105 protein-coding genes, 2 tRNA genes and 1 pseudogene (1 of these 108 only partly in view) are annotated in these 115,343 nt (G+C 66.4%); 49 read left to right on the top strand and 59 right to left on the bottom strand.

Translation table 11 applies throughout. From position 1 onward, the window contains the following. From AB0H43_RS12895 to AB0H43_RS12885, 3 genes are all read left to right on the top strand, one after another. On the top strand, positions 1-1,058 hold the 3' portion of the coding sequence (locus AB0H43_RS12895; RefSeq protein ID WP_359999475.1) for a sensor histidine kinase. It extends 187 nt beyond the left edge of the window; only the last 1,058 of its 1,245 coding nucleotides appear in the window; its start codon lies beyond the left edge, outside the window; the stop codon is at positions 1,056-1,058. Continuing rightward, positions 1,055-1,750, top strand: coding sequence for a response regulator transcription factor (locus tag AB0H43_RS12890; protein WP_359999474.1), 696 nt, complete (start codon positions 1,055-1,057; stop codon positions 1,748-1,750). Before AB0H43_RS12895 ends, AB0H43_RS12890 begins: the two co-directional genes overlap by 4 nt. A 135-nt stretch (positions 1,751-1,885) precedes the next feature. After that, positions 1,886-2,464 carry a dihydrofolate reductase family protein gene (locus AB0H43_RS12885; RefSeq protein ID WP_359999473.1) on the top strand — a complete coding sequence of 193 codons (579 nt, stop codon included), beginning with the start codon at positions 1,886-1,888 and terminating at the stop codon, positions 2,462-2,464. Here AB0H43_RS12885 and AB0H43_RS12880 read toward each other — a convergent pair. From AB0H43_RS12880 to AB0H43_RS12865, 4 genes are all read right to left on the bottom strand, one after another. Beyond that, positions 2,446-3,156, bottom strand: coding sequence for a helix-turn-helix domain-containing protein (locus AB0H43_RS12880; RefSeq protein ID WP_359999472.1), 711 nt, complete (start codon positions 3,154-3,156; stop codon positions 2,446-2,448). The genes AB0H43_RS12885 and AB0H43_RS12880 overlap by 19 nt on opposite strands. A gap of 62 nt (positions 3,157-3,218) precedes the next feature. Then, a complete protein-coding gene (locus tag AB0H43_RS12875) occupies positions 3,219-4,373 on the bottom strand; it encodes a cellulose binding domain-containing protein (protein WP_359999471.1) in 1,155 nt (384 codons plus the stop codon). A 272-nt stretch (positions 4,374-4,645) separates the two neighbouring features. Next, the gene (locus AB0H43_RS12870; protein WP_359999470.1) at positions 4,646-6,670 is read right to left on the bottom strand and encodes an NACHT domain-containing protein; all 2,025 of its coding nucleotides are present in this window, start codon (positions 6,668-6,670) and stop codon (positions 4,646-4,648) included. Next, a complete protein-coding gene (locus AB0H43_RS12865) occupies positions 6,667-7,752 on the bottom strand; it encodes a hypothetical protein (protein WP_359999469.1) in 1,086 nt (361 codons plus the stop codon). Before AB0H43_RS12865 ends, AB0H43_RS12870 begins: the two co-directional genes overlap by 4 nt. 223 nt (positions 7,753-7,975) lie before the next feature. Between AB0H43_RS12865 and AB0H43_RS12860 the strand changes: the two genes are divergently transcribed. From AB0H43_RS12860 to AB0H43_RS12850, 3 genes are all read left to right on the top strand, one after another. Further along, complete coding sequence (locus AB0H43_RS12860; protein WP_359999468.1) at positions 7,976-8,542, top strand: hypothetical protein; 567 nt, start codon at positions 7,976-7,978, stop codon at positions 8,540-8,542. A gap of 111 nt (positions 8,543-8,653) precedes the next feature. Further along, positions 8,654-10,573: an ABC transporter ATP-binding protein gene (locus tag AB0H43_RS12855; protein ID WP_359999466.1), complete on the top strand. Its 1,920-nt coding sequence runs from the start codon at positions 8,654-8,656 to the stop codon at positions 10,571-10,573. Next, positions 10,570-12,300, top strand: coding sequence for an ABC transporter ATP-binding protein (locus AB0H43_RS12850; protein WP_359999465.1), 1,731 nt, complete (start codon positions 10,570-10,572; stop codon positions 12,298-12,300). The genes AB0H43_RS12855 and AB0H43_RS12850 overlap by 4 nt, the downstream gene beginning before the upstream one ends. A 101-nt stretch (positions 12,301-12,401) precedes the next feature. Here AB0H43_RS12850 and AB0H43_RS12845 read toward each other — a convergent pair whose 3' ends face one another. From AB0H43_RS12845 to AB0H43_RS12825, 5 genes are all read right to left on the bottom strand, one after another. Further along, positions 12,402-12,716, bottom strand: coding sequence for a YciI family protein (locus tag AB0H43_RS12845; RefSeq protein ID WP_359999464.1), 315 nt, complete (start codon positions 12,714-12,716; stop codon positions 12,402-12,404). A gap of 69 nt (positions 12,717-12,785) precedes the next feature. Further along, on the bottom strand, positions 12,786-15,188 hold the full coding sequence (gene secA2 / locus AB0H43_RS12840; protein WP_359999463.1) for an accessory Sec system translocase SecA2: 2,403 nt from the start codon (positions 15,186-15,188) through the stop codon (positions 12,786-12,788). Between the two features lie 40 nt (positions 15,189-15,228). Continuing rightward, positions 15,229-16,257, bottom strand: a complete 1,029-nt coding sequence (locus AB0H43_RS12835; RefSeq protein ID WP_359999462.1) for a S66 peptidase family protein — start codon at positions 16,255-16,257, stop codon at positions 15,229-15,231. After that, positions 16,254-16,913 (bottom strand): GNAT family N-acetyltransferase, encoded by a 660-nt coding sequence (locus AB0H43_RS12830; RefSeq protein ID WP_359999461.1) that lies wholly within the window; start codon positions 16,911-16,913, stop codon positions 16,254-16,256. The genes AB0H43_RS12835 and AB0H43_RS12830 overlap by 4 nt, the downstream gene beginning before the upstream one ends. A 129-nt stretch (positions 16,914-17,042) precedes the next feature. Continuing rightward, a complete protein-coding gene (locus AB0H43_RS12825) occupies positions 17,043-17,474 on the bottom strand; it encodes a hypothetical protein (RefSeq protein ID WP_359999460.1) in 432 nt (143 codons plus the stop codon). Positions 17,475-17,644: 170 nt separating this feature from the next. On the opposite strand from AB0H43_RS12825, the gene AB0H43_RS12820 reads away from it, so the two are divergent. The 7 genes from AB0H43_RS12820 (at position 17,645) to AB0H43_RS12790 (ending at position 25,980) form a co-directional block, all read left to right on the top strand. Further along, entirely contained in the window at positions 17,645-19,150 is a 1,506-nt protein-coding gene (locus tag AB0H43_RS12820) for a family 10 glycosylhydrolase (RefSeq protein ID WP_359999459.1), read from the top strand. 84 nt (positions 19,151-19,234) lie between these two features. Next, positions 19,235-21,613, top strand: a complete 2,379-nt coding sequence (locus AB0H43_RS12815) for an ATP-binding protein (protein WP_359999458.1) — start codon at positions 19,235-19,237, stop codon at positions 21,611-21,613. Further along, a complete protein-coding gene (locus AB0H43_RS12810; RefSeq protein WP_359999457.1) occupies positions 21,610-22,014 on the top strand; it encodes a roadblock/LC7 domain-containing protein in 405 nt (134 codons plus the stop codon). The genes AB0H43_RS12815 and AB0H43_RS12810 overlap by 4 nt, the downstream gene beginning before the upstream one ends. Continuing rightward, on the top strand, positions 22,004-22,393 hold the full coding sequence (locus AB0H43_RS12805; RefSeq protein WP_359999456.1) for a DUF742 domain-containing protein: 390 nt from the start codon (positions 22,004-22,006) through the stop codon (positions 22,391-22,393). The genes AB0H43_RS12810 and AB0H43_RS12805 overlap by 11 nt, the downstream gene beginning before the upstream one ends. Further along, the gene (locus AB0H43_RS12800) at positions 22,374-22,967 is read left to right on the top strand and encodes an ATP/GTP-binding protein (protein ID WP_359999455.1); all 594 of its coding nucleotides are present in this window, start codon (positions 22,374-22,376) and stop codon (positions 22,965-22,967) included. The genes AB0H43_RS12805 and AB0H43_RS12800 overlap by 20 nt, the downstream gene beginning before the upstream one ends. 251 nt (positions 22,968-23,218) lie before the next feature. Next, the gene (locus tag AB0H43_RS12795; RefSeq protein ID WP_359999454.1) at positions 23,219-24,523 is read left to right on the top strand and encodes an Ig-like domain-containing protein; all 1,305 of its coding nucleotides are present in this window, start codon (positions 23,219-23,221) and stop codon (positions 24,521-24,523) included. Between the two features lie 131 nt (positions 24,524-24,654). After that, the gene (locus AB0H43_RS12790) at positions 24,655-25,980 is read left to right on the top strand and encodes an Ig-like domain-containing protein (protein ID WP_359999453.1); all 1,326 of its coding nucleotides are present in this window, start codon (positions 24,655-24,657) and stop codon (positions 25,978-25,980) included. A gap of 116 nt (positions 25,981-26,096) precedes the next feature. On the opposite strand, the gene AB0H43_RS12785 is transcribed toward AB0H43_RS12790, so the two are convergent. The 8 genes from AB0H43_RS12785 to AB0H43_RS12750 form a co-directional block, all read right to left on the bottom strand. Next, positions 26,097-26,172: transfer RNA gene (locus AB0H43_RS12785), tRNA-His, on the bottom strand. Positions 26,173-26,260: 88 nt separating this feature from the next. Then, positions 26,261-26,860, bottom strand: coding sequence for an oligoribonuclease (gene orn, locus AB0H43_RS12780; protein WP_359999452.1), 600 nt, complete (start codon positions 26,858-26,860; stop codon positions 26,261-26,263). Between the two features lie 372 nt (positions 26,861-27,232). Further along, positions 27,233-27,865: a hypothetical protein gene (locus AB0H43_RS12775; RefSeq protein ID WP_359999451.1), complete on the bottom strand. Its 633-nt coding sequence runs from the start codon at positions 27,863-27,865 to the stop codon at positions 27,233-27,235. A gap of 312 nt (positions 27,866-28,177) precedes the next feature. Next, positions 28,178-28,453, bottom strand: a complete 276-nt coding sequence (locus AB0H43_RS12770) for a hypothetical protein (RefSeq protein WP_359999450.1) — start codon at positions 28,451-28,453, stop codon at positions 28,178-28,180. A gap of 125 nt (positions 28,454-28,578) precedes the next feature. Beyond that, the gene (locus AB0H43_RS12765; protein WP_359999449.1) at positions 28,579-28,767 is read right to left on the bottom strand and encodes a hypothetical protein; all 189 of its coding nucleotides are present in this window, start codon (positions 28,765-28,767) and stop codon (positions 28,579-28,581) included. A 6-nt stretch (positions 28,768-28,773) separates the two neighbouring features. Continuing rightward, positions 28,774-29,400: a hypothetical protein gene (locus AB0H43_RS12760; protein ID WP_359999448.1), complete on the bottom strand. Its 627-nt coding sequence runs from the start codon at positions 29,398-29,400 to the stop codon at positions 28,774-28,776. A gap of 21 nt (positions 29,401-29,421) precedes the next feature. After that, the gene (locus tag AB0H43_RS12755) at positions 29,422-29,706 is read right to left on the bottom strand and encodes a hypothetical protein (protein WP_359999447.1); all 285 of its coding nucleotides are present in this window, start codon (positions 29,704-29,706) and stop codon (positions 29,422-29,424) included. A gap of 224 nt (positions 29,707-29,930) precedes the next feature. Further along, positions 29,931-31,118 (bottom strand): site-specific integrase, encoded by a 1,188-nt coding sequence (locus tag AB0H43_RS12750; protein ID WP_359999446.1) that lies wholly within the window; start codon positions 31,116-31,118, stop codon positions 29,931-29,933. Positions 31,119-31,343: 225 nt separating this feature from the next. Between AB0H43_RS12750 and AB0H43_RS12745 the strand changes: the two genes are divergently transcribed. After that, the gene (locus AB0H43_RS12745) at positions 31,344-32,576 is read left to right on the top strand and encodes a glycosyltransferase 87 family protein (protein ID WP_359999445.1); all 1,233 of its coding nucleotides are present in this window, start codon (positions 31,344-31,346) and stop codon (positions 32,574-32,576) included. Positions 32,577-33,237: 661 nt separating this feature from the next. Here AB0H43_RS12745 and AB0H43_RS12740 read toward each other — a convergent pair. From AB0H43_RS12740 to AB0H43_RS12730, 3 genes are all read right to left on the bottom strand, one after another. Continuing rightward, positions 33,238-34,491: a hypothetical protein gene (locus AB0H43_RS12740; RefSeq protein ID WP_359999444.1), complete on the bottom strand. Its 1,254-nt coding sequence runs from the start codon at positions 34,489-34,491 to the stop codon at positions 33,238-33,240. 64 nt (positions 34,492-34,555) lie between these two features. Next, positions 34,556-36,199 (bottom strand): copper resistance protein CopC, encoded by a 1,644-nt coding sequence (locus tag AB0H43_RS12735; protein ID WP_359999443.1) that lies wholly within the window; start codon positions 36,197-36,199, stop codon positions 34,556-34,558. A gap of 43 nt (positions 36,200-36,242) precedes the next feature. Continuing rightward, the gene (locus AB0H43_RS12730) at positions 36,243-36,884 is read right to left on the bottom strand and encodes a zf-HC2 domain-containing protein (RefSeq protein WP_359999442.1); all 642 of its coding nucleotides are present in this window, start codon (positions 36,882-36,884) and stop codon (positions 36,243-36,245) included. A 67-nt stretch (positions 36,885-36,951) separates the two neighbouring features. Between AB0H43_RS12730 and AB0H43_RS12725 the strand changes: the two genes are divergently transcribed. Genes AB0H43_RS12725 through bcp form a run of 5 tightly spaced genes read left to right on the top strand, consistent with a single transcriptional unit; the run spans position 36,952 to position 40,435 of the window. After that, positions 36,952-37,512 carry a sigma-70 family RNA polymerase sigma factor gene (locus AB0H43_RS12725; protein WP_359999441.1) on the top strand — a complete coding sequence of 187 codons (561 nt, stop codon included), beginning with the start codon at positions 36,952-36,954 and terminating at the stop codon, positions 37,510-37,512. A 41-nt stretch (positions 37,513-37,553) separates the two neighbouring features. After that, complete coding sequence (locus AB0H43_RS12720; RefSeq protein ID WP_359999440.1) at positions 37,554-38,111, top strand: MauE/DoxX family redox-associated membrane protein; 558 nt, start codon at positions 37,554-37,556, stop codon at positions 38,109-38,111. Next, positions 38,062-38,811, top strand: coding sequence for a thioredoxin domain-containing protein (locus tag AB0H43_RS12715; RefSeq protein ID WP_359999439.1), 750 nt, complete (start codon positions 38,062-38,064; stop codon positions 38,809-38,811). Before AB0H43_RS12720 ends, AB0H43_RS12715 begins: the two co-directional genes overlap by 50 nt. A 36-nt stretch (positions 38,812-38,847) precedes the next feature. Further along, positions 38,848-39,954 carry a hypothetical protein gene (locus AB0H43_RS12710; RefSeq protein WP_359999438.1) on the top strand — a complete coding sequence of 369 codons (1,107 nt, stop codon included), beginning with the start codon at positions 38,848-38,850 and terminating at the stop codon, positions 39,952-39,954. A 10-nt stretch (positions 39,955-39,964) separates the two neighbouring features. Beyond that, positions 39,965-40,435: a thioredoxin-dependent thiol peroxidase gene (gene bcp, locus AB0H43_RS12705; protein WP_359999437.1), complete on the top strand. Its 471-nt coding sequence runs from the start codon at positions 39,965-39,967 to the stop codon at positions 40,433-40,435. 83 nt (positions 40,436-40,518) lie between these two features. Here the strand turns inward: bcp and AB0H43_RS12700 are convergent, their stop codons facing one another. Together AB0H43_RS12700 and AB0H43_RS12695 are read right to left on the bottom strand one after the other, a co-directional pair. After that, entirely contained in the window at positions 40,519-41,478 is a 960-nt protein-coding gene (locus AB0H43_RS12700) for an EamA family transporter (RefSeq protein ID WP_359999436.1), read from the bottom strand. Beyond that, the gene (locus AB0H43_RS12695; RefSeq protein ID WP_359999435.1) at positions 41,475-42,722 is read right to left on the bottom strand and encodes an MFS transporter; all 1,248 of its coding nucleotides are present in this window, start codon (positions 42,720-42,722) and stop codon (positions 41,475-41,477) included. The genes AB0H43_RS12700 and AB0H43_RS12695 overlap by 4 nt, the downstream gene beginning before the upstream one ends. 73 nt (positions 42,723-42,795) lie before the next feature. Here AB0H43_RS12695 and AB0H43_RS12690 point away from each other — a divergent pair, with 73 nt between their 5' ends. The 3 genes from AB0H43_RS12690 (at position 42,796) to AB0H43_RS12680 (ending at position 43,907) form a co-directional block, all read left to right on the top strand. Next, a complete protein-coding gene (locus tag AB0H43_RS12690) occupies positions 42,796-43,290 on the top strand; it encodes a MarR family transcriptional regulator (protein WP_359999434.1) in 495 nt (164 codons plus the stop codon). 183 nt (positions 43,291-43,473) lie between these two features. Continuing rightward, a tRNA-Leu gene (locus AB0H43_RS12685) sits at positions 43,474-43,555 on the top strand. 91 nt (positions 43,556-43,646) lie between these two features. Then, complete coding sequence (locus AB0H43_RS12680; RefSeq protein ID WP_359999433.1) at positions 43,647-43,907, top strand: hypothetical protein; 261 nt, start codon at positions 43,647-43,649, stop codon at positions 43,905-43,907. Here the strand turns inward: AB0H43_RS12680 and AB0H43_RS12675 are convergent. Both AB0H43_RS12675 and AB0H43_RS12670 read right to left on the bottom strand, forming a co-directional pair. Continuing rightward, positions 43,904-44,329, bottom strand: a complete 426-nt coding sequence (locus AB0H43_RS12675) for a zinc ribbon domain-containing protein (RefSeq protein ID WP_359999432.1) — start codon at positions 44,327-44,329, stop codon at positions 43,904-43,906. The genes AB0H43_RS12680 and AB0H43_RS12675 overlap by 4 nt on opposite strands. A gap of 740 nt (positions 44,330-45,069) precedes the next feature. Beyond that, positions 45,070-45,411 carry an ankyrin repeat domain-containing protein gene (locus AB0H43_RS12670; protein WP_359999431.1) on the bottom strand — a complete coding sequence of 114 codons (342 nt, stop codon included), beginning with the start codon at positions 45,409-45,411 and terminating at the stop codon, positions 45,070-45,072. 155 nt (positions 45,412-45,566) lie between these two features. Between AB0H43_RS12670 and AB0H43_RS12665 the strand changes: the two genes are divergently transcribed. Then, a complete protein-coding gene (locus AB0H43_RS12665; RefSeq protein WP_359999430.1) occupies positions 45,567-46,364 on the top strand; it encodes a transposase family protein in 798 nt (265 codons plus the stop codon). Continuing rightward, positions 46,361-46,849 (top strand): hypothetical protein, encoded by a 489-nt coding sequence (locus AB0H43_RS12660; RefSeq protein WP_359999429.1) that lies wholly within the window; start codon positions 46,361-46,363, stop codon positions 46,847-46,849. Before AB0H43_RS12665 ends, AB0H43_RS12660 begins: the two co-directional genes overlap by 4 nt. Before the next feature lie 139 nt (positions 46,850-46,988). Here the strand turns inward: AB0H43_RS12660 and AB0H43_RS12655 are convergent, their stop codons facing one another. Beyond that, complete coding sequence (locus AB0H43_RS12655; protein WP_359999428.1) at positions 46,989-48,086, bottom strand: HigA family addiction module antitoxin; 1,098 nt, start codon at positions 48,084-48,086, stop codon at positions 46,989-46,991. Next, positions 48,076-48,423: a type II toxin-antitoxin system RelE/ParE family toxin gene (locus AB0H43_RS12650; protein ID WP_359999427.1), complete on the bottom strand. Its 348-nt coding sequence runs from the start codon at positions 48,421-48,423 to the stop codon at positions 48,076-48,078. The genes AB0H43_RS12655 and AB0H43_RS12650 overlap by 11 nt, the downstream gene beginning before the upstream one ends. Positions 48,424-48,495: 72 nt before the next feature. Between AB0H43_RS12650 and AB0H43_RS12645 the strand changes: the two genes are divergently transcribed. Then, on the top strand, positions 48,496-49,656 hold the full coding sequence (locus AB0H43_RS12645; protein WP_359999426.1) for a beta family protein: 1,161 nt from the start codon (positions 48,496-48,498) through the stop codon (positions 49,654-49,656). On the opposite strand, the gene AB0H43_RS12640 is transcribed toward AB0H43_RS12645, so the two are convergent. Beyond that, positions 49,613-50,260, bottom strand: a complete 648-nt coding sequence (locus AB0H43_RS12640) for a sce7726 family protein (protein WP_359999425.1) — start codon at positions 50,258-50,260, stop codon at positions 49,613-49,615. The two genes, AB0H43_RS12645 and AB0H43_RS12640, sit on opposite strands and share 44 nt — an antisense overlap. Positions 50,261-50,934: 674 nt before the next feature. On the opposite strand from AB0H43_RS12640, the gene AB0H43_RS12635 reads away from it, so the two are divergent. Together AB0H43_RS12635 and AB0H43_RS12630 are read left to right on the top strand one after the other, a co-directional pair. After that, complete coding sequence (locus AB0H43_RS12635) at positions 50,935-51,168, top strand: hypothetical protein (protein ID WP_359999424.1); 234 nt, start codon at positions 50,935-50,937, stop codon at positions 51,166-51,168. Continuing rightward, positions 51,168-51,470 carry a type II toxin-antitoxin system PemK/MazF family toxin gene (locus AB0H43_RS12630; protein ID WP_359999423.1) on the top strand — a complete coding sequence of 101 codons (303 nt, stop codon included), beginning with the start codon at positions 51,168-51,170 and terminating at the stop codon, positions 51,468-51,470. Before AB0H43_RS12635 ends, AB0H43_RS12630 begins: the two co-directional genes overlap by 1 nt. Positions 51,471-51,651: 181 nt before the next feature. Here the strand turns inward: AB0H43_RS12630 and AB0H43_RS12625 are convergent, their stop codons facing one another. Beyond that, positions 51,652-52,824: a branched-chain amino acid ABC transporter substrate-binding protein gene (locus tag AB0H43_RS12625; RefSeq protein ID WP_359999422.1), complete on the bottom strand. Its 1,173-nt coding sequence runs from the start codon at positions 52,822-52,824 to the stop codon at positions 51,652-51,654. Between the two features lie 163 nt (positions 52,825-52,987). Here AB0H43_RS12625 and AB0H43_RS12620 point away from each other — a divergent pair, with 163 nt between their 5' ends. After that, positions 52,988-55,000 (top strand): EAL domain-containing protein, encoded by a 2,013-nt coding sequence (locus tag AB0H43_RS12620; protein WP_359999421.1) that lies wholly within the window; start codon positions 52,988-52,990, stop codon positions 54,998-55,000. 27 nt (positions 55,001-55,027) lie between these two features. Here the strand turns inward: AB0H43_RS12620 and AB0H43_RS12615 are convergent, their stop codons facing one another. Next, positions 55,028-55,759 carry an SDR family oxidoreductase gene (locus AB0H43_RS12615; RefSeq protein ID WP_359999420.1) on the bottom strand — a complete coding sequence of 244 codons (732 nt, stop codon included), beginning with the start codon at positions 55,757-55,759 and terminating at the stop codon, positions 55,028-55,030. Between the two features lie 89 nt (positions 55,760-55,848). Here AB0H43_RS12615 and AB0H43_RS12610 point away from each other — a divergent pair, with 89 nt between their 5' ends. After that, on the top strand, positions 55,849-56,274 hold the full coding sequence (locus AB0H43_RS12610; protein WP_359999419.1) for a MarR family transcriptional regulator: 426 nt from the start codon (positions 55,849-55,851) through the stop codon (positions 56,272-56,274). Between the two features lie 27 nt (positions 56,275-56,301). On the opposite strand, the gene AB0H43_RS12605 is transcribed toward AB0H43_RS12610, so the two are convergent. Further along, entirely contained in the window at positions 56,302-56,703 is a 402-nt protein-coding gene (locus AB0H43_RS12605) for a cupin domain-containing protein (protein ID WP_359999418.1), read from the bottom strand. 61 nt (positions 56,704-56,764) lie between these two features. Between AB0H43_RS12605 and AB0H43_RS12600 the strand changes: the two genes are divergently transcribed. Then, complete coding sequence (locus AB0H43_RS12600; protein WP_359999416.1) at positions 56,765-57,316, top strand: histidine phosphatase family protein; 552 nt, start codon at positions 56,765-56,767, stop codon at positions 57,314-57,316. Here the strand turns inward: AB0H43_RS12600 and AB0H43_RS12595 are convergent. The 3 genes from AB0H43_RS12595 to AB0H43_RS12585 are packed head-to-tail and all read right to left on the bottom strand — an operon-like array spanning position 57,261 to position 60,636. Then, positions 57,261-58,460, bottom strand: a complete 1,200-nt coding sequence (locus AB0H43_RS12595) for a hypothetical protein (RefSeq protein WP_359999415.1) — start codon at positions 58,458-58,460, stop codon at positions 57,261-57,263. The two genes, AB0H43_RS12600 and AB0H43_RS12595, sit on opposite strands and share 56 nt — an antisense overlap. Next, positions 58,457-59,653, bottom strand: coding sequence for an ATP-grasp domain-containing protein (locus tag AB0H43_RS12590; RefSeq protein ID WP_359999414.1), 1,197 nt, complete (start codon positions 59,651-59,653; stop codon positions 58,457-58,459). The genes AB0H43_RS12595 and AB0H43_RS12590 overlap by 4 nt, the downstream gene beginning before the upstream one ends. Further along, positions 59,650-60,636: a glycosyltransferase family 2 protein gene (locus tag AB0H43_RS12585; protein WP_359999413.1), complete on the bottom strand. Its 987-nt coding sequence runs from the start codon at positions 60,634-60,636 to the stop codon at positions 59,650-59,652. Before AB0H43_RS12585 ends, AB0H43_RS12590 begins: the two co-directional genes overlap by 4 nt. Positions 60,637-60,875: 239 nt before the next feature. On the opposite strand from AB0H43_RS12585, the gene AB0H43_RS12580 reads away from it, so the two are divergent. Together AB0H43_RS12580 and AB0H43_RS12575 are read left to right on the top strand one after the other, a co-directional pair. After that, entirely contained in the window at positions 60,876-62,657 is a 1,782-nt protein-coding gene (locus AB0H43_RS12580) for a carbamoyltransferase C-terminal domain-containing protein (protein WP_359999412.1), read from the top strand. Then, positions 62,657-63,334 carry a hypothetical protein gene (locus tag AB0H43_RS12575; protein ID WP_359999411.1) on the top strand — a complete coding sequence of 226 codons (678 nt, stop codon included), beginning with the start codon at positions 62,657-62,659 and terminating at the stop codon, positions 63,332-63,334. Before AB0H43_RS12580 ends, AB0H43_RS12575 begins: the two co-directional genes overlap by 1 nt. Here AB0H43_RS12575 and AB0H43_RS12570 read toward each other — a convergent pair. Beyond that, complete coding sequence (locus tag AB0H43_RS12570; protein ID WP_359999410.1) at positions 63,297-64,391, bottom strand: UDP-galactopyranose mutase; 1,095 nt, start codon at positions 64,389-64,391, stop codon at positions 63,297-63,299. The two genes, AB0H43_RS12575 and AB0H43_RS12570, sit on opposite strands and share 38 nt — an antisense overlap. 1 nt (position 64,392) lies before the next feature. Further along, complete coding sequence (locus AB0H43_RS12565; RefSeq protein WP_359999409.1) at positions 64,393-65,682, bottom strand: hypothetical protein; 1,290 nt, start codon at positions 65,680-65,682, stop codon at positions 64,393-64,395. Between the two features lie 58 nt (positions 65,683-65,740). On the opposite strand from AB0H43_RS12565, the gene AB0H43_RS12560 reads away from it, so the two are divergent. Beyond that, positions 65,741-66,799: a hypothetical protein gene (locus AB0H43_RS12560; RefSeq protein WP_359999408.1), complete on the top strand. Its 1,059-nt coding sequence runs from the start codon at positions 65,741-65,743 to the stop codon at positions 66,797-66,799. Here AB0H43_RS12560 and AB0H43_RS12555 read toward each other — a convergent pair. Further along, the gene (locus tag AB0H43_RS12555) at positions 66,723-68,060 is read right to left on the bottom strand and encodes a hypothetical protein (protein ID WP_359999407.1); all 1,338 of its coding nucleotides are present in this window, start codon (positions 68,058-68,060) and stop codon (positions 66,723-66,725) included. The two genes, AB0H43_RS12560 and AB0H43_RS12555, sit on opposite strands and share 77 nt — an antisense overlap. A gap of 317 nt (positions 68,061-68,377) precedes the next feature. Between AB0H43_RS12555 and AB0H43_RS12550 the strand changes: the two genes are divergently transcribed. Further along, positions 68,378-70,900, top strand: coding sequence for a right-handed parallel beta-helix repeat-containing protein (locus tag AB0H43_RS12550; protein WP_359999406.1), 2,523 nt, complete (start codon positions 68,378-68,380; stop codon positions 70,898-70,900). Positions 70,901-70,957: 57 nt separating this feature from the next. Here the strand turns inward: AB0H43_RS12550 and AB0H43_RS12545 are convergent, their stop codons facing one another. Then, on the bottom strand, positions 70,958-71,320 hold the full coding sequence (locus tag AB0H43_RS12545) for a hypothetical protein (RefSeq protein ID WP_359999405.1): 363 nt from the start codon (positions 71,318-71,320) through the stop codon (positions 70,958-70,960). A 531-nt stretch (positions 71,321-71,851) separates the two neighbouring features. Beyond that, positions 71,852-72,907, bottom strand: a complete 1,056-nt coding sequence (locus AB0H43_RS12540) for a DUF5937 family protein (RefSeq protein WP_359999404.1) — start codon at positions 72,905-72,907, stop codon at positions 71,852-71,854. A 99-nt stretch (positions 72,908-73,006) separates the two neighbouring features. Here AB0H43_RS12540 and AB0H43_RS12535 point away from each other — a divergent pair, with 99 nt between their 5' ends. Then, positions 73,007-74,212: an MFS transporter gene (locus AB0H43_RS12535; protein WP_359999403.1), complete on the top strand. Its 1,206-nt coding sequence runs from the start codon at positions 73,007-73,009 to the stop codon at positions 74,210-74,212. A gap of 43 nt (positions 74,213-74,255) precedes the next feature. On the opposite strand, the gene AB0H43_RS12530 is transcribed toward AB0H43_RS12535, so the two are convergent. Beyond that, positions 74,256-74,903: a response regulator transcription factor gene (locus AB0H43_RS12530; RefSeq protein WP_359999402.1), complete on the bottom strand. Its 648-nt coding sequence runs from the start codon at positions 74,901-74,903 to the stop codon at positions 74,256-74,258. Then, positions 74,900-76,045 (bottom strand): histidine kinase, encoded by a 1,146-nt coding sequence (locus tag AB0H43_RS12525; protein ID WP_359999401.1) that lies wholly within the window; start codon positions 76,043-76,045, stop codon positions 74,900-74,902. Before AB0H43_RS12525 ends, AB0H43_RS12530 begins: the two co-directional genes overlap by 4 nt. Positions 76,046-76,207: 162 nt before the next feature. Between AB0H43_RS12525 and AB0H43_RS12520 the strand changes: the two genes are divergently transcribed. After that, positions 76,208-76,729, top strand: coding sequence for a DUF6326 family protein (locus AB0H43_RS12520; RefSeq protein ID WP_359999400.1), 522 nt, complete (start codon positions 76,208-76,210; stop codon positions 76,727-76,729). Between the two features lie 19 nt (positions 76,730-76,748). On the opposite strand, the pseudogene AB0H43_RS12515 reads toward AB0H43_RS12520, so the two are convergent. After that, positions 76,749-76,925, bottom strand: a pseudogene (locus AB0H43_RS12515) (VOC family protein); the annotation flags it as partial. Between the two features lie 46 nt (positions 76,926-76,971). On the opposite strand from AB0H43_RS12515, the gene AB0H43_RS12510 reads away from it, so the two are divergent. Then, complete coding sequence (locus AB0H43_RS12510; protein ID WP_359999399.1) at positions 76,972-78,561, top strand: recombinase family protein; 1,590 nt, start codon at positions 76,972-76,974, stop codon at positions 78,559-78,561. A gap of 15 nt (positions 78,562-78,576) precedes the next feature. Here the strand turns inward: AB0H43_RS12510 and AB0H43_RS12505 are convergent, their stop codons facing one another. The 4 genes from AB0H43_RS12505 to AB0H43_RS12490 form a co-directional block, all read right to left on the bottom strand. Beyond that, complete coding sequence (locus AB0H43_RS12505) at positions 78,577-80,550, bottom strand: hypothetical protein (RefSeq protein ID WP_359999398.1); 1,974 nt, start codon at positions 80,548-80,550, stop codon at positions 78,577-78,579. 626 nt (positions 80,551-81,176) lie between these two features. Continuing rightward, positions 81,177-81,440 (bottom strand): hypothetical protein, encoded by a 264-nt coding sequence (locus AB0H43_RS12500; RefSeq protein WP_359999397.1) that lies wholly within the window; start codon positions 81,438-81,440, stop codon positions 81,177-81,179. Positions 81,441-81,444: 4 nt separating this feature from the next. Beyond that, positions 81,445-82,356, bottom strand: a complete 912-nt coding sequence (locus tag AB0H43_RS12495) for a replication-relaxation family protein (RefSeq protein ID WP_359999396.1) — start codon at positions 82,354-82,356, stop codon at positions 81,445-81,447. Positions 82,357-82,854: 498 nt separating this feature from the next. Then, entirely contained in the window at positions 82,855-83,520 is a 666-nt protein-coding gene (locus tag AB0H43_RS12490) for a DUF2637 domain-containing protein (RefSeq protein WP_359999395.1), read from the bottom strand. 524 nt (positions 83,521-84,044) lie between these two features. On the opposite strand from AB0H43_RS12490, the gene AB0H43_RS12485 reads away from it, so the two are divergent. Continuing rightward, complete coding sequence (locus tag AB0H43_RS12485; protein ID WP_359999394.1) at positions 84,045-84,884, top strand: hypothetical protein; 840 nt, start codon at positions 84,045-84,047, stop codon at positions 84,882-84,884. Here AB0H43_RS12485 and AB0H43_RS12480 read toward each other — a convergent pair. The 7 genes from AB0H43_RS12480 to AB0H43_RS12450 form a co-directional block, all read right to left on the bottom strand. Next, positions 84,838-85,350, bottom strand: a complete 513-nt coding sequence (locus AB0H43_RS12480) for a hypothetical protein (RefSeq protein ID WP_359999393.1) — start codon at positions 85,348-85,350, stop codon at positions 84,838-84,840. The two genes, AB0H43_RS12485 and AB0H43_RS12480, sit on opposite strands and share 47 nt — an antisense overlap. Positions 85,351-85,797: 447 nt before the next feature. Beyond that, positions 85,798-86,124 (bottom strand): hypothetical protein, encoded by a 327-nt coding sequence (locus AB0H43_RS12475; protein ID WP_359999392.1) that lies wholly within the window; start codon positions 86,122-86,124, stop codon positions 85,798-85,800. A 1-nt stretch (position 86,125) separates the two neighbouring features. Then, positions 86,126-86,848: a hypothetical protein gene (locus AB0H43_RS12470; RefSeq protein WP_359999391.1), complete on the bottom strand. Its 723-nt coding sequence runs from the start codon at positions 86,846-86,848 to the stop codon at positions 86,126-86,128. Next, positions 86,848-87,192 (bottom strand): type VII secretion target, encoded by a 345-nt coding sequence (locus AB0H43_RS12465; protein WP_359999390.1) that lies wholly within the window; start codon positions 87,190-87,192, stop codon positions 86,848-86,850. Before AB0H43_RS12465 ends, AB0H43_RS12470 begins: the two co-directional genes overlap by 1 nt. A 38-nt stretch (positions 87,193-87,230) precedes the next feature. Further along, on the bottom strand, positions 87,231-88,334 hold the full coding sequence (locus AB0H43_RS12460; RefSeq protein ID WP_359999389.1) for a S8 family serine peptidase: 1,104 nt from the start codon (positions 88,332-88,334) through the stop codon (positions 87,231-87,233). Continuing rightward, on the bottom strand, positions 88,331-89,608 hold the full coding sequence (locus AB0H43_RS12455; protein WP_359999388.1) for a hypothetical protein: 1,278 nt from the start codon (positions 89,606-89,608) through the stop codon (positions 88,331-88,333). The genes AB0H43_RS12460 and AB0H43_RS12455 overlap by 4 nt, the downstream gene beginning before the upstream one ends. Then, the gene (locus AB0H43_RS12450) at positions 89,605-90,003 is read right to left on the bottom strand and encodes a hypothetical protein (RefSeq protein ID WP_359999387.1); all 399 of its coding nucleotides are present in this window, start codon (positions 90,001-90,003) and stop codon (positions 89,605-89,607) included. The genes AB0H43_RS12455 and AB0H43_RS12450 overlap by 4 nt, the downstream gene beginning before the upstream one ends. A gap of 161 nt (positions 90,004-90,164) precedes the next feature. Here AB0H43_RS12450 and AB0H43_RS12445 point away from each other — a divergent pair, with 161 nt between their 5' ends. Together AB0H43_RS12445 and AB0H43_RS12440 are read left to right on the top strand one after the other, a co-directional pair. Next, entirely contained in the window at positions 90,165-90,536 is a 372-nt protein-coding gene (locus AB0H43_RS12445) for a hypothetical protein (RefSeq protein ID WP_359999386.1), read from the top strand. Between the two features lie 647 nt (positions 90,537-91,183). Continuing rightward, positions 91,184-94,834, top strand: coding sequence for a hypothetical protein (locus AB0H43_RS12440; RefSeq protein WP_359999385.1), 3,651 nt, complete (start codon positions 91,184-91,186; stop codon positions 94,832-94,834). 783 nt (positions 94,835-95,617) lie between these two features. On the opposite strand, the gene AB0H43_RS12435 is transcribed toward AB0H43_RS12440, so the two are convergent. Then, positions 95,618-95,848, bottom strand: coding sequence for a winged helix-turn-helix domain-containing protein (locus AB0H43_RS12435; RefSeq protein ID WP_359999384.1), 231 nt, complete (start codon positions 95,846-95,848; stop codon positions 95,618-95,620). Positions 95,849-96,095: 247 nt separating this feature from the next. On the opposite strand from AB0H43_RS12435, the gene AB0H43_RS12430 reads away from it, so the two are divergent. Then, entirely contained in the window at positions 96,096-96,734 is a 639-nt protein-coding gene (locus AB0H43_RS12430; RefSeq protein ID WP_359999383.1) for a hypothetical protein, read from the top strand. 34 nt (positions 96,735-96,768) lie between these two features. Here the strand turns inward: AB0H43_RS12430 and AB0H43_RS12425 are convergent, their stop codons facing one another. Then, positions 96,769-98,580: a S9 family peptidase gene (locus AB0H43_RS12425; RefSeq protein ID WP_359999382.1), complete on the bottom strand. Its 1,812-nt coding sequence runs from the start codon at positions 98,578-98,580 to the stop codon at positions 96,769-96,771. A gap of 473 nt (positions 98,581-99,053) precedes the next feature. Between AB0H43_RS12425 and AB0H43_RS12420 the strand changes: the two genes are divergently transcribed. From AB0H43_RS12420 to AB0H43_RS12395, 6 genes are all read left to right on the top strand, one after another. Continuing rightward, positions 99,054-101,918 carry a BTAD domain-containing putative transcriptional regulator gene (locus AB0H43_RS12420; protein ID WP_359999381.1) on the top strand — a complete coding sequence of 955 codons (2,865 nt, stop codon included), beginning with the start codon at positions 99,054-99,056 and terminating at the stop codon, positions 101,916-101,918. 148 nt (positions 101,919-102,066) lie between these two features. Beyond that, positions 102,067-102,855, top strand: coding sequence for a hypothetical protein (locus AB0H43_RS12415; RefSeq protein ID WP_359999380.1), 789 nt, complete (start codon positions 102,067-102,069; stop codon positions 102,853-102,855). Between the two features lie 9 nt (positions 102,856-102,864). Further along, positions 102,865-104,073 carry a radical SAM protein gene (locus AB0H43_RS12410; protein ID WP_359999379.1) on the top strand — a complete coding sequence of 403 codons (1,209 nt, stop codon included), beginning with the start codon at positions 102,865-102,867 and terminating at the stop codon, positions 104,071-104,073. A 300-nt stretch (positions 104,074-104,373) separates the two neighbouring features. Further along, positions 104,374-105,594, top strand: a complete 1,221-nt coding sequence (locus AB0H43_RS12405; RefSeq protein ID WP_359999378.1) for an MFS transporter — start codon at positions 104,374-104,376, stop codon at positions 105,592-105,594. A gap of 181 nt (positions 105,595-105,775) precedes the next feature. After that, entirely contained in the window at positions 105,776-107,437 is a 1,662-nt protein-coding gene (locus AB0H43_RS12400) for an Eco57I restriction-modification methylase domain-containing protein (protein WP_359999377.1), read from the top strand. Next, complete coding sequence (locus tag AB0H43_RS12395; protein WP_359999376.1) at positions 107,430-108,143, top strand: PaeR7I family type II restriction endonuclease; 714 nt, start codon at positions 107,430-107,432, stop codon at positions 108,141-108,143. Before AB0H43_RS12400 ends, AB0H43_RS12395 begins: the two co-directional genes overlap by 8 nt. Before the next feature lie 49 nt (positions 108,144-108,192). Here AB0H43_RS12395 and AB0H43_RS12390 read toward each other — a convergent pair whose 3' ends face one another. The 5 genes from AB0H43_RS12390 to AB0H43_RS12370 all read right to left on the bottom strand — a co-directional run bounded on the left by AB0H43_RS12390 (position 108,193) and on the right by AB0H43_RS12370 (position 113,332). After that, a complete protein-coding gene (locus tag AB0H43_RS12390; RefSeq protein WP_359999375.1) occupies positions 108,193-110,160 on the bottom strand; it encodes an AAA family ATPase in 1,968 nt (655 codons plus the stop codon). Then, on the bottom strand, positions 110,157-110,732 hold the full coding sequence (locus AB0H43_RS12385; RefSeq protein ID WP_359999374.1) for a hypothetical protein: 576 nt from the start codon (positions 110,730-110,732) through the stop codon (positions 110,157-110,159). The genes AB0H43_RS12390 and AB0H43_RS12385 overlap by 4 nt, the downstream gene beginning before the upstream one ends. After that, positions 110,729-112,114, bottom strand: coding sequence for a hypothetical protein (locus AB0H43_RS12380; protein ID WP_359999373.1), 1,386 nt, complete (start codon positions 112,112-112,114; stop codon positions 110,729-110,731). Before AB0H43_RS12380 ends, AB0H43_RS12385 begins: the two co-directional genes overlap by 4 nt. 212 nt (positions 112,115-112,326) lie before the next feature. Next, complete coding sequence (locus AB0H43_RS12375) at positions 112,327-112,794, bottom strand: VOC family protein (RefSeq protein ID WP_359999372.1); 468 nt, start codon at positions 112,792-112,794, stop codon at positions 112,327-112,329. A gap of 4 nt (positions 112,795-112,798) precedes the next feature. Further along, on the bottom strand, positions 112,799-113,332 hold the full coding sequence (locus AB0H43_RS12370) for a DinB family protein (protein ID WP_359999371.1): 534 nt from the start codon (positions 113,330-113,332) through the stop codon (positions 112,799-112,801). A gap of 62 nt (positions 113,333-113,394) precedes the next feature. Between AB0H43_RS12370 and AB0H43_RS12365 the strand changes: the two genes are divergently transcribed. After that, a complete protein-coding gene (locus AB0H43_RS12365; RefSeq protein ID WP_359999370.1) occupies positions 113,395-114,351 on the top strand; it encodes a YafY family protein in 957 nt (318 codons plus the stop codon). 128 nt (positions 114,352-114,479) lie between these two features. Then, positions 114,480-115,217 carry a class I SAM-dependent methyltransferase gene (locus AB0H43_RS12360; protein ID WP_359999369.1) on the top strand — a complete coding sequence of 246 codons (738 nt, stop codon included), beginning with the start codon at positions 114,480-114,482 and terminating at the stop codon, positions 115,215-115,217. Positions 115,218-115,343: the final 126 nt, after the last annotated feature.

The following is a 115,343-nucleotide window of genomic DNA, read 5'->3' as shown; positions in this document are numbered from 1 at the left end:
TGGCGCGCCGGCGATGGCCCGTTCCAGTGTTCGCCGTCACCGCAGTCGCCAGCGTCGTGTACTTCAGCCTCGACTTCCCGGACGGGCCGGGCTGGCTCGGACTCTTCGTCGCGCTGTACTCCCTCGCCGCCTACGGTGACGGGCGCCGGTCTCTGGTGACCGCCGGCGTGGGCATCACGGTGCTCGCCACGGTGTGGCTGGTCGCGGCGGCCGGCATCGAGCCTCGTGCTGCCATCGGATGGGTGTTCTTCCGGATCGGTGCGTCGGTCATGAGTGCGGCTCTCGGCGAGTCGGTCCGGTCTCGACGGGTCATCGCAGCCGACGCTCAGGCCCGTGCCGAGCTGGCAGAACGGACTCGCGAGGAGGAGAGTCGCGCGCGAGTCGACGCCGAGCGGCTCCGGATCGCGCGCGAGGTCCACGACACGGTCGCGCACGCCATCGCGATCATCAACGTCCAATCCGGCGTCAGCGCACACGTGCTCGACAAGCGGCCGGACGTGGCGCGCGATGCGCTGCAAGCCATCGAGCAGACCAGTTCCCAGGCGCTTCGAGAGATGCGGGCCATTCTCGGGGTCCTCCGCGATGACGGCGACGGGCGCGTGCCCCACCCCGGGCTCGGGCAGATCGACGAACTGACCACCAAGGCACGCGACGCCGGACTCGACATCACCGTCGAGGAGATCTCGCCGCCGACCCTAGTGCCCAGCGCGGTGGGCAGTGCCGTCTACCGGATCGTCCAAGAATCGATCACCAACGTGATCCGCCACGTCGGCCCGACCCGGGTGACTGTGACGCTGAGCCCGGGGGTCGACCTCATGGAAGTTCGAGTGACAGACGAAGGCCGCCGCGCCAACGCGAGCGACAGAACACAAGACCGGCACCTGCCGGCCCAGCGACCAGACCGTGCCGGCAACGCGACCAGCACCGGACGTGGGATTCTCGGCATGCGCGAACGCTGCCGGCTGCTGGGCGGAGAACTCGACGCCGGGCCGACGCCGAGTGGCGGGTTCGAGATCACTGCCCGTCTGCCCCTCGCGCCGACCGGATCGCGCCGATGAACGCGACCACGCCGTCGCCATCGACGAATGTCCCGATCAGAGTGCTGCTTGCCGACGATGAAGGTCTGGTCCGGTCCGGGTTCAAGGTCCTGCTCGACATCGAGGACGACATAACAGTGGTCGGCGAAGCCACCAACGGCGCCGAAGCCGTCGAGCGAGCCCGCGCAACCCGCCCCGACGTCGTGCTCATGGACATCCGCATGCCGAAGCTGGACGGGATCCAGGCCACGTCCCAGATCGCCGAGACGCCCGGATTGGAGCACGTCAGGGTCCTCATCCTCACCACTTACGACACCGACGAGCATGTCTTCGACGCGCTCCAAGCCGGAGCCAGTGGTTTCCTGCTCAAAGACGCCGGGCCGGCCGAACTCCTGCATGCCATTCGGGTCATCGCCGGAGGTGACGCCCTGCTCGCGCCGCGGATCACCCGTCGTCTCATCGGCCAGTTCACCGCGCAGCGGACCGCTGCCCAGACCGCAGCGGATCGGCTCGCGGTGCTTACCCAGCGGGAGCGCGAAGTGCTGGCGCTGGTGGGACAGGGCTTGAGCAACAACGAGATCGGCACCGAGTTGTTCCTCAGCCCGGCTACCGCACGCACTCACGTCAGCCACGCGATGGCGAAACTGGGTGCGCGTGACCGCGCACAGCTGGTCGTCATCGCCTACCAAACAGGGCTGGTCAGCCCTCACTAGGCGGCAAGGCGACGAGAGTCGACCGGCGTGTCGTTTCCGTACAAGACGGCTCCGGCGGCCGGCTTCTAGCATCGTCGAGTAACGCCCCGACAGCGCGTCGACCCGACGCCGCGTGAGTTGTGAGGAGAACGGCAGATGCGCAAGCTGGTCTACACCGGGTTCATGTCCCTCGACGGTGTGGTGGACTCCCCCGGCGGCGGGCCGGGCGAGGAGCACCGCAGCGGCGGCTGGGTGTTCAAGGACATCGAGTTCGTGCCGGAGGCGTTCGCGCTCAAGGGCGAGGAGCTCGCCGACACCACGGCGTTGATGTTCGGCCGGCGCAGCTACGAGGCGTTCGCGCCGACCTGGCGCGAGTCGGAGGACCACGCGGCGTACAAGGAGCTGCCCAAGTATGTCGTGTCGAGCTCGCTGAACGACGACGCGATCGTCGACGGCTGGGGTCCGACGACCATTCTGCGGTCGACCGAGGACGTCGCCCAGCTCAAGCAGGGCGAGGGTGGTGCGATCTTCATCCACGGCAGCGCGGAACTCGCTCGCCGTCTGTCGGACGCCGGTCTGATCGACCAGTACAACCTGCTCGTCTTCCCCATCCTGCTCGGCGAGGGAAAGAGCGTGTTCAGCCGGTCCGACAAGGAGAAGCAGATGCTCACTCTGCGCGAGTCGGCGGCGTATCCGAACGGGATCATGAAGGTGATCTACGACGTGACTCGCTGACCGAGGTCCAGCGCGATCGCGCCGCCCGCGCCCTCTCGCAATTGCAATGCGGTACGCCCGATGTAGCGGCGTAATGCGACGGCCAAGTGCGGGGCGTCGAAGTAGTCGAGCTCGAAGACGACGTCGGGGATCGGCGTTCCCGCCGCGAGGAGCGCCGCCGCCGTCCGGGCTCGTTCGATTTGGCGTACGGCGCCTTGGGTGAGCCCGGTCGCCGCCCGGAAACGGCGTTCGACCGTACGCGCCGACATGTCCGTGGGGTGGCCTCGTCGTACCTCGGTGACCAGTGGATCGCGGAGGATCGTCCCGGCCCGGATGAGGCGCTCCACCAGCGCCTCGGCGTCGTCGGCGGCCGGCCGCTCCCAGCGCATGCCGTCCAGCGGGAAGCTCCGGTGCGTGACGTCGGGCAGGTCGACCCCGCCGCCGACGAGCGCCGGGACCGGCAGGGTGCGCAGGGACGTGCCGACGGCGAACTCGATGCCGACGAAGGTCGCACCCTCGGGCACCGGTGCGCTGCCGGCACCGGTCTCCGGGCCGGTGATCGCCGCGTACGCCCTGCCTTCCCGTTCCCAGAACACCAGGCCCCAGCACACTCCGGCGACGGAGGTCATCTCGGTGACCTGATCACTGGTGCAGGTCCACACGGTGTCGATCCACGGCGAGTCCGACTCACGCGTCTCGAACCGCAATGTCACCCCGCCAGGATAAGGAACGCTCCGCCCCTGGCGGGGAGCTCACGTACGCGTACCAGCTGGGCTCAGCTGTAGGTGATCGCGAAGCTGTTGCAGGTGAAGGCCTGCTGGCCGCTGGTGCCGGACAGCTCGAAGCCGAACTGGACGTCGCCGATGGTCACGTCGGCCCACCAGCCCTGCGTCCGCAGCCACTTCAGCACGGCCAGCACGTCGATGCTGCCCGAGTTGGCGTTGCTGGTCCGCAGGAACGAGAAGACCGCGTTGCTGCCGTTGTTGCCCTTGTAGACGTTCCAGGTCTGGCCGCCGACGCTCACGTTGGTGAACGACGGCACCGCGCCGTTGGAGTCGTAGGAGTCGGCGATGGGGCCGACCGCGCCGTTCTTGTTGGTCCACAACATCACCTCGTAGGCGTAGTTGTTGGCCCAGATGTCGTACGCGGTCTCCCAGTCGCCACCACTCGGCACGCTCACGTTGAACGTGCTGGTGAGGCTGGCCAGCGAGCTGATCGTCCGGTTGATCGTCTTGCCGGTGTGCGGGTACGCCTTCACCCCGGAGGTCATCGGATGGTTGGCGACGACGCCCCAGTTGGTGCCGGTACGCGCCCAGATCGTCTGTGGTCCGGCGCCCGAGCCCCAGACGTCGTTGTTCAGCGTGTAGCCGTTGTTGGTCCAGTTGTCCCACTGGCCGCTGGCCACCCAGACAGCGTCCGACGGTACGCCCGACGACCCGGTCGAGCTGGGCGAAGGGCTGGCCGACGTCCGGCTCGGGCTCGGCGACGCGGCCGTCGGCGACGGCGACCCGGTGACGACACCGGTACAGCTCGTGCCGTTCAAGGTGAAGCCGGTCGGCACCGGGTTGGCGGAGTTGTTCCACGACCCGTTGAACCCGAACGAGGTGGACGCGTTGGTGGCGAGTGAGCCGTTGTAGCCGACGTTCTTGGCGGTCACCGTGGAGCCGCTCTGGGTGATGGTGGCGTTCCAGTACTGGGTGACCGTTTGCGAAGCGCCGAACGACCACACCAGGGTCCACGAGGAGACGGCGCTTCCCAGGTTGGTGATGGTGACGTTGGCGCCGAAGCCGCCCGGCCACTGGGACGAGACCGCGTACTGAACGGTGCAGCCGGCCGCGGCCGACGCCGGCAGCGCGGTGATCACGGCGGTCCCGGTTGCGGCGACCAGCGCCGCCACGCCCGCCACGAGGGCAGGAGCACGTCTACGCATGACTTGACCTTCCACGAGGTGGTCGGCGCGGGGCGTCGTTGGGCGACGGTGGTGGAGGCACCGAAACGGCGACGGCGACGAACGGCCAGCAACATCCCTGGGTAGACCACGATTGAGTTTGTCGAGACGTTAAACTTATAAGTTCGTCGATGCCAGGTCAATCGGTCGCGTCACGCCGTCACCAACAGCTCATTCAGGCCGACCTCATCATGCTGGGCTGCAGGTTCCAGAGCCATTGGAGGTAACAATCACCTAGGCGCGTCCAGCGGATGCTACTCGGTGTCAAACTGATCTTGAACCGATGCATGACTGACTCGTTCGGGAACACCAAAGCGCGACTGCGACCGCGCAATGACGATCTTCAAACCGGTCGTGCTGTCCCGGTCGAACCGCTCGATAGACAGTCGACCGGGGTACTCCAGACTCTCGCCGAGGCGGCGCACGCACTCCAGCCGGGACCTGCCCAGATGGTCTTGTATCACGTGCCGGGCGCTGCCATCCCTAGTCTGATGAAGCACGCGGATAATCTCTTCGAGATGTGGACTCCCGTCCAACACTCGCGACGGCCCGACAAGCGACATTGCCCAAACCGCACGCAGATTCTCACTGCGGTAACCAGCGGGAAGGTCCTCCAAAGAGGTGCCCTCCACCTCTTGCAGCACCGACTCAAGGTAATCCACGATGAGCGCGCCGCACCTGTCGATGGCCGGTCGCGATGCGATCACTTGCTGGGAGAGGGCACCGAGCACGAGGAGGACCGATTGCCAGGCCTCCAGGTCTGCGTGTTCGGTGACGTTCTCCAATAACGGGGTGGCATCGCTCGACAACCCGCATGCGTACATCCATACGCGGGCCAGTGTCGACTGCACTCCGCGCTCACCGATGATGTCGTGTGAGCGGTCCGACCAGTCGAGGACAGTCCGCGCGGCAAGGTACTCCTGGATCGTGTGATGTGTGAAGGCGAATCGGTTCTCGCTAACCGGCCGCACAAGTCCGATGGAGCTACAGGCTGCGATGAACACGATCGGCGACCTGCTCAGGCCGACCGAGCGTTTCCAGAGCCGATTGATGTCGTCGAGTGAGAAGTCTGACCGGTCTTGCTCCACGCACTGTGCCGACAGTTCCGCGAGCATGGTCGTGATTTGTCGTGAACTGAGGTCCGACCGCCGCCATGGCCGAGTAACCCCTCGGACGTCGTCCCACTCGTCGATCATGACGTCCAGGCACCGACTCACCACACTGCTGGTGTCACTCAATGCCAGGCTGTGCCGGGACCGTGCCGACGTCGTGTAGCTGAGCAGCAGAGGGTTGGTCAGAAGATCCCTGGCGGGGCTGTTGTAGAGCTCGTCGTTGAAGGCGCACCAAGCGGAAACCGACGAGCCGTGCGCGACGAAATGGTAGGTCCACTGCGCGATCTGCGAATCGTCGAACGGCAGGACCCGGAAATGCGCGAAATCTGGCAGGTCCCAACGGTACTCAGCGTCTCGGGAGGTGATGGCGACCCGGACTTCCGGCAGCCGGGAGCACAGCTGCTGAATTCCCCTGATCGCGCTTGCCCGGTCAGCTTCCGAAGGAAGCTCGTCCAGCCCGTCGAGCAGCAACAGGATTCGGCGGGTGATCGACGGTTGCTCCATCGCCAGCGCAATATCCGCCATATCATCGGTCGCAAGAAAGCGTGCCACGCCATCTGCGGTCAGATCACCCAGCGGAAAATTGCGCAGCTGCAGGTAGACGGGAATCGTCGAGCCAGCCGCGTCCCGGGCCGCCTCGAACACCATTCTCCGCAGCAAGGATGTCTTGCCCGCGCCGGCCGCACCAAGAATCACGACGCGGGCGTGCTCGCTGATCTGCGTCCACGCCAGATCGCCGCTCAGCTCATACGGTCCCTGTTCCTCGATCGCCTCCAGCCTGGGCGGAACGAACCAGGCATCCAGCGCCGGACGCGTGTCGTTCGTCATGCCTTCACCATGACGCCAGCGATCGGCGGTCCGACGTGCGTACTGGGCAATGCGAACGGCCACTCGACTAAGGACGCCGTTGTCCGCCCCGACCGGGACGCCGGCGTCGTCGACTTCGACGTACGCGACATCGAGGTTGTCAACCGGCCGATGCACCTGTGTACGGAAGATCCGTGCCCCAATCTCAACTTCGGCCGAAACCTGGTCGCAGCTACGTCGAATCAGACGGAGAAGCCATTCGTCGGGCACGTTCTCGCCGAACGTGGTCCCCGATATCGCCCGGAATCGCCCCCGATACAAACGGAGGGGAAGGAGGCGAATCTGCTGCTGATTGCTCATGCCGAGAGCAGCTCCTCCCGATAGGGCCCGTATCGGGCGTCCCACAGTCTTTCCTCGCCGAGCGCCACGAACATCTGTCTCATGAGATCGTAGGCAATGGTCCGCTCCGCCTCGGACAAGCCGCGAAAGACCTGCGACTTAACAAACGACACCAGTTCGATGCTGGGCAGCGTTCCGGTATGACGGGCCAGTTCCTGCAGCTCCTCCTCATGACCGTCGGCGGCAGAATAGCCCTGTACACAGAACTTGATCATCCGCACGCCAATCTCGGCGATCTGCAGATGCGTGCGAAGCTTCGCGTTGTACACGGCACGCAACCGAGAATCCGCCGCATCCGACAGCCCGTAGCCGGTGGGATCGATCAATGCATTATTGATCGGGTCGAAGTAGAGCGAGTTGCAGGCGAAGTCTCGGTAGGCGGTGTCCTGCTCGAAACTGGAGCCGAAGATCGCCCGCGGGGTACCAGGCCACAGATGCCGGAAGACTCGGATGTCGACGAACGGATCCGTTGTGCCGGGCGCCCCGCCGAGAGTGAGTTGACCGTTCGATCGATTCTCGTTGTCGAAACGAATTGTGCCCTCATACATTCCGTCAACGATGCGGAACAGTTTCTCCAATGGCATCGTGGTGGCGATGTCAACGTCGCGGCACTCGCGGTCGGCGATGATGTCCCGAACAGCACCGGCTGTCAGGAAGACCTCATGCCCACGGCTCCAGATCTCGCCGATGAGGTCGATGTAACGTGTGCCGTTGGGAATTCTCCGCCCCAACAGTTCAGCAAACCGATCCTGTTCAGCCCTCGTGGGACGCACCACGTTTGCGCTCGGCGGTAAGTGCGTCCAGTTCGGACCAACAGGCTTGTCAGGCTCAACGAGTCGAATACTGTCATAGCTGTGCAGTACGACGGTGGCGTCCCACTCGGTCTTGACGCAGGGCGCACAGTTTTGCGTATGACCCAACAGATGGCCGGAGATCGGCAGCGCCCGCTCATACCACAGGACACTGTCGCCAGGGCGAGGCAACGCGCAAGGCGGTATTTTCAGTGACCCCAAGTCGATTGTCGTCCGTGCCAGCTGCGACATATGGCGCGTCTCCGAGGATGGAAGGACTGTCCTGATGGCACAACCGAGAGCAGCGACACCGGTCCCGTCTCAGCACGCACCAATGTGGATCACCTCGCCGGACGCTCGTGGCACCGTCACGAGTTCTGCCTCGAGCATAGTCACACCCGACGTTGCACTTCCAACTGTCAATCCTTCGGGGCAGGAGATCAGGGTACCGGTTACCGACAATCAGTCAGATCCTGTGCATTCGATCGTCTCGGACTGGTCGACATTCGCGGCAACAGTGGTAGCGCTACTGGTATTGGCGTGGAGCCGGCGCGACGTCGCCAAGCAACGGACGGAAGCGGCACAAGCCCGAAAGGATGCGGCCGAAGCGAAGCTCGAAACCGAACGAACTCGGCTGCACACGTTCGAATCGGGCATTCTACGAGAACTGCTCGATTCCCTTCCCGAGCGGCCGCCGACCACAACACCTCGACTATTGCTCAGTCCACACCAATACGGACTTGTAGCCATGCTTTCACCGAACGCCCTGCCTTTCTGGCGCGACATCGTGGCTCTCGTGGCCGAGTCCGAGTCGAAGCGGGCGGAGTTCGCTCGATATGTCGGACGCAGTGCCGATGGCGCAGCCCTCGTCAATCCGGCACTGACGGAGCTATGGAACAAGCATGGTGTCGCCGCCCGTGGTTCAGCCGACGAGACGATTCTCTGGCTCCTCCGTCGGGACGTGCTTCGCGCCCTCGCCCAGCGAAATGGCCGCACCTCGGCCGACATCGATCTTTGGCTGGCCGAGCTCTACCCGCTGTGACATAGCAGGCCACCGGACCGTATATGCCGCCTACACAGGGCGGAGTCAATCCGTCCCGCCACCCGCTAAATGGGTGTGAACGGCACATGACGTGCTCGGTAGCCTGAGGTCATGCCCCCACGCCTCCCCCACCCCGATCCCGGCGTCCCCGACACTCGCAGCCCGATCCGCTACCTGTGGTGGCTGGTCACTTCGCAGAAGGCCCGCATTCTGAGAGGCAGCGTCGTCGGCACGCTCTGGATGGTGGGGTTGTCCGTACGCCCGCTGCTGATCGCGCGCGCGATCGACGACGGGTTGCGTACGGGGGACACGGAGGCGTTGCTGTTCTGGGTCGGTTCCATCGTGCTGGCCGGCATGGTGCTGGCCTGGCTGGGGATCACGCGACATCGGACGATGACGTTCATCCGGGAGGATGCGACCGCCCGGTCGGCGCAGGTGCTCCTGAAGCACATCACCCGGGTCGGGTCCGTTCTGCCCAAGAAGATCACCTCGGGCGAGGTGGCGACCGTCGGCGGCACCGACATCACGCAGATCTCGTGGGCGCTGACGATGACTGGGCCGGGGGTCGGCGCGGTGTTGGCGTACGCCGTGGCAGCGGTGGTGCTCTGGTCGGTGAACCCGATGCTGGCCCTGTTCGTGCTGTTGGGCGTGCCGGTGGTGGCGGCCTGCGTCTGGCCGTTGCTGTCGCGGTTGCAGGGCGTGGACAGCAGCTATCGGCATGAGCTGGGCATCCTCACCGCCCGGGCCGGGGACATCGTGTCCGGGCTGCGGGTGCTGGCCGGGGTCGGCGGCCGGGACCTGTTCCTGCGCCGGTACGCCGACCGCTCGCAAACCCTGCTCGACAAGGGCTATCGGGTCGGGGCGATCATGAGCTGGGTGCAGGCGTTGACCGTCGGCATCCCCGGGCTGTTCCTCGCGCTCGTCGTCTGGCTCGCCGCGCGGATGGCCGCCAGCGGCGACATCAGCGTCGGCGAGCTGGTCGCGGTCTACGGCTACGTCGCGATCCTCATCGTTCCGGTGTGGTTCCTGCTCGAAGGCGGCTACATGGCCGTACGCGGCATGGTCGGCGCGCGCCGCATGATCAATGTGCTGCGGATCGAGCCGGACGAGGTGGGCGCGACCGGTCAGGAGCCGGGTCCGGAGGCGAACTCGGAGCTGCACGATCCCGAGTCGGGGCTGACCGTCGCGCCCGGCCGGATGATCGGGGTGGCCTGCGACGATCCCGGCGAGGCGACCGCCATCGCCGACCGGCTGGGCCGGTTCTCGGCCGAGCCCACCGAGAAGACCGCGACCTGGGGCGGCCTCCCGATCACCAGCGTCGACCTGACCGAGGTACGCGCGCGCATCCTGGTCGCCGACCACGAGTCCTACCTGTTCGCCGGTACGCTCCGCGAAATCCTGACCGGCAGCACCGAACCCGACGGCACCCAGCCTGACGGCACCGCCTCGGGCGCCCAACCCAAGAGCTGGATCAGGGTTCCAGGTCGAATCTTGGGCCAAGATTCGACCGAGAACCCTGATCCAGCGCCAAAAGCGGCAGCGCCCGCGCAAAGGGACGCGCAAAGGGAAGCGCAAAGGGAAGCGCAAAGGGACGCACAGGAGGAAAGGTTGCGAAGGGCGGTGCACACCGCGTCCGCGGACGACGTCGTCGAGTCTCTCCAGGACGGTCTTGCGGAGCCGATCGACAGCCGCGGCCGCAACCTTTCCGGCGGCCAGCGTCAACGCGTACGCCTGGCGAGGGCGCTGCTGGCGGAGCCGGAGGTGCTGATCCTGATCGATCCGACGTCGGCGGTCGATTCGCATACCGAGGCTCGGATCGCCGCCCGGCTTAGGGATCACCGCGCGGGGCGGACGACGATCGTGTTCGCCACGTCTCCTTTGCTGCTCGCCGGGACGGACGAGGTCACTTACATCGCGCAGAAGAAGGTGATCGCCTCCGGGCGGCACGAGGATCTGCTTCAGGAGGAGCCCGGCTACCGGGCGCTCGTGGCGCGGGACACCGAGGACGAGACGACGGGGGCGGCACGATGAGGAAGGGACTGCCGGTCGCCGACCGCAAGACAGTCTGGCGCGAGACCGCCGAACTCACCAAGCGCGAGAAGAAGGTCGTCACGGGGGCCGTCGCCCTGCACGTCGTCGCGGCCATCGCCGGCCTGGGCGGCCCGTACCTCGTCGGCCGGATCGTCAACGTCGTCAGCGACGGCGGCGGAGCATCTGATGTGGACAAGATGGCCCTCGCCGTCGGGGTGTGCGTCCTGATCCAGGTCCTGGTCTCACGGCAGGCGCAGTACATCGGGCACCGGTTCGGCGAACGCGCCAACGCCAAGCTCCGCGAGGACTTCGTCGCGCGTACCTTGGCGCTGCCGGTCTCCGCGGTCGAACGGGCGGGCACCGGTGATCTGGCCACCCGCAGCTCCGTCGACGTCGCCACCGTCGGCAACACCGTGCGTACGGTGGTGCCGACGCTGCTGATCTCCGCCATCCAACTGCTGCTGATCTTCGGCGCTGTGATCGTCATGTATCCACCGCTCGGGCTGGTCGCGCTGGCCGGCGTACCGACGACTGCCGCCGTGGCGCGGTGGTACCTGCGGCGGGCGAGTCCGGCGTACCTCAAGGAAGGCGAGACGGCCTCCGAGCTGACCGAGGCCTTGACCACGACGGCTGAAGGCGGCCGGACCGTCGAGGCCTTGCGCCTGGCCGACGAGCGCGTGACGCACGGCACTCAGAAGATCGGGCAGCAGTGGCAGGCGCGGCGGCGGACGCTGGCGTTGCGCTCGGTGTTCTTCCCGATCGTCGAGGCCGGCTACGCGCTGCCCGCCGCCGCGATGCTGCTCGCGGGCGGCTTCTTCATGCGGCACGGGGTCAGCCTCGGCGTCGTCGTCAGCGCCACGCTCTACGTCCAGCAGGCCATCGACCCGCTCGACCGGGTCATGATCTGGCTCGAACAGGCCCAGCGCGGGCTCGCGTCGTTCGCCCGCGTGCTGGGCGTCGGCATGGTGCCGCCCGAGCCCCGCGGCGAGGTTCCGGCCGCGAACCAGCGCGAGCTGGTCGTGCGCGGTGCCAGGTTCGCCTACGGTGACGGGCACGACGTGCTCCACGGCATCGATCTAGAGGTACGCCCAGGGGAGCGGTTGGCGATCGTCGGTCCGTCCGGGGCGGGCAAGTCGACGCTGGCTCGACTGCTCGCGGGCATCGACGCGCCGCGCGAGGGCGTCGTGACGCTCGGCGGGCTGGCGGTGACCGCGATCGACCCGGCAGAACGGCGTCGCCGCATCGCGTTGGTGACCCAGGAACACCACGTGTTCATGGGCAGTCTGCGGGACAACTTGGCGTTCGCCGCCCCCGGCGCGACCGACGACGACATGCTCGACGCGCTCGTGGCCGTCGGCGCCGACTGGTACGCCGATCTCCCGGACGGCTTGGACACCGAACTCGGCGACGGCATCCGTACGCTGGGCCCGGCGGACGCGCAGCAACTGGCGTTGGCCCGGCTGGTCCTGGCCGATCCGCATACGCTGATCCTCGACGAGGCGACCGCCGCCCTCGACCCGACGACGGCTCGCCGCACCGAACGTGCGCTGGCGGCAGTCCTCGAAGGACGGACGGTGATCGCGATCGCGCACCGGCTGAACACCGCCCACGACGCCGACCGGGTCGCCGTGCTCGAAGGCGGCCGGGTCAGTGAACTGGGCAGCCACGACGACCTCGTACGCGCCGGCGGCGCCTACGCGTCGCTTTGGCGCTCCTGGCACGGCTGACTCTTGCGCGCCGCGCCCTTACGGCGCTGGATCAGGGTTCTCGGTCGAATCTTGGTGCAAGATTCGACCCGGAACCCTGATCCAGCGCCGATCAAGAAGGGCTACATGCCGGGCATCGGCATGATCTCGTAGACGGCGATGGTGCCACCCTGCGCCGCGTGCGGATGCCCTTCCAGAACCTGGTCGAGCTGGTCCGCGTCGGTCGCCTCCAGGATCGAGTAGCCGCCGACGGGCTGGCCGCCGCCGGCATCCTTGACCGGGTTGGTCGGATTGCCGAAGTCCACGAGCGCGGACCCGGCCTTGCCCGCCCAGGCGTTCCAGGCGTCCATCGACGCCTTCATGTCCTCCGGCGTCGAGGAGCCCATCTGCTCGCCCATCGTCTGGTCGGAGCGGTACAGAATAAGGTACTTAGGCATAGTTCCAGTGCATCACCAACACGAAGGCGCCGGACCCGTTTACGGGATCCGGCGCCTTGCGTACGTGGGTCAGGAACGCTTGCCGAGCAGCGCCCGGGCCATCGCGGAGACGAACCTCTCGATCTCCGACCCGAACGGGTTCTCGTGCACCATGTAGGTCCACGTGGCGGTCGGGCGGGGCAGACCCGCCGCGGAGGTGTCCCAGTCCGGGTCGGTCAGGTCGGCCTCAGCGAAGGTCTCGACCGTGCTGGTCTGGATGCCTTCGGTCAACTCCTTGAACGCCGGGATCGCGACCCGGTGGTACTCGTCGAGCGGATCCTGACGGCCGAGCGCGCGCAGGTGGACGCCTTCGCGTACGTCGGACAGCATCGCCAGGTGATCGGCCCAGGCCCGGTCGAGGTGCGCCAACGCGATCGAGCGTGCCGCCTCTTCAGTCTGCTCGTCGCCGATCGCGTCGGCGATCTCGTCGTAGCGCTCCTTGTCGGCTTCGAGGACCCACTGCGCGGCGAGGTCGGTGTTGAGCAGTTCCCGGCGCTTGGCGGCCAGCAGCTGCCGCTGCCGCTCGACCAGTACGCCGTACTTCCAGGTGTTGCGGTGGATCTCGAAGTGCACGCCTTCGGAGACCTTCTGGGCGTGGCTGACGGAGTAGTCGACCTCGGGCCCGGTCATCCGCCCGTCGGCGGCGACGTTGGCCGTGAAGGTCTCGCCGTTGCGCACGATCAGGCTGTCCTCGGGGCTGACGAAGAACACCGAGCCGCCGGGGTCGCCCTGGCGGCCGGCGCGGCCGCGGAGCTGGTCGTCGACGCGGCGGCTGTCGTGCCGGCCGGCCCCGATGACGTAGAGCCCACCGAGTTCGACGACCTCGTCCCGGTCGCGCTCGTCCCGGCCGCCGAGCCGGATGTCGGTACCGCGACCGGCCATCTGGGTCGACACGGTGACCCGGCCCAGGGCACCGGCCTCGGCGATGATCGCCGCCTCCTCGGCGTCGTTCTTGGCGTTGAGCACGACGCACTCGATATCGGCCGCACGCAGCGACCGGGCCAGGCGCTCGGACTCGGCGACGTCGAGGGTGCCGATCAGGACCGGGCGGCCCTTCTCGTGCGCCTCGGCGACCTCGGCGATGATCGCCTCTTCCTTCTCCTCCGCGGTGGCGTAGACCCGGTCGGCCTCGTCGACGCGGATCGACGGGGTGTTCGGCGGGATCACGGCGACCTCGAGGCGATAGAACTCCCGCAGCTCGTCGCCGACGTTGACGGCGGTGCCGGTCATGCCGCAGACCGTCGGGTAGAGCCCGACGAAGCCCTGCACGGTGATGGTCGCGAGGATCTCGCCCTCGGCCGTCGAGTGCACGCCCTCCTTCGCCTCGACCGCCGCCTGCAACCCGTCCGGCCAGCGGCGACGCTGGGCCACCCGGCCGCGTACGCTGTCGACGAGCTGCACCTGCCCATCCCGGACGATGTAGTCGACGTCCCGGTGCACGAGCACGCGAGCGTGCAGCGCCAGGTTGATCGCGGTCAGCTTGTCGAGGTTCTCCTGGTCGTAGAGCTCGATGCCGTCCCATTCGCGCTCGACCAGGCGCGAGCCGGCCTCGGTGAGCTGGACGTTGCGACCGCCCTCGACCCGGATGAAGTCACGGGCCTTCTCCATCTTCGCCACGATCTCGGCGGCCTTCTGCGCCGGCGAGACGGCCTCCTCCACGCTGCCGGCCAGCACCAGCGGCACCCGAGCCTCGTCGATGAGGATGAAGTCGGCCTCGTCGAGGATCAGCGTCGCCAGACCCGGCATCACCTCGTCGCCCTTGGAGGTGACGAGCTGGTCGCGGAGGAAGTCGAAACCGGCCTCGCTGACCGACGCGTAGGTCACGTCGCACGCGTACGCCGCCACGCGCTCCTCGTGCGTCGACTGTTCGCCGACCGAGCCGACGGTCATGCCGAGCAGGTCGTAGACCGGACGCATCCACTCGGCGTCCCGATGGGCCAGGTAGTCGTTGACGGTCATGATCTGCACCCGGGCGCCTCGCGTGGCGTAACCGAACGCGGCGATGGCGGCGGCCAGGGTCTTGCCTTCACCGGTCGCCATCTCGACGATCGTGCCCGCCAGCATCGACATCGCGCCGAGCAGCTGCGTGTCGAACGCGCGCTCGTCGAGAGCCCGGCGACCGGCCTCCCGGCCGAGAGCACAGATCTCGACCAGGTCGTCGTCGTGGATCATCACCGGCTGCGCCCGCTGGAGCGAGTCGACGTACTCCGGGGACTCCTCGGGCTCTGCCTCCTCGTCGTCGGACGCACCGGTCAGCCGGTCGCCCAACTCGAGCGCGCGCGCCTTGAGCTCGTCGTCGGTCAGCGCCTTCAGCTCCTCCTCCAGCTCCTCGATCCGAGGCAGCAGGGCCTCGAACGGGGCGAGGCTGACGGTGGATCCGGGGCGCTGCATGAACGTACGCAGCTTCTGGCGGAACTTCGTGGCGAGACCCATGCCCGCAAAGGTACAAGGCGATGGCCGTCCAGTGGAGCCCTCAACTCAAGGTCTGAAGAATCCGCTGGTCGGAGCCGTCCACGACGATCTCGGCGAGAGCACCGTTCACCAATGCCAGCTCCGGTGCGACGTGCCCGCAGTCCACATCGAGGATGACCGGAATGTCCAGATCACCGAACGCGAGGCGTACGGCGTCGTCCTGGGTGAACGAGCCGGCCGCCGGGGCGTCCGTACGCCCGACGAGGATCGCGTTCGCGTGATCGAACCAGCCCGCCAGCCGCAAGCTGTACATCTCTCGCGCAGCGTCCAGGGCGGCGTGCTCGCACATCTCCACGTAGACGATCAAGCCTTCCGGCGCGTGCTCCTCCGCGAACCGCCGCACATCGCCGTACGGCGTACCCGCGAGGCTCACGATGGTCTCGACGCATCCGCCGATCAGCCGTCCGGTCGCCCGGACCGGTCCCGCGCCCGGATCGAGCAACCGCCACGAGCCCGGCTGATCCAGGTCCGGGTCGACGAGGTCAGGCTGACCGATGATGTTGTAGAAGCCCGGCCCCTTGTGGTGCGTCGACCCGCGTTGTTCCAGCACCTCACCCGGTTCCGCCTGCAACGCGTCCAGGTAGTGCAGGATGCCGTCCGGCCGTCGCGTCGGCGTATGCATCAGGTTCTGCCCGTGCAGCGTCGCCACCCCGGTCCGCGTCGTCACCGCCAGCAGCAGCGTCGAGATGTCGGAGTACCCGACCAGCCAGGCCGGACCGGATTCGGCGATCTTGGCGTAGTCCAGCCGTTCGACCAGGTCGACGGCCAGCTCGCCGCCCCACGGCGGCACAACCGCGCCGATACCGGGATCCGTGAGCATCGCCGTCAGCTCCGCCGCCCGCTGCTCCGCCGGCGCGGACACGATCCCGGAACCGTCCATGCACTCGCCGACGGTCACCTCGTACCCACGCTGAGCCAGATCCGCGAGCACGAACTCGAGCCGCGGCCGGAACCGCTCGTCCACGCCGCTGGAGGGCGAGGTCACCCCGATCCGGTCGCCAGGTCGCAGCGGTGCGGGATACCTGATCATCGTGACTCCTTCAAACGCAGGCTGAACTGCGTACCAATATCCTCGAAGCCCAGCGCCGCGGCGACCTTGCGGCTGGCCACCGGCCGCGCGCGCCACTGGGCGAACAAACCCTCGGACAGCGCGGCCTCGACGGCGGCCGAGGCGACGCGGCGCGCGAGACCGCGGCCGCGATGCGCGGGGTGGGTGAGCACGCACAGATGCGCGACGTCGTCCGGCCAGCGCCTGTAGCCGGCGGCCGCGACGATCTCACCCTTCCTTTCCAGCATGTACGCAAGACTGTCGATCTCTTCGAGGCCGCACTCGTCGGCCTCCTCCTCATCCACCACACTGAGCAACTGGCGCAGTTCGTCCTTCACGACCGCGTCCGCCGCCCCAGCCGGGCGGAACCGCGCCGGATCGAGGTACGCCAAATGCGCCGGGCCCAACGTCGCCGCCGCCAGCTCCTCCCACGGCACCGCACCACGCATCTGCTCGGCAGACCACTCATCCGGGCAGGTCACAAGGGTCGCGCCGCCGATGGTGACCGTGCCGCACCAGCCGGGCGGGCAAAGCTTGGACGCCGGCGCAACGACGACCGCCGCTCCCGAGCCCGGGAAGCTCCCCGGCCGATCCGCCAAGACCTCCCAGAGCTGTCGCGCCCGCGCCACCACGTCCATGTGCGGATCTTGCCAGCCCCGCCCTCCCCCAGCGACCGGTTTACCGCTGCCGGGAGGCGACTTCCGGTAGGCGGCGTACCTCTCCGCGGCGGGGAAAGGTACGCCACCTTCCGGAGATCACGACAGGGTCTAGGCGAGGTCGGGCAGATCGCGTTCGGCGTAGCAGCGGCTCTTCAGCGAGCAGCCGAACGAGACGTGGATTCCGGGATGAGCGAGAGCGGCGGCCTCAAGCCGAGGGCGAGCGGCGTCAGCGGCTTCGCCGACGGCGAGCAATGCCCGCCAATGCGCGACGAGCGCCCAGAACAGCAGGTCAGGCTCGTGACAGCGACGGGCGACGGTGACCGCCTCGGAGGCGAGGGCGAGGTGGGTCTGCGGGTCGGTGGTCGAGCGGAGGAGGCGGAGGAGGGCTTCGGCGAGCCGGTTGTGGTGCGTTCCGTACGCGGCGACGAGCTTGCGGTAGGTCCGCACTTCGGCGGCGAGCGGCAGGACGGCGGACGAGAGCAGGGTGATACGCGCGAGGTTCGCGGCGTCGGTCAAGGGACCTCCGATGCTCGGGGACATGACGCGGCCCGTTTCACGGCGACGCGGGAAACGGGCACGAGCGGGAAGTCTAGGAAGGTGTCTGCGCAGGTCGCGACGGCCGAACGACCGAGTGATCACGGGCGCGCGCCGGTTTAGGCTGTGAGCGGTCAACCGTGCGCCTGGGGGCGTACAGGGGATAGAGTCCGCCAATGCGCGCGCGGTGGGTGTTCGCGGCGACGGCCCTGGCCCTGGTGGCGAGCCTGGGGCTGTGGGCGGCGGCCGACGTCAGCCGGCCGGGCCGGGCGATCGGCGAGCAGGCGGCCGGCGCGGCGGCCAATCGCAACGCGTGCGGCCAGAGCGCCCCGCGGGAACTGCGCGGCATGTGGCTGACGACGGTACGCAACATCGACTGGCCCAGCCGGCCGGGTCTGCCCGAGGCGACCGTCAAGGCGGAGTATCAGCAGTGGCTCGATCTCGCCGTGAAGATGAACCACAATGCGATCTTCGTCCATGTACGCCCCAGCGGTGACGCCTTCTGGCCGAGCGAGTACGCCCCGTTCTCGTATTGGCTGACCGGAGACAAGACCGGGAGGAATCCCGGGTGGGATCCGCTGGACTACGCGGTGACCGAGGCGCACAAGCGGGGCCTGGAGTTCCACGCGTGGTTCAACCCGTACAAGGCGAGTCAGGATCCCGTGGTTCCGGCGGGCTATCCGCATCCGGAGTGGACGGTCACCTATCCGCTGAAGGCCGAGGAGCGGCACGCGTACTTCGATCCGGGGATCCCGGCGGCGCGCCAGTGGGTCGAGGACTCGATCCTCGAGTCGGTACGCAAGTACGACCTGGACGGCGTGCATTTCGACGACTTCTTCTACCCGTACCCGAAGACCGGGCAGGAGTTCCCGGATCAGGCGAGCTACGCCCAGTTCGGCGGCGGGAAGAACAAGAACGACTGGCGGCGGGACAACGTCAACCTGCTCGTGCGGGAGACGTATGAGCGGATCAAGCAGATCAAGCCGTGGGTGCGGTTCGGGATCAGCCCGTTCGGGATCTGGCGCAACGACGACAGCGACCGCCGCGGCTCGGCCACTCAGGGGCTGGAGAGTTACGCGGCGATCTACGCCGACACGCGTACCTGGGTGAAGGAGGGCTGGCTCGACTACATCGTGCCGCAGCTCTACTGGCACATCGGCTTCAAGATCGCCGACTACGCGGTGCTCCTCCGGTGGTGGACCGAGCTGGTCAAGGGCACCGACGTGCAGCTCTACATCGGACAGGCGGACTACCGCATCAACAATGCGGGTGTGTGGAAGGATCCAGCGGAACTGGATCGGCAGATCGCGCTCAACCAGAAGTCGGGCGTGCTCGGCAGCATCCACTTCAGCGCCAAAAGCGTCCGCACGAACAAGCTGGGAGCGGTGACGCGCTACCGCGACGCGCACAACGCGACGCCCGCGCTCATCCCGGTCTCCGCGCGGCTGAAGGCCGATCCGCCGCTCGCTCCTACCCTGGTGGTACGCCGAACGACGGAGAAGACCGCGGTCACGTGGCGTCCCACCGAAGCCGGCCCGCCGGCCTACCGGTACGCGGTGTACCGCGACGGAGTTCTCGTGGCGACCGTCCCGGGTGGTACGCACTCGTGGCAGGACGCGAAGACCGGCGGAAGCTACTGCGTGACGGCGCTCGACCGGTCCTGGAACGAAAGCCGAGCCTGACGTACTGCGTCAACCGGTGATCATCGCCTACGATCACCGGGATCCTCTCCCCCAGCGAATGCCGAGCCGCCCAAGAGGTCACATGTGAACAGACCCCTCCTCCTCCGGCGTACCTGGACGATCCGGTCGCGAGTCCTGCTGCTGCTGTTGGCGCCGTTGTTGCCGCTGGTCGGCATGTGGGCGTTCAGCACGACGCTGTCCGTGTCGGCCGCGGGGAATCTGCTCGACGCGCAGACCAGCGCCGAGAACGGAGCCCTGCCCGCCGGCGCGGTCGCCTACTACCTGGAACGCGAGCGGAAGCTGTCGACCCAGCTCCTCGGCGGCGACACCAGTGCGGCGGGCGCTCTGCGGGATCAGCGGTCCAGCACCGACAAGCAGGTCGCCAAGCTGCGCCAGTTGGCCGAAGGCGAGGATCTGCGGGATGCCGCCTCGCCGGTCGCGCTGCAGAAGATCGGCGAGATGCTGACCGCGTTGGACTCGCTGCCCACAGCCCGCGCCTCGGTCGACACCGCGCGCTATACGCGGGTTCAGGCGGTCAACGCGTACACGGCGATCATCGAGAAGGCGTTCGCGGTGTTCGCCACCGCCATCGAGGTGGACGATCACACGCTGGCTCGGGCGTCCACCACCACCGCCACGATCAACGAGGCCCGGGACCTGTTCTCCCTGGAGGACGCCCTGATCAGCGGGGTACTCGCCGCGGGCGGCACGTATGCGCCCAGCGAGCGGGGCATGATCGTGCAGGCGATCGGCGCCCAGCGGCAGCTCTACGAGGTCGGTACGCGAGCCCTGCTGCCCGAGGACGCCGAGACGTACCAGGAGATCATCACAAGCGAGGCGTACGCCCGCATTCGCGCGGCCGAGGACAAGATCACCGAGTCGGCCGGCAACCGGCTGCCGGGCATCGACCGCAAGCAGTGGGAAACCGACGTCACCGCGGTCAACCTGGCACTGTCGCATCTGGAGGACCAGATCGCCGGGCGGGCGATCGAGGCCGCCACCCCGGCCGCGACGCGGATCATCCTGCGACTGCTGATCGCCGGCCTGCTCGGTCTGCTGCTCATCATCGGCCTGGTGCTGCTGTCGATCCGGATCGCCCGGTCGATCATCCGGCGTATCCGGGAACTGCGCGCCGAGGCCCTCGACGTGGCCGAACGCAAGCTGCCCGACGTCGTCAACCGACTCCGGCGCGGCGAGGAAGTCGATGTGGACGCCGAGGCGCCCCCGCTCACCCACGCCGACGACGAACTCGGTCAGCTCGACGGCGCGTTCGCCGACATGCAGCGTACGGCGATCGCGGCCGCGGTCCAGGAGGCCCATCTGCGGGCCGGCCTCAACCAGGTCTTCCTCAACCTCGGCCGGCGCAGCCAGGTGCTCGTGCACCGGCAGCTGTCGCTGCTCGACGCCATGGAACGCCGGGTCACCGACCCGCAGGACCTCGAAGAGCTGTACCGGATCGACCACCTCGGCACCCGGCTGCGCCGCCATTCCGAGGACTTGGTCATCCTGGCCGGCGCGGTGCCCGGCCGGGGCTGGCGCAACCCGGTGCCGCTGCACGACGTGCTGCGCTCGGCCGTGTCCGAAGTCGAGGAGTACACCCGCATCACGGTGGTGTCGCTGCCGGAGATGGCCCTGGTTGGCCGCGCGGTCAGCGACGTCGTGCACCTGCTCGCCGAACTGCTGGAGAACGCGACGGCGTTCTCGCCCCGCGACACCCACGTCCAGCTCTCCGGGCAGATGGTGCCGAACGGGTTCGCGGTCGAGATCGAGGACCGCGGCGTCGGCCTGCCGCAGGAGGCGATCGACGAGGCCAACGCCCGCCTCGCCGATCCGCCGGACTTCGACCCCGCGCACAGCTCGCGGCTCGGGCTGTTCGTGGTCGCGCGGCTGGCCGCCCGGCACGGCATCAAGGTCACCCTCCGCGCGTCGCCCTACGGCGGCATCACCGCCGTCGCGCTGCTGCCGCGCGAGCTGGTGGTCGAGGAACGGCCCGCGCAGGGCGAACTCACCGTGGCCCGCCCCCAGTTCGCGATGGCCGCGCTCCCCTCCGGAGGGGATACGCCGAAAGCAGCGGCCGCCGTCGCGGCGGAGGACACTCCGGCTCTTCGCCCAAGCGGATCTTCGGTGCCACCGCCGCCGGCCCTGCTGGACGAGGCGACCGCCGAACAGCCCATGATCGCCGCGCCTGCCGGGGAGCCTGTCGGGCGAGCCGCCATCAGTGCGGTCCAGCCGGTCGCCGGGCCGCATCAGCTCAGCCCCGAAGGACTGCCCATGCGGCAACGCCAGGCCAGTCTTGCGCCGCAGTTGCGCGTACAAAATGCTGGAGATGGACAACCCGCGCGGACCTCGCGGCCGGCTGAGGCGAGTCGCACGATGTTGTCCTCGCTGCAGGCCGGCACGAACCGCGGCCGGGCGGAGGCCGCGCAGCAGGCCACTTTGGAAGGTTCGGAGGAGCAGGAATGAGCAACCCCGCCCACGGGCTGGACTGGCTGATCGACGACTTCGTGGCGCGGGTGCCCGCGGCACAGCAGGCCGTCGTGCTGTCGGTGGACGGCCTGCTGATGGGCGCCTCGCGCAACCTCGCGCAGGCCGAGGCCGAGCACATGGCGGCGGTCGCCGCCGGTTTCGCGAGCCTGTCCCGCAGCGCCGGCCGGCATTTCCAGCGCGGGCCGGTCCGCCAGACGATCATCGAGCTGGAGACCGCCTTCCTGCTCGTCACCTCGGCCGGACAGGGCTCCTGCCTCGCGGTGCTGGCCGCCGCCGACTCCGACATCGGCATGGTCGCCTACGAGATGGCGATGCTGGTCGAACGGATCGGGCACAACCTGGCCACGCAGCCAAGAAGTACGGCGAATGCGCGCTGACGGGGAGCCTCGGGACACTCACGACTGGCTGGACGACGACGCCGGCCCGCTCGTGCGTTCCTTCGCGCTCACCGGCGGCCGGGCGAAACCCGGCGCTGCCACGTTCGACCTGCTCAGCCACGTGACGGCGGCGCCCTTCGCGCTGCAGCGCAGCACCATCCACCTGCAACCGGAGCACCGGGCGATCCTCGCCCGCGCCCGCGACCCGGTCTCGGTCGCCGAACTCGCCTCGCACCTGGGCTACGGCCTGGGCGTGGTCCGTGTGCTGCTGGCCGACCTGCTGGAGGCGGGCGCGATCACCAAGGTGGACGCCCCCTCCGACACCCTTCCCGACGACGACGTACTCCAGGCGGTGATCCATGGCCTCCGAACCAGCTGACGGCCGGGCTCGGCCGGTGCCGACAGCGATCAAGATCCTGATCGCGGGCGGCTTCGGCGTAGGCAAGACGACGCTCGTGGGTGCGGTGAGCGAGATCCTGCCACTGCATACCGAGGAGGTCCTGACGTCGGAGAGCACGGTCTCCGACGATCTGTCCGGTGTGGAGGGCAAGACCACCACGACGGTCACGATGGACTTCGGCCGGATCACCTTCGGCGACAACGTCGTGCTCTACCTGTTCGGCACCCCCGGCCAGGACCGGTTCTGGTTCCTGTGGGACGAGCTGGCCCTCGGCGCGCTCGGCGCGGTGGTGCTCGCCGACACCCGGCGACTGGCCGACTGCTTCCCTTCGATCGACTACTTCGAACGCCGGGAGACCCCGTTCATCGTGGCCGTGAACTGCTTCTACGGCGAGCAGCCGTTCGAGCCCGACGCCGTGCGCAACGCGCTCGCGCTGGACCCGAACGTCCCGCTCGTGATGTGCGACGTCCGCGATCGCAAGTCCGGCCGGGAGGTGCTGATCACGCTCATCGAACATGTGCGGTCGTTGCGGCTGGCCGCCGCCGCCCGCTGACCCCTTTCACCTGCAGAGGCCTAGGGCGCCCGTTGGGCGCCTTCTTGGCGCCTCCTTGGCGCCTTCTCGGCACCGTCTCGGCACCGTCTCGGCACCGTCTTGGGCGCTGGATCAGGGTTCCCGGTCGAATCATGGTGCGTGATTCGACCGGGAACCCTGATCTGCTTCCAGGGCAGTATCGGGGAGCAAGCCCCACGAACCCTCGCTATAGGGCACGATATCCGTGAAGCGGACAAACGGGGGGCAGCGGGATGGCTGGGTTCCGAGCGATGATCATGGTCGCCGTACTGGGCGGCGCGACGGCACTGGCAGGCTGCACGGCCACGAAGGACGCCGCCCAGCCGACACCGAGCGCGGAAGCGCCCCAGGAGAACCTGGCGCTCGCCGTCAGCCCCGCCGACCGGGCGTCCGGCGTACCGGTCAGCGCCGAGATCGGCATCAAGCTCGGCTCCGGCATGGTCGACGCCGTCGACGTACGCGACGCGGCCGGGCAGAAGATCGCCGGTCAACTGCGCCCGGACGCGTCGGCCTGGGTGCCCGCGGCCCCGCTCAAGTACGCCCAGCGCTACACCGCCACGGTGACCGCCGTCGGCTCGCGTACGCACCACGAGTCCAAGTCGGTCGCGTTCACCACCATGGCGCAGCCGTCCCAACTGGAGAGCGTGGGCTTCTACCTGTTCGACGGCCAGGAGTACGGCATCGGCATGCCGATCCCGATCGAGTTCATGCGGGACGTCCCGGTGAACCTGCGGGCGGCGGTGCAGAAGCGGTTCTTCGTCACCAGCGACCCGCCGCAGCCCGGCGCCTGGCACTGGTTCAGCCCGACCCAGGTTCAGTACCGGCCGGCCGCGTACTGGCAGCCGGGCACGAAGCTGACCGTCCGGCTGGGCCTCAAGGGACAGGCGCTCGGCGGCGGCTACTACGGCGAAGAGGACAAGATCGCCCGCGTACGCATCGCGAAGGACCGCGTCGAGGTCAAAGTCACCAATCACCCGAAGCAGATGCAGGTCTTCAAGAACGGCGCGGTGATCAAGACGATGCCGGTCAGCCTCGGCAAGCCCAGTACGCCCAGCTCCAGCGGGCACATGGTGGTCATGGAACAGGCGTACACCTATCGGTTCGACACCCGGGGCGAGCCGAACGGCGGCTACGTGGTCGACGTCAACTACGCCCAGCGCCTGACCTGGGGCGGCGAGTTCATCCACTCCGCACCGTGGAGCGTCGGCGACCAGGGCTACACCAACGTCTCCCACGGCTGCGTGAACGTCGGCCCCGGCAACGCCGCCTGGCTGTTCACCGTGATGAAGGTCGGTACGCCGGTCACCATCAGCGGCACCGAGGTCAAACTCGCCCCCGGCAACGGGTGGACGGTGTGGGACATGGACTGGCCGACCTTCCTCAAGGGCAGCGCCGTCCCAGTCACCTCCGAGGTCGCCGACGCGGTCGCGTACGAGCCGTATCCGAAGCCCAAGCCGTCGCCGACGGTCGCGCCGAGCCCCAGCCCGGGATCGGTCGGAAACGCCCAGATGGGTACGCCGACCCCCTCGGCCAGCTGAATCCGGCCTACGAACGGCGTGTTTTCCTTCACCACCGGCAACGAGTCCTTGTCGCGCCACGTCTTTAAGGCACGATAGATCGTCGAAAGCGAACCAAGATCGGGTTCGCGGAGCCGATGGATGAGGGTCACATGGAGCGCACCGTTTCCGGCCGTACGGTAACCGGCCGCACCGCCACCCGGCGCGGCCTGCTCGCCGGCGCCGGTCTCGTGGGCGTGGCCGCCGGCCTCGCCGCCTGCACGTCTGACAAGGACTCCAGCGGTGGCACCGGTGGGGCGACCGAATCGCCGAAACCGGACCCGAACGCCGCCGCGGCGACGATCGTCACCCCGGCGAAGGACGCCACCGGAGTATCGGCCGCCACCGAGATCGTCTACGAGCTGAAGAACGCCACCGAGGCGACCGTCGAGCTCAAGGACGTCAACGGCACGGTCATCACCGGTGACCTGCGCGCCGATGGCAGCAGCTGGGTACCGGCCAAGACGCTCGGCTACAGCACGGCGTACACGGTGACGGTGACCGCGACCGGGAGCGACGGCAAGACCGCGACCGCCACGAGCGGCTTCACCACGATGGCCAAGCCGAGCAAGACCGTGCGGGTCACCAGCTTCCTCGCGGACAACGCGAAGGCCGGCGTGGGCATGCCGCTGATGTACAAGTTCAGCCGGTCCATCCCCGAGGCCCAGCGGGCCGAGGTGCAGAAGCGGCTGTTCGTGAGCAGCGAGCCGGTGCAGGACGGCATCTGGCACTGGTTCTCCGGGACCGAGGTGCACTACCGGCCCAAGGAGTACTGGAAGGCCGGATCCAAGATCAACGCCCGGCTGGCCATCGGCGGGCTCGACATGGGCGACGGGTACTACGGCAAGAGCGACATCACGCTGGAGAACCTCAGCATCGGCTCGGCCGTGATCATGGTCGCCGACAACAAGACCAAGCAGATGACGGTGACCAAGGACGGCACGGTCGTCCGGAAGATCCCCATCAGCCTCGGCAAGCCCAGTACGCCGTCGTCCAGCGGCACCGTGGTGATCATCGAGAAGTTCGTCCACACGATCTTCGACACCTTCGCCGAACTCGGCCCCGAACTGGGCTACCGCACCCCGATCGACTACGCCCAGCGCCTGACCTGGGGCGGCGAGTACATCCACTCCGCGCCGTGGTCGATCAGCTCCCAGGGCAAGCGCAACGTGTCGCACGGCTGCCTCAACATGTCCCCCGCGAACGCGAAATGGCTGTTCAACCTGACCACCATCGGCGACCCGGTGACCACCAAGGGCACCGAGCGGCAGCTGAAGAACGGCAACGGCTGGACGCACTGGAACATGACCTGGGACGAATACGTGAAGGGCAGCGCCCTGCCCTTCGTCTCGGCGTCGACCCCGTCGCCCGCCCCGTCGGACTCGGCCACGCCGGATCCGACCGCCACGCCCGACCCGACCGCCACCCCGTCGGCCTGATTCATGATCAGGGTCATTTCTCTGTCGTCATGACAACGTGGAAATGACCCTGATCACGAACGCATCCTGATCATGAATACAAAGAAGCCCCGTCCGCTGGACGAGGCTTCTTTCCGTGGGGTGATCGACGGGATTTGAACCCGCGACACCCGGGACCACAACCCGGTGCTCTACCAACTGAGCTACGACCACCATCATCAACCGCGGACCTATCAGCCCGCGGCGACCGACCAATGATAGCGGTAGCACCACCGCCGCTGTCCACCGGGTATGTCGCGAGTTACGCCAGTGTCCCCGCGATGCCCTTGGCGGTGTCGACGTCCGGGCCGGGCAGCGGCACGAAGATCGTCTGCCGGTAGTACGCCAGCTCGCGGATGCTCTCCTTGATATCGGCCAGCGCCCGGTGCGCCAGGCCCTTCTGCGGCTGCCCGAAGTACACCCGCGGATACCACCGGCGGCAGAGTTCCTTGATCGAGGAGACGTCGATCATCCGGTAGTGCAGGTGGTTGTCGAGCAGCGGCATGTCCCGGGCGAGGAAACCCCGGTCGGTCGCGATGGAGTTGCCGCAGAGCGGGGCCGTCCGCGGCTCCGGCACGTACTGCGTGATGTAGTTCATGACGAGCTGCTCCGCCTCGGCCAGGGTGACGGCCGAGCGGCGTACCTCGTCGGTGAGGCCCGACTTCTCGTGCATCTCGCGGACGACCTCGAGCATGCCGTCGAGCTGCGCGTCCTCGGCATGGATCACGACGTCGACGCCGTCTCCGAGCACGTTGAGGTCGGGGTCGGTGACGAGCGCGGCGACCTCGATGAGCGTGTCCGAACGAAGGTTCAGACCGGTCATCTCGCAGTCGATCCACACCAGGAATTCACCCATGAGCACCATACCATTAAGAGCTAAACCGGACAATCACACCCTAATTTGCGGTGCTATGTCCGATATTCCTATTGAGTGGGCTTGCCCCATTTTGCCCCACAACTCGCGCGAGGGCTGCAACCGAGTTGCATGATCGCGTTGCAACCTGCAACCGGACACATGGGCCAAGGTCACCCGAGGCTACCAGCGGAAGAGACGCTTGAGCACTACCACCCAGAACGTAGGGATGGCGCGGAGCATCCCGAGGTTCGGCTTGCCCCCGGGCCGGCGTTCGTAGTCCAGCGGCTCGCAGCACTCACACATCCTCGTCCTCCCAATCGAGCGCGTCATTGAGCGCGACGAGGAAGCGGCCAATGAGCGACTCGATCCACCGCCGGATCACTCGGAGAACTCCACGAGGCCGGACGGCATCGCTGTCGCCTCGTCCAGGCTCACGGCTCGCATGCCGTACTCCTCGGCGACGCCGAGAAGTCGCGCATTCCAATCGAGGCCGCTCACCGGGCCGAGCATCAGCGTCTCGGGCTTGGCGTACTGGACTCGCCAGCCGTACTTGCCTTCGACGTATTTGCCCCATCCGAGCACCGAGCCGATGACGTAGTGTTTCGGCCCGGTACCCCGACGAGTCAGCGGAGTAGCCCACACCGATTGCATCGCGGCAATGAGAGCATCCGTCTGGTCGGCGACGGCCACGCCGGTCAGCGCAGAGCCGAACATGAGCATTTCCTGTGCGTACATCTGCGTGAACTCACGGAAGCCGTAGAAGCCGTTCGCGCTGTCGGTACTCGGAAGCCGGTCAACGGCGTTCTTGCCTGGCTTCCACTCGTACCGCTCGCGAACCTCCTCCGTCGTGTAATCCAGCTCAGCGGGATACATGACGCCAGACGCACCCTGGTACAGGTCTTTGAAGAAGTCGAACTTCATAGGCCGCTTCTTGGGAATGCGCCTGGTATGGACGCGCTCCGTCAGCGCCGCAAGCTTGTTGTCATGCGTGAGGACCCAGATGCGCCACATTCGGAACGCACCCGCGACATCCTCTTTCGGGACCTCGGGCTTGGGCGGACCATTAAGACCGTACCTTTGCTGCACGTAGCGGCAACTGCGGCAGTTACCCCAGCAGTACGGATTACCGCAGTACATCAGGCCGGCTCCAACTCGCGCTCGGGCGTCTCTACGGGCGCGGTGATCGGTTCCTCAGCCGGAACAGGAATCGGGACGGCCTCACCCTCACGGATGGTCTCGCCGATGCTTGCCATAGCTGAACTCCCTTCTCGTTATATGTCTAGTAAGGCTCGGGGTTGAGGTCTAGGAACGGGCGACCGTTGATCACCGGGGAATCACCACGGGCCGCCAGGGCGAAGGATTCTGATATAGGTAGTCGCCCACGAAGACCGCACTCGGAGCGAGGCCCTCGACCGCCCTCATCACGTGGTCGCGAGTCGCGCCGCTGCTCACGAAGTCATCGACGAAGATCCAGCGATGACCGATCGCCCCCTCATGGCTTTGCGTGTGCGCGCCCTCGACAGACATGGGCTTGCGCACGATGAAGAGGCTCTTGTTCATCAGGTACGCGAGGACCGCGCCGAACGAGACGCCGGACATGCCACGGCACGCCACCGTGTCAAAGTCGACGTCTCGAAGCTCGGCCCTCGCCTTGCGGATGGTGTCCTTGGGTCGAAGGAGTACCTCACGGAAGTACGACCCTCGGCGGCCGTCATGCGTCAGGCTCATCCCGCCACCGCCACGACGCGAGGCTTGATCACGTCCTCCTCGTTGGGCAGAAGGCCCAGCCAGCCGGCCGCCTTCAGGGCCTCATAGTGCAGCTTGAAATGGTGACCGCAGAACAGCAGCTCCTGGCCATCCTTCGAGACCTGGTGGGCGGCCTTGGCCGCGTGGCAGGCGTCGCACATATCCATGGGTGTTCACTTCTTTCGGAGAGGCATGATGACGGACTTGAATTCGGGGACGTTCGGGAACTCGACGAACACCGGTCCGTACTTGTCCTTGGCGCTGGCCGCGTCCGAGAAGCTCAAGCGCATATCCCGGGTGCGCTCGTCCTTGGAGTTGTCCCGAAGGTCTTTCGCGTTCTGCGCGTAGCGCGCCAGGAGGTCAGGCTGAAAGCTGACCTCGGGCAGCTCGACGGACTTGCCAGCGGCGGCGAAGAGCACGCTGTCAAGGCCCGCCTTGGGAAAGCTGACTTGGTCGTACTGCGGGAACGTGAACGACGCCCCCTCGACCGTGAAGACGACGTTTGAGCCGTCCCGACGAACCTCGACGGGCGGCCCGGTCCGCGCCTTCTTGAGAGCGCCAACTAGCGCCTTGACGGCGTCCTTGGTAAGCGCGAAGTCGAACGCGGGTTCACCCGTGGTCTGCATCTCGAACCGGACGCTTGTGAATCGGTCGGTGGCGTACGCCGCGAGCATCGCGTCTCCCGTGGCGTAGACGTTCACCATTCCGAACAGCGGCAGCGCCGCCGCAGTCACGTTGTCAGCCGTGTGCGTCAGAGCAACGGCCAGGGCCTTGTAGAGGCTGTTAGCACCGATTTTCACGCTAGGACCACCTTCCAGCCCTTACCGAGCCACGAGGCGCCAGGTCTTCCCACAGGCGTACTTGCCCGCGCCGAAGTGGCTCGGGCTCTTAGCCCAGACCTTGACGCACGCGGCCCCGGGGCGGCACTTGCCGACGACCCAGTGAGACCCGGTGTACTGATCGATGTAGGCGACCGCGGCACGGAGCGGCCAGTTCACCGTAGAGACGTGCGCCTCGACGTAGGTCGTGCGCACCACGGCATGCGCAGGGACCGCGAGACCCAGGGCGACCAGGAGGCCGGCGAGGGCGGCCAGCGCGCGCCTCACCGCGTCACCTCGGGGTGCTGGCGACGGTAGCGCTCCGCCTGTCTCTCGCACTGCTCGGCGAGTGGTTCGCCGAATCGCCCGAGGTGCCGGTACATGCGGGCACGCAGACAGAGCCGCTCGTATTCGTGACGGGCTTCCATGGCTGGCCTCCTGGAAATTGGGTACAAGAAACCCCGCCCGGCCGAATGGCTGAGCGGGGACGCGCTTTGGTATGTGGACTTGGATTAGATGGCTAACAACTCCTCGCGCATCGACTCGGGCAACAGCAGTTGCACGATGCGGTCGGCAGCCGAGAGCAGTTCTCGATCATTGCTCTTGCCGTAGAGACTCGTGACGGATGTACCGCCTCGCGGGTCGCGCTTCTTGGAATGGCCCATGAAGTCGCGGCGCACGGAGAAACGGATTCCGTCCTCCTCGGCGAGCGTATTCCATGTGCGGCGCAGTCCGTGCGGACCGGCCAGCGGTGGGAGGCCAAGCTCTCTCGCGTGGCGGGAGAAGCGGCTTGTCACCGTGGAGGGCGAGAGGTGCATTCCGTGGCGGAAGCCGGGTGCTCGGGTGAAGCGGGTCTTACGCCGGTCGAATACCCATTCGCTCGGGTCCCAGTCGCCCACGATCTGCCGATAGGCTTCCTGCTCCTGACGGCGTTTCTCCAGCACGAGGCCGATGAATCGTCCGAAGTAGGCTTTGCGCCGCCGGTAGCCCTTTGGCGAATCGCGCCGTACCTCGCGCCCGTCAGCAGTGGTCACATTGTCCTCAAGCCAGCACCAGCCGCCCTCTGTGTCGACAAGAGGCCAGCGCATCCCGATAACCTCCCCACGCCTTCCGGCGGTGGCGGCAGCGGTCACCCAGTAATCGCGCATTACGGGATCACCCTCATGCGCGAGAAAGGCGGCGAACTCCTCGGGCGTCCATGTGTTCTCGACCGCTTCCTTGGGCTCCAGCTTGGCGCGCTGAACGGCGAGAATGCGCTTGGCATCGGAGCGGGCATAGAGATTGCGAGTAGTGAAGTCGTTAGCCTCAAGCCACTCGCAGAAGCGACGCCAGAGGTTCGCGGTGTGAATCCGCGTCCAGTTCTCCGGCGTGAGCTGTAGCGCCTGGTCAATGTCCATGGGCTTGGCGTCTTTCGCGGCCTTGTCCATGATGGGCGCGGGAAGCATCTCGGCCTTGATCCGATACTTCCAGTCGGACGCCGTGGTCTCCGCGAGGCTCGCGCCTTCGTACCACACCCAGACGAGATCTCGGAGGAGTGCGGAGCTGCCGTGCTCCTCCGGTTCCCGGATGCCGAGTGTAGCTCTGGCGTGCTCCTCGCGAAGCCACTGCCACGCTTCCTCTTCGCTCGGCTTGATCTTGCCGCGTCGGCCCATGCTCGGCGGCAGTTGCGCAAGCCACTTGTCGTCCCCGCGCTGGGACACGGACCCCAAGATCCGCTCTTCTCTCACCGCTCAGCCCTCCGGTGTAGGTGCAACTTGCAACCGGGTGCAACTGATCTTGGTTTACCGTGAGGGTAACCCGAGGTCAGGCGCGGTGTGGGCGAAATGATCTCTCATTCGATCCAGACGAGAAGATCAGCAGCCATTGGGACAGCGTACGACGGGTGTCACGACAGTGGTTACTACGGCGTCCACTACCGTGTCTGCATGCCTGAGCCAGCGCGCAACCGCCGACTCGCGATCGTCGCCGTGACCACGGCGGTCGCCGCGGTCGCCTTCTGGTGGCTGTTCCGTGGGCAGCACTTCTTCGACTTGAAGATCTACATCAGCGCCGAGAAGTGGTGGCTCGACGGCGGCGAGCTCTACGACTTCGCCCAGCCCGACGCCCTGCAGGGCCGGCTCTACTTCACCTATCCACCGTTCGCCGCCTTGATCATGACGCCGTTGGGGCTGCTGCCACAGGGTCTCGGGATCAGCCTGCTGACCGCGGGCACGATCGCCGCCGTCGTGGTCACGACGTGGTGGGTCACCGGCGGGCTCGCCACCCGCCTCCACATTCCTCACTGGTACGCCTTCGGCCTGGCGACGCCGCTGGTCTTCTTGATCGAACCGATCCGGACGACGCTGTCGTTCGGGCAGATCAACATGTACCTCGTCGCCCTGATCCTGCTCGATCTGCTGGTCCTGCTGCCGAGGGGCAGCCGCTTCACCGGCGTCGGCATCGGGCTCGCCTCCGCCATCAAGCTCACCCCGGCGCTGTTCATCGTCTACCTGCTCGTCTCTCGGCGTATCAAGGAAGCCTTCGTCGCAGCCGGCACCGCGATCGGCGTGACCCTGCTCGCGGCATTGATCGCCCCGACCGCGACCCGGGACTTCTGGTTCGGCGCGCTGTGGGACACCTCGCGTGTCGGGCGGACCGATTACACCGCGAACCAGTCGCTGAACGGGCTGCTCAGCCGCCTGGCCGCGCCCGACCGGCCGGACCAGGCGCTGTGGCTCGGGCTCGCCGTCGCGGTGGCGGTGTACGGGCTGTGGCGGGCGTCGATCGCCGCACGAGGCGGGGACGAGATCACCGGGCTGGCGCTGACCGGGTTGACCGCCGGGCTGATCAGCCCGATCACCTGGGTTCACCACATGTACTGGTTCGTCCCGGCGATCGTGGCGCTCATCGGGGCCGCGTACGCCGCTCGCGGCAACCGCCGGGGCTGGCTGCTGCTGGCCGCCGTCGCCGCGTACGCCGTCTGTGTGATCGGCGTCGACACGTTCGTGGACTGGGGCGTCGACCAGCGCCCGACTCCCGGCGTACGCGAGTTCCTGCTGCGCAATGCGTTCGTGCTGCTGTCGCTGGCGCTGGTCCTGTTGCTGCCGGTGCCTACCAGACGGGTTGCGCCGGAGCCCCTGGAAAACGGACCTATTGTCCGTTCTGGTACGCAGAGCTAAACTTTCGTATAGAAGGGACGATCCACCGCGCAGGACCCGTCCCCCCACACGAAGGTTCCAGAAGGTTCGGGCCTTCGCCGTTTACACCGTTCCCCCGGTGAGGGTGGGCCCGCTCCCCGCGGGCCCACCCGCGTGCGCCCCCACCTCGCGCTGCCCCCGCCCCCGCACCCCGAACCTCTCCGCGCGATCATGAACTATCGGTCGTGATCAACCGGCGTGTCGTGTCCCCGCGATCCTGATCGTTCCCGCGCCAGCCTGATCGACTTCGTCCGGGCACGACGGTCGGAGGTGACCCAAGCCCAGATGATCCAGTGCCCGTCATCAGCGATTTCCCGGCGTATTAAGAGATCATGTTCCCTCGGCATGCGCCGGAGGGCCGGATTTCGCTGGCCATGGGCACATGATCTCCAGAATCGCTCGTCTTCCGCTGACGACGGGCGCATGATCATGGCCGGAACGGCCGCCGCAGCAGCCGAGCCGCTGAAGACGGGCGACACGGGCGGGCGGCGGGCGACGGGTGCAGGCGCCGGGCACCAGGGCAGGCGACGGGCGACAGGCGACGAGGCCAGGCGACGGGCGGCGAGGCCGGGCACCGGAGGGGCGGGCGCCGGGCGACGGCGCGGATGATGCGGACAGGCGGACGAACTAGACGGCGCCTGAGCTAGACGGTGCGCTCGGCGGGCACGGATCGGCTTCCGCTGAGGACAAGCGGAACCGCGGGCAGGTCGTCGAGGACGCGCATCTCCTGGGTGGGCACGTCGATGGGCGGGGCGGTCCGGGGCAGTTCGGCCGAGGGCAGCGGCCACTCCGCCGACGGCTCCTCCTCGGGCGCGGCCGAGTCCGGAGAACCTGCAGCCGGAGAAGCCGGAGAAGCAGGCGGCCGAGCCCAATCCTCCGGCGAGGACGCCGAACCCGCCGAGCCCGCCGAACCCGCCGAACCCGCCGAACCCGCCGAACCCGCCGAACCCGCCGAACCCGACGGTCCCGACGATCCCGACCAGCCCGCGGAACCCGCCGAACCAGCCGAACCCGGCGAGCCCGCCGGACCCGAGGAAGCCGGCGTTCCGACCAGGGCCGAAGATCCCGGGGCCGAAGGCCCCGAAGAGGCGGAAGCCGGGGAGGCGGCCGGAACGGCGGAGGAGGCGTACACGGAGCCGGGCCGGGGCAGCACCACCGCGTTCTCCCGCGTCGGCGCGTCGGTCCAGCGCACCGGCTCACCGGAGCGCAGCGAGATTCCGGGGTCTCCCGGCGCGAGCACGTAGACGACCTGCCGGGCGGGCCAGGCCAACGTGACGAAGCCGAGCAGCAGCAGGACCGGTCCGAGGATCAGCAGTCCCCAGGTCGTCGAGTCGAGCCAGCCGAAGCGTACGGCCGCGCCGAGGGACACGTCGCCGAGCGAGGTTCCGTCGGGGGCTGTGACGACGAGGGCGACGGCACGCCCCCGCCATTCGGAGGGTTCGTAGGAGACGGAGCCGAGGCCGGAACGCAGCCACATCGGCTGTTCCTCGAGCTGCCCCAGCGGCGCCGTCCGGGTGCCGCTGAAAACGCGCGAGGAGACGTCCAGCGGGCCTCGGCCGAGCGAGATGCCGTCCAGCGTCGTGTAGGGCGAGCCGTGCAGCAGTGCCGCGACGTCCGAGGGCGACGCGAGCCCGACGAACAGCGGAGTGCCGGCGAAGGCGGTGATCCGCATCGACGTACGTCCGGCTCGGGCGAACGGGGCGTCCCGGCGGAGCAGGGCGTCGACGTCGGGCACCACGACGGCGTACCCCGGGTGGGCGACCGTCTCCAGGCCCGCCCGGAACTCACCCGCGGCGTCGCGGTGCTGCATCGCGTACCAGGCAATGGCCCCGGCCAGCAACGCGGGCGCCGCGACCGTCAGCAGAACCATTCCGACCAGCACGCGAAAGACACGCATGGCTCGTCTCTCCCATCGTCGTCCATCAAGGACAACGGGCGGGCGGGCGCTTCGATGCGGTCTGCTATCCGACGGGCACGGTGACCGTGACCGACTCCTGATCCACCTCGGTCGTGCGCAGGGTGAACTTCATCTGCCAGTCGCCCGGCGTCGGCAGGTTGACGGACCCGGACGCGTGGTTGTCGGTCAGCGGCAGCAAAGGCATCGACACAGGCTCGATGCCCGCGGTGGGCAGGGCCGCGCTGGCCGCCCACTCCACGACCTTCAACGGCTTTCCTTCCGGCGTGTACGCGTACAGGTGCACCACGTTCTGGCCGGTCTTCGCGGGGTCCACGTCGACCTGCAGCGTGTACAGGCCGGCCTTCACCGACGTCGTGAAGTACGCCTGGGTCTGCTGGACCGCACTGGGCTGGTCGGCGGCGACCCGGGCCGGGGTCGTCTGCGTCAGGGCGGCCGAGACGCCGAGGATGACCGCGGCGATGCCCAGCTCCACGCGTACCGCCCAGCGCAGGACGGAGCCGGCCGGGGCGTTGTGGACGAACGACCGCGCCAGGTACGCGAATCCGAGGATGACGATGACGAGCGCCACCTTGGCCAGGATGAGCCAGCCGTAGGTGGTCGTGACGAGCGCCTTGAGCGTGCCGATCTCGATGAGCGCCTGCACCACTCCGGCCAGCAGGAGCGAGCTGATGGCCAGGGTCGCCCAGCGGGACCAGACCGGCATGATCGCCGTCAGCTCCCGTTCGGTGGCCGTCTTCGGGCGCAGCAGGAACAGTGTCAGCATCGCCAGGCCGCCGAGCCAGACCGCCATCGCCGCGATGTGCACGGTGTCGATGACGACGGTGACCGCCGGGACCGGAGAGGCCGCGGAGTGCCCGGCCAATGGCCAGGTCGCCGCGGTGACGGCGAAGAGGATGCCGAGGATCACCAGGTCGCTGCGCGTCGGTTCGCCGTGGGTGACGATGCGCTTCAACGCTCCGGACAGGACGATCGCGGCGACGGCGAGCAGCCCGATCCGGGCGAGCATCACCGCGCCGAACTGCGAGTCCAGGACGCCGAGCAGGTCGTCGCCGGTCGTCCGGGTGAGCGGTACGCCGTTGACGTAGGGCGCCTGGAGGACGAACTGCCCCAGCGTCGACAGGATCACCAGCCCGAACCCGGCCGCCATGGCTCGCCGCGGTCCGCGCCGGGACATCCGGGCCGGCCAGAGCAGCAGCAGGACCAGGGCCGCGCCGACGGCCAGCAGGAGTCCGGCGTACCCGAGGTATTTGGCGACGCCGATCGAGATGGCGATCGGGCGGCTCGTGGAGCTGTCGTCGGTGGTGGGCGTGGGCACGGTGGCCGACGGCGCGCCGATGTTGAAGGTGAAGCCGCCGGGGACCGGATGGGAGTCGGCCGAGATGACCCGATAGCTCACCAGGTAGGTGCCGATCGGCAGGTCATCGCGCAGCGGGATCCGCAGGACCGCACCGTCGACGCTGGTCTCACCCTTGTCCGCGCGGCTGCCGTCGGGAGCGGTGACCCGGATCTTGTCCTTGACCGGGGTGATCGACTCGGAGAACGTCATGGTGACCTCGCTGGGCGCGGACGCGACCGTGCCGCCCTGGGGCGGGTTCGTCGCGACCACCACCGCGTGCGCCTGCGCAGGGCTCGCGACCCCGACCAGCACCACCAGCAACGCCGCGAACATCACCGCGAGCCGTCTCATTCGCTCTCCTGTTGATCATGAGGGGTTAGGTGGCGCAACGACGCTACCCGATGCCACCGGAAGCGGGCGTACGCGCGCCGGGCAGGGTGGCCGCCGCCTCCGTGGTCCTGCGGCCGAGCGCCCAGAGCAGTCCGGCCTGGACCAACGCCACGGCGTGCCCGACCTCGTGGGCCAGGTGGGTCGCACCGCCGGCCAGATCGAGGAAGCTCGTGGCGGCCAGGCAGGCGGCGAGCACGAAGGCGACCGGCACGAACGCGCGCGCCCGATCCGGGCGCCACGCCGCCAGCGCGAACCCGACCGCCATCGCGATGTCGAACGAGGCCATCTCCCGGGACGCGTGGGGGTCGACCCCGACGCCGAACAGCACCGGCAAGGCCAGCGCCAGCTGCACCGCGGCGGCGATCGCGACCGCGATCCGCAGCACCTGGCGGTCGCCGTGGCGGCGTACCAGGAGGGTCCGGCGCTCCTGCTCGACGGCGGCCAGGATCTGGCCGGTCAGGTCCGGGACCGCCACCACGCGTACGCGTGCCAGCCGGGTCACCCGCTCCGCCTCGGTCAGCCAGGATCGACAGCCGTCGCATTCGGCGACGTGCGCGTCCAGTCGATCGGCCGGCAGCTCGGTGGTCTCGCCGTCGAGGCGGGCGGACAGATCCAGGCGTACGGCGTCGCAGCGGGTGGTGCTCATGTGCCAATAGTCGCCTGTCGGCAAGCCGTGGTTCCCAAGGGCCTATCGGCCGCTAATCTGGGTCCTCGTGCCCTTCCCGCAACCCGGACCGTCCGGCAGCCTCGACGAGGTGACGAACTGGGCGTTGCGTGCGCGGGAGGGTGATCCGGTGGCAGAGGCGGCATTCGTTCGCACCACCCAGGCCGAGGTCTGGCGGCTGTGCGCGGCGCTGCTCGATCCGGGGACGGCCGACGACCTGACCCAGGAGACCTACCTCCGGGCGTTCCGGGCGCTGCCCGCCTTCGAGGGCCGGTCGTCCGCGCGTACGTGGCTGCTCGCCATCGCCCGCCGGGCCTGTGCGGACCAGCTCCGGCAGGTCGTCCGCGGCCGTAGGCTGGAACGACGGCTGGCGCTGGAAGCCGCGACACAATTGCCCGGCGGCGATCCTGCCGAACGGCACGGCTCGGACGATCTGATCGCCGCGCTCGGCGAGGAGCGCCGCAGCGCGTTCGTGCTCACCCAGCTGCTCGGCCTCTCGTACGCCGAGGCGGCGGAGGTCGAGGGTGTGCCGGTGGGAACGATCCGATCCCGGGTCGCCCGCGCGCGGACGGAGCTGGCCGCCGACGTGACGCGGGCCATGGCGGCCTGAAGCGAATTCACAGGGAACCGGACGAGGCGGGACGACGACTAATGACCATGTCGGTGAACGGGTGGACCCGGACTCAGCCCTGGGTGTCGCTGGTCGTGCGGCTGGCCCTGGCCGCCGTGTTCATCGGGGCGGGCCTGCCCAAGATCTTCGACCTGCCCGGCAACGCCCGGGCGGTCAACGCGTACCAGCTGATGTCGTGGGACGTCGCCCAGGTCGTCGGGGCGATCCAGCCGTTCCTGGAGGTCGGCATCGGCCTGCTTCTGCTGGTAGGCCTGCTGACCAGATTCGCGGCGTGGCTGTCGGCCATCGCGCTGGTCGTCTTCATCTCCGGCATCGTCTCGGCCTGGGCCCGGGGGCTGTCCATCGACTGCGGCTGCTTCAGCAAAGGCGGCCAGCTGCCGGTCGGGGTCGCCCCCAACTACACCTGGGACATCGTCCGCGACGTCGCCTTCCTGGCCCTGGCCGTCTTCCTGATCCTGTTCCCCTCCAGCAGGTTCTCGTTGGACGGTCAGTTGTTCGGCCCACCACTGGATATGGAGGAAACCATCGATGAGCAAGCGCGTGCAGGAGCGGCGCGAAGCGGCTCGGATCGTCCGTGAACAGCTCGCCCGCGAGCAACGCCGCAAGCGCACCCTGTGGATCTCGATCGGCGTGGTCGCCGTCCTGGTGATCGGCGGCATGATCGGATACGCGATCTACGCGAGCCAGAAGCCGACGTCGTTCAACACGCCGGCCCACGCCAACGCCGAAGGCACCGCCATCGTCACCGGCTCGGGCAAGGTGTCGGTCGACATCTACCAGGACTATCTGTGCCCGTACTGCAAGCAGTTGCATGACAGCGCCGGGCCGACGCTGGCCGCGCTCGCCGAGCAGAACAAGATCACGCTGAACATCCACCCGATCGCGATCCTCGACCGGTCGTCGACCAACCAGTACTCGACCCGGTCCGCGGCTGCGGCGGGCTGCGCGGCCGACGGCGGCAAGTTCCTCGCCTTCAACGACGCCCTCTACGCCAACCAACCCGCCGAGGGCGGCGCCGGACCGACGAACGAGCAGCTCATCACGACCGGGCAGGGCGTGGGTCTCACCGACTCGTCCTTCGGGAACTGCGTGAACGCCGGCACCTACATGACCTGGCCGGAGCACACCACCGACGCGGCGAGCGAAAAGGGTGTCAGCGGAACCCCGTCGGTGTTCGTCAACGGCAAGAAGGTCACCGCGTCGCTGGACGCGATCACCGCCGCCATCACCGCCGCGGGTGGTGACGCGTCGGTGGCGCCGACTCCCTCTGCCAGCTGATCCCCCTTCCACCCCCGAAGAAGGCCCCCGTTGATCATGAACCTATGGTCCGCCTCGACGGCGTGTCCCACCCTCAAACCTCATGATCAACGGAGGCGGGCGGCCACACTGCTCGGCGCGGCCGCCGTCTGGACCGCCCTACTGAGCTGGGCCGTCGCCACTCCGGCGGCGGCCCACGCGGCGGACGCGCCCGATGCCACGAACTACCGGACGACCATCACCGGCATCACCCCGGCGTTGCCCGGCGTGAGCGTACGCGCGATCGAGGCCGGCGCCCGCCTGGAGCTGACCAACCACTCCGACCGGGTCGTGGAGGTCCTCGGCTACAGCAACGAGGCGTACCTGGAGATCCGGCCGGACGGCGTCTTCGAGAACGTCAACTCCCCCGCGACCTACCTCAACGCGACCTTGCAGGGCGGTGTCGTGCCCCCGGCCAACGCCGACCCGGCCGCCGCCCCGCAATGGCGCAAGACCTCCGATCAGCCCGTGGCGCGGTGGCACGACAAACGCGCCCGGTGGACCGCGCTGCAACCGCCGCCCGCCGTGGCCGCCGACCCTGGGACCGGCCATCGCATCGCCGACTGGAGCGTGCCGCTGCGGATGGCCGACGATCTGTCCACACTAGAACTGAGAGGTACGCTCGACTGGGTGCCCCCGCCGTCGGCCGCGCTCTGGTGGAGCCTGACCATCGTGGTCGCCGCCGCCCTGGCGGCACTGGGCCTGGTCGCTGCTCTCCGCGTACAACTCCTGGGCATGATCTTGATTGTCGGCGGGCTCGCCGCCCTCACTTATGTGACCGCGCGGGAGATCGACGCCGGGGCGCGCGGGGCGTGGGAGATCGTCGCGGGCGTCTTCGCCAGTGAGCTGTGGCCCGCCGTGGCCGGGCTGACCGCGCTGCTCGCCGGGGGGTACGCGCTGCGCAACCGGCCGTCGGGGCCGTTCGCGGTGGCTCTGGCCGGCGCGGGCCTGGCGCTGTTCGGCGGCCTCGTGAACGCCGCGGTCTTCTTCCGCTCGGTCGCCCCGATCCCCTGGCCCGATCTGGTCGCGCGGCTGATCGTCCTGGCCGTCCTCGCGATCGGCATCGGCGTCTGCGGCGCGGCGGCCCTGCTCATGCGCCGCTCCGCCCGCCCAGGCGGGAACTAGTGTGGGCGGTATGCGACTGGAACCCGGCGACACCGCGCCCGACTTCACGCTGACCACCGCCACCGGCGACAAGCTGGCCCTCGCCGACCTGCTCAAACAGGGCAAGAAGGTGATCCTGTACGCCTACCCGGCGGCGATGACGCCCGGCTGCACGACGCAGGCCTGCGACTTCCGGGACAACCTGGCCTCGCTGACCGCGCACGGCTACAACGTCGTCGGCATCTCCCCCGACAGCCCCGACAAGCTCACGAAGTTCGTCGACCGGGACGCGCTGACCTTCCCGCTGGTCTCCGACCCGGACAAGAGCGTGCTGTCCGCCTACGGGGCGTTCGGGGAGAAGATGAACTACGGCAAGAAGATCATGGGCGTGATCCGGTCGACCTTCGTCATCGACCCCGACGGCAAGATCGAGAAGGCGTTCTACAACGTCAAGGCCACCGGCCACGTCGCCAAACTCCGCCGCGACCTGGGCATCGACTAGCTGTACTGCCCGCCCGTTCTGCGCGACCCCGCCGTGGCCGCGTGCCCGTGGCCGCCGCCGCGCCGTGGCCGCCGCCCGCTGGCTCAGCGCTGGATCAGGGTTCTCGGTCGAATCTTGGTCCAAGATTCGACCCGGATCCGTGATCCAGCGCCATCGCCAGTGCCAGCGTCGGCGCCGGCGGCGGGGCGGGTGCCGACGGCGGGGCGTGAGGCGAGGAGCGCTCCCGCGATGGTCGCGCCGAGCGCGACGACTGCCCCGACGACTTGCACCGGCGTGAGCGCCTGCCCGAGCACGGCCCATCCGATGACCATCGCGGCGACCGGGCTGAGCAGTCCGAGGAAGCCGGCCGAACTCGCGGGCAGCGAAGCCAGTCCCCGGAACCACAGCCAGTACGCGACGGCGGTGTTCACCGTGGCGAGGTAGGCGTACCCGGCTAGGTTGGTCGGCGATAGGGCCGGCGGAGCGCCCTCGATGAGCAGGGCCAACGGGACGATGACGAGTCCGCCCGCGGTGAGCTGCCATGCCGTCATCGTCAGCGCGTTCACGTCGTCGGGCCGGCCCCATCGCTTCGACAGCACTGTTCCCGCTGCCATCGCCGCCGCTCCGGCGAGTCCGGCCGCGAGTCCGACCGCGTCGAAGGAGGCGCCCGGCCGCAGCACGACCAGTGCCACGCCGAGGACGCCCACCACCCCGGCAGCGAGGGCCCGCAGTAGCGGACGCTGATGCAACAGGACGACGGACAGACCGATCACGATCAGCGGCTGCACCGAGCCGAGCACTGCGGCGACGCCGCCCGGCAACCGATACGCCGCCAGAAACAGCAGCGGGAAGAACGCCCCGATGTTGAGTACGCCGAGCACGAAAGCCTTGCCCCACCAGCTTCCGCTGGGCAGTTTCCGGGTGAGCAGGAGGAGAAGCAGCCCGGCCGGGAGTGCCCGGAGCATCCCCGCCAGCAGCGGCCGGTCGGCCGGGAGCAGTTGGGTCGTGACGGCGTACGTGGAGCCCCAGGCGAGCGGGGCGAGCGCGGTCAGCAGCAGTCTCATCGGGCCACCGCCAGCTCACGCGGCGTCGACAGAACCGGGCGGGTGTAGACGGCGTCGGCGGGCAACCGGCGTTCCAGTCCGATCAGGATCGCCGCCCCGGCCGCCGAGCTGACCGCCAGGGCCAGCCACGGCAGCCGCCCGTCGATGGCCAGCAACGCGGTGAACAGTCCCGGCGCGACCGTCGACGACAGCGCCCAGGACAGCTGATACGTCGCCAGGTACCGGCCACGTGCGCTCTCCGGGGCGGCGCTCACCGACAGCGCGCCGGCGCTCGGGCTGTGCACGAGTTCGCCCGCCGTGTATAGGACCAGCAGCAGCACGAGGCTCACCATCAGCACTTGCCGGGGCAGCGAGCCGAGCAGCGCGTACCCGACGAAGGCGCCGGCGAACAGCAGGGAACCGACCGCCGCCACGCGGGTGCGGCGGGCGTACCGGCGGGTGAACCGCCCGACCGGCACACCGGCGAACGCGCACAGCGCCGTGTTCACCGCGAACAGCGGTCCGGCGACCGACGCCGACAGCCCGAACTCACTGACCACATAGGCCGGCAGCAACATCGTCAGGGCCGCGTATCCCAAGGCGATCAGGAAGTTCGCAACCGTCAACGCGGCGAACGGGCCATCGCGGAGCACTGCTCGATAGCCGGCCTTTTCGCGTACAACTGGAGCTTTGACGGTCTTGATCCCCACCGCGAGCAGCGCGGCCAGGAAGAAGCTCGCGCCGTTGAGCCACGCGGCGATCACGAACCCGGTGTCGCCCGCGAGCGCGATCACCGCGGCCGCGAGCAGACCGCCCGCCCCCAGGCCGCCGTTGCGCACGCTGCGCGTCAGTGCCATCAGCCGATCCCGCTGCTCACCCTCCGCGACCTCGCCGATCAGCGCCTGCTGGATCGCGGGAAAAGCGCGCTCGCCCGCGGCACTCACGGTCGCGATGGCGGCGAAAGCTCCCAGACTCGTTCCCAAGGGGTACGCGAGGAAGCCGAGCCCGCGGAGCAGGTAGACCGCCTGCTGAGTGCGCTGGGCGCCGAACCGGTCGACGATCGCGCCCGCCAGCGGCAGCGCCGCCATGCCGAGGAACCCGGTGACGGTCAGCACCGCGCCGATGACGGCCAGGGACAGGCCGGTCACGCGCTGGAAGAAGATCAGGCTGAACGGCACATACATGCCGGATCCGATCGCGTCGACCAGCATTCCCGCGATCAACGCCCGCTCGCTGCGCTTACTCAACCCTGGCTTGTTTAGCATGGAAGTAACTTAGCACTAAGCTAGTTACTGTCAAGCTAGTATCTTCCGTGCTAGTTTCGTGCTAGCCTGGGGCATGCGACAGGACGGCGTGGACGCGATCATCGAGCAGTGGCGGACCGAGCGCACCGACCTCGACGACCTGCTCCCCATGGAGGTCTTCGGCCGGATCTACCGCATCGCCGGCACCATGGGCGACCGGATGGAAAAGGCGTACGCGAAGTTCGGCATCGGCCGCGGTGAATTCGACGTCCTGGCGACCCTGCGACGGTCAGGCGCACCCTACGACCTGTCCCCCAAGCAGCTCTCCGACACCCTCATGCTCACCACCGGCGGCATGACCGGGCGCCTGGACAAACTCGAAAAGGCCGGCCTCATCTCGCGTACGCCGGACCCGACCGATCGCCGGTCGCTGCGCGCCCAGCTCACCGATCGGGGACGCTCACTCGTCGACGACGCCGTCGCCGCCGGGCTCGACGTGCAACGCTCGGTGCTTTCGCACCTCGCTCCCGCCGAGCGCCAGCGGCTCGCGGATCTGCTTCGCGATCTGCTCGCCGCCGCCCGCTCGTGACCTCGCTCCCGCTCGCTCCGCTCTTTGCGCGCGATCATGAACTCACGGTCGTGATCGATCGGCGTGTCGTGTGCCTGGGACCCTGATCATTCCCCTGGCGGACTGATCAACACTCGCCAACGGGTAACGGCACGAGCGGCGCGATGACCCCGAGTCGGCGAACGTCTACACTGCGGTGGTTGCGCGGGAGTGGCGGAATTGGCAGACGCCCCGGTTTTAGGTACCGGTGCCTTCGGGCGTGGGGGTTCGAGTCCCCCCTTCCGCACTAACCGCACCATTGTGCGAAATGAGGGGTCGTCCGGTTCGCCGGTCGGCCCCTCTTCGCTGTTCAGCGGGATCATGAAGATCGGAGTTAGTTGGGTTCCGTCGATCTTGATCTCCGCCACGTGTACCTCTATGACGGCCTTGCGTTGACCAGGTGCGCGGTCGGCAAGGGCCAGAATCAGGTCGGCTCGCGCCTGCTCGATGGCTGCCGGGTCGAGCGGAGTCGGCGTTTCCTGGACGAGTTCGGCGAGGTCGTCGCGGCGGTTCTTGAGCTGGTCGACTTTGACGGTGAGGTCGCGGATGCGGTGGCCGCAGGTGCGTTCGTCGAGCGCGCCGTTCTCGAACGCGGCTAGGTAGCGGTCGATCGCCGTCTCGGCAATGGTGATCTGTCGGCCGATAGCCTCGAACTCTTCGCGGTGGCGCTGGGCATCTTGGGCGACCAACTCCGTTCGGCCGTGATGGTGTCTGCAATGAGGTCGGTGCGGCCGTAGAAGTCGATGAGTGCCTGGGTGACCGCCTCGTCGACGAGGTCGGCGTCGATGCGGTGGGCGGCACACCCGGCTTTGCCGTAGCGGGCTCGGCTGAAGCGGGTGTAGTAGCGGTAGCCGCGGCGTTTGCCGGTGGCGGACGTGCCGATGTACTTGCAGCCGCACTCGGGGCAGATAATCAGTCCGGTGAGCTGGTAGTCACTGTTGGATGCTGCCCGGCGCGAGCCGGCCTCGCCGCGCGCTTGCATAATCTGCTGGCATTGCTCGAACAGGTCGGCGTCAACCAACGCCGGATGGGCAACTGCCGACAATAACGTCGCGGAAGCCGAGTTCGCCGAGGTAGACCCGGTTACGAAGGATCTTGCCAATGGTGTGACCGGACCAAGTACCGCCACGAGCTGCTAGAGCTCGTAGCGCGGACCGGCCGTCGTAACCAGTTTCCGACCGTCGAAGCAGAGGTAACTGCCGCACGTCGTGACAACTGCTTCCTGCCCACGTTCGGTTCGTAAATGCGGATCTTGGTCGTTGAACACTTCAAAGACACCACAAGACAATCTTCAGGTCGGCATACTGGAAAGCAGAGCCGGAAGGACGCCCATGCGCCGACGGAAGGTTTCCAAACGGAACGTTACCTCCGCAGCCGCAGCCCCGTGGTGGCGACGGCATTGGGCAGCTTTGGTTGCAGCAGCAGCGGCGCTTGGGCTCGCCCTGTTCACATCCGTTGTTTCGCCGATCGCCTCCCGAGTCGTCGACGAGGTCTGGCACAAATCCAATCCGCCCCCATCGGCGGGCGAGCTAGTTGCGCTAAAGACGTGGCCACCTGACAACCGTCTAGATTGCAGTACGGCGGGTGGAGCAGCCAGTGTTCGTCCAAACCCAGACCCGAGTGGCTTCGTTGCTGGCCAGGGCGAAGACATCCGAATAGCTGCGCTGAGAGAGTTCAACGGCATCGTTTGGTACAGCGGGAAACTTCGTCTAACACTCACGGGCGTGGACGAGACGCCCTTGCTGGTGCTTAGTGCGTTATTCATGAGACGAGCGTCGATGTGGGATGCGCGCGCTTCCACTCCTCGAAATGCAGCAAGGCGAGCCAGTGGCCCTCCACGAACGCCACATGCTCGGAGCTCACCCCTCGGCCGCCATGCGATCGGCGCGTCGGGTCGGCACCCATCAACAACAGCAGCGTGGTCATGTCGGCGTGGAACTCTGCACCGGTTTGCCGAACCGCATCGATCTCGACGTCCAGCGCGTGGTGCAGCAGGGTCAGGCCGTCATGCTCCTCGTGCACATCCGCGCCGGCCTTGAGCAGCTCATAGAGTTCCTTGGACAAGCCCATCTCGACGGCCTGATGGGCCGGACTGACGTCCACCGCCTTGCTCCTCGCTGTGACTCATCGGGCTGACGTCGAGCGAGAGCCGACAGCCGCAGTGATCAAGATGTAACCTGTCGCATGTGGACACAACGGCCGGTCGCGCGTAGATCACCGGGGTTGTGTGGACCACCGTAACAAGCGGAGACCGGCCGTTGCGCGTCGAGAATATGACCGGCCTCGCCTCCGATCAAGTAGACCACCTCGTCGAGCAGTTGACCGATGGCGGAGTGTGGCGGGCGCACCGCCATCGCGCCCTGGACCCGCACCGATCGGTGCTCGTCGTCCTGCTGTACCTACGCCACAATCTTCCCCAGCGCCTGCTTGCCGAGCTGTTCGGCTGTTCCCAGCCCACGATCTCCCGTCTGATCACAATGCTGATCCCGATCCTCACCGACGTGTTATCGCCGCTGGCTGAACGGGTCGCCGAACGCGAGCTGCGTTCCACGGTGCGCGTCGACGGGTTCCTCGCGCCGATCGGCGACCGGCGCGCCAACACGTACACGTCTGGCATGTACTCCGGGAAACGACATCGCTGCGGGTTCAACATCCAGGTCGTCGCCTCCTGGCGCGGCCGACTGATCATGACCGGTGACCCGATGCCCGGCGCGATGCACGACGCCCGCGCCTGGCGAGAATCCGGCCTGGCCGCGCGATTCGCAGGCCGTCTGCATGCCGACGGCGGACCGGGCGGATTCGCCGACACCGCTTACACCGGCACGGGCCTGCTCGTCCCCGAACGGCGCACCGGCCAAGACCTGCTCGGCGTCCACGCTCGCGAGTTCAACAAGCTGATCGCCTCCCAGCGAGCCTGCGTGGAACGGTGCATCGCCCACCTCAAGAACTGGCGAATCCTCGCCACCGGCTACCGCCGACTGACCGCCAACTTCGCAGCGACGCTCGCCGCGATCACGAACCTGGAGATCTACCGGACATCGACGTTCGCCTCATGAATTATTCACTTAGTGTGCGTCCGGTCATCTTTGCGCATCACGATGTTAGCCCCTCGTGGGGACTTGAGGCGGATCCGGGATGCGGTGGCCCGTCTCAGGTTCGATTGCTCAAGGTCGTCCTTGACACTGGCTTATTCACAGATGAGGGCCTTACCCAAGGTGGTCCCGATAACCCGAACGCTCGAGCGGAACCCTTTGGCACATCATTCACAGTATCCAGTCGCGAAGCGGCTGATATCCAGGTCGACGTCTTCGCCTGTAGCGGCCTCTATGAGTTTGGCGTGAAAATCGAGTACGTCAGCGCAGGTCAAACGCGCACCATGACCATTGGTGCGCCCGAAAATCCGTTGAGGATAATCGGCGGCTGGAGAGGGGTGGAACGCTTCTACAGCCAGTACGGAAGCCCGGTTAGTCGCAACCGGGCTGCCGAGTTCCCTCGTGGCGTCCCATCGGTTCCAACAAACGCCAACGGTGTCTGCCGCTGAAGACGCACTCGAGATGCTTCGATGAGTCCGGTCCGCTCTGACTCAAACTAACTCCATGCGACGGCCACGTTGCCCGAAGGCGCTGGCCGCGTCGCCTTGCCCCGCATCATCGAGCACCTTCATCGGTAGACACAGTAAATCAGCCATTCCAGCGCAGCCGCTTCTTAAGCATGTTTAGGTGTGTGTTCGATACGTAGCCGTCTCGCTGAAGTCGACCGACTATGATCCCTGCGGAAACATTAAGCTCTCTGGCGAATGCCTGTACAGCAGTGGCAGTGAAGTCGCCAGTCCGCAGGAAAACCTCATACATGTTCTGCGGAACCAGAAGATCACGAGCAAAAGCGTCCGCCGCTTCTTCACTTGCGCTCTCGCTTGCCCCATCGACGTCGTCGATCGAATCCACGATGCTCCGTTTGCGCCCGGGCTGAAGGATATGGCCGGCCTCATGGAAGAAACTAAACCAGAAGTGATCATCTGACTGGTGTCGAAGGCTAAGTTGTACCAAAGCCTTCTCAGGTGAGATCCAACGAGCGGCTCCGCTCAGGTGGGTGCCTTTGAATTCTGGAGTCAATACGACGGCCACCCCAGCTTCGGCGCAGAGTTTGCGAAGTCTCTCAACTACCATTGAAAACGGCTCTTTGGTGCTCAAGGTTCTAATATCGCCAAGCGTGGCGCGGAAGCGATCGGCATCGAAGCGGCTGGTACTAATGGTCGCAGCCTCAATCTCGCCCCAACGCAGCCATGCCGCAACGGCCTCTGGATGCGCGACAAACACTGGCGACGATCGGAACGAAGCAGCTGGTGCTTCCATCCAATAACGCCGCCATGCATTAGGGCTGCTAACGTTGAAGAACGACAATAGAGCAGCTAGCGTTTCAGCCTTCGAGCGACCGGAAACAATTAGGCCACGTCGCACGAGGTCCGCGATCGGAAAGCGATCAGCCCATGAGGCATCCCGTTCAAGTTCCAACATGTCGCGCTCGCGCGCGAGATACTCACGATAGTTTGTCTCAAGACCGTTCCAAATGCTTGCACTGATTCCTAGTGCTCGCTCAAGTTGAATCGCCGTATCTGCCGTGATAGCTGCCTTGCCGTTCACGATTTCGTTTACAGTCTTAAGCGGCCGATCGATCCTCCGTGCAAGTTCGACTTGCGTCATGGATCGCTCTTCGAGTGCCTCGAGAAGTACCTCCCCTGGCACCACCGCCCAATCGGGCTGCCAAACCTCAGTTCCCATGGTAGTTCACCACCTCCTCGATCATGACTTTATTAACCTGCGACAGATCGATGCCCCCGTCAGAGAGCGTCGGGATGGGCTGATGGTCCGCAGAGAAGATCAGCCGATACGGGCCTCGAAGGTCAAGCGCGAAACAGCCAGCCCGATCGCCGGTCAGCACGTGAAACCTTCCCGGAACCGCTACCAGATCGGCAACAGTGGGGGCCGCCCGCAAGACCGCAAGACGCCTCTTGATCACCTGCCACTGAGCCTCCCCAAACTCCCGTTTTCCAAGGGAGTCAGAAGAGCAGCTTCTCGCCAGCTTCCCGCTGGCCCATGAGACGTCGATGACCGCCACTCCTTGACATGCTTTAACCCTTGGGGTTAAAACAGTATCAGAGAACGGACCGATGACGGAAGGGCTGGTCCGATGCAGCAAGATCTTTTCAGCCAGGACTTCGCTCCGATCCGGCACACAGCCAGCCACTACGTTCCTGTCCTCCAGAACAAGGCCGGCGAGCTTGAGGCACTTCGACGTGCCTCGCCGGATGTTTGGAGCCACATCACGCCCTTGATCAATATCGTCGGCCCCAAGAAGCCGCGCCCCAACGAGGTCAGCGTGCAGATTAGCTTCGAAGCCTTGCGATCTTGGGCGAAGCGGCTTGCGAGCGCGATTGGCGGTCGGCCCTTCTATTTGGACATACTGCGCCTTAAGCCATCGACACTACTCAAGAGCGACAACATTGAATTCAAGGGACGTCGGCGCGCACGCCGTCGCCAGTACGTCCTCGAACAGTTCTACGAGTTTGCCCAACAGCAGCGACTAGATTTCGTACCGGTTTACCGGACCGACTTGGGTAACGAGACATACACACGAATCGTCCGTCGCGCTGTTACAGAAATCGGTCGTGGGTTCGCATTGCGGTACCCACTCCTGAATACGGTCTCAGTTCTAGGGCCCGCCGAACTCGCCATCAAGATCGTTTCAGATATGGGAGAACAGACGAGGAATGTCGATCTCATCCTTGATCTTGAGTATATCCCGGCCGAGGCCGATTTGGATTTCGATCTCACGCAGCAGTTGGTGTCGAGCCTGTCCGACTCAGCCAGTTGGCGAAATGTCATCCTTCTTGGAACTTCTATTCCGTCCTCGATGAGCTGCATCTCAGAGGGGTCAGTTGGCCGGATTCAGAGAGCCGAATGGGCTCTATGGAAAGCACTCCGAGCTTCTGGAAATCCCAATCTCGTCTTCGGCGATTACGGAATTCAACACCCTAAACCACCCGCGGAGGGTGGGCCTGGGATGAGAGCGAATATCCGCTACACCTCTGAAGAGTCGACTATCGTCGCGCGCGGGCGTCAGGTTCTTACGGAGGGCAAAGAGGAGTACCGCAAACTTTGTAGGCAACTGCTACGGCACGACGAGTACCTTGGCGACGACTTCAGCTGGGGAGACTCACAGATCGGTGCCTGCGCTGACGGAGACACCGACCCTGGTAGCCAGAATCACTGGCGTGCCGTTGGCACGTCTCACCATCTAGCCTTCGTCAGCGGGCAACTGCAGAGCTCGTCGCAAGAAAGCGCCTCGTAGGGATTTTGGCCTGTGCCGGATCTCGGCAGAGCAATGTCCGAGTAACTATGTTCCGTAAGCCCTGTTGATCCAGTTGGTCGAGCAGTGCGGCCCACATCCATGAACGGCCGGCTCCGGCTGGCGGCGGCGTTCCGAGTAGGGTCAAGACTTCTCGAAGCTCATCTCGCCAGAGCAAGCGGACAAGCGTTGGTCCGTCCAAGGCAGAATTGCGCTCTGCGTGACGAACTTTGTCCATGTTGACAGAATTCCCGGCAGTTACGACCCATACGCCCCACCAAGACGGCACGATTTCAAGAGCGGCCTGTCGATGCCGCTCGGCCACCACGACGGTGCATTCGTCGAATATCCGACTATATGCGCCTACCTGCCGAGGTAGCCGCGATAGGTTGTCTCGCTGGCTCTTGATCTCGAACGCTCTGAGTAACGAGTCGACCAGGGCAACATCCACCCGCTCATGGGTCTGCGGTATCCACAGTTCCTCGATCAATGACCACTGGCCTGAGGCGCTCGCGAGGTGCGACCGGAGGGCAATGCGGACTTCGAGTTCGGTTGGCGCGATCTCGTTCAAGCTCTCACCTCCCGGAACTGAACCTACCGCAGCCATATCTTACGCGATACGCGTAACGGGTAACAGGTAAGATGACGGCGTGTTGGTGGGGTCGCATGACCGAGTACGGGCACTATCGCAAGTCGTGTTCGGACAGCGGTACAGGCTGGAGGTGATGGTGGCTATTGCCGGGTCACCAAGCGGCACAGTGTGCCTCAGCGACCTCGCCCGGACTTTGGACGTCACCGCCAGCAACCTTCAGCGGCCTCTAGCGGACCTTGTACAAGCTGGCCTCCTGTCGCCCCTCCCTCAGACAGACTCCAAGAGAAAGTTCTATCGCCGCAGCGACAGCCTGGCGTGGGCTTTCGCGGTCGAACTGTCTTCGGCTGCAGGCCGCGGAAAGTCGCCTCGCTCAGCGTTCGACCTGCCGTAGAGGCGGCGCCCCGATCCACGATGGCGCGTATCGCGTCTCCGTCCTCGGTGTTGCACACTGCCGGATGCCTTAACGTAGTTCACACCTCGAATCCGCCATTCGCACGCGCAGCGGATCTCCCGTGATCAGGACACGCCGTTTCGCATTCTGCGACCCACGGTGCACCCTTCGCCGTTACCTTCGGCCCGATCGTCGGCCGGTGCCGTCAGCGACATCATGGGTGCCCGCCACGCCCGGGCTTGGCTTCGGCGCCCTGGCGTGATACCAAAATGAATCCCAACTTGGTATCATGCTGTTTATGACCATCCAGATCGCCCTACGCCTACCTGACGACCTCGTAGCCTTCGTCGACGAACAGGTCAGCTCGGGTGCCGCGACCAGCCGTGCGGCGGTCGTAACCCGCGCGCTTGAGCGCGACCGCCGCCGCGAAGCGGCGGAACACGATGCTCGGATCTACGCCGCTGCCAGCCAGCCGTCGGACCTCGACGAGCTGGCGGCCTGGTCCGGCCCACAGCCGATGGACATCGACTGATGCGACCCATTCACCTCGCCTCACTTGACAAGACCCGCCCAGTCCTGATCTTGACTCGCGAGCAGGTACGCCCCTATCTCAAGTCGATCACCGTGGCCCCGATCACCAGCACTATTCGCGGCCTGTCCACGGAGGTGGGCGTGGGCCGCGCCAACGGCCTTGATCACGATTCCGTAGTGTCCTGCGACAACGTCACGACCGTGCCGCAGTCTGCGATCGGACGGCTTCTCGGATATCTGAAGGCCGATCAGGAGGTCGAACTCGCGCAGGCGATCGCGGCGGCGTACGACCTCGAACTATGAGGCTGGTGGACGTCGCTCGATGAACTGTTCTAGCGTTCATGCATTGTCCGCACCGTCGCCTTGAGCCGCTTCTTTCAGTGCAGCGGTCGCCCGCCATCAGGACACGCCGTTTCGCATTCTGCGATCCGCGGTGCACCACGGTTCCATTGCGACGACCGCGTAGTCGGCGAGGCTGCGCCCGTCAGCGCGACAGCGGATCCTGGACGAAGGTCCCGTCCTGGAGTCGGAGAAGCATGAACCGCACGGTCTTCTGAGTTCCGTCGGCGTTGAAGCCGGCCGACCCGGTGAGCAGGTCGACGTCGCCGGGCTGCGTCTCGGCCAACGCCTTGCGTATCGCGGATTTGTCGAGGCTGCCGGCCCTCCTGATCGCGCTGGCCGCCAGCTGGACCGCGTCGTACGCCTGGATCGTGAAGGGGCCGGCGTCGTGCCCGGCGAGCGCGCGGTACTTCGCCGACCAGGCGGCGAGGTCGGGCAGGAATTCCGGCATAGGCAGGGCGACGCCGTAGGTGTCTTTGAACGCAGCAGGGTCGATTCCGCGGAACACCGCCGGGTTGACGCCGCCGTCCGAGAGCATGATCTTTCCCTGGTAGCCGGCCGCCCGCAGATCGCGGATCAGCTTGCCCGCCTCGGCGTAGTAGCCGGTGAAGAAGACCAGATCGCCTTGCATCGCCGCGATCCGCGCGGCGCCGGTGTCGTAGTGGTCGGCGCCCTGGCTGACCTGCACCTCGCTGATCACATCGATGGCGCTGGCAGGCTTGCGTGCGGCGTCCCGGGTGCCTTGGGCGACCGACTCCGAGAAGCTGGTCCCGTCATGAACGAGGACGACTTTGTGGGCGTCGAGTCGGGGCATCCACGAGACGGCGCGTTGAGCTTCGATCGCCGTCGTGCCGGAGAGCAGGAAGACGTTGTCGTAGCGCGGCTGGATGAGATCCGTGGAGTTGGCCGCGGGGATGATCATCGGGACCCCCGCGTTGTGGAAGATCCGGAGGGTCGGCACGGTGGCGCTGCTGCAGTAGCCGCCGACCGACACCGTGACGTCCTGTTTGATCATTTCGTTGGCCCGGTTCACGGCCGTCTCCGGATCGCACGCGTCGTCCGCGGTCACGATCTCGACACGCCGTCCGAGCACCCCTCCGGCGGCGTTGATCTGCTCGGCCGCCATGGTGAGAGCCGGAATGATGTTCGCCGCCGACGGAGCGTTGTCTCCGGTCATCGGCATGAGGGCTGCGAGCCGGATGACGTCCGGTGACGGTGCCGGGGTGCTGCTTCGACCGCCGGTGCCACAAGCGGTGAGGCCCAGGGCGAGAGCGACGGCGGCCGCCAGCATCCCGCGCCTGATTCGTCCGCTAAACATGCTTTCACCTTTCCGAGGCAGTCCTGTAGTGTTGCACACCTTGACGCGGATCCGGACCTTCGCTTGAAGGAGTTTTCGCAGGTCATAGCTGCTGCGAGAGGAGAGCGCGGCGGGAATGACAAGACACCGACGTAGATCCGATGCAGCCTTTGATCGTGTCCTCGTGCGTGCCGCCGCGGGCTACCGCACGGATTCCCGCGCCCGCCGGACACGAAGCCTGCTCACCACCGCGGCACTGGCCGTGGTGCTCGTGGCTCTGGTCGGGTTCACCCTTTGGGGCAGCCTCCAGACAAGCAAGGCGACCGCGCGGCAGAGCCAGGCACAGGCCCTCGACGCGCTGTTCAGCGATGCCCGCGCCGCGGTGGCGTTGGAGGCCGCGCAGATCCGCAGTTACCAGCTCGAGCCCTCCAACGCCGCTCGCACCCGCTATCTGAAGTCGGTCAACGCGACCGCAGCCGTCCTCCAGAAAGCGGCGGTGTCGAAGTTTTCGGTGGCCGCCGGCGACGCCGCGCGACTGGGCCGGGAACAGGCGGAGTTCCGGGCTGCGGCCGACCGCCTGATCAACCAGGTCGCCAATCAGGATCAGGCTGCCCGGCAATTCGATCGCCTAGAGGTGCAGCCCCTGTACTACACACTGCAGCGCGACATCGACGACGTCGCGAACGGCTACCACAGCGACGCCCAGCGCATCACTTCCGAGCTGAGGCACATCCAGTCTCGAATTCTGATCACGATGGTGAGCGGTTTCGCCCTCGGGCTCGGACTCGTGGCCGTCATCTGGCGAGTGGTACTGGGCTACCAACGTCGGCTCGTCGTGCAAGCCGACGCCAGCGAACACCTGGCTCTCCATGATCCGCTCACTGGCTTGCCCAATCGCGCGCTGTTCCAACGCCGCCTCGAAGCCGCACTGCGCGGCCGGCAGGACGCGCAGCCAGCCGTCATGATCGTGGACCTGAATGAGTTCAAGTCCGTGAACGACACCCTCGGCCACCACGCCGGCGACGAGTTGCTCACCGCGATCGGACATCGCTTGCAAGCCTTGCTCCGGACCGGCGACACCGTTTCTCGCCTCGGCGGGGACGAGTTCGCAGTACTGCTTCCAGCGGTCGACAGCGTCGCGGTGGCAAGCCGCATCGCTCAGCAGGTCGGCGAGGCGCTACGACAGGATTTCGCGCTCAACGCCGGCCCGGCCGCGGTCAGCGGCAGCATCGGCCTCGCCATCGCCGACGAGTCGTCCAGCGCCGAGACGTTGCTTCGCCGCGCCGACGCGGCGATGTACCGGGCGAAGGAGAACGGCTCGAGCGTCGCCGTTTACGACGCGCAACTCGATGCCGAACGCCCTGAGCGGATGGTGCTTTTCGGGGAGCTGCGGGCGCTGGTGGACGGCGGCGACCCCGACGATCAGCTCGTGCTCTTCTACCAGCCCCAGGTGTGCCTCGCGACCGCTTCGGTCACCGCGGTCGAGGCCCTGGTCCGCTGGCGGCATCCGCGGCTCGGCCTGCTATTGCCGGGGGCGTTCCTCGCGATCTCGGAATCCGGGCGCCTGGAGATACCGCTCACCTACCACCTGCTCCGGCTGGCCGTCCGCGATGCCTCGGCCTGGCAGGAGCAGAACCCGGTGACGGTCGCGGTGAACGTCTCGCCCAAGTGCCTCCTCGACGACGCGTTCGCACAGCAGGTGCGCTCCGCCCTGGCCGAATCCGGGCTACGGCCGTCGCGCCTGCGGCTGGAGGTCACCGAGAGCAGCATGATGACGGACCCCGACAAGGCACGCGCCATGCTGCGCCAGGTCCAGCAGGACGGCGTCCAGGTCTCCATCGACGACTTCGGCACGGGCTTCAGCTCGCTCAACCAGCTCCGGCAACTGAACGCCGACGAACTCAAGATCGATCAGACACTCACCCGCCACGTGGCGACCGATGCCGGGAACGCCGTGATGGTACGCAGCGCGATCGATCTCGCCCACAACCTCGGCCTCTTCGTCACCGCGGAGGGCGTGGAGGATCTGCGTACGCTGGCCGTCCTGCGCGATCACGGATGCGACCAGGCCCAGGGGTACGGAATCGCCCGTCCCGTACCGGTCGACAACCTCGCAACCGCCTGCGCCGTGGCCGAGGAGCGCGCACGCATGATCGCGGAACCGGGGTTCGCCGTATCCCCTGGTGCGGTCGTCTGACGTCAGCCGCCTCGCGCCCGCCAAGCCTCAGATCATGCCGCCGGCGGCATGGATCGTCTGACCGGTGATCCAGCGGCTCGCCTCGGACGCGAGGAAGGCGACGACGTCGGCGATGTCGCCGGGTTCACCGAGCCGGCCCAGCGGCGTACGAGCGGTGGCGTCCGCGATGACGTGCGGCGGCACCGTGGCGAGCACGTCGGTGCGGGTGAGGCCGGGCAAGACGCTGTTGACCGTGACGCCCCGCGAACCGACCTCCCACGCCAGCGAACGGGCGAGTTGATCGCTCGCCGCCTTGCCTGCGGCCAGTAAGGCCATGCCGGGCAGCGGGGACACGGTCAACGCGGAGGAGATCAAAATGATCCGACCGTGGTCGCGGATACGAGTCGCCGCCTCCCGCAAGGCCACGAAGGTGGCGCGGACGTTGGCCGCAACGTACCGGTCGAAGTCGTCGTCCGTCGCCCGGGACAGCGCCCCGGCGGTCGCCGTGCTCGCGTTGTTCACCCAAACGTCGACCCGTCCGAAGTAGTCCTCGGCGGAGTCGAAGAGCTCCTTGACCGCGGCGGGCTGAGTGATGTCGGTTCGGACGGCGACGGCCAGACCCCCCGCCTCCTTGATGCGGTCGACCACCTGTTCCGCCACGTCCTGATCCCGGGAGCCGATGACCACCCGCATTCCCATGGCGGCGAGCCGTTCGCTGATCGCCCGTCCTATCCCGCGTGATCCCCCGGTGACCACTGCGACGTGCTCCGCTACCTGCATGATCCCTCCAATAGGAGATTGTATGGATAGTCGAGATCATGGACTACTTTGGTTGAGACTGTCAACTGTCGAGGTGCTAGGCTTCTTTCGTGGCCAGCACATCCGAGGACGAGCTCATCGAGACGATCGTCGGCTTCTTCCGCGAGACCGACGGCCTGTTCAGCGCGACGAGCCGCCCCTTGGGGCTGACCCCTCAGCAGGCGCAGATGCTCTGTTTCACCCAGCACCTGCAACCGTCCTTCGGCGAACTCGCCGGCCTACTGCACTGCGACAAGACGAACATCACCGGCCTGGTCGACCGCTTGGAGAAACGTGGCCTGGTCATCCGTCAGCCCGATGCCCAAGACCGCCGGATGACCCGCGTCCACCTGACCTCGGAAGGCGAGGAGCTGACCAAGCGGTTTCAGCACGCCTTCAACAGCGCGCTGACTTCGCGCCTTCGTGATTGGACCGCTGCCGACCGCAAAGACCTGCTCCGGCTGCTCCAATCCGCGACCACCGCCCTGCGTGGCTGACCCAATACGAGGTCATCAGCGGCAGGCTCAGTAGTCCAGCAGCTCGGCGCCGTACTTCGTGAACAGGTCGCGAAGGTCGCCGCGGTCCGGTGAATGGATGGCCTGAATCAGCTCATAGGTGCGGGCACCCATGACGAGCAGGTATCGGGCCGGTTCCGAGCCGGGATTCCAGTAGGTGTGCGGGGTTCCGCCCGGGACGACGGCCGCTCCCCCGGCGGGAACCTCGACCTCGTCCTCGCCGACCCGGATCCGCAGGACTCCGGACAGGACGTACCAGGCTTCGTCGTCCTCGTGTTTGTGGAGCGGCGCTTGGTACAGCGGCTCAGGGCCGGTAGCCGCCTCGGCGGTCCACTCCGCGAGAACGATGTTCGATCCGGGCGGAGCCAGTACGCGTCCGGCAAGGCTGGCGGCGTGCACGTCCAGCGACATTCACGAAAGGTACCAAGAGAATTGGGTCGCGCCGGCGCTCCTGGTGCGAAAGGCTGCCAAGGTGGCTGTCGTGTATCTCGTCCAGCACGCCGAGAAACGGCGCGACCCCGGCGATCCCGAGCTGACAGATCGAGGACGTGAGCAGGCGCTACGGACAGCCGAGCTGCTCAGCCGATCCGGGATCCAGGCGGTGTACAGCAGTCCGTTGCGCCGCGCGACGCAGACCGCCCAGCCGATCGCGGCGGCGGCCGGGGTCGAGGTGATCGAGGACCGGCGACTCGTGGAACGGATGAACTGGGACGGCCGGCAGCCGCTCGCGGAGTTCTTGGCCGATTGGGACCGGGCGACTCGCGTACGCGACTTCGCGCCGGCCACCGGTGACTCGTCACACCGGGCGGCCGCCCGGATGATCGCGTTCGTTCAGTCCGTAGTGGACTCACCCGGCCCGGTCGTCGCGGTGAGCCACGGCGGTGTGACGACCGACATGCTGCGTACGCTGCTGGGCGACGACGCGGTCCCGCGTGAGCTCGTCGAGCAGGGTGTGCCGCCCTGTGCGATCACGACGCTGGAAGGGTCGCGGGTACACCGGATCGCCGGGTCAACGCCAGCATGACCAGGGCTCGGGCCAGTTCGCCGGCGAGGAGGGAGACGACGCCGCCGGTGGCTCCAGCCGCCGGGACCAGCACCCAGCCGACCCCGGCGACCGCGGCGAGCTGAGCGACCGAGGCGGCGGCGGACCAGCGCCGGCCTCGGGCGCCGCTGGCTTCCAGAAGCAGGGCGGTGACGGCGTTGGCGGCGTACAACAGGATCTCGATGGTGAGTGCGACGTAGGCCCAAACCGCCGTGCGGCCCAGGAGGCCCACGATGATGGCGGCAGGCGCGCCGAGACCGACCGTCCATATAAGACTTCGTCGGGCGGCGGACCAGGCGGCGGATTCCCCGGCGTGCTCGATGCGCAGCGCCACGGTCGGCTGGGCGAGACGGAGCAGGTAGCCCCAGCCGGTCGAGACCGCCGCCGAGACGACCACCAACAGGTAGAACAGGCTCGTCTGGTCGGCGCGATCGGCGGCGGCGAAGGCGAGATAGAGCACCGAGACGCCGAGGACGCCGAGGATCTCGGCGGTTCCGAGCACGGCGACCGCCCGCAGGGCCGCCGCCCGCGAAACGGGCGCGGGAACGCCGGGCGACGGCGGGACGGCCGGGAGGCGGAGGCCGGCGAGCAAGATCGCGTTGACGGTCAGCGTTCCGGCGCACAGCAGCAGCAGGATGTCCAACGGACCGCCGCCCACGTACGCGCTGGCGACCGCGGCCGCGTAGACACCGGCGAGGCCCAGGAAGCCGAGGCTGTCCGCGAGCGGCCGGCCGTTGAGGCGGTGGAGCGCGGCCAGAACCGTCGCGGTGCCGACGCCGACCGCAAGGACTGCGGCGGTGGCGTAGAGGCGTGCACCCCCGATGAATGCGAGGGTCGCGACGAAGAGCGCAAGGCCGAGCACGCCCGCCGCCAGGGCTCGGAAGAATCGGGCCAGGCCCGCGCCGCCGCTCAAGGGCACCAGGTTCAGGGCGGCCTTCTCCGGGCCGCTGGACACCAGCTGCGTCAGCCAGGCCAGGCCGCCGACGGCGGTGGCGTACGCGGCGAAGCCGGCCGATCCCCAATGATGGAGCAGAGCCAGGCCACCGGCGTAGGTGGCGATCCGGTAGATCCCGCGCCCGGCGAGAAGTGCGGCGACGATGCGTGGCCGCGGCAGCACCACGGTCACGCCTCCGGCTCGACCTCGATGCGCACGAGGGCGTCCACTTCGGCGAGGACGCGCTCCAGACTGGGCTGGTCGTCGGCGCGGGCGAGCAGGTAACCGAGCTTCGCCCCGGCTCGGGCGTACGGCTCGACGTGGTCGCCGGGCCGGGCCGCCAGGATGAGGTCGACGACGCCCGGCAGGGCGCGCACCTCGGCCAGCCCGTGGACGGCGACGAGTTTGCCCGCCGCACCGGTCTTCAGGACGCGCATCGCCGCACACCCGCTCGACGTAGCGGCCAGATCGGGACGCCGGCCGACGGCAGCGGTCACGTACGCCGCGGTCACGTCGATGCCGTGGATGAGGCCGAGCAGTTCGGCGGAGCCGTTGCCGCCGAGCCGGGCGCCCATCTCGATGACGACGATCCGGCCGTCGGCGTCGATGAGCAGGTCGGCGTTCAGCGATCCCCACGCGTAGCCGAGAGTCGTCACGATGCGGTCGATGATCTCGCGGCAGCGCGCGACCAGCGCGGGATCTCCGCCCGGCATCGTGTGTTCCATGGTCACGAAATGCGGTGGTTCCGTCAGTCTGCGGGCGCCCAGCCCGAACAGGACGACCCGGCCGTCCTCGACGACGGCTTCCACGGCGTAGTGGTCGCCGGCGAGATACTCCTCGACGATGACGACCGCCGACGCCGAGTACGCCACCGCCGCCGCGATCGCCTCGTCCAGATCGGACGGGGAGGCGCAGAGGCTGATGCCACGTCCACCACTGGAATCGGTCGGCTTGACCATGACCGGGAAGCGCAGGTCTCGGGCCGCTGCGCGTACCGCCGCGGGGGATCCTTGGGCGAAGCGGGGGCCTGGCAGCCCCAGGCCCTCGCAGACTTCGCGGAAGTAGCCCTTGTCGACAGAGGCCCGCAAAGCCTGCAGTGACAGCCCGCTCGGCAATCCCAGGCGCTCGGCCAGCTGGTACTGGGCGGGCAGGTTGACGTCGCTCGCCGGGGACACCACCCCGGCCAGGTCGGTCCGCCGGCTCAGCCGCTTCGCGAGCTGGTCGACGTCGCGGGTGCTGACGTTGAGGAACTCGTCGGCGTATCCGACGGCCGGGGCGTCGGTCCGCGCGTCCACGCAGAGGGTGGTCAAGCCCAATCGGCGCGCGGTGACCAGAGTCGTGATGGCCCCGTCAGCACCCCCCAAGACGGCGATGGTTCCAGTCATGACACGTGCTCCACGAGTGCCGAGACCTGACCGGCCGGCGGCGCTGCGTACAGGCGATCCTCGTCGCGGACCGGGATGTTCGCCTCCTGGATGAGGAACTGCGGCGTACTCGGATGGCCGCGCGCGATGTGCACGAGGTAGCGGGCGATGACCGCCAGGCTCAGCAGGCCGCCGGACAGCGCTATCCCGGTCAGGACGGCCGCCGACGGGTGGCTCAGGATCGCCATGATCGCCCCGACCAGCGCGCAGAAGCTCGTGAACAGGGCGAGCATGCCCGCGAAGGTGATCGGCCGGACCGAGTAGGACATGAACAGTTCCACGGCGTGGCGGGCCAGGCCGCGTACGGTCACCTTCGGTTCGCCGCCCCGGCGGGCGCGGTGGGCGGTCGGGGTCGTCGTCCAGTTGCGCGTGAGGCGGGGCAGCGCCGCCATGAAGTACGGCGTACCCAGGCGAAGGTCGACGACCCGGCGGGCGAGTTCGGTGCGGACCAGCCGGAAGCTCGTGCCGCCGGACGGGATGTCGATCCGCAGCAGCCGCCGGGCGATGACCTCGTGCAGGCCGCTGGCGAGGCGCCGCAGCAGCCGGTCCTGGCGGTCGACGCGGATGCCGAAGACGGCGTCGTAGCCCTCCGTCGCCTTGGCGATCAGCTTGTGTGCCTCGGCCGGCGGGAACTGGAGATCGGCGTCCAGGTGCAGCAGCCACGGATGGCGTGCGTAGCGGTAACCCGCGGAGAAGGCCGCTTCGAGGCCGTAGTTGCGGGTGAACGACAGGTAGGACACGGCCGGATCGCGTTCGGCGAGGACCCGGAACCGGTCGAGGGTGGCGTCGGTGCTGCCGTCGTCGACGAAGAGCACCTCCAGTCCGGCGTACCCGGACAGCTCCTCGACGATCTCCTGGTAAACGGCGTCGACGTTGTCGGCCTCGTTGAGGCAGGGGACGACGACGGTGACGGCGAAATCTTCCGGTCGGTCACGTCCCCGCACCGCGGGCCACCCCTCTGGCGCCACATCGCGCCTCGTTCATCGACTTCGACATCACATCATGTGGATGTCTAAGTCGACACATCTGCCTGTGTCGACACCTTGCCATGGCTCACGACCGGTTCGCAACCGGATCCAGCAGGCCAAACGCACAGATCTATTGGTCACTTTGGAGGGTTGTCGATCGAGTGACGAGTTGGCACACTCAATCGACCTATCGACGAAGATCGGGGTGCGGCCGCATGTACGTGCTCGGCATCAACCAGCATCACGACTCGGCGGCGGCACTCGTCCGCGACGGCCGGATCGTGGCTTTTGTCGAGGAAGAGCGGATATCTCGCGTCAAACACGACGGGACCTTCCCCGGCAAGGCCATCCAGCAGTGCTTGGCGATGGAGGGCATCACCCTCGGCGACGTCGATCACGTGGCGTACTTCTGGCAGGCGCGCAAGGAGGTCCAGCACGCGCTGGGGCACTTCGTCCGCCACCTGCCGGCCACGCTGGCGGTGTTCCGCAACGACGCCGGCACCTACGACGGCCGGGCCAGCGGGCTCACCGCGACGCTGCGATCGGGCGGCGTACAGCAGCACTCGGACGACTACAACGTCGGCGGCGCGCTGCTTCTGCACCTGAAGCGGTCACTGACGATGAAGAAGGTCGTCTGCGACGCCGTCGGCCACACCGGCCCGGTCAAGTTCCAGGTGCACCTGGTCGACCACCACATTTCGCATGCGGCCAGCGCGTACCTGCTCTCGCCGTTCGAGCGGGCCGCCGTCATCACCTGGGACGGCATCGGCAGCGACGGCACCTCGACCTACCTGGCCGTCGGCGAAGGAGACCGCATCCGCGACGTACGCCGAGTCAAGTTCCCGCACTCCCTCGGCGCCCTGTACGCCTGTGTCACCAGCTATCTCGGCTTCCACCCGACCCGGGACGAGGGCAAGGTCATGGGGTTGGCCGCGTACGGCGAGCCCACCCACGTCGAGGCGATGAAGGAACTGGTCCACCTGCTCCCGGACGGCCGGTACGAGCTGGACCTGAGCTGGTTCCGCCACCACGCCACCGGCAAGCATCAGATGGCGCCCAAGTTCCTCGAGCGGTTCGGCCCGCCCCGGCCGCGTACACGGGACGCCGTCCCCCAGCACTACGCCGACATCGCGTACGGGCTCCAGGCCACCCTGGAGGAGGCGGGGCTGCACGTCGCGCGCTGGCTTCAGCAGCACACGGGTGAGACGAACCTCGTGACGGCCGGCGGCGTCGCCCTCAACAGCGTCATGAACGGGCGGATCTTCCTGGAGACGCCGTTCGAGGAGTTCTTCGCCCAGCCCGCCGCGGCCGACGACGGTTCGGCGCTCGGCGCGGCCGTCCAGGTCGCCGTCACGCAGGGCGCACCGCGGCCGACCGGCGGCTACATCTTCCTCGGGCCGAGCTACTCGGAGGCTGAGATGGATAAGGCGCTCGCCGACGCCGGGCTGGCGTACGAGCGCACAGACGACATCACGGACACCACCGCGCGGGCGCTGGCCGACGGCAAGATCGTGGGCTGGTTCCAGGACCGGATGGAGTGCGGGCCACGCGCGCTGGGCAACCGGTCGATCCTGGCCGATCCGCGGGGCAAGGACACCAAGGACCGCCTGAACGAGAAGGTCAAACACCGCGAGCCGTTCCGGCCGTTCGCGCCGTCCTGCCTGGTGGAGCGGGCCGGAGAGTACTTCGCCTCCGGCTACCCGTCGCCGGTGATGCTGCTCGTCTTCGACGTGCTGGAGCACCAGCGCGAGCGGGTTCCGGCGATCACCCATGCCGACGGCACCGCCCGCGTGCAGACCGTCTCGGCGGCCGACAATCCCCGCTACCATCGGATGATCTCGCGCTTCGAGGAGCTGACCGGCGTGCCCATGGTCGTGAACACGTCCTTCAACGACAACGAGGAGCCGATCGTCTGCACGCCGGCCGAGGCCGTCTCGTGCTATCTGCGGACCGACATGGACGCGCTGGCCCTCGGTCCCTTCTGGACGCAGAAATGATGCGGCGCTGGTTCTGGCTGCTGCCCGCGGCGGCCGGCGCCGCGCTGGCCTACGCCATCATGGTGGTGCTGCCCGCCGATCGCACGATCGACAACGTGGGCGAGGTGCTCTTCAAAACCGCACCCCTGCTCTGCGCGGTGCTCGCGATAGCGTTGTTCCCTCAGCGCCCCGGGCTGAGCCTGGCGCTCGTCGGGGTGCTGCTCCTGGGCTACATGGGCGTGGTGGACACGCTCAATGTCCACAACATCTTCGGGTACGCCGAATCACCGAACCAGGACGCCGCGTTCCCGGAGCTGTATCAGTGGACGATCTTCGTCAACGCGTTCACCGTACTGGCGGTGCTGTTCGCGTACCGTCTGGGCGGCGCGACCGCAGGACGCACGTTGCGCGCGGGACTCGCGGGCATCCTGGTCTTGATCTCGGGGTTGAACGATCTGACCTATTACTTCACGGCGGACTGGGAGGGGCCACGGCCGGAGCACCTGAAGTGGGCCTCGCACATCGCGGTCTTCGTGGGCGGGCCGCCGACGGCGACCGTGGCGATCGTGTTCTGCGCGATTCACCTGGCGCTCGCGGTCGCCGTGCTCGTGGCGCCGCTGGGCCGCTGGGTCGACCGGTTCGACGCCGGCGCCCCAGCGGTCACACCAGCGCCTCCAGTACCCGCCGAGCAGTATTGATCCCCTGCCGGATCACCTGGTCCATGTCGATGTAGGTGTAGGTGGCCAGGCGGCCCGCGACGAACCGGGCCGGGCCGGGCAACGCCGACAGTTCGTCGAGGTAGCGCCGGGCCAGCGCCCGATTCGCTCCCGCGACGTCGTCGATCGGATAGTGCCGTGCGGGCGCGCCCGGATACTCGTAGCTGACCACGGTGCCCGGCTCGGTCTGGCCGCTCATCCACTTCGTCTCGATCGCGCGAGTGTGCGGCTTGAGCGGGCTGGGCGTGTTGAGCACCCCGCACGGCAGGACGTGGTCCACGCCGGGCAGATAGTGGTTCACGAGGCGGACGCCTCGCCACGGCAGCGCGCCGAGGTGCGAGGCGAAGAACTCGTCGAGCGCGCAGGTGACCACGATCGCCTCCGCCCCGGCGCAGACGTCCTCCCAGTCGTCGATCGTGATCCGCCGACCCATGACGACCGGCACGTCGCGCAACAGGGCGTCGAGGAGCCTGGGGTAGCCGCCACGCGGCCACCCCTGGTGCGGGTCGCGGAACAGATCGCGGTAGCCGTCCTCGCGCAGCTCGATGCGTTTGGGCGCCCACGCCGCCGTGAGGTTCTTGGGATCCTCGCCCCACTGCTTGCGGGTGTAGCCCTCGATGAACTCGTGATAGAGCGTCTCGCCCATCAGGCCGACGCACCACGACTCGAAGTTGTCCGCGCTCGGCACCGCCGGGCGGCTCGCGAGTTCCCGCTCGATGGCCGGCCACTGCGGCAGTTCGCGCAGCTCCGACAGTTGCGGAGGCCAGCTCAGCACCCGGTCGAACGCCTCGGTACGCACGGCGTGCCGATACGGCAGCAGTTCGACGAGACGGGTCACCATCTGCCAGACGGCCGTGTCGGAGGTGTGGAAGATGTGCGCCCCGGCCGGCTCGTAGAGGATCCCCCCGGCGCTGGCCGTACGCAGTTGCCCACCCCAGGTCGGATCACCCTCGAGGACCTCGACGGTTCGCCCGGCCCGGTGCAGGAGATGTGCGACGGTCGCCCCGGCGAGGCCGGCGCCGATCACGCGTATCGTCATGTCAGAGCCGCTTCACGAGACGGATCTTGCCGTTCGGTTCGGGCGTGATCGCGTCCACCATCGCGACGTCGAGGTCGAACTGGCTCGCCGCGGGCGCGATCGCCTCGCGTAGTTGCCGCTCGACCTCGGCCTGTGCGCCGTCTGTGGCCACCGCCAGCAGGCGCAACGCGCCGGGCCGCTCCTGGACCATTTGGATCCGCAGCAGGCGACCCTCCCGGCTCAGCGGATAGATCAGCGACGCGATGAAGTTGCCGTTGCGCAGGACGCCGTCCTTCGTCTCGATCCGGTCCTCGACCCGGCCCAGCACCGACCGCAGAATGGGCATGTGCGACGTGCCGCAGTCGCAGTCGTTCGGCCCGATCTCGACGCGGTCGCCCAGCCGGTAGCGGATCAGCGGATTCGCCTGCGCGTGCAGTCGTGTCACCACGATCTCCCCGACGCCGTCGGCCAACGCCACCGAACCGTCGTCGCGGATCACCTCCACCACGACGTCACCGGACCGCAGATGCATGTTCCCGCGTACGCACGTCCGCGCGATCGTGTACGCCTCCACCGACGCGTACGTCTCGTGACCCTTGGCCCCGAAGTACTCCAATGCCTCGGTGCGTCCGCCGATGAGCGTCGACTCCCCGGCGAAGACGATCACCCGGGCGTACGGGTAGCGGATGCCGCGACGCCGCAGCTCGGCGCCGACCGCCGCGATCATCGACGGGAAGCCCCACAGGATCGTCGGCCGCCCGGCCAGCACCGCGTCCGCCTGCTCGGCGATCGACTTGCTGGTGTCGACGTGCACGTTGCCCGCCAGCCCGAGGCGTTCCAGCCGATGCTTGCGGAAACCGTAGACGCGGAAGTAGCCGACCCGGTCCCACGGGCGCATCCCGCAGGCCAGCAGGTCCCAGAGGAAGGTCGCCCGCAGGTAGCTGAGATCTTCCTCGGAGTAGTAGAACGTCGCCGGATGACCGGTCGATCCACTGGTGCTGGCCATGCGCGTGGACTCCGGCGTGTGCCCGTCCGCCAGCAGGCCGCCGGACGGCCCGAGCGCGTTGACCGTCGACCGGTCCAGCAGCGGGAGCAGCGGCAGATCCTGCGGCCCCTGGAACCGGGCGACGACCGCCGGGTCGTAGACCTCCCGGTAGTGCGGCACGTCGGCCGCCGCGTGGCGTACGAGCTGGGTCAGCAGACGAGCCTGAAGCTCGGCGATCCGCTCGGGCCGGGCGCGGTCCCTCGCGCGGGCGGTCGCCACATTGGCCAGGACCGGCAGGATCGGAATACGGTGGGGCAGGCGGGTCATCGTCGTCCCTGGGTTCGAGCCGTACACGGGTTCGAGCCATACATGTAAAGATGTTGTTGTGCATCAGGGTCTCACAGTGCGCCGCCACGATCCACATCGTGTTGCCGAGCCCGACGGCTGGGCCGACTTCGTGGCGAAGAACCGGCTGGGCGTCGCCTGGTCCTGGCCGTTGGTGCTCGCGGCAGCGGCCGGAGGCCAGCAGACCGCCCTGATCGGGACGCTCCATGATGGATCGGCCGTCGCCGGGTTGGTCACCGGACGCTTCATCGGACCCCGGATCGGCCGGCGACGCGCGCCGATGGCCGGAATCCTCGACATCGACAGCCTGACGACCAGCTGCTTTCCGGGCATCGTCACCGCACAGCCTGAGGCCTTCGGCGACGCGGTCCACGCCGTCCTCGCCGAGGTACGCGGAGTCCAGGGCGTACTGCTCCGACAGATCATCGCCGACACGCTTCCGGCGGTGCTAAGGCGGCCGGCGATCACGCGGGAAGGTGGACCGATCGCCCACTTCGCCAACCGGTTCGGCGACTTCGACGCGTACGCCCACTCGCTCGGCCGCCGGCGAGGACCCCTGCGCCCGGTGTACAACCGGCTCGCCCGCGACACCGACCTCGTCGTCGAATCCACCATGGACGGCGAGCTCAGCGCGCCCGTGACCCCGCTGGACCTGCGTCGCCTCGTCAACCTGGTGGTCGACCGGCATCACACCCGGCGCTGGCTGCGCAAACGGTACCTCTCCGAGGCGGTCGCGGCCGCCCAGGTCGGCACGCCCGGCGTACACCTGCGGACCTATCGCGACCGAGCCGGGCGGCTCCTGGCGGTCCACACCATCCTGGACCATCCCGAGCTGCCCGTCTCCAGCGCCTGGGGCAGCCTCGACCTGGCCGACGGCGGCCGCAAGGACCTCTGGTTCCACAGCAACGCCGAGCTGGCCCGGTGGTGCATCGAGACCGGCCGCGCCGGTTTCCTCAGCGGCCAGGGCAGCCTCACCGAGAAGCAGCGCCTCGGGCACGAGCTGACCCGTCAGTGGGCTGTGCTCATCCCGTCTTCTCCCCGACGGCGGACGGCTCCGGATCGGCAGCAGACTTCGGTGCCGTCGGCCGCGCCGGACTGAACTCCGACTCGACGAACCGGCCTTTGCCGCCCGGCGTCAGCTCGATCCGATCCGTACGCACGAACCGCAGCGCCACCGACACACCGACCAACTCGTGGAACTTGGCCTCGAAGGACCGGGTGGCCGCGGCGTAACCGGCGTCGGTGGGTTCCTCCGGGACCAGGTGCACCGTGATGTCTCCGGCGGCGTCCTGGCGGATCATGCACTCGGCCACGCCCGGGGCGTACATGGCCAGCGACAGGAACACCCCGCTGTACACCTGGCGACCGCCCGGCAACGTGATGAAGGCGTTGGTACGCCCGTCGGCGAGCTTCATCCGGCGGAACCGGTTGCCGCACGAACACTCGCCCGGCACGATCATCGCCCGATCACCGAGCTGATAGCGCGGCAACGGCATGGCGCGTTCCCGAAAGTGCGTCACGACGACCGACCCGACCGTCCCGTCCGGCACCGGCCGCCCGTCGTCCCCCAGGATCTCCAGCCAGACCCGGTCCTCGTCCACGTGCATCCCGCCCGCCGAACAGCCGGTCGACACCGTCAGCACCTCGTACGCCGAGTACTCGTCGAACACCGGTACGCCGAACCGGTCGGTGAGCAACTGAGCCACCTCGTCGGTGAGCAGTTCGGAATCGGTCATGACCATACGCAGCGACCGGCGGAGCCGGGCCAGCTCGGCGTCGTCCAGGTTGCGCAGGATCGCGCGCAGCACGACCGGGTAGCCCATGATGAGGTTGGGCCGCACCGCGAGCACCTGGCGGGCGATCTCCGCCTCGGGCTGCCCGGCGCTGACGACCGTGCGCGGAAACAGCCCGAGCCGCTGGAACCATCGCACCGGGCGAGGGAACGGCTTGATGTGGGCGATCCGCCACCACGGCCGATAGCCCGAACGCAGGAACCGGCGCAGAACCGTCGCACCGTGATACCCGTACGCACCGACGTCGTGACGGATGCTCAGCCGCGTACCGGTCGTGCCGCTGGTGACGTCGGTCCGATACTCCCCCACCGGGGCGTAGAACGCCTCCACGCCGGCGTCGAGCACCTGCCGCTTCGTCAGCGTCGGCAGCTCGGCCAACTCCGCCAGACTGCCCAGCGCCGCCGGATACTCCTGGAAGTACGCCACGTTCGCCCGGCAGAAGGCCAGCATCTCGTTGATCCCGTCGAGCGCCAGCCGCCGGGTGACCTCCGGATCGCGGCGGGGCGCACGCCACACCGCCGGCAGGTGCCGCAGTTCGCGTACGGCGACCGCCAAGCCGCTGCTCATCGCATCGCTCTATCGAAATATGGCACGCGCCTACGGTAAAGGCTTCCGGCGCGCCGACCAACACCCACCGTGAAGCATGCGAGGTCGGCGCCGACGCCGCGCGCGTCGGCGGCGGGCTGGGCCAGTGGATCGGCGTACGCCCGACGGCGTGGATCGCGGCGCTGACCGTCGCCTGCTCGCCGGCGCTCCTCCCGATCGGTCCACTGAGGCGGTCCCGCGATCTGCCGACTACGTGTTCTGTCAAGCAGTGATCTTGTCCCTCGGTCCGATGTAGACTGCCCACCTCGCTCGGCGACCCGACGGCGGGCGGACATCCGATGGAGGGTGAGAGTTTGAACGGCAAGAAGGTGAGAGTACGCCTGTTCTCGGCGCTGATGGCGCTGCCTGTCGCCGGTGGGGTCGTCGCCCTGTCGGGGCAACCGGCCGCTGCGGATCCGCCGTGGCCGACCACGCCGCCGGCGGCGATCTGCGGCAACACCAGTGTCCTGACCGGACCATCCACTCCGCCCACCGGCGCGATCACCGTCCCGGCCGGAGACAACAGCGGCTTCGACTTCAACCGACCCGGCGCGACCTTCTGGTTCGCACCCGGGACGCACACCCTCGCCGATGACCTTTACGGGCAGATCGGCGCGAAGACCGGCACGACCTACCTCGGTGGTCCCGGCGCGGTCATCGACGGCCGGAATGTCAACCTGTACGCGTTCACCGGCGACGTCGCGAACGTGACGATCAAGTACCTGACCATCAAGAACTTCGGCCGCGGCCTGGACAACATGAACGAGGGCGTGGTCAACCACGACTCCGGGTCCAACTGGGTGGTCCAGTACAACACCGTCTCCGGCAACGACGGCGCCGGCGTCTTCCTCGGCACCGGCAACGTGGTCTCCTACAACTGCCTGAAGGACAACGGCCAGTACGGCTTCAGCATGTTCAAGATGCCGATCGACGGCGATTCGGCGATCAAGAACATCACCCTGGACCACAACGAGATCGCCGGCAACAACACCGACGACTGGGAGAGTCACTTCGAAGGGTGCGGCTGCACCGGCGGTGGAAAGTTCTGGGACGTCAACGGTGCGACGATCACCGGCAACTACGTGCACGACAACAAGGGCACGGGCCTGTGGGCCGACACGAACAACATCGACTTCCTGTTCGAGGGCAACTTCATCGACCACAACGACGGTGAAGGCATCTGGTACGAGATCAGCTACAACGCCACCATGCGCAACAACACGTTGACGCGGAACGCGTGGGTGAGCGGCACCAACAATCAGGGCTCGCCCGGCCCTGCCATCTACCTGTCCGAGTCGGGTGGCGACGCGCGCCTGGCCAGCACGGTGAGCGGCGCAGCCGCGATTCGCATCTACGACAACCTGATCCAGGACAACTTCTCCGGGGTGTCGATCTACGAGAACACCAACCGGTTCTGCGACTCCAACGGCAACACCAGCAAGGGATACTGCACGCCGTTCGTGGCCCCGACGCTCATCCCCGAGCCGCACGACTACGCCTATCCCAACCCGATCAACGCCACGCACCCCTGCTACACCGACATCGCCACCGAGCCGTATCTGACCGACTGCCGGTGGCACGCCCGGAACATCGAGGTCAACAACAACGAGTTCCGCTTCGACAGCACCGTGGTCCCCTGCGCCGGCAGCTACTGCGGTGTTCAGGCGCTGTACGCCACGGGCGCGGACAACATGCCGTGGGCGCCGTACACCGTGGCCGGCGTACAGAACGCGGTCATGTTCACCAACAACAACCGCTTCCACGACAACCAGTACTTCGGGGACTGGCGGTTCGCGAAGGGGTACGGCGAGACGATCGGCTTCACCGCGTGGCGGGCCGCGCCGTTCAACCAGGATGCCGACAGCACGTTCGACGGCGACGAGGGCGGGACTCCGCAGAATCCGTCGGCGAGTGACTTGGACGCCGACACCGCGACCCTCGAAGGGTCGATCGGCCAATGGCAGGACTGGTTCTCGGAGACGGCCTCGCGTACGGCCGACGCGGCGCACAGCGGAGGCTACGGTTTGCGCGTCGACGTCACCGCCGCCAACGGCTGGGGTGTGCAGACCGGCAACTGGCCGGGCTTCCCGACGAGCCCGGGTGCGAAGAAGATCAGCCTGTGGGGCAAGCTCGGCGCCGGCACGAATCTGCAGCCCAAGTTGACGGTGAAGTGGTTGAGCGACAGTGCTGCGGTGTTGCAGACCGACGAGGTGACGCTGCCGGTCCTCACCACCAGCTGGCAGTCGTCGTCCGCGCTGGTCGACGCACCGGCCGGGACAGCCACGGCGCTGATATCGCTGCATGGCACCGGGAGCGCGGGCGACTACGTGCTCCTGGACGACTTCGCGGTCGGCGACGCGCCCAACATCCTGGACGCCGACACCGCCGGAGCCGGGTCGACCGTTGGACAGTGGCAGTCCTGGTACTCGGCCAATGTCACTGCCACCACGCAGGAGGCGCACTCCGGTTCTGGCAGCCTCTGCGTCACGGTCACCGATGCCTGGGGTTGGGCGCTGCAGCTCGCCAACTGGCCCGGCTTTCCGGCCGGTGCGGGCGGCAAGCGCATCACCTACTGGGGCAAGCAGGGCACCGGCGCGATCTCGAGTGTGACCCTACGCGTGAAGTGGCTCGACGCCGGCCAGGCGCTCCTGAGCACCGATCTCGTGCCGCTGAACGGATTGAGCACCACGTGGCAGCAGGCGAGCAGCACGGTCACGGCCCCGGCCGGGACCGCAAGCGTGCACTTGGAGATCTACAGCAGCTCGGGCAACGCCACCGACAGTCTGTACCTCGACGATGTGCTGATCATCGACGCGGCGTGATCGTTCCAAGGTAAGGCGCCGCCGTCACTTCCGGTGATGGCGGCGCCTTCGGTCTGTCTAGACCTGCCGCAGCCAGGCGCTGACGAGCAGCGCGGCACCGGCATAGAGCAGGAGCGTCAGGGGCAGCACCCACCAGCGACGCCGCTCGCCGTCCAGCCAGCGCAACCAGGACCGGCGCAGCCGTCCGAGTCCGACCAGAGCGAGTAGACCGGCCGCGATGAACGGAATGCTGATCACGAAATGCGCCGCCCACGCGCCCGCGCGGGTGGGACCGCCCCAGGCAGTGTCATACGGGCCGGGTTCGACCAGGCCGTAGAACACGCCACGCGCGACGCACAAGGCGATCATCGCGACGGGGATCACCGCCAGCAGCCCGACAGCAGTCGTCACCACGGCCTCACGCGGCATGATCTCGGTCATGCGGATGACGTTACGAGTTCACGAGGGCCAAGCGCGTCACCCTCCGGAGCCATCTCCCGGTAACTCCCCAGTACTACGGGCCGACGTCCCGGCTGTTCCCTGACGTCAGCTCGGTCGCGCCCGATCTGACGTCAGTTTGCGCAGCAGTTTCAGGAGCTGATGGCGTTCGTCCGGCGACATGGGTGCGAGCACCTGTTCCTGAATCTCGCCGGCGTACCGGCCATCCTGGCCACCTACGACCCCGAATCGCGGTCCGTCGGCGTACCGCTCAGCGAGTCACAGCACGTCAAGATCACCGGCTGGTGGCATAACTCCTTCGTCCCGCCGGAACCGATGAGCACGTCGCGGGTGCTCCTGGAGGACAGGCTCGACCCGGCCGGCACGTCGTCGCCATCCCGGACGACGTGCCGACCCAGGCGTCCTTCGTCTCGGTCGTGCTCGGACGGTTGGGCCAGACCTTCATCGTCGGGCCGATGCCCGCCGGCACGACGATGGCCCGCCTCGGACCGGCGATTGACGGTCCGCCGACGGCTATCGCAGGATCGCCTCGACGAAGTCTGCGCCCAGCCGGGCACAGACCAGGAGGTCCAACTGGTAAAGCACGTACCGGCCACGGCGGCTCGTGGTCAGCAGGCCGGCCTGCTTGAGCACGGCCAGGTGACGGGAGACCTCGGGCGCGGTCAGCTGCCAGGCGTCGGCGAGCTCTCCCGTGGTGTGCTGGCCGCGGGCGAGCGTGCGAGCCAGCCGGCGCCGCACCGGGTGCGCGAGCGCGTCGATGCGCTGCTCCACGACGTGAAGAGGAACCGGGGGCAGGCCGGATTCGGCGATCGGATACTGAATCACCGGCCGCCAGCCGGGCGCGTGTATCACGAGCAGATGAGGGTGCCCGAAGGCCGTGGGGACGAACGTCACCCCACTCCCGTACGCGGTGGTCGCGTTGTCCTGAAGCTTGTCGACCACGATCCGCTCGCCCTGCAACGAGACCGACGGCGATACGGCGTCGAGCATGGCCGACAGTCCACGGTGTGCCAAGAGATCCGCCTTGTGTCGCGAATCCGCGGCGAGCCGATGCTGCACCCGTGCCCACGACTCGGCGAAGAACGCCTGCTCGCAGTCTTCGAGCAGACGGCGTACCCAGGCGCGTACCCGTGGCGGATCGGCGAGCAGCCGCTCGGCGAACTCGGCCTGCCGCGGACCCCGCGCCAGCGCCAGTTCGAGCGCCTTCTCCCGGGAGAAGAGCCGGTGCAGCGGCGTCGAGCCGCAACTCGTGGTGATCAGAGCGGAGAACACGTACGTCTCGTCGTCGAGCCGGTCGACCTCGTCCAGCTCCTCGGTCAGCGTGGCCTGCGGCCGGCCCGGCACGAAGAAGTCGGCTCGCGCGGATCGCCAGAGAAAGTCGGCCTCGATCAGGCGCTCGCTGAGCTCCGGTTTGAGCGAGGCGGAGGTCGCCGCGATCCAGCCGTGCAGCGCCGGGTGATGGCCGGGCTCGGCGAGCGCGTGCAGCATCGACGTCAGTTCCGCCAGCGGCGAGGGCGCGAAAAGGAATCGCTCCGGCGCGACGCCGGCGATGTCGATCGTGAGGGCCACGCGCCAATGATGCTCCCTGCCCAGCAGCGTGGCCCCGTGGATTGACGATCTCCGTCAATCCACGGGCCTCCCGGCACCTGGCTGCGGAGATTCGATCGCGTGCGGAGATATGTGGTGGCCCTCGTGGTCGATTCGGTGGGCGGCGGGATGCTGCGCCCATTCCTGCTGCTGTACGGCGTGACCGTTCTCGGACTAGGCGTGGGAGAGGCCGGCGTCGCGCTGTCGGCGGGCTTGCTGGCCGGACTTGGCGTCCTGCCCTTCCTGGGACGGTGGATCGACCGCGGAGCGCGCTCGGCGGCAGTCGCGGCGACCCTGTTCGTCCGCGTTGTCGGCGTCGTAGTACTGCTCTCGGGGCACGGCTTCATCGCCTTCGCGGCCGCGTCGGTCCTGTTGGGGATCGGCGGTCAAGCCTTCCCGGCGGCGCACGCGGCGGTCGTGGCGGCGCTCAAGCAGGGCCGCGAACGCGACGCCGGGCTCGCACTGACGCGATCAGTCCGCAACGCCGGACTCGGCTTGGGCGCGCTGCTCGCGACAATCGCCGTGGCGGGCGGCCGAACCAGCCTCACTGTGCTCCTGGTCGTCACTGCGCTGGCGTTCCTCGCTGCGGGCGGGCTTACGCTGTCGACCAGGGTCACCGCCGCGGAGGCAACCCACGACCCTGGTCCGAGCCAGGCCCCCAGCATGATTGTTCTGCTCGTGGCCAACCTCCCGTTCGCGATGTGCTTCAGCGTCCTCGAGGTGGTGTTGCCGGCCCTTCTCGTGACTCGGATGCACGCAAGCGCGGCCTGGCCGGCGGCTCTGTTCGTGGGCAACACCGTGCTGGTGATCCTGCTCCAGGTGCCGCTCGTCAAGCGGCTGTCGCAGTGGGCCCGTGGCACCGTCTTCGCCGCTTCAGGGGTCGTGCTGGGACTGTCCTATCTGGGCTTCTGGATGGGCGAGACGCTGGGCGCGACAGCCATCGCCGCCGTCGGCGTCGTCTACACGATCGGCGAAATCCTCTACACCGGCAGCGGAACCGCTCTCGTCATCGCGAGCACGCCACCGGCGCAGCTAGGCCGCGCCCTGGTGCGCTTCCAGCTGTCCACCGGACTCGGGATGGCGTTCGCCCCGGCCGCGCTCACGGCGCTGCTGGAGATCAACCCGGCCGTCCTGTGGGTAGGCCTCACCGTAGCCACGCTGGCCGGGGCGCTCGCCGTCAAACCTGCGATTCGCCCTCCGAGCCCGGAGTCGTCAGCCAGGTCGACGGGTCCTGATGCCCGTCACACAGCCGCCTCGCTCCCCGGACAGGGCGCGAGGTGTCCGTAGAAGTAGGCCGCGCACGGCGACCCCGTCCCTCGTCATCCACCATTTAGATGCGGCCGGTCTCGTGGGCCCACATGGCGACCTCGACGCGGTTTCGGGCGCCGAGCTTTCGCATGAGGCTGGCGAGGTGGGCTTTGACGGTGCTTGGGGTGATGTAGAGCTCGCTGGCGATCTCATTGTTGGTGCGGCCTTGCGCTACGGGCACGAGGACTTCCTCCTCGCGGGCGGTGAGCGGTTCTATCGGCTGCCTCGGTAGTGAGGTCTTCGCCTGGGCGAACGCTTCGAGCAGTCGGACAGTCACGCTGGGCGCGATCAGTGCGTCTCCGTCGGCGGCGGCGTGGATGGCCTGGGTCAGCAGGGCGGGTCCGGCGTCCTTGAGAAGGAACCCGCGGGCACCGGCTTTCAGCGCCCCGTAGACGTTCTCGTCGAGGTCGAAGGTGGTGATGATGACGATCGGCAGGGGGTCGGTGACGTCGGCGCCGGCGAGGCGTCGAGTGGCTTCGATGCCGTCCATCAGCGGCATCCGGATGTCGAACAGGCCGACGTCGGGGCGCAGCTGGTGTGCCAGGCGGACTGCCTCGCGCCCGTCCGCGGCCGCGCCGACCACTTCGATGTTGGGTTGGGCTTCGAGCAGCATGGTCAGCCCGCTGCGCACGATGAGCTGGTCGTCGGCGATGAGGACCCGGATGCTCATCGTGGTGCCCCGGTTCGGGGCAGGACGGCCTCTACCCGCCAGCCCCGCTCGGCGGCCGGGCCTGCGTGGAAGGTGCCGCCGAGCAGTGCGGCGCGTTCCCGCATGCCTACCAGGCCATAGCCTGCTGGGGCTCGGCCGCCGGCGGCGGAGCCGTCGTCGTCGATGGTCAGCCGTACCTCGTCCGCGTCGCCGGTGACGGCGACGGTGACCTGGGTCGCGTGGCGGGCGTGCCGTCGAGCGTTGGTGATGGACTCCTGGGCCAGTCGGTAGATCGCGGCCCCGACTGCCGGACTGAGGTCCTCGAGTTCGCCGAACAGTGTCACCTCGACGCGGGGAAGCGCCTGGCCATCGGTGGCGAGCTGTTCGACCTCGGCCACTCCGGGCTGCGGTGCGAACCCGGTGTCCTGTGTGGAGCGCAGAACGCCCACGATGGCGCGCAGTTCGGTGAGGGTGCGGGTCGCGGCGTCCTCGATGATGGCCAGGGTCTCGATGGCACGCTCGGGGTGGGAGGCTGCGATGGCACGCCCTGCTTGGGCCTGGATGGCGATGCCCGAGACGTGGTGGGCGACGGTGTCGTGGAGTTCACGTGCGAGCAGCTCGCGTTCGCGGGCCTTGGCCTGATCGATGTCGCGGACGCGGATCTTCGTGCGATAGCGGACCGCGGCGCCGAGCGCGGCGGCGAACAGGAAGAATACGTATCCTGCGACCGTCTCCGCCACGCTGCTCGATTCGGCGACGCAGGTGATGGCCAGCCAGAGCAGGATGACGCCGAGGCCGCTGACGGCTTCCCGACCGGAGCCCCACCGGAACAGGGCGTAGGCAATGACCAGGGTGGCCGCGACGCTCGAGGGTAGAGCGCCGTGTGATCCGGTGAGGACTCGGGCGATGTCGACCACCGTGACCGTGCCGAAAGCCACCGCGGCCACGACGAACGGGTGCGCACGTCGCCACGGGAGGGGAGCGACGACCGCGAGCGCAGCGATGACCTGCAGCGGGAGCGGCGCCATGTCGTCGCGGAGCACCGCTTCCAGTACGGACCAGCCGATCAGTACCGCGAGCAGCGCCCAGTCCCGCAGCCTCCGGTCCGGGGCGTTCGTGGGTCGAGGTTCGGCCCACAGCGAGCGGAGTGCGTTGGTGGCCATCTTGATCAGCGTAGGCAGCCCGCGTGTCCGGCGTATCCGTCGAAAGTCTAAGAACGCGGCTGTGCCAACGACCAGGTCGGACCAGGCTCCGGGGCGGATGTGCCCACCGCCGGCATCCATGAAGGTGGGAGCACCTACCTGATCAAGCCAAGGAGCAACGTGATGAGAATGCCGCAATCCCACACCGCACCAGAGAATCCGCGGTCTCAGCGCACGCTGGAGGATCTGCGCATGCCCGTGCGGGCCAAGCTCGCGGCCGCATGGACCAGCTTCATGTTCCTCTACATCTACGTCGACTACCTCGCTCTCTACAAGCCCGGCTTCGTGGACGACCTCCGGGCGGGCATCGTCCACGAGTTCGACCTCGGCCCGACCTTCGTCGCCGTCGCGCTCACGCTCGTCGCCATCCCGATCCTCATGATCCTGCTCTCGGCGACACTGCCCGCCCGTCTCAATCGCACCATCAACCTCGTCGTGGCAACGCTCTACATCCCTGTCTCGGTGTTCAACGCGGTCGGGGAGCCGTGGTCCTACTCCTACTTCTACGGCCTCTCCATCGGACTCGAGGTGCTTCTCCTGGCCTTCATCCTGCGCTCCGCCTGGAGCTGGCCACGCCGCACCGCATCACCGACGACCCCTGCGGCCAGCCGTGACGGCGGGCCACTCCAGCCGCCGCAGGCGTGACTGCTTGTGCTGCCTCCGATCAGGCGACGCAGAACTCGTTGCCCTCCGGGTCCGCCATCGTCACCCAGGTCGACGGCCCTTGACGCCCGTCCCACAGCTTCGTCGCTCCGCGCGCGATCAACTGCTCGACCACTTCTGCGTGGTTCTCCGCGCCGACGCGTACGTCGAAGTGCAGGCGGTTCTTCACCGTCTTGCCTTCGGGGACAGTAGATTAAGCAACAAACGGCGGGTACGCTGATCCTATGGCAGCGATCAATCCCCATCCCCCGATCGCCGCGTATCGCCACGTGGCGATATACACGCGCATCAGCAAGGACAAGTACGGAAACGCCGAAACCTGCTTGGACCAGGAGACGATCGGCCGCACGTACGCGGGCAAGACGTGGCCCGGGCTGCCCGTGGTCGTCTACTCAGACCCGGATCTGTCGGCATTCGAGGACGGTGTCCACCGGCCCGGGTTCGAGGCGTTGAAGGAGGCTGTTGCCGCGGGCATGGTCCTGCATTTGTGGGCGGTGGAGCAGTCACGCTTGGAGCGGCAGGAGGCACCGTGGTTCCATTTGGCCGCTCTGCTGGACGAGGCTGGCATCGAGTTGTTGCACACGCACCGCGATGGGATCGTCCGGGTACGCGATGAGGTGGCCGGCATCAAGGCGGTGCTGGCAGCGGCCGAGGTACGCAAGATGAAGAAGCGGCTCGCCGACAAGTTCGACGCCCAGGCCGCGCGAGGTATCCCGCCGGGTTCCCGGCCGTACGGCTACGTACATGGCCGCCTGGACAACGGAGACCGGACGTATGTGATCGTGCCGGAGCAGGCGGAGGTGATCCGCGAAGCGGCGGGCCTGGTCCTGAACGGCTGGTCGCTGGAGAACATCGCGCGCCAGTTCCGCAACCGTGGGCTCAAGGGGGCGCACCTGGCGAAGGTGCGCGACAAGTCCGGAAACCTCGTCACCGACGAGGACGGTCGTGCGCTGACCCGACCGTCGGAGATCACCGCTGCTGCAGTCAGGGGAATGCTGACCAACCGTGCAGTCGTCGGGATCAATGTGCGGCGGAAGGTGGAAGTCGGTGACGGCAACTGGACGCCTATCTTGGACAAGACGACATGGCGCCAGGTCGGAGCAAGGCTGAGCGGCACGAGGACCGTAAGAATGGTCAATGGCCGCGACTACGTGGTCGGCGAACGGCATCGTGGACCGGGCACCACCCGCAAGTACCTGCTCACCGGCGGCACCGGCGAGTGCGGTGTCTGCGAAGCGCCGCTCGTCGAATCGGAAAGGCAGTTCCGCAGCAAGTCCCGCGGCGCTTACACCGCTCCGTATCTGTTCTGCCATCCAAACACCGGCGGCAAGGGGTGCGTGGGCATCATGGGGCAGCCCGCCGAGGACTTCGTGGTCGCGGAGCTGTTCGATGAGATCAAACGCCGCCAGGATGACAAACTCATCGACGAGGGTGCGGTCGGGGCTCGCCGCGACGCGATCACCCGCGAGTTGGACGACGTGTCCGAACGGCGCAAGGACCTGGCGCACTTGTGGGCGCAGCGGGAACTGAACGGCGAGGAGTGGAAAGAGGCGCGGGCGGCCCTCAACGCCGAGGAGGCTCGGCTGAAAGCCGACCTGCGTGCTCTGCCCAGCCCCGTCGAGGACCGTGACGCGGCGGAGATCATCGCCGACTGGGCGACCATGACCCTCGACGAGCGGCGTGCGGTGATCAAGGACTACATCGAGAAGGTGATCGTCGTGCGGGCCAGGCCAGGGTTCAAACAGTTCGACTCCGGCCGGGTAACGATAGTCTGGCGGAGGTCGCTGCAGGGCCGATCTGGCGGCCTACTCTAGCTTGGGCCTTGGGCATCAGATGCGGCCGAGCGTAGAGAGATGACGGCGCAGCATGGTTGGGCTGATCACCGCCACGAATCGTCCGTCGTCCTCGGAACGCACGGCGTTGACCAACGGCGATGAGAGAAAAGCCAGCACGTTGATTATCTTCGCTTCTCCTGCCGTCACGTCACGTTCGACTAGCAACAAGTCGAGTTGGGAGGCGGTCAGAAAGCCACGGGTTCGGCTAACGCGTTTCGGGTCCATCGCGTAGCTCCAGAGTGTCTCGTGTACGTGGTATATCAGGCTTCGCTCCTGATCCATCGCATGCCACCTACTCTCCGCTTCCTCCTCGCAACCGGCGATGAAGATCGCCGAGAATGTTGCGTGCGGCAACGGCTGATTCCATTGGCGCCGTACATATTCGGCGAGCTGCGCCGTAGTCACCAGTACGACACCGTTTTCTTTGGCGTATCGGCTGTCCGCGGGACCGAATCCTGGTCCCACCACCGCGACATGTGCCGCACTGTGCAAGCGTTGGTGCTCTTTGAGCCTTGAGAAGTTCATCTCAGCGACGATCCCGTTGCGGGAGGTTTTCGCATCGATGCAGATTCGCAGTGTCGAGCCGGGCTCGAGCCAAATGGTCGCGAGAACGTCAGTGCCGTCGCCTCCACCGATATGTTCAGCATCGATCCCTACAGCCACGAGAACCTTCTCGATCGCCAGCTCAAGCCGCTTTGAGTCCCCGCTCTCCCGGCCAGCGTCGATGAGCTCAGTGCACAGGGTGTCAATCGCGGTGTCCTGCATCGGTGTCAGCTCAGTCTCGTGTGTTTGCAGGTTCGCTACCGGCGAGCCGACCTTCACATCCAGGCGTGAAGCCAGTTGTGCACCGAGCGCCGTCGTCACGTACCGGCCCTGCGAGACCTTGGCCAGCATTCCGCATGCACTGAGGAGCCGCAGCCGGGTCTGGATCTCCCCTCTCGTCCCTCGGAAGCCGACGTTGGTCAGGTCAGTCGGCGCCCGCCGCGGACGGCCTGCCTCATCGTGAAGCATTACGACTAGCTCCAGGAAGCAGGCCACGTGGGCATGCACGATCATCGCGAGATGCGTCGCGTAGCCCGATTCCTTCCACTCCATCGCAGCCCTGGTCGGCGCGAACTCATCCACGCCTGTCTGCTCAACGAGGCCGATTCCGCGCACAGTGTCGAGCACCATACGGCTGGAAGTGTCACTGACCTCGAATTCGCTGCGGCATACCTCAAGGAACGCGCTCCGCTGAATACGCGGCGTGAAGATCTCGACCAGTCGTGACAATGCGGCCAGCAGGTTGTCGCCACCAGCCGGGATGAAACCGATGGCCATCCGGCGAGGTGGAACCTCACCGTCCAGCAGTTCTTGAATCGCCGGCGTCGCCGAGAAGAACTCCGGTTCCGGTTTGGACTCCGGAAGGCCAAATATCATCATTGGATCGGCCAGACATAGATCCTGGAGCAGCGATCGGCCGGCCTCGGTCATGACTAGCCGAGTATTCCAGAGCTCGACAAACCCGCCCGCCCTCAACCATGAGGTGCGCCGCCTGATCTGATCGAGGGAAGTCCATCCTGTGCCATAGTCGACGCTGGCTATTCGCAGCAGTTCGTCGTGACCCGTGTTGCCCGACTCGACAGCAGCCAGCGCCTCACCGACAAATCGGACATAAGCGTGCAATGTCGCGATCAGTGTGATCGGGTCGCGCGCGTCCAGCCAACGCTTCGCGATGGGCGTCAAGGAGATCATGTCCCGACCGAGAGGCTGCAGCAAACCGCATGAGCGGAACTGCGCGACTGCCTCTCGGATCGAGACTGCCTGCTCGTTGTAGGTCAGCTTGATTGAGTCGGTGAGGGGAATGCCATCTCCCACCGCCGACAATAGCTCTGCCAAACGGTCGAAGAGCTGATCCGCCGAGCCGGGCAGAGTCGGGATAGACGATGCTCGTGCAGTCCAGGGCCTCGGTTCGGGATGGGGAGACATATGGGAGAAGCTAGCAGAGGTACTATGTGGACTCTATCCATGTCACGTTTCCGACATGGCGCAGTCGGTGTGGGTCCGCCCTAGCACCTAGCCGAGCGGTGGCTTGACACCTTCTCGGGGTGCTCGCGTGCTCCTGACGTGTCTTCGGGGAGCAGTTCGGCGGGGATCTCCCAGCCGCGAGCAATGAGTTCGGCGACCAGCCCGGGACTGAGCCGTGGGCGCTGGTGTGTGGGATTGACCATCCTGCGGCGTCGGGCGGACCGGAAGATTCGGACAGCTTGCCGACCGATCGGCGAGTATTCGTCGGCCGCAGAAGTCACCGAATCGTGGTCGGGCCGAGCGCCGGCAGCACGGGGTGCTGCGGCGCTCGGGTCGGATGTGGACGCAGGCGGAGCTCGATGTTGCGGGGTTCGGGTACCGGCGTCAGTGGCCGGTCTGTCTTCGGGCATAGGCCTCCACGGGTGTGCGGCTAGAGCTACTAGCGGATGTCTTCATTCGCGTTCTCCTTCCTGCGCGAGGCGCATCGGGCGTTGGCTGGCGTGTCATCTGGTGCATCGTTCTTGGTCGAAGGAACGCGGTCGCCCCGTCTCGGGCTGGCGACGCGGAGCCGATGCCGCTGCAGTGTGCTAGCTGGCGGCGTGTTTGGCCGATTCCCGACGTTCGGCTTCGGCAACAAGTGCTTTGAGGATGCGGGTGGCGCGCCTGACGGCGACGTACGCCTCCTTCTGCGGCGTAAAGGGGTCTTGGAGCATTCGCAGCAGCTCGCCGATGAGCGCGACAAACTCGGGTGTACGGACGAAGGTGGTTGGCTCGCCGCGCACCCACAATGGCGTCCGGGCGGCGTTGATCATGGTCTGGCTAGGCAGTCCGCGGTCGTATTCAACGGTCATGGATTCACCTCCTCTCCATCAGGGTCGGGAGGTGCAGCTGTTCCCTTTCGTGAGTTTTGAGGGTTATCGGGGTGTGCCCGTCGTCGACGGGGAATGCGTGGTTGTCGATCGGGTCGGGCATGGGTAGCTCGACGAGCCGACGCAGCGGCGCGGCGCTGCCGTGCAGGTGCCAGATGGCGTCGGCGGGGCTGTTATGGCCGAGTCGGTCCCGGGCGGCCGTGGCAACGGGGATCGTGTGGTGGACACCGGCAAGCCGCTTGTGCAGGTGTGCTTCGCGGCTGGCTGAGTGCAGCCAGAGCAGCACCGGCCAAGCCGGCGCCGACGATTCCGTGAAGGTGTCGTAGTTGGTGATCTTGTCGATCAGCACGGTGAGTGCTTCGGTGCCAGTGTCGTGTTCCAGGTAGAACGCGACGGTCCGCCCGGCCTCGGCCCACATGCCGACAGCGTCGGCCAGCGGAAGGGCGAACGCCTTCGAATTGAGTGGTCCGGCGAATGCTGCGACCTGGTTGTCGGGCCACCACAGGCGCAGCCGGCTGCCGGGGTGGGTGCGTTCGTGCCCGGCCAGGTCGGTGAAGAACTGGTTGACGCCGAGCCGGTGGGCGAGGTTGCGGTTGGTGGCGACGCGACGCAGCCGGGCGGCGCTGTCTGCGCGGCGCGGCAGTGGTAGCCCGCGGGTGGCGGCGACGACCACGTCGCCGAGGTGGGCCAGGGCGTAGTGGTAGGGGTAGCTGCCGCCTTCGAGCCGGAACGGCCGGAACCTTTCGAGCAGGCTTAGTTCGGTGAGTTGGGTGAGACGGCGTTGGGCGACGTTGATGCTGGGGAACAGGGCGTGGCCGATCTGGAAGCTGGTCATGATCCGGTGGTCGTAGAGCCAGCCGAGGATGCGCCAGTCTCGGTCGGTGAGCTGGTGCTGCACACGGAGCACCTGGTCAGTGCTGGTTCGTGGGGTCATAGGCGTTCGCCTCCTGAAGGTCGAGTGATAGATATGAGCACTCCCCCGTGGAGAGAGGAGACCCGCAGGGTCTTCTGCGTCGGCCCTGCGACAGCTGTCAGGCCGCTGGCCTGGGCAGTTAGCGCAAGCACGAGTGCCTGAGGGTGTCACTGTGAAGCTGGACGGGCTGTGCGACCCCCAGCGGCACGGCCGGCCGCACACCCGGCCGCGGCGCGACGCCGCTCGCACGGCCGTCGCGTGAATGTCGAGCGGCACAAAGCATCTACCTCCTCGCTGGTTGAACTGAATCGGCATTGGCTGAAGACCAACGCGGTGGTGGTCTGATCGGTCCCTTTCTCTCGATCGGCGGGCACGGTGGCGCGGCTGGCGCGCGGCATCGTGGTCTTCCAGGGGATCAGACGACGCTGACAATCACAGGCCGGCCCGCAGTCGGGCTCTGACAAGGCGCGAGCGGTTGCGCTGTCAGCGCTCTGACTGCGCGCCGGGGTCGGCTGACAGGCCCGATGCGGGTCGCTCGTTCAGCCGTCGCATGAGCGCGGTGGCGGTAGCGGTGGACAGCCGCTGACCGTCGGCGCGGAGCTGCTCCGACAAGCTGGCGCGATTGACCGGCACCCCCTGCGCGGCAAGACTTGCCGCCGCGATGCGTGCGGCCGGGACGAGCGCGGATACGTCCACGGTCGCTCGCGGTCGGTCCCGGACAGTCCGCAGCGCCTCCGAGAGCTCGGGGACCAGCCGCGTCCGGTCCAGGTCGGACGCGCGCGCGTCCCGGACTGGATGCGGACCGTCCTGGGCCGTCCTGGCGTCGGCGCGGCCCATGGCCATCTTGACCATTGCCAGGAATCCGAATGCGGGCAGCGCGGCAGCCAGCCAACCGATGCTCGAGGGTTCGGCTTCCACCACCTGCGCGGACAGGGACAGGGCGACCGCGACCGTCAGGACAGCTCCGACGAAGCGGACGGGCTTGCCGACGCGTTTGCGCCGCCGCAGTTCCAGGCCGGCGGCGATCGACATCAGTTCCAGGATGACCGCGTCGCCCCAAGCGAGCAGACCTAGTTGGCCGTGGGCGGCGGCCACGTCGTGCACGTGCCGGAACGAAGCGGCTCCGGCCGCGCCGCCGATCAGCAGCATGATCAGCGTTTGGACGACGCCTTCGACACGTTCACCCCGAGCGCGGACACGACCAGGGCGGTCGCTCGCGGGGCGGGTCTGGTGGACAGATGGGGTTTGAGGCTGGTCAAAGGTCATGTTCCTCCGCGGGGCTGTGGCCGAGTGCGTCGGCGAGATGAGCTGTCATGAGGCGACTCCTTCTGGTGAGGCTCACGGGTGAGGCGGAGCTGTTGCTACTTGCCAGCACGCGTCGGTCCACTCTGGTGAACCCGTGCCGGACCTGACACGGGCTGACAGCTTCCAACAGTGCAGGTAACAGTGCTGGCGGCAACGATGCAGCCAGGCTTACCGGAAACCGGGAGGAAGCTTCGGGCAGGTTCGCTGGTGGCTCCGTCCAGAAACATCCGGCGTCTACATAGGGCTCGGCTGGAGCTCGTGTCTGGACAGCTGTGACCTGCTTCACATCGAAGACCCCCGGTCGGCATGTCGAGGAGCACGGTCCTGTCAGCGGCACGCGGGACAATGGGCTGATCATGGTCGGGCCGGTGAGTCTTGCGGGCTTGGCGGGCGAGGCACCGATCCTCGGCCGCGTCGACGAGCTGTTCAACGCAGTGTCACCGAAGGTGCCCATCACCGCCGGCAGTCTCGCTCCCCGGTGGCCCGCGACTGACAGCACACCGGTGAAACTGCGTCTGGAGATTGTCCACCGTGGACTGCGGGGCGAATCGACCGACCCGCCGTGGTCGGGCATCGTCATGCGGACGCGCCTCGACCCCGCAGACTGGCAAGGTCAGCTGTGGCGACTAATCGCGGTCGGCGTAGCCCAAGACGACCTGCAGCGCATCGCAGCCCGCTACCACCCGCGCACCCACGAAGAACAGCGCGATATCCACGCCGACCTGACGGAAGGCTTCCTGTCGTTCCTCGCACGCGTCGACCTCGACCAGCCGCACATCGCCCGCCGCCTTGCCTACGCCGCCGGGCGCGAGCTACGTCGCGGACGCAAAGCCCGCTTCGGCGAGATCCCCACCGACCCGGGCTGGCTGGCCCAGACCAACGCCGAACTGCTGGGGCTGGCGCCGCTGCCGGACTCCGGGGCACATGACTGGAGCGGCGCACTCGATGAGATCGCCGAGGAGGTAGCTGCTGCTGGCTACCGCCTCGACCCGATCGGACTGGAACTGATCGCGCGCACAATCATCGAAGGGCAATCCCTTGTCGAAGCCGCCGCCCTGGTTGGGTTGAGCGTCGACGCCGCCTACAAGCGCCGTAGCCGTACCGAAGACCGCATCGCTGCCGTGTACGGCATCAGCTCGCGTCGACGTGCACCTGGGCGGATCAAGCCGCCGGATCACGCTTCTGGTGCCATGGAAGCGGTGGCATAGGCGGGATCTGCGACTCATCCACGGCGGAGCGGCCTTCGGCCACCTCCACCAGCTCACGCCAGATCTCGACTAGATCCTCATCCCAGATCGGATCCTGCAGCCGCCATACGATCTGGCCTAGCTCGTCGGCGATCAGCAGATACGGCCCACCCCGGCGGGCCGCCAACGACGCCCTCTGCGTGTGAGCAACTGCGACCGCGCCGTGCTCGGCGCGCAGCCGATACACCAAATCGCGGCCCGGAGGTGGCTGCTCACGGGCCAAATCCCACACCGCGAACACCGCCGCCTCAAGTACAAGCGATGCGCCAATCGGCGTCAAAAGTGGCGACGGTGCCCGCGAACGCTGCCACCGCGAATCGGGTGGCGTCGCCAAGTCGATCGCGAGTTTCGCGATCGACTTCTTACGCCACTCGCGCATTGTCTCCGGCCGCGATAAGCCCGGCTCGGCAGGCAGCACGATGCCCATGTCACGCTCGCTGGCCTCTGACTCGCCCACACCAGTAAGCCTGCCACCTCAACCGCTCAGGCCGCAGCTACGAGCCTGCGCTCCAGGCCCGACCCACCACGGGCGACAATCGCCCAATCGATCCAGCCTTACGAATAAGCGGAGCTGGCGACGAGGAACCCGAGTAGCCCGCACGCGAACCAGGCGACCTGCCACCAGCACAGCCTGCGTGATACGACCAGATCGCCTGTTCGGAGCACACCGATCGCGAAGCCCAGACTTATGGTCTGCATCACGGCCGGTGCGACCAAGGTCAACGCGACCTCACCAGCGGAAGCCTGGACTTTGTCACCTCGTAGCAGCCAGATGGCTACTGTGACGAGCGGAAATGCGCCGAGCAACAGCCAGAGCCCGATTCCGGCAATTGCGACGCTTCGCCGGAACTTGTGCCATCGTACGGCAGCCCAGTCATCCGGCACGTTGGTTGTCCTCTCGATCGGCCTGCTCGCGGAGCTTCTGGAGCTGAGCAGCCGCTCGCTCCGTGAGCAGCGCGAAGTCATCGTCTGAGATCGACGCTCGCCAGCGCTTGTATTGCTCGATCGGCTTCTGGAGCGCTGCGGCAGCCGCGCTGCTGTGGGCTATGTCTCGTGGGTGCATCCGGCCCGCGAGAATGTCTTTGGCCAGATCTCGAAGTACCGGATCTGAGCCGGCCTGTAGGCGTTCCAGCGCCACACGCAGCCGGCGGGCGACTACCGGGTCTTCGAAGACGTTTTGCTCGACGTTGAACTCTGCCATGTCAGCTCACCATCGGGTGGTGATAGGCGATCGTGGGGGTCGGGATGGAGCCGAGATCGCCGAACTCCTTGAATACTCCCAGGAGGGTGCTGAAGAACAGGTCGATCGCGATCCAGGCGATCTGGATCTTCTTGCCGGCGTCCGCGATCGTGTCGACGATCTTCATGATCTGCAGCGCCGCCAGTGAGTAGCCGACGACGGCTCCGACGCCCGTCTCTGCCAAGGCAGTGCCCGCCGCGATTTCGATGAGCGCCACCAGCGCCTGGTCACAGAGGTTCTGCAGGATCCCCTTGAGAGATTCGGCAACCTGCCACACGCCCAACGCCAACGCCTTGTACTGCTGGGCGGCATGTACAAGCAGGTCAGCGTAGCGCGACATGGCCGTTGAGGTACTGGAGAAGTACTGGAAAGCGCTGTCGCTGGCGTTGCCGTGCCATGAAGCGGTGAGCTCGCTTGCGTGTGACTGGGTCTGAACTGCCATCTCGCCCAGACACTCGGACATGTGCTTCAGAGCGTCACCATACTTGCCGATACGCTCCCAGTCCCCAGCGAGAGGCTGCACTAAGGTGCCGAGGACATCGAAGTCGGTCAGCCCTTCGATAGCCGAGTTCAGCCAAGCTGTCGGACTGGCGTAGTCGAGAATAGCCGTCGGGTTAACGTAGCCGTTCCCGACGGAGTCGTCCGGCGGCGAAGGCTCAACCAGGTGCCGTGTCGGATCGTCCATCAGGGCACCTCGACTGGCGCTGACGATGGCGGCAGAACGGGGCCTGGGTAGGTGGCGTCGAGACGAGCCGCTGCAGAAGCGTCCGTGTGCTCGTACGCCGCTGCAGCCGCCCGGAGTCCATCTGCACTCCGGCGCATCAATTCGCTGGCCTCGCGAAGACGCTGCGTCAGGAGGTCTGTGAGGTTGTTGTGGAGGTCGGCAGCCTTCATGATGAGGCCGGCGTTGGTCCAGTCAAATGCGCCGTGCTTGGCGTTGTAGTCAGCGGTCGCGCTGAGCTGACCGACATGCGCCGTATAAAGATCGGCCGCCCGCCGGAGCGCTGCCGGGTCAACCTGAAATGACATGCTTCCTCCCCACAGGCGGTCGTCCCGTAGCCGCCACCTCACGAACCCCAACCTACGGCCCGGACGACCAGGAACACCGCGACGATGGCCAGCATCAGAAGTCCGAAAAGAATCAGTGCGATCAATCCGACTGGCAAGCTGCTGTCGGACAGCGGTGCCGCTTCCGCAGTCGTCCTTGCCGATGTCGTCTTGCTCGCCGACGGCGCGGTGGCCGGCGAACTGCTCCGCAGCGCGGCCGCGGGGTCGACCAGGCCAAAGCCGAACTGCTCATCTCGGCCTGCGGCGCCCTTGTCGGTCGCCGTACTCGTCAGCATCTCGATGATGTCCGCGGCCCTCGCGTCCGGATACTTCGATCGCAGCAACGCCACCGTCCCGGCAACGAGTGCGGTCGAATTCGAGGTCCCCGTCGTCGACACCCGTGTGTGGCTCTTGTAGGCGACGCTCACATGGTCCGAAGGCGCGGCCACCACAACCTCTGGCCCGGTTGCCGACTTCGACGACAACTGACCTTGATCATCGGTTCCGCTGACCGCCAGCACCCCTGTGTACGCAGCGGGAAACATCACGTGGGTGGCTTGCGGCTTGTTACCGGCACCAGCCACCACGACGATGTCAGCGGCCACCGCGGCGGCGATGGCCTGCCGTAGCACGAGATCGTCTTCCGCGTACGCCTGCGAGATCGAGATAACCTTGATCTTCTGCGCGATGGCCCAACGTACGGCCTCGCCGGTCTTGGTCGACGAGCTGTTCAGGCCAGTCGCGGCGCGAACTGCCACAACCGTGGCCTTGGGCGCCACGCCCTTGATCCTGCCGTGCCCGACGATCAGGCTGGCCATGGATGTGCCGTGCCCGTCGACGTCGGTGAAGCCGTCGCTTGTGCCAAGACCGGTGAGGTCCGTACCCGCGACGACTGAGCCAGCGATGTCTGGATGCGTGGCATCGACGCCGGTGTCAATGACCGCTACCTTGACGCCCTCGCCCTGGCTGAGCTCGTTGGCGACGGTGAGGTGAAGCGCCTTGACGTACCACTGTCCGTCTGTGACAGCGTCCGCCGCGTACGCCGAGGGTCCGCCCGGCCCGAGCCCAACAACCAGGCCAGCCAGCACCAGGACCGCAACTTTGCCAAGCCGACCAGCGTTCACAACGGCTCCGTCCGGTTCGGCAGGTTCGGCTTCATGTCTCTGACCCATGGCGAAGCCAGGCTCGCGAACCAGTCGCCGAACACCTCGTCGAGCTGCTCAAGCTGGCGCTGATCATCGATAGCCTGTTCCATTGCCTCGCGGTCCGCCACATCGCCAATAACCGGCGGTACGCCCCGCGCGACCTCCCACTCGATTTCGCCAGGACGCCGCGCCCGTTGGCTAGTACCTGCAGCCGGCGTAGCGTTGCCGCCGACGCCCATCGGCGCGATCCCCATGGCGCTTCGCCCCTCTGCGGCCCAGTTGGCGGCCGTCCGCGCAGCGACCGATCGCGCAACATCGGCTGCTCGGTTCATACCGGGCGGGATTGGCATCCGCTTGATCGAACCGCCAGCTCCGATTCCCGGCCCAGGCAGGAAGTATGCACCACCGATAGGCGCAGCGGGGTGGCCGGGCGGTATTGGCAGCATGGAGATAGGAGTACCTGGCACCGCTGGCACAGCCACTGGCCCACCCGATAGCGTGGGTCCGTCCCCGTCGACGATCGGGTTGTAGCCCGGCACCGGCGGCGGAGCCGGCCGCGGCGAACCTGCGGCCCGGCTGTCGTCAGAGCTGGTCTTAGTCACGGTTGTTTTGGTCAGGTCGCCACCCGGCGGATCGACAGTCGAGATTTGAGCGCCGTAGTCGTACGGGCCAGCAACGATGATGCGCTTGCGTTCATCCTGAATGCTGGCGTCTGTACACACCATCTCATCGCGGGCCTTGGTGTTGAGCTCTTCCGCCGCGTGGTCCCACCACTCTGGCCAGAAGTCATTTGTGACTTTGTCCCACTGCTGCTTGGCATCGGCGAGCGTTGTGCGAGTCGACTTGAGTGTCGTCAGCACAGCGTGCAGTCCGCGCGCCGTCGACATGTGGGCGTAGGCGTTCTCGCGAAGCGCCAGCAGCAGGCTGTCGATGACGCCGACGAAGGTGCTGGCGGCTTGCGACGTTGCGGGGTCCCAGCCCGAAACGAGGGCGGCGCGCAGTCCAACCAAGCGGTCATGGTGATCCGCTAACAGCTCGCTCAAGCCCTCCCAGCCTTTGACCTGCTGCCATGCTGCTGGGTCGTCCTCGTCACGGACCGAGTCCCATAGCCGTGGAACGTCGAAGGCAGTCCAGTCAGTGCACCACGTCGGGAACTCGGGCTGCGCTGAGAAGACGGTGCGGACCGGTCCGGTGAAGTCGCCCTGGATGCTCGCCCCGATGGGGGTGGTCGGTGAAGAACTGGCGGCCGTCATGCCACGTCCCCATTGTCAGTAGGCACCGGATAGAGCGCTTGAGCGCTGCGCGCCGCGTCGCTGAGTACCTTCTCGACGCCGGCCAACTGCTGGGCTGAAGTGAGATCCGCGTCCGCGTATCGGGCCGCGATGAGGCGAGCCGCCTCCACGAGGACGTTTGTGGCAGCCGTCATCCGAAACGCATTGGCTTGCGCTCTGGTGAGAGAAGCGGCCAGAGCCTGCTTCGCTGCCTCGACCTCGCCGCTCACTGACCGCGCACCGAATCGAACGCCCGTCTGGACCTCTCGGTTCGCACGCTCTACTCCTGGCACCAGCCCTTTGCTGGTGTTTCCTTCGAGCTCGTCGGCGAATGCCCTGAGCGCACCGAGATCAACGCGTAGCCCATCCATGCTCATTGCCTCCCCGCCCATGGACTGCGGTCAGTGTAGGGGAGGTCACTTGAAGTGTCGACGCCCTGTGGATACCAAGGCAGGCGGCCGACAACGATGCGGTGCACAGAAGTACTACCGGCAAGCTGTCCAGTGCACGCACGCGCTGCATGCGGCATGCTTGCCGAATGGACTCAGGTGCCGAGCGCCTTCGCCGGCTGATCGACGAAGCCGAGGCCAGCCGACATCGGTTCGAAGGTGGGACCATACACATGGCGGCGTTAAGTGCGGTCGCGGACGACCTGGTGGCGCAGCTGACAGCGGCGCAAGACCGTGCCGTTGAAGAAGCGCAACGTGCGATAGGCCACCTGGAGGCTAACCGCAGGGACCCCGAGGCATACGCCGCCGCCAAGGATGCGTACGAAAACGCACAGGCCGTCACCGCGCAAGTCGAGGCAGGACTTCGAGACCTACTCTCCGCGATGACGAAGGCGACCGATGCCGGCTTAGGCGCGTTGCGTGACGTCGTCCACAAGAACGAGGCGCTTCTGCGCGTGTAGGCACGCTGGTCTTCTACCTCCTATGAGGAGCCCCGACACCCGTTCCCTATCTCCACCTGTTCGTGCCCACGCCCGATAGTAGCGAGATGGAGAGCCCACGTACGCCGCCGGAAATCTAGCCATCTAATCAGGTGACATCGCTTTGCTGGCGACACCAGGGAGGTGGTGGCTGTGGTCATGACATCCGGCACCAGATGTCGCTGAGTTCCGGCACCAGTCACCGATCCCGATGTTCGTGAGTACGGGTGCCGACCGTCGGCGAGGCGAGATAGGTCTGTCGTTGGCCAGCGCACCGCTCAACGCACAGTGACGGCTGTCGGAGGCGGGACGAGTCTTGTCCGCGGCAAATGCGGAGACCGGACTCCGGCGAGGCCAGGTGTAGCGGGCAGGAGCCTGTATCCCATATCGGTCGACTGCCGTAGGCAGATTGGCTTCAGACTCCGCGTCAGGAGAGTCTCGACCGCAACCTTCGGGTGCCAGCTTGGAAGTCGGACCCGCCTCTGCCGGGACGTCGCTCGCGCAGTGTTCAGCTGGTTAGGTGTCGCAGGCGAGGTCCGGAAAGTTACCGCTCGACGGCGACAACAACCGCGCATGGGTCGCCCGCAGCTCTACTCTAGCCTTTGGCTGGTGACGGGGAAGGGGAGAACGTGCGCTGGTGGGAACGACTACGGGCTGGATGGGGGAACTCGTCCAGGTCCGCCGATGATGGTATCGCGCTGCTTCCGCTGACGCCGCAGTTCGAGCCGGGGCAGCACGAGGAGTACGTCGTGCGGCTGACCGCCGCCATGCAGGACCCGGACGTCCGCAACATCGCGCTGACCGGTCGCTATGGCGCGGGCAAGTCCAGCGTCCTGAAGGCGTTTACTAGTCAACACACGGGACGAGTTCTCAACCTCTCCCTGTCGACCCTCGGGCCTTTCGAGGAGGAGAAATCAATCACCAACCGGATCGAGAAGGAACTCGTCAAACAACTGCTGCATAGCCAGCCGCAGCGGGTGCTGCCCCGCTCGCACTTCCGGCGCATCGACAAGCCGGACCTGCGCCGGGCCGTCGCGTTCGCAACGACGCAGGTCGCGGTGGTCGCGCTGATCCTATTGCTCCTCGGACTCTTCCCGCGCATGGCCGGCACCACCAAGGACCATCCGTGGCCGGTGCGGGCCGGGGCGCTCCTACTGTTCGGGCTGCTGATGGTAGCCGTGGTGACGTGGATCCGGCAGGTCGTCCACGACCGGGTCGTCTCCTCGGTGTCTGCCGCTGGGGCAACCGTCGCGCTCGGGGCAAAAGAGGTCAGCTATTTCGACAAGTATCTCGACGAGATCGTCTACTTCTTCGAGTCGACGAAGTTCGACGTCGTCGTCTTCGAGGACCTCGACCGGTTCGACGACCCGCACATCTTCGAGGCGTTGCGCGAGCTGAACACCCTACTCAACACCTCGCACGCGGCGCGAGGCCGGACGATTCGGTTCGTCTATGCGCTCAAGGACAGCATCTTCGAGCGGCTGGGCAACGACACTAGACAGCTGGACGACAGTGCCTCCGCGGAGTCAGTGCGGGCGAACCGCACGAAGTTCTTCGATTTGGTTGTACCGGTGGTTCCGTTCATCACCCACCGCACGTCACGTGACCTACTTACCAAGCTGCTGGCTGATCCGGCGCTCGTCCCGGTGACACCCGACCTGGTGGACCTGGTCGGGCGGCATATCAGCGACATGCGGCTGCTGAAGAACATCCGCAACGAGTACGCCGTGTTCGCCACCCGCTTGATCACAGCGAAGCACGGGGTGCCCCAGCTACGCGCTGACTCGGTCTTCGCGATGATGGTCTACAAGAACGTCCACCTCGGCGACTTCGAGCAGGTCTCGCTGGGTCGCAGCGATCTCGACAAGCTCTACAAACTCAGTCGAGACCTGGTGAATCAGTCGATCGCGAGGCGCCGCGACCGGCTCGGCGAGATCGCCGACTCCGGGGCATTGGCCCACGCCCTCAGGGAAAAGCCTGAACGGTTCGGCCAACGGCTGAACTGGTATGCCGACGTCATCCGACGCGCCGGAAACAATCTTCAGTATTCTCTCGAGAGTTACACAATCGGCACCCAAAAGTTCGCCCGCGCCGAGGCTGAAACGGTGGAATTCTGGCGCGTGCTGATCGCCGATGGAAATGGGCCGACTGCAGACTTCACGGCGCACTACGCCTTACCCTGGCCGGTTCCCATCCCGGTGGCCGACATCCGCGAGCTCTTCCGGGGCGAGCTCGATCTGGACGACTGGGACTCCCGCGAACGTCAGGCACTGGACGCCGAACGTAAAGCGGTGAACGCCGAGATCGCGGCACTGCGGAAAGCTGACTTCGCCGACCTCGCCGCGAACCCCGCCTTCACCCTCGCCCGCGACGCCGCAGAGGTCACGTTCCAGGAACTCCTCGGCGAGACGATCCACTCCGAGGTCGCCCGCGACCTGATCCGCCGAGGCTTCATCGATCAGAACTTCGCTCTCTACGTGGCCCAGTACTACGGCGAACGCGTCCCCATCCGCGCCATGAACTTCATCGTGCAGCACGTGCAGCCCAATGTCCCCGACACTTACTACTCCTTCGATGGGCTGGACGACGTCGCCGCCGTCCTGCGGGACACCAAGGCAGACTTCCTCGACCTGAACAGCGCCTACAACATCGAGATCCTGGACTACCTGCTGGTGAATCAGCACGCCGGCGCCCAAACCGTCCTCGACCGCCTCGCCGAGATCGACGGTCCGCCGGAGCGCACCTTCCTCCATGCCTACCTGAGCGACGGAGCTCAGGCTGCGGACGCCGTCCGGCGACTATCCAGCACGTGGCCGCCAATGCTGAGCCGGATCCTGCAGGTCCCGGACCTGCAGGCGGAACGCCGGCTCGACCTGGTCGACGAGGGAGTCGCGCACTCCGATCCGAACCTCGACCGGCAGATCACGGAGCAGGTGACGGCCTATCTCCAAGACAACTACGCTCGTCTGAACTGCCTGACTCAGCCCGTCAACGAGCCGTTGGCACGCAATGCGGTCGCCTTCCTGGCGCAGGCTCGAGTCGAGATCGACGACCTGACCGTTCTCGATCAGGCCGTACGTGTCCTGGTCGTCGCCGACAGCATGTACGCCCTCACCGCGGGGAACCTGCGCAGCGCGCTGCACAATCCACCGGTCCTAAGCCTGGACACCGTTCGGACGATCGATCCCACCGTCTACAGCTACTGCGTCGCCAATCCGGCCGCCTACCTCGCCGCGGTCGAAGACGACGAGCCCACCACGGTCACAGTCGCGGATCCCGTCAACTTCACGGACGTCGTCACGGAGATCGCCGGTTGGGAGACCGGCCTGGCGGAGCGGGCCTTCCGCGCCGCGGCGGTGGAGTGCCGGATCGAGCATCTCACCGACGTACCCGCGGAGGTGTGGCCAGCGCTGGCGCGCTCCCGGCGGTTCCCTGCGACGGTGACCAACACCGCCGCATACGTCGAGCAGACCGGCGAGATCGACAACGATCTGGCCAGCCTGCTCGTCAGCGCCGGCTCGATCACCGCTTCCCCCGGAGAGCCGGATCAACACGCCGAGCAAAAGACGCAGATCGCCGTGACGGTCCTTCGCAGCCAGGAGGCGATCCCGGCACCCGAGACCCGTACCGCTCTGGTCGCCACGGTCGGCCTGACCGAGTCGATCGCTGCGAGCCGCGTCGAGCCAGAGAACGGCCGCCTGCTCGGCGAGCTGCTCCGCCACCAGATCTGCGACGACACCGCCGAGCTGTTCCAGCGCTTCGCCACCTGCGACTGGGAGACCTTGCGATACGGCATCGAGCGCTCAGCGAAGTTTGCCGATTTCGTCACGCCCGCCCTGCTCGACGAGAATATGACGGCCCGGTTGCTCGGCAGCTCCTCGATCAGCCAGACAGCCCGGCAGGTCGTCTTGTCCCGGCTCGATGAGTTCGTCCCGACAGACCATCACGACGCCCTGCGAGCCGCCGGGCGGTTCGCCGCGACGGCCCAGGTGCCGCTGAGCCCCGCCCATCTGCAGCGGATCGCCCGAGGGACCCGCGACGCGGCTCTGGTGGTCGAGCTGGTTGCCCAGCTCGGGAACACCATCTCGACGGACCAGATCATCGCTGTCCTGGCGAATCTCGGGAGCCCGTACGCCGAGCTGGGCACCCCTACCGCGTCGCCGAGCTTCCCGGACGACACCCATCACCTGCGGGTCCTCAATCGGCTAAAGCAGGATGGCCACCTGTCGAAGCTGACCCGGCGCCGCACCAAGTCCCAGATCAGCGTCACGGTTGCATGAACATCGGCCCTACAGGTTGTACCGCCGGAGATCTCAAGGTTCTGGGCGGGGCCCCCACCGGGCTCGAACAGAGGGATGCAGTGGCGACGCCGCGCCGTGGAACGTTGCTTCAACCGGCTGAAACGATTGGATGGGGAGCCGCCTGCTGGTCCTCAACCGTCCAGCTAATTGCGTGCTTGGCGAGGCGGATGGTCCCAACCCGACGCTTGCCGGGGTCAATCCGCTTACTGCCGTTGGGCGAGGCCTCGTCCTGCATGATGGCCTCATCGACCGGAACGGGCAGGTACGTCTCCTCGGCGTGGTCCGCTGCAACGAACCGAAAATCGAGTACGTCCTCGGGACCTGCGCCGCTTGGGCAGATTAGCCGCCCGTTCAAACTTGACCAGCCCCACGATCGCTACTCGTGGGGTCGAACTGTCCTACGGCCGTAGTGCTTCGCGGTCTGGCCGCTCGATCCGCGGCAGATGAGTTGTGCACTGGCGCTCGTGCTGCGAACCAAGCCCTGCAACGCTGCTAACAGCCGCTCGCAACCCGCCGGGTCCTCAAGGACATCCAACACGCGAGACCCGTCGGACTCACTGCTCTGGCTCGCTAACCTGAAACGGCTTTGGCGGACGGGACCTGGCGAAAGCATCCACGGCGCCCCACGTCCGCCGGTCCGCCGATCATGAATCGGCGGACCGCTTGGACATGACGGGGACAGCGCTCCTAGATCCCCAACGTGCCCTTGGCCCGACGGCGTTGACCGCTAACCGCCCCGCCTTGTCGCTGGGGCGCGGTGAACTAAACGGAGCCAGGGCGGTCAGCAACAAATATGCCCACGCCATGAACTCCTTCGACTAATCCCCGGGCTTTCAACCATTGCAGGGCGTTCCGCACAACGGTGATCGACACGTCGTACTGCGCGCGAAGCTCATTGTTGCTCGGCAGCCGGTCGCCCGGCTGGAGTTGCCCGGACGTGATCTGGTTCGTCAGATCGTTGATGATCTGCTGGGTCTTCGAAACGGGTGTCATGTGTCCGCCTTCTGGTCCGCATCTCGAAGTGGAACACGGAGTAGGACGGCGGTGCAAGCAGGTAGAGGCATGTACAGGCGCAGGGCTTGCTTAGGGCATCTTGATGCCCTAAGTTCGACACAGCCGCCAACTGGTCCGCAAATCCAGGGCGGTGACGCTGCGGGTCTCATCTGATAGCGGACCCGCAGCGTCCCAAACATTCGGGTCCCGCAGGAAGACGGGGACGGAAGGGGCATTTGGTGTAATCATGCGCAACGAACGATTCGGTGAGGCAATCAGGTCGGCTGGCTACAGCTTCGGAGACCTTGCGTACCTAGCCGGCGTGAACATGAAGACGGCTCAACGCTGGTTTTACGAAGGACGCACGCCACGCAGGCGGGCTGCGAACGCAGCGGCCGCCGTACTCAACGTGGACCCGTCGTGGCTCTGGCCACAACGGGTCGGCACAGGAGACCCGAAGGAAGTCGTCGAGGTGTACCCGGGACTTCGTAGCATCCCAATGCCGTTGTGGCGTCGCCTCACCACCGACGCTGAACGGCGCATATGGATCAGCACCGAGCACCTAGACGTCGTCACGATACTTGGTGGCATGCGATCGCTGTTGCGTGACCGAGCGCAGGCAGGCGTCGATGTCCGGCTCCTCCTCTTTAAGGGTCATGGCTTGCAATCAATCTCACGCCGGAAAACCATCAAGACCTTCAACGGACCGCTGCGGGGGCCCAGTCTAATGATCTTCGACGATGTGATGCTGGTGCCGCACGACTTCAGCGCCGTCGCAGTCGCTCCCGTCATTCGACTTCATCGCCGCCGGGACGACGGGATGTTCGAGGCATTCGTACACGCCTTCAACGACTCCTGGATCGGCACCGGCAATCCTGTCCGCTGATCAGATTGTTGGATGCAGGCGTCCGCAGTTCACTTCACGAGCGCACAGTCGACCCTAGTCTCTCCACAAGGAACTCGGCCGATTCGCTATATGCCTTGATCTCGTTCGCGGTCCGCATGAAACCATGGCCCTCGTCAGGATAGATGTCGTACCGGACATCGACACCTCGGTTGCGAAGCCGTTCTACGAGTTGGTCGCTCCCGCTTTGTGGCACTCGAATGTCGTTGGCACCTTGCAAGACATAAAGCGGGGTTCGGATGCTATCGGCGTACGTGATCGGCGAACGTCGGGTGAGATCATCCGCGTCATCCTCAGGATGGCCAATCAGCTCCACGACCAACGGCATGAAGGCAGGCGCCGTTGCTTTAGCCATCGTGATGAGGTCACTCGGCCCGAACATGTCAACGGCCGCTGCCCAGTTGATTTCGGGTAGGCGGGCGATGGCAGAAAGGACCATGAACCCGCCGTACGAACCGCCGATCAACCCGATCCGGTCTGCGGCCACCCATGCCTGAGACTGGAGAAAGTGCGCAGCCGCCTCAATGTCCTGCAGGTCGCCGCCGCCCCAGTCGCGGTAGACGAGATGCTGAAATGTCTTGCCGTACCCGGAAGACCCTCTGACGTTCGGCGCCAGTACGGCGATACCCCGGCTGAGAAGATACTGATAAAGATCGTCGTATACCGGGCGTTCCTGAGCGACGGGGCCACCGTGAATGGAAACCAGCACTCCCACCCGGCCCAGCGAGGCAGCCGGCCGGTAAAGATATGCGGAGATTTCCCGGCCGTCGAACGACGGAAACTGAACCAATTCGGGTTCGACGTTGACGACCGTCTGGGCGTCGGGTCGGGAATCGGTCAGCCAGATTAGTTCGCAGGCAGACAAGTCGATAATTGCGATGTCCCAGGGCCGAGACGGCGTCGACAGAAGAACCGCCAGCCGTTCACCGTCCGGTGACACCGCTAGTCCACGCGCCCGGCCCATGGGCAGCCGTGGCGCCTTGACCTCGTCATTCGTTGCCAGGCTGCGGATCCTCAGCTCCGAGGCTCCATCAACGTTGACCAGCCAGACCAGCGTTGCACCGTCTGGCGTCATTGCGACATCTTCGACATCCCAGTCCGGAGTATCGAGCCAGGTCAAGTGGCCGTCGCCGGCGTCCAGGATTGCGAGGCCAAGATAGTCGCGTCCGGCGTCGGTTCGAACGATCAACCCGGATCCATCAGGCAGCCACGGTCCCACCTCATAGACAGCCGAGGGCTTGTCGGGCGTGAGCTGACGGGGTTCACCCCCAGCCGCAGGGATGAGGTAGACGATCTGGTCGTACCCCTCGTGATACTGCACTGCACTCAGAAGGCTGCCGTCAGGCGACCATGACGCCGGATAGGTTCGTCCACCGCGGTCATAGGCTCGGAATGGCATCCCGGCCGGGTGGCTGCTGACCAGGGTGTCGAAGCCGGGCTGACTGCCGTTGTTGGCGAAGTACGCAAAGCGCGCGCCGTCTGGCGAGAACGGATCGCCAGTTGCAAGCCCAAACCGCGTGGAAGGCTCATCGGTCAGCTGCGTGATCCTTCCACCATCGAGTTCGACTTCGTAGAGCTGGGCGTTTTCAGTGCCGCGCGCGTCTGCCTGGAAGAGAAGTGACTGGCCGTTTGGATGCCACGCGACTCTCCGAACCGTCTGGTCGGTGAAAGCCGAGAGACTTCGGGAGGGGCCTCCGGCTAGACGTTGTACGGAGATGTTGAACTGGCCGAGCGAGTCGTCGATATACGCCAACTGCGTGCCGTCCGGCGAGAACGCCAAAGCAGGGTAGAACCGCCGAATCGGGCGGAAGTCTTCGTATGCTGACATCGGTGCACACTCCACAAGCAAATGGATCAAGGCAGTTCTGGAACATATACAACCATGGACGAAGGCACGCGCCCACCCGTCCGATTATCAGTTTGGAAACCGTCTGGCCCGGCCCGATCGTCTGGGACAGGCCAGACGGCAACCTGTCAGCAGTCCTTACTGCACCAGTCGTAGTCGCCCGCGTTGGTCGACACTGCGGGATTGTGAGAGCTGGTTGAGGCTTGGACGCCGGTCACGACACCAAGCGCGAGCGCAACGCTCGCGACGGCGATCAGGAGACGCCTGACCATAGTTTCTCCCCAGGGGTCGTAGTGCGTACGCGCTCTGTCAGAGTTGGCCGCGGACGGCCGTTGCGCGCTTGGCAGCAATCCTCGCGGCCAGCTCTAACCACAAACTTCCCAAGACTTCCGCGTAGGTCACTTTGTAGCTACGTTATGCGGTGGTCAGATCCACAATCTCGGCCGGGGGTGACCGTGGAGATCCAGATTCTGGGTCCAGTAGAGGTGGTGAGCGACAACGGCGTTGTGCTGATTCCGCGTCGGCAGGGCAAGCTGGCCCTGGGCATCATGGCGTTGGAGGCAAACAAGCTCGTCTTGGCCGATCGGTTGACGGATCTGCTCTGGGGCGATCAGGCGCCGGCACGTGCCCGGGCGGTCCTACAGAGCCGCATCTCGGAGCTCCGTTTGGCACTGAGCGAAGCCGACATGCAGAAATCGGTCCGACTGGCGACGAAGCCCGGCGGGTACCTCCTAGAGATAGATCCGATGCTGGTCGACGCACACCGATTTCGTTCCGCGGTCGAGGTCGCCAACGTCCGGAGTACTCCCCAGGACGAGACCGCTGCGGTACTCCGGCACGCGTTGGACCTATGGCGTGGGCCGGTTCTGGGAGGCTGGCTTCCCGACTCCTCGCAGGAGATCGTCTCCCAGGCGTTGGAGTCCGCCCGCCTGTCCACGATCGAGCGTCTCTATGAAGTCGAGCTGGAGCTGGGCCATAACGCCCTGGCCGCAGAAGAACTGCTCGATCATGCACTGACGCACCCGGGTCGGGAGCGGTTGACCGAACTACTGATGCTCGCTCAGCACCGATCCGGCCGCACGGCCGAGGCGTTGCAGGCGTTCGACAGGTGTCGCCGCTGGTTGTCGACCGAGCTGGGCATCGATCCTGGCTCCGCTCTCCAGGACCTCCATCTTGCCATCCTTAGAAACGACCAAAGTTCGACGTCAGCCGCGATCGAGCTGCAGGGGTCGTCCTACACGTCAGCACTGCCTACTGGAGATTTTCGCCCGCGTCGGCCCGAAACGCTCCCGCCTGGCCCGATCGATTTCATCGGTCGACGGAGTGAAGTAGAGCAGCTACGCGTTGTGCTTGGGCGCTCCGGATCAGGTCATACGACGCCACTAGCAGCGATCTGCGGACCTGGTGGTATCGGGAAGACCGCCCTCGCTCTTCATGTCGCGCATCTTGCTGCCCCGAACTTTCCAGACGGCCAACTGTACGCCGACCTTCACGGCGCTAGTGGGGCTGAAGCTGCAGATCCGCACCAGATTCTGTCCCGGTTCCTCCGCGCCATGGGCGTCGACGCTCCGCCAACCTCGCTCGACGAGGCACTCGACTTGTTCCGCACGCTTACCTCCGGTCGCCGACTCCTCGTGATCCTCGACAACGCGTACGACGCCGAGCAGGTCTTGCCATTGATCCCTGGAAGTCACTCATCAGCGGTGCTCGTTACTAGCCGCATCAGGCAACACCTACTGCCGGCTTCCACGACGATTCAGCTCGACGTGATGGACGCTGAGGATGCGGTCGAGCTGCTTGCGCGTGTAGCCGGACCCAGCCGCGTGCGGCAAGAGCCTTTGGCCACGGACGAGATCATCAAGCTCTGTGGACAGCTGCCACTCGCGTTGCGGGTCGTCGGTGGCAGGCTCGCCATGCGCCCACATTGGACTTTAGAGCGAATGGTTGGCGTGCTTGCGCACGAACATAACCGCCTTGATCAATTCCGGGACGGCGGGCTGGACGTGCGGTCGAGCATCACGCTCAGCTACCAGGGTCTAGATCAACCATTGCAGCAATTGCTGACTGCTACGGGAGACCTGCAAGTCCACGAACTAAGTGTTTGGCAGACCGCCGCCCTGATGAACCAGTCGTTGGATGAGGCCGAAGAGCTGCTCGACCAGCTCTTTGAATCACAGCTCGTGGGGGTACATGGTCGCGAGTTGACAGGGCACGCCCGCTACCGGATGCATGACCTTGTACGCCTATTCGCGCAGGAACAGGCCGCGCGGATCACAGGATCTACCGAAGCCAACTCCGCGCGACAGCGAGCGTTCGGAGGATGGCTCGCCATCGTCGAAACTATGCATCGTTCAGCGTATGGCGGTGACTACCAGACCATTCACGGCTCTGCTCCCCGGTGGACCTTGGATCGACTCCTAACGGACCGGCTGTCGCGCCATCCGCTCGCCTGGTTTGAGACCGAACGGCAGTCGCTTCTAGCCGTCGTTCGGAGGCTTGCGGAACTCGGCGCCACCGAACTGCTGTGGGACTTGGCCTGTACTGCCTCGCCCCTCTTCCAGATGCGCCGACATTTCGACGACTGGGAGACCGTCCTCGATACGGCGCTGGCAAGTTGTCGAGCAAATCAGGATATCCGGGGAGAAGCTGCCATTCTTTATCGGCAGGGCGGTCTTGCTACCGACCGGCGCGACCACGCACAAGCCCGAGCCCTTTACATTCAGGCGAAGACTATCTTCGACGCGATTGGCGATCTTCAGGGACAAGCCACGATGGCGGCCCACCTTGCCATGCTCGACCGTTTCGAGGGCGATCCTCAAGCTGCGCTCGCTGGATACCAGACCGCCCTACCAGGTATGCGTGACTCGGCTGATCATGCCGGCGAAGCCTTTGTACTGCGCGGTCTAGGGCAGGCGTACCAGGACCTCGATGATCTTGAGCGTGCTGATCATTACCTCAGGCAAGCGCTTGATACCTGCGAACGTCACGGCATTCACCGAGCTGCTGCCCAGGCTCGATTCTGGCTGGGCATGCTGAGAATCCGGCAGCAGCGCTTCCAAGCAGCGCAGGAGATGTTCGCGGTTGTGCTTGACGCATGCACACAACTGGGCGACCGGCCGGGCGAAGTTCAGGCGCTGCGAGGAATTGGGCTCTGCTACCACCACATGGGAGAAAAGACATTAGCGGCGTCGTACCTTCAGGACGCGCATCGTCGAGTTGTGCAACCTAGGCCGACGCTTCTGGAGGGGTTCATCCGCAAGACCATCGAGGAGATCTCGAAGGACGATCGACCCGCCGAGGCCGCCCGCGATCCTCGGTGACCCGGCGCCCGTTCGTTTGCCAATCAAGATCTTTTGAGTCGACCGCTTCGATGAACGCGACCCTTAGGGGCACACCAAGGGCCTCCGTCGGAGCCCGCGGGAAGGTTGCGGGAAGCGCGTGGAGAGTGCGCACCCATAGCTTCGAGCCATGCACCGCGAATACCCGCCGCCACCGCGCCCCGCGACAAGGGGGGCATCGATCGGCGCGTTCACGACCACCGGCGTCGCCGACGTGTTCGACTTCCACGAGAGGTACTTCGCCAGCCTGCTTGATGGTGAGTTCTACCAGGAGCTAGCGCGCGGCACCTCGCAGACCGTGGAATACGGGCTTGGAAACGGAAGGATCGCTCGGACCGTTCGGCCCCGCTACGGCGTCGAGCAGTCTGTGCCACTCGCCCAGATGGCTCGGAGCCGACTTGGCATCGCAACGACCGTAATCATTGGCGACGTGCGGACAGTGTCGCTGCCGCAAGCGGTTGCGTATTCCTATTGGCCCGGCACACGGCTCAACCGGCTCACCTCGCCGCACGACCTGACCAGCGCGCTGGGCAACATGCGACGGAACTCCGCAGTCGGCGGAACACTGGCGTTCGACGCAGCGGGAGCATCCTATTACCAGTACGTCAGCTCTCAGATGGGACGGGAATTCTTATTCCCGCTGACCTCACGCAGTCGGCTACGCGGATCCTACTTCCGCCGATCTGGCGACCCGGACGTCTTCGCCGGCACTCTTGCGATCGATCATCTCGATGTTGCTGGATCAGTTTGCTATTCCCAGAGTCTCTCGGCCGTCGAAGAGCGCTACTACTCCGATGAGGCCATCCGAGCTTCGGCCGAGGCTACGGACTGGCGAATCGTCAAAACATTCGGATCTTTCGACCACGAACCGATGCAAGCTACCTCATCAACTCGAATATTCATCTGCGAAGCAGTGTAGGAGCACAAGGTGCGCACATTGGAGAGCTCAACTGGCGGACGATGGGTCATCGGTTCTCGGCAGATCGCTTTCATTCCAGCCGAGTATAAGGCGGACCGCGAGGTCATGACGATGGTCGACCGCCGCCTGCAGACAACGACACCCGCCGAGCGAGCACCCGACCCCAACTACAACATCACCGTTCTGACATCTACGGACTGCAATCTTGCTTGCCCGTACTGTTTTCAGAACACCGGACCACGTCCTGCCGGATTATGGCGGTCGCCCAGGATCGCCGTAAGTGAGTTGAAAAGCGGCGACATCGCTGTTTCGCAAATCGTGTCTTTCGTGAAGAAGCAGATGGAGACACATCACAAAGACGGCGTAGATCTCCTTCTCTTCGGGGGTGAGCCGCTGCTGCGTTATGACGCGTGCATCGGTTTGCTGAAGGCTCTAGCGCCGTTGCCCTTGAGGCACGCTCGGATCACAACCAATGCCACTCTTCTGACCGCATCGCGGGCACGGGAGCTCGAGGCGCACGGGCTGGAGGCCGTCAACGTCACCTTCGATGGAGGTGCCACCACGCACGACCAAATGCGGTTCACGAAATCCGGCGGGCAGACCTACAAGGTCATCCTGCGGAAGATCGAGGAGGCAACGGCGGCGTCGACACTGCATTGGTCGGTTCGCGTCAACGTCAGCCATCTCAACAGTCACGAACTTCCACAGTTAGTCGAAGACTTGACGCGGGCTTGCGAACCAAGCCGTTGCAACCTCCATCTTGCACCGCTTCGCGACTACGGTTTCGGCGTTCCGAATGAACTATCAACAGTGTCGTCGCTGGCAGGCCCCTTCAAGGAAGCCTACGGTCGTGCGCTAGAAGCCGGCTTCCGCATCGGGGTGCCGACAGCCGAAGAAGTCGAACATTGCGCGTACTGCACCGCTCCCGGTGGGGTCACAGGTGCAGTAATCGGCCCGGACGGCACGTTGTATAGCTGCTGGGACAACGCTGGCAAGCCTGACAAGGCGGTCGGCCACGTTGTCACTGGTTACGACGCTGATCTTGTTAACAGCAATCGCTGGCACGCCTGCTCTGCCGACGTGGTGACCAACGAGCTTCCATCCATCCTTGGTGCCGTCGAGGACGAAGTCCATGCCTTCATCCTCGACTGGTACCGCGAGCACGGTGTCGCGCTGACCCGCGCGAACACCGCCGACCCCACACTCGAACGGAGGTGAAATCTGTGACGAAGGTCGAGTTCTACGAGGTCGAGGCCGCGCCGGAAGGCTTCTGCGGCATCAACTGTAAGGACAACAAGTAGCGGCCACGAGGGTCCGTCTACAGCGACGCTCGCATGGATAGGAGGTGATTGCGGTGTCGGTGGTTGAGTTCTACGACGTGGAGGTCGCGCCCGAGGGCTTCTGTGGCGTCAACTGCTCCAAGAACGGCTAACATCCCCTCGCAAGTTCGTCGATGCGGTCTGGCCGGACACCCAACGTCTGGCCAGACCGCATTCACCGCATTTAGGATGTCGATCGATGAATGCCAACCGTCGCGGTCTTGCGATCTACCTCGTCGCACGCTTCATTTCCACACTGGGTGGCGCGACTGCACCCATCGCTCTAGCCTTCGGCGTCCTTGACATAAGTAATGGCTCGGCGACGGCACTCGGCATAGTCCTAGCCGCGGCGGCCATTCCCAACATCGCCTTCCTGCTCATCGGCGGAGTGATCGGTGACCGCTTTCCACGCATACGCGTCATCCAGGTCGCCGGCACTATCTCGATGATTACAGAGGGCGTAGCGGGTGCCCTCCTACTGACGGACACCGCGAGCGTGCCGCTCCTAGCCACGACCCAGGTGATCAACGGCGTAACATCTGGCCTGTGCATGCCGGCCTTCAGCGGCGTCATCCCACTACTGGCAAGCAAATCCGATCTTCGCCGTGCCAACTCCCTTGCAGCCGGCAGCATCGGCTTCGCGATGGTCGGTGGCACAAGTCTCGGGGGCCTGCTGGTTCACGCCGTCGGACCGGGATGGGGGTTGGTGTTCAACGCGGCAACCTACGCAGTGTCTGTGGCGATGATGTCGCTGCTCAAGCTCCCGCGTCCCATGCCGACCGAGCCGTCTGTCCTTGCCGACTTCAAGGACGGCTGGCGGCAGTTCATCGCCTTCGGCTGGGTGTGGCGGCTCGTACTGGCTTCTCTGTTCTTGAATCTGATCAACACCGGAGTCATCGACGTGTTCGGGCCAGTGGTTGCAGATGAGACCTTTGGTCGCGCCACCTGGGGCTTGGCGTTGTCGGCAGTCACCCTCGGCTCACTCATCGCGACAGGCCTTGCTGCGTGGACAAAGCCGAGCTACCCACTGCGAACCGGGCTCGTGATGTCCACGGCCATGGTCGGGTTCTACCTGGCAATGGGCCTCACGGCAAGCACACCCTGGTTGCTTGGAATGGCTCTGCTGGGCGGGATCGGTGCCCAATATCTAATGATCAACTGGGAAACAGCTCTACAGACCCGCGTACCGACAGCTGCGCTGTCCCGCGTTTCATCGTACGACCTGTTCGGTTCCTATCTCGCGATACCCATCGCTCAGATCATGGCCGGTTTCTTGATCGCTCAGGTCGCAGTCAGGCCGCTGCTGATCGGATGTGCCGTCGCGTTCGTCGCAGTCGTCGTAGTGTCGCTCACTCGCCCTGCGGTATGGCACGAGCGGGATCAGACTTCAGAAGCGGAATTGGCCGATGCCAACGCATGAACCCGGTTCAGAAATTCGTACAGTGAAATGCTCTGCGTCGCATCGAGAAGCATCGGCACGACGATCTCGACGTTCATCGGTGTTGACGCAAATCGAACCTCGTTGCAGCCAGGTGAGGCTCCAGGGGACCCCGGGCCGTGTCGTTCGAGCGCCCCACCGACCAGCCCCTAGAGTTGTACAGGTGAGCTCTGTCGCTATACCCGATTCGTCCGTTCCGAACTTCGGCGAAGTGTTTACGCGTCGATGGGTCGTTGACGTGCTTTTAGACCTTTCTCGCTACACCCCCGAACGTGATCTTGGAAGCTTGACGCTCGTCGAGCCGTCTGCAGGATCAGGAGCGTTTCTACTTCCCGCCATCGACCGTCTCCTGGTCAGCGCCGGTAACTTCGGACGTCCGCTTCCAGACCTTGCCTCATCAATCAAAGCATGGGAGCTCCAGCCCGAGCACGTCTACTCCTTGCGCCAGGCTGTCTCCACAAAGCTAAGGGACCGTGGCGCTTCCGGGCCAACCGCAGAAAAATTGGCCCATACATGGGTTCAGCAAGGAGACTTCTTACTACCCGAGCAAGTTTGGCCTGAGTCGGAATCAGCCGATGTAGTCATCGGCAATCCGCCGTACATCAGGCTTGAGGATCTGCCGCAAGAGGTCACTGCTCAGTATCGCGGTCGCTGGACCACGATGAACGGCCGTGCCGACATCTATGTCGGGTTCATCGAGCGCGCACTCGGTATGCTCAATCCGGAGGGCACACTCGCGTTCATCTGCGCTGATAGGTGGATGCGCAACCAGTACGGCGATGGGTTGCGACGACTTGTCGCAACCGAGTATGCGGTCGATCACGTCTGGGTAATGCACGATGTCGACGCATTCGAATCGCAGGTCTCGGCGTACCCTGCGATCACCGTGCTGCGCCGAGGCTCGCAAGGGCCGGCTGTGGCCGCCGACACTGTCGCGTCCTTCAACGAAGTGGCTGCGCGGCGGCTAGCCGCCTGGTCAACCGGTGAGCAGCAGCAGTTCGTGGACACTGGTGTGACAGCACACCGGCTGCCCCACTGGTTCCCAGGCGACGAATCCTGGCCAACCGGGACGCCGGCCAGACTGCGACTTATCGAGGATCTTCGTGACAGGTTCGGCACACTCCAAGACCCGGCCACCGGCACCAAGGTAAGCATCGGAGTCGCGACGGGCGCGGACGGGATCTTTGTAACCACTAACGCCGCCATCGTGGAACACGACCGACTCTTGCCACTCTCGATGGTCCGAGATTTGAAGACGGGCGACTTCAAATGGTCGGGGCATTATCTTGTGAGCCCTTGGACCTCAGATGGAAAGCTGGTCGCACTTGACGACTATCCGATGCTTCGCCAATACCTCACCGGCGCTGAGACAACCTTGAAATCACGTCACATCGCGAAGAACGCCAAAGAACGCTGGTACAGGACAATCGATCCGGTTCACTACGAACTCACCGATCGCCCAAAGCTTCTGCTGCAGGACATGCGCACCACGATCCATCCTGTACTTGAACCGGGCGGCCACTATCCGCACCACAACCTTTACTACATCGTCTCCGACAAATGGGACATGGAAGTGCTGGGCGGACTCCTTCTCTCGCGTATCGCCCAAGCCTTCGTAGAGGCGTACTCTGTGCGCATGCGGGGAGGCACGCTGCGATTCCAAGCGCAGTATCTCAAGCGCATCCGCGTACCCGACCCCCGCGCGATCAGCGACGCCACCGCCGAAGCCCTTCGAGCTGCGTTCCGCAGCCGCGACGCCGTTGCGGCGACCGAAGCGGCAGCAGCGGCCTTCAACATCGACCCGAGGAACTACGACCTTGTCTGACGTCACCCCTGACCTCGCGACCGAAGCAGCCGTCTCCCTATTCTGGACTAAGCGCACCGATCAGATGGACGCCCTCGCTGACGGAGGCCTCTCTGGCGGAGCCGCCCGCGCGGGCGGCCATATGCACGGAATTCGCGACCTCGTAAAGGCCATATTCGTCAAGGCTGGTATGCCCTCGGAATGCATTGTAGAGGAACCTTTTCTGCCTGGCTTCTACCGAGCGCGTAAGCGATGGGACATGGCGATCCGCTACAAAGGAGCGCTAGTCGCCGCCCTCGAATTTAAGAGCCAAGTCGGATCCGTCGGCAAAAACATCAACAACCGCTTCGAAGAAGCGCTTGGAACCGCTACCGACACGTGGGCCGCACAGACCAAGCTCTCCGCGTACGGCGACGTACCGCCCTGGCTCGGCTACGTGTTCGTTCTACGCGAAGATGCGGAGACCGAACTGGCCAACCGGGACATCAGCGCGATGTTCCCAGCGGATCCGACCTTCAAAGGAATGTCCTATAACCAGCGCTACCAGGAAATGCTCAAGCGTTTCATGGGCGACAACATCTACCAGGCCGGATGGTTCATCACAACCAAGGTCGACGAGGACGGCCGAGTTTCCTTCTTGGAGCCCTTGGCGACAGCAACTGGTAAAGCATTCCGAGCCGCAGTCGAGGGCCGCGTAAATTTCGTTCGTAGCGTCCTCGACAGATAGAGTTTGCACGGCTGAAAGCGGAACGCTCCTCAGCAAACGGCGGCTGATATTAGTCGGCGATATCATCCTCCACAACCACAAGCGTCTTAACCATTGACGGGCCTGGATGACGTATCGTGCTTACAGTCGGGTTGGCGATGGTGAAATCGACCTGCGTGTAGGAGGCACGGTATTCCGGCGGGAGATTGTTGTCAGCAATGATCAATTGCATCTTGGCGCGGCGGACACCGGCCTTCGCGTATTCGATGTTCATCGCAGCAAGGGCTACCAGGCGCCTGTAAAGGGCAGCTGAGAGTTCCTCCGAGTTGTTGACCGCTAGCCGTGGGCTGTCGATCAAAAGGAACGCCGGGTAGCTGGTCCAACTGTGCTTTTGCGCTACCGCCAGCAAGGTCGCCCAGTAGGCCACTTGGACGGCAGTGGTACGCCCACCACCCCGCGGGCCGAATCTGTCCCAGCTCTCGCCATTGATAATCGGCAAGTAGTTGGTCGGGCTGATAGCTGCCGAGGTAACGCTGGGAATGCCCAGCAACGATACCGTGCGCTCGAACTCCTCGCTGAGGTCGGCCAGAATCAGTCCGCGTCGTTCTGCGAGACGGTCCTGCAGTCGGCGCAGAGCTGCCTTGGCCTCTTCACGTTCGGACCGCAGCTCGCTGGCCACGAGGTCGATGTCCTGCAGTCGGTCCCATTGCCGCAACGTGCCTTCCATCTGAAGTTGCAGCGCCCGAGCTTCAGCGAGCTTCTGGGAGGAGTCTGCGAATGCCTGGAGTCGGGGTGTGATTCGCTCGTGAGTTCTGTGCTCGATCAACGCCGTCAATTCCGCTGCGCGTCGTCTCCGATCGCGTTCGACTACGGACGTCTGCTCCATCTGTTGTGAAAGCACGCCGAACTGCCGCTCGATCTCCTCAAGCTGGTCGCGCAGCTGCTTCGCTTCGTATTGGTCGAACTCGGTCATGCCTCCCGGCGTCGGGTCGGGCTGCAGGCAGACGCGGCACGCGCCTGTTGGCACTTCACGGCCAGCCAGCGATTGAACACACCTTGGACAGACCTCAAATTCAATCTTGGCGAGGCGATGGCCGGCGTCCACGATGCGGCTGAGCCGGTCCAAGTCACCTGAGATCCGGCGGCGCTCCAGCTCATACTCGTCGCGCCGCTTGGTCAGGGTGAGCATCAACGATCGGCTTTCGGCCGCCGACCGCTCGGCATCGGTCAGCAGGTCGCGCAGGACCTGCGTCTCCCGATCGCTGACCGGGTCCAGGCTGTCGCGCATGGCAGCGAGCGCCGCAGATGCATCACGCTCGTCGACCATCGCCTGCTCGACGACACTGAGCGCCTGTTCACGAGTGGTGGTGTTGGTCGACTTCAGGAACGCCGCAACATCGGTTACCTCTTGCTCGGCGCGTTCGATCTTGCCGGTGAGCTCGTTCACCAGTGAGAGCTGCCCAAGCGCTTCGGCATCGGTAATGCCGAAAAGGATCTCGAACACTGCTTTTCGCTTGGGTTCCCGATAGGAATCGCTGCTATGGGCGATTTCCCTGTTGATGTCCTGCTGAGGCACATAAAGGAAGGAGAATATGTCCATGAAGGAGATACGAGCGCCAGGATTAGTGCTCGTCGCCGTTCGAGAAGGTGCCCTCATGTCCGCCGGGAATCCCAGGGCGGTCATGAGCAGGCCGCTCAAGCTCGGCTCAGCGGTGGTCACATGGTGATCCGCGATTCGCTCTCGCGTGATCAGATCGGTGACACGGACGATCTTTCGTTTCGTCGGATCGACTGTGCGCGCAAGGCTATACCTACTCGCGCCCAGCGTGGCGTCCAGGCGGACTTCGATGACGTAGTCGCGAGCAACTTCGGCGATGTCGGCGTCGCCGCCGAATCCGAACTTGACCAGTTCCAACAGAGTTGTCTTGCCGACGCCTGTCGGGCCTGCGAGCACGGTGAGGTCGGAGGGGAATCGATACGTCACCTCACCCTCGGTGGTGTTGAGCGTGATGGCGTCGAGCCTGAAGGTCGTGGTCACTGGATTACCTGCCGATGCGGGCGGTCCATCAGGTCCGCCAGTCTTTGATAGATCAAGTCCTTCAGCGCTGACCCCGTCATCCCGGAACTTGCCTCAGCGATCGCCTCGCTGCGGGTACTGATCGCCCGCCACTCGGTACTTGTTGCCATCTGCTCCGCGAGCCGCTTCCCGGCAGGTGTCGCGACGAGCGCGACGCTGCCTTGCCGTCCTGAGGCGTACCGGACCAAGCCGCGTCCTACCAGTGCACCGATCACCGGATAGTAGCGGTCGTCCCAGGGTCCGAACTTGTATCTGATCATCGGTGCCTCAACGGCGGTCGGGGCAGCCAAGTCGCGTTTGGTGAGGGCCAGCCGTCCATCGCGAGGATCAAGCTCATCGAGCACGACGTGCGCTAGAGCCGGATAGCGCAGCAGGAAGTCGAGTTTGGCTAGCTTAGTGAGGCCGTCCAGTTTGCGGTTATGTCCGGCCGCCGCGCACACGGCGGTAACGAGGAGCAGTACCCGCGCCTGGTGGTAGGCCAGGTCCTCCTGTAGGAGGGCATGTTTGTTCGGCTGCGGAATCGGGTCGGTCATGCTGCCCGCCCCTGCTGAGCCTCGGCTAGAGCGGCGTCGACGTCGAACCTCTCACTGAACCAGACCTGGCAGCGGCTGGTCAGGTCGCAGACACCCCCCAGTGCGAGTTCCTCATCCATCTGCACAGGCAGGCCAGCAGTTGGCATGGCGGCAAGCCGGATCTGGAGCTCGATCCAGAGAGGCGTTCCCCACAGCTGGTCTTGTTGGCGGACGGCGTGGGTGGCCTCGTCGCTGAGACGGTGGAGCTTGCGCCGGTTGGCATCTTGCTCAAATCTCGCAGAATGGTCCACATCGATCTTTGCTCGCCAGAATTCGCTGTAGTCTTGTCGGAGTTGTTCGGCGCGTTCGATCGAGGTGTCGGCGCAGCCTCCCTTGGCCATCTTGATTCCCAGTCGTGTGAGTGGGAGCGCTGGAGGTGGCTCATACGCCGGTGTGACCGCAGTTGTTACGACCTGGATGACGATGGCGATGTCGGTGATCGCGACGATGCGTGAGACGAGCTCACGTTCGCCTCCACCAGCATCGTTGGTTGGTCGCCATTGCATGAGATCCGGCAGCGCTCCATCAGGCCGAGGTCCAGCGTCTTTCATTCGCTCCCGGAACACTGCGAGGACGGAGGCCCACACGTCTGCGGCCCTGCCCACGTCGATTCCCATGAGGCTGAGTACTGGCGCGACGAACATCGTGGGTGCAGCGTGGCCTATCTCCTTACGCAGCGGCGGTGTGCAGTCGATATCGAGGATCGCGAGGAACCGCATCGCCTGATCGGTATGCGCCTGCGTCGCGGCCGTAACGGGATTGTCAGCCGTACCTGTCCATGCCACGGGCAGGCCGGCTTCGCCCTCCCCAGCCTTGTAGTCCAGCAGACACCTGACGAAGGCCGTGACAGCGGCCTGCTGCGCTCCAGCCATATTTGCGGCCGTTTTGCTAAGGCGGTGGCTTCGTAGGGTTGTTGCGGCATCCATAAGGTCTTTGGCCGTACGTTGCAAGCCCGCCGTTGTGACAAGGCGACACGTCGGCTTCTCCTGCAACGCGCACCAGCGCCCGAAGAGGTGCCCAAGGCCGCCCTTGGTGACCAGCATGCCCACGGTGGTGTAAGCACCAAACGAGCGATCTCGATGTTTGGCCGAGATCAGCTCTGCGTCATCGCCGACACACGCGACCCAGTCCTCGTGCAGTTCGCAAATGATCCTGCAGAAAGGGGCCTCGGAGATCGGACCCTTGCTAAGAGCATCGTAGAGGAGGCGAAGACCGTGTGCAGCGGCCATAGCGGCTTGCCAGTCATACCGGTCGAAAGTCTCTGAGCCCGAGTCGTCCGGCTGCGCAGTCGATACGACCAGCGCGACAGCACTGGCCGTACCGATGTGCACTTCATCACGCACGCACAGGATATTAGGCGATGAAATCCAATCGTGCGTAACCGTCTGTCCCTCGCTAGTGATCGTGCGTTATCTTTTCTGCGATGGACTGCCAGGTCCTGCCAGGTCCCCTCTGCCAGCCGTGATCTGGCGAAGTCAAGCCTCTGCGGGGTCACTTCGGCCCTCCGGTTCTCCCCGGTCGTCAAACCTAGCGAACCACGGATAGGGCTCTCGCATCACGCGACGCAGAACTCGTTGCCCTCCGGATCGGCCATCGTCACCCACGTCGACGGCCCCTGCTGCCCGTCCCACAGCTTCGTCGCACCACGGGCGACTAGCTTCGCAACCACCTCGGCATGGTTCTCGACCCCAACCCGAACGTCGAAATGCAGTCGGTTGTGCAGCCGCACCGATTCCGGATCACCGCTTACTGGTTCGCGAACTTTCCCCTCCGGCGCCGTCTGGAACAGCACGCGCGGTGCGCCGGCCAGGCCGTCGGGGTGCCGGATGGCCTGGCCCACGGCCCAGACCAGGGTGCCGTTGTACTCACGCGTGTCACTCTCGCTCGCGTGTCCCGCGGCGAGCATCCTGCGGATGAACTCCTCGTCGGACGGCTCGATCTCCCAGCCCAGCGTCTCGGCCCACCAGTCCGCCTGGCGGTGCGGGTCCGCGCTGTCCACGACTACTTGGAAGTTGTACGCCATGAGGTCAGCCTCGATTCCGATAGAGGTCGCGCAGCAGAAGGATTTCGGCCGCGTGATGGATCGCTTCCCGATTGATGTGCAGCACCAGGGCGGCCATCGGGAGGGCCGCGTAGGGGCCCTCGGCGGGGCCGCACGGGTGAGCTAAGCCTGCCTCGTCGAGGCCGCGTACGCCTTTTGCCCACGCCGCGTACGCGTCGTCGAGTTGCCGGAGTGCTTCGGCCGCGGTTCCGGCGTACGCGTGCTGGTCGTAGTCGGTGGGCGGACCGCCGAAGTGCGACGCGGTCCGGGCGCCGAAGATGCCGACGATGAGGTGCGCCGCCCGCCAGGCGATCGTCGTGACCGGCGGCGGGCTCGGCTCCGGGTACGCGAAGTCGACGGTGAGCCGGCCGGTGCCGGGATCGGGCCGGACCGTCCAGCAGCCGGGGACGGGTTGCCAGAGGTACTCGTCGTCGGTCAGCCCGTCCAGCCGGGGCCGCACGTGGTTCTGCCAATGCCAGTCCAGTTGCTCGACCAGCTCGTTCGTCCACTCGATGGTCATGTCGCCCACGGTAGAGGCAATTGCGGACAGGTTCGGTCCGCGATGTGTGCGACGCTGGTGAAGTGCTGGAAACCTCCGCCCGCCTGCTGCGGCTGCTGACGATTCTGCCCAGCCGCCCGGCGTGGACCGGGACGGAGCTGGCCGAGCGTCTCGACGTGACGGTACGCACCCTGCGGCGGGACATGACCAAGCTGCGCGACCTGGGCTATCCGGTGGTGGCGACGCCCGGGGTCGCGGGTGGTTATCGCCTGACGGCCGGGTCGACGTTGCCGCCGCTGCTGCTGGAGGACGACGAGGCGGTCGCGGTGGTGCTCAGCCTGAGTACGGCGACCAGCCACACCGTGACCGGGATCGCCGACACGTCGATGCGGGCGCTGGCCAAGATCGAACGGATCCTGCCGGCCCGGCTGCGGCAGCGGGCCGCGGCGTTGCGGTCGACGACGGTCGCCCTGACCGGCTCACCACCCACGGTCGACCCGGGGGCGTTGACGCTGATCGCCGAGGCGTGCCAGTCGCAACAGCGGTTGACCTTCGGCTATCGGGACCGGGACGGGTCCACCACGACCCGGACGGTCGAGCCCCACCGGCTGGTGCACACGGGCCGCCGCTGGTACCTGGTCGCTCGCGACGTCGACCGGGACGCGTGGCGTACGTTCCGGGCCGATCGCCTCGATCAGCCGAAGACCACCGGGATTCGCTTCCGCCCGCTCGATCCCCCCGACGCTGCGGCGTTCGTGGCCGACGCGACGACCACGGCTCCCTACCGCTATCAGGCCCGCGTACGCATCCACGCCCCGGCGAGCGTGGTCGCCGAACGGTTTCCGCCCAGCATCGGGGTCGTCGAGGCGGTGGACGCCGACAGTTGTCTGCTCGTGACGGGGGCCGACAATCCCGCCGTCATCGCCATGTATGTGGCCGTGCTCGGGCACGACTTCACCGTTCTGGCGCCGCCGGAGCTGATCGACGAGGTCGGCGTCCTCGCCCGCCGGCTGGCGACCGCGCACAAGGCATCTGCATAGTCGCCCGTGGACGTGCGGACGTCGGCGGTGCCGTCCCCGCTGTTGCCCACGAAGCCCACCCAGCCGCGTCACTACTGGTCGGTAGCGTATCCTCGCGCGCCGCACAAGACGTGTTACCGTCGCCGACGATGAGTGATCTTGACGGACCTGGCCGCTACCAGTACATGTCCTTCAACGCCCCGCTCTCGGAGGCACACGCCGACGCCATCGCTGCACGGCTGGCGTACGCGCAACCGGTGGACGTTCTCGACATCGGCTGCGGGTGGGGCGAACTCATGCTGCGTGTGCTCGAGCGAGCCCCGGACGCGACCGGGCTCGGCGTCGACACCGACGAGGAGCTGCTCGGCCGGGGCCGCATCGCGGCCGTCGAGCGAGGGCTGTCGGAGCGCGCCGTCTTCCTCAACACCCCCGGGGTGGCCGTCGAACAACAGGCCGACCTGGTGATCTGCGTCGGCGCCAGTCACGCCTTCGGCGGCAACGCCGCCGCGCTGACCGCCCTGATACAGCACGTACGCCCCGGCGGGCGGCTGTTCTACGGCGACGGGCTGTGGGATCCGGCGTACTCGGTGAAGCAGCCCGACCTGGTCTGGGAGGACTTCTTCGAGCTGCCCGATCTCGCCGGGCTGGTCGACCTGGCGGTCGCTACCGGCTACCTTCCGCTGTTCACCGAGACGGCCTCCCCCGAAGAGCTCGACGACTTCGAGTCGCGATACCTCGCCGACGACGAGGAATGGCTGCTGCGTCACCCGAATCACCCGCGAGCCGCGCACGTACGCGCCGCGGCGGAGGACCACCGGCGGCGGTGGCTGCACGGGTATCGGGGCGCTTTCGGGTTCGGTTACTTGACGCTCGGCCGGCCCCGCTAGGTACGGCTCGCCGATCTCGCCCCCAAGATCGGCGCTGGATCAGGGATCCGGGTCGAATCTTGGGCGCGCGGTTTGCCCCCCGGGCCGATACCCCCCCGGGGGGGGGGGGGGGCGCCCCCCCCGGAC

The sequence above is a fragment of the Hamadaea sp. NPDC050747 genome (assembly GCF_040654195.1).
GTDB lineage: Bacteria > Actinomycetota > Actinomycetes > Mycobacteriales > Micromonosporaceae > Hamadaea.
This window is presented reverse-complemented; position numbering and strand designations above follow the sequence as displayed.

Coding starts and splice junctions, on each gene's coding strand:
- AB0H43_RS12890 (WP_359999474.1), top strand. CDS start 1,055: ATGAACGCGACCACGCCGTCGCCATCGACGAATGTCCCGATCAGAGTG.
- AB0H43_RS12885 (WP_359999473.1), top strand. CDS start 1,886: ATGCGCAAGCTGGTCTACACCGGGTTCATGTCCCTCGACGGTGTGGTG.
- AB0H43_RS12875 (WP_359999471.1), bottom strand. CDS start 4,373: ATGCGTAGACGTGCTCCTGCCCTCGTGGCGGGCGTGGCGGCGCTGGTC.
- AB0H43_RS12870 (WP_359999470.1), bottom strand. CDS start 6,670: ATGAGCAATCAGCAGCAGATTCGCCTCCTTCCCCTCCGTTTGTATCGG.
- AB0H43_RS12865 (WP_359999469.1), bottom strand. CDS start 7,752: ATGTCGCAGCTGGCACGGACGACAATCGACTTGGGGTCACTGAAAATA.
- AB0H43_RS12855 (WP_359999466.1), top strand. CDS start 8,654: ATGCCCCCACGCCTCCCCCACCCCGATCCCGGCGTCCCCGACACTCGC.
- AB0H43_RS12850 (WP_359999465.1), top strand. CDS start 10,570: ATGAGGAAGGGACTGCCGGTCGCCGACCGCAAGACAGTCTGGCGCGAG.
- AB0H43_RS12845 (WP_359999464.1), bottom strand. CDS start 12,716: ATGCCTAAGTACCTTATTCTGTACCGCTCCGACCAGACGATGGGCGAG.
- secA2 (WP_359999463.1), bottom strand. CDS start 15,188: ATGGGTCTCGCCACGAAGTTCCGCCAGAAGCTGCGTACGTTCATGCAG.
- AB0H43_RS12835 (WP_359999462.1), bottom strand. CDS start 16,257: ATGATCAGGTATCCCGCACCGCTGCGACCTGGCGACCGGATCGGGGTG.
- AB0H43_RS12830 (WP_359999461.1), bottom strand. CDS start 16,913: ATGGACGTGGTGGCGCGGGCGCGACAGCTCTGGGAGGTCTTGGCGGAT.
- AB0H43_RS12825 (WP_359999460.1), bottom strand. CDS start 17,474: ATGTCCCCGAGCATCGGAGGTCCCTTGACCGACGCCGCGAACCTCGCG.
- AB0H43_RS12820 (WP_359999459.1), top strand. CDS start 17,645: ATGCGCGCGCGGTGGGTGTTCGCGGCGACGGCCCTGGCCCTGGTGGCG.
- AB0H43_RS12810 (WP_359999457.1), top strand. CDS start 21,610: ATGAGCAACCCCGCCCACGGGCTGGACTGGCTGATCGACGACTTCGTG.
- AB0H43_RS12805 (WP_359999456.1), top strand. CDS start 22,004: ATGCGCGCTGACGGGGAGCCTCGGGACACTCACGACTGGCTGGACGAC.
- AB0H43_RS12800 (WP_359999455.1), top strand. CDS start 22,374: ATGGCCTCCGAACCAGCTGACGGCCGGGCTCGGCCGGTGCCGACAGCG.
- AB0H43_RS12795 (WP_359999454.1), top strand. CDS start 23,219: ATGGCTGGGTTCCGAGCGATGATCATGGTCGCCGTACTGGGCGGCGCG.
- AB0H43_RS12790 (WP_359999453.1), top strand. CDS start 24,655: ATGGAGCGCACCGTTTCCGGCCGTACGGTAACCGGCCGCACCGCCACC.
- AB0H43_RS12775 (WP_359999451.1), bottom strand. CDS start 27,865: ATGTGGCGCATCTGGGTCCTCACGCATGACAACAAGCTTGCGGCGCTG.
- AB0H43_RS12770 (WP_359999450.1), bottom strand. CDS start 28,453: ATGTCCGGCGTCTCGTTCGGCGCGGTCCTCGCGTACCTGATGAACAAG.
- AB0H43_RS12765 (WP_359999449.1), bottom strand. CDS start 28,767: ATGGATATGTGCGACGCCTGCCACGCGGCCAAGGCCGCCCACCAGGTC.
- AB0H43_RS12745 (WP_359999445.1), top strand. CDS start 31,344: ATGCCTGAGCCAGCGCGCAACCGCCGACTCGCGATCGTCGCCGTGACC.
- AB0H43_RS12740 (WP_359999444.1), bottom strand. CDS start 34,491: ATGCGTGTCTTTCGCGTGCTGGTCGGAATGGTTCTGCTGACGGTCGCG.
- AB0H43_RS12735 (WP_359999443.1), bottom strand. CDS start 36,199: ATGAGACGGCTCGCGGTGATGTTCGCGGCGTTGCTGGTGGTGCTGGTC.
- AB0H43_RS12730 (WP_359999442.1), bottom strand. CDS start 36,884: ATGAGCACCACCCGCTGCGACGCCGTACGCCTGGATCTGTCCGCCCGC.
- AB0H43_RS12720 (WP_359999440.1), top strand. CDS start 37,554: ATGACCATGTCGGTGAACGGGTGGACCCGGACTCAGCCCTGGGTGTCG.
- AB0H43_RS12715 (WP_359999439.1), top strand. CDS start 38,062: ATGAGCAAGCGCGTGCAGGAGCGGCGCGAAGCGGCTCGGATCGTCCGT.
- AB0H43_RS12710 (WP_359999438.1), top strand. CDS start 38,848: ATGAACCTATGGTCCGCCTCGACGGCGTGTCCCACCCTCAAACCTCAT.
- bcp (WP_359999437.1), top strand. CDS start 39,965: ATGCGACTGGAACCCGGCGACACCGCGCCCGACTTCACGCTGACCACC.
- AB0H43_RS12700 (WP_359999436.1), bottom strand. CDS start 41,478: ATGAGACTGCTGCTGACCGCGCTCGCCCCGCTCGCCTGGGGCTCCACG.
- AB0H43_RS12695 (WP_359999435.1), bottom strand. CDS start 42,722: ATGCTAAACAAGCCAGGGTTGAGTAAGCGCAGCGAGCGGGCGTTGATC.
- AB0H43_RS12690 (WP_359999434.1), top strand. CDS start 42,796: ATGCGACAGGACGGCGTGGACGCGATCATCGAGCAGTGGCGGACCGAG.
- AB0H43_RS12660 (WP_359999429.1), top strand. CDS start 46,361: ATGAATTATTCACTTAGTGTGCGTCCGGTCATCTTTGCGCATCACGAT.
- AB0H43_RS12655 (WP_359999428.1), bottom strand. CDS start 48,086: ATGGGAACTGAGGTTTGGCAGCCCGATTGGGCGGTGGTGCCAGGGGAG.
- AB0H43_RS12645 (WP_359999426.1), top strand. CDS start 48,496: ATGCAGCAAGATCTTTTCAGCCAGGACTTCGCTCCGATCCGGCACACA.
- AB0H43_RS12640 (WP_359999425.1), bottom strand. CDS start 50,260: ATGGCTGCGGTAGGTTCAGTTCCGGGAGGTGAGAGCTTGAACGAGATC.
- AB0H43_RS12635 (WP_359999424.1), top strand. CDS start 50,935: ATGACCATCCAGATCGCCCTACGCCTACCTGACGACCTCGTAGCCTTC.
- AB0H43_RS12630 (WP_359999423.1), top strand. CDS start 51,168: ATGCGACCCATTCACCTCGCCTCACTTGACAAGACCCGCCCAGTCCTG.
- AB0H43_RS12625 (WP_359999422.1), bottom strand. CDS start 52,824: ATGTTTAGCGGACGAATCAGGCGCGGGATGCTGGCGGCCGCCGTCGCT.
- AB0H43_RS12615 (WP_359999420.1), bottom strand. CDS start 55,759: ATGCAGGTAGCGGAGCACGTCGCAGTGGTCACCGGGGGATCACGCGGG.
- AB0H43_RS12605 (WP_359999418.1), bottom strand. CDS start 56,703: ATGTCGCTGGACGTGCACGCCGCCAGCCTTGCCGGACGCGTACTGGCT.
- AB0H43_RS12590 (WP_359999414.1), bottom strand. CDS start 59,653: ATGACTGGAACCATCGCCGTCTTGGGGGGTGCTGACGGGGCCATCACG.
- AB0H43_RS12580 (WP_359999412.1), top strand. CDS start 60,876: ATGTACGTGCTCGGCATCAACCAGCATCACGACTCGGCGGCGGCACTC.
- AB0H43_RS12575 (WP_359999411.1), top strand. CDS start 62,657: ATGCGGCGCTGGTTCTGGCTGCTGCCCGCGGCGGCCGGCGCCGCGCTG.
- AB0H43_RS12570 (WP_359999410.1), bottom strand. CDS start 64,391: ATGACGATACGCGTGATCGGCGCCGGCCTCGCCGGGGCGACCGTCGCA.
- AB0H43_RS12565 (WP_359999409.1), bottom strand. CDS start 65,682: ATGACCCGCCTGCCCCACCGTATTCCGATCCTGCCGGTCCTGGCCAAT.
- AB0H43_RS12555 (WP_359999407.1), bottom strand. CDS start 68,060: ATGAGCAGCGGCTTGGCGGTCGCCGTACGCGAACTGCGGCACCTGCCG.
- AB0H43_RS12550 (WP_359999406.1), top strand. CDS start 68,378: ATGGAGGGTGAGAGTTTGAACGGCAAGAAGGTGAGAGTACGCCTGTTC.
- AB0H43_RS12545 (WP_359999405.1), bottom strand. CDS start 71,320: ATGACCGAGATCATGCCGCGTGAGGCCGTGGTGACGACTGCTGTCGGG.
- AB0H43_RS12530 (WP_359999402.1), bottom strand. CDS start 74,903: ATGAGCATCCGGGTCCTCATCGCCGACGACCAGCTCATCGTGCGCAGC.
- AB0H43_RS12525 (WP_359999401.1), bottom strand. CDS start 76,045: ATGGCCACCAACGCACTCCGCTCGCTGTGGGCCGAACCTCGACCCACG.
- AB0H43_RS12520 (WP_359999400.1), top strand. CDS start 76,208: ATGAGAATGCCGCAATCCCACACCGCACCAGAGAATCCGCGGTCTCAG.
- AB0H43_RS12510 (WP_359999399.1), top strand. CDS start 76,972: ATGGCAGCGATCAATCCCCATCCCCCGATCGCCGCGTATCGCCACGTG.
- AB0H43_RS12505 (WP_359999398.1), bottom strand. CDS start 80,550: ATGTCTCCCCATCCCGAACCGAGGCCCTGGACTGCACGAGCATCGTCT.
- AB0H43_RS12500 (WP_359999397.1), bottom strand. CDS start 81,440: ATGACCGTTGAATACGACCGCGGACTGCCTAGCCAGACCATGATCAAC.
- AB0H43_RS12490 (WP_359999395.1), bottom strand. CDS start 83,520: ATGCTGCTGATCGGCGGCGCGGCCGGAGCCGCTTCGTTCCGGCACGTG.
- AB0H43_RS12480 (WP_359999393.1), bottom strand. CDS start 85,350: ATGGGCATCGTGCTGCCTGCCGAGCCGGGCTTATCGCGGCCGGAGACA.
- AB0H43_RS12475 (WP_359999392.1), bottom strand. CDS start 86,124: ATGGCAGAGTTCAACGTCGAGCAAAACGTCTTCGAAGACCCGGTAGTC.
- AB0H43_RS12470 (WP_359999391.1), bottom strand. CDS start 86,848: ATGGACGATCCGACACGGCACCTGGTTGAGCCTTCGCCGCCGGACGAC.
- AB0H43_RS12465 (WP_359999390.1), bottom strand. CDS start 87,192: ATGTCATTTCAGGTTGACCCGGCAGCGCTCCGGCGGGCGGCCGATCTT.
- AB0H43_RS12455 (WP_359999388.1), bottom strand. CDS start 89,608: ATGACGGCCGCCAGTTCTTCACCGACCACCCCCATCGGGGCGAGCATC.
- AB0H43_RS12450 (WP_359999387.1), bottom strand. CDS start 90,003: ATGAGCATGGATGGGCTACGCGTTGATCTCGGTGCGCTCAGGGCATTC.
- AB0H43_RS12445 (WP_359999386.1), top strand. CDS start 90,165: ATGGACTCAGGTGCCGAGCGCCTTCGCCGGCTGATCGACGAAGCCGAG.
- AB0H43_RS12435 (WP_359999384.1), bottom strand. CDS start 95,848: ATGACACCCGTTTCGAAGACCCAGCAGATCATCAACGATCTGACGAAC.
- AB0H43_RS12430 (WP_359999383.1), top strand. CDS start 96,096: ATGCGCAACGAACGATTCGGTGAGGCAATCAGGTCGGCTGGCTACAGC.
- AB0H43_RS12425 (WP_359999382.1), bottom strand. CDS start 98,580: ATGTCAGCATACGAAGACTTCCGCCCGATTCGGCGGTTCTACCCTGCT.
- AB0H43_RS12415 (WP_359999380.1), top strand. CDS start 102,067: ATGCACCGCGAATACCCGCCGCCACCGCGCCCCGCGACAAGGGGGGCA.
- AB0H43_RS12405 (WP_359999378.1), top strand. CDS start 104,374: ATGAATGCCAACCGTCGCGGTCTTGCGATCTACCTCGTCGCACGCTTC.
- AB0H43_RS12385 (WP_359999374.1), bottom strand. CDS start 110,732: ATGACCGACCCGATTCCGCAGCCGAACAAACATGCCCTCCTACAGGAG.
- AB0H43_RS12375 (WP_359999372.1), bottom strand. CDS start 112,794: ATGGCGTACAACTTCCAAGTAGTCGTGGACAGCGCGGACCCGCACCGC.
- AB0H43_RS12370 (WP_359999371.1), bottom strand. CDS start 113,332: ATGACCATCGAGTGGACGAACGAGCTGGTCGAGCAACTGGACTGGCAT.
- AB0H43_RS12360 (WP_359999369.1), top strand. CDS start 114,480: ATGAGTGATCTTGACGGACCTGGCCGCTACCAGTACATGTCCTTCAAC.